Source organism: Pseudoalteromonas sp. P1-30, assembly GCF_001400005.1.
Lineage (GTDB): Bacteria > Pseudomonadota > Gammaproteobacteria > Enterobacterales > Alteromonadaceae > Pseudoalteromonas > Pseudoalteromonas atlantica.
Genome location: NZ_LKBC01000002.1, coordinates 1 through 115,343 on the forward strand (window position 1 = coordinate 1; position 115,343 = coordinate 115,343).

108 protein-coding genes, 1 tRNA gene and 2 pseudogenes (1 of these 111 running past the window's edge) are annotated in these 115,343 nt (G+C 40.4%); 62 read left to right on the forward strand and 49 right to left on the reverse strand.

Going from position 1 to position 115,343, the window contains the following annotated elements:
• Nucleotides 1-28: 28 nt before the first annotated feature.
• Nucleotides 29-1,263, reverse strand: a protein-coding gene (locus AN395_RS19315; RefSeq protein WP_095206612.1) for an IS3 family transposase whose coding sequence is annotated in 2 segments (ribosomal slippage) — nucleotides 29-912 and nucleotides 912-1,263 — 1,236 coding nt in all. Because the reading frame shifts where the segments join, the coding sequence is not laid out codon by codon here.
• A gap of 242 nt (nucleotides 1,264-1,505) precedes the next feature.
• On the opposite strand from AN395_RS19315, the gene AN395_RS03480 reads away from it, so the two are divergent.
• Nucleotides 1,506-2,555 (forward strand): NAD(P)-dependent alcohol dehydrogenase, encoded by a 1,050-nt coding sequence (locus AN395_RS03480; protein ID WP_004587419.1) that lies wholly within the window; start codon nucleotides 1,506-1,508, stop codon nucleotides 2,553-2,555.
• A 69-nt stretch (nucleotides 2,556-2,624) separates the two neighbouring features.
• Here AN395_RS03480 and AN395_RS03485 read toward each other — a convergent pair whose 3' ends face one another.
• Entirely contained in the window at nucleotides 2,625-3,827 is a 1,203-nt protein-coding gene (locus AN395_RS03485; protein ID WP_004587418.1) for an MFS transporter, read from the reverse strand.
• Between the two features lie 370 nt (nucleotides 3,828-4,197).
• On the opposite strand from AN395_RS03485, the pseudogene AN395_RS19810 reads away from it, so the two are divergent.
• The 3 genes and pseudogenes from AN395_RS19810 to AN395_RS03495 form a co-directional block, all read left to right on the forward strand.
• Nucleotides 4,198-4,968: pseudogene (locus AN395_RS19810) on the forward strand (PAS domain-containing protein); the annotation flags it as partial.
• A 105-nt stretch (nucleotides 4,969-5,073) separates the two neighbouring features.
• A pseudogene (locus AN395_RS19815) lies at nucleotides 5,074-5,499 on the forward strand (methyl-accepting chemotaxis protein); the annotation flags it as partial.
• A gap of 98 nt (nucleotides 5,500-5,597) precedes the next feature.
• Entirely contained in the window at nucleotides 5,598-7,727 is a 2,130-nt protein-coding gene (locus tag AN395_RS03495) for a TonB-dependent siderophore receptor (protein ID WP_054982130.1), read from the forward strand.
• 42 nt (nucleotides 7,728-7,769) lie between these two features.
• Here AN395_RS03495 and AN395_RS19320 read toward each other — a convergent pair whose 3' ends face one another.
• Nucleotides 7,770-7,943, reverse strand: coding sequence for a DUF2986 domain-containing protein (locus AN395_RS19320; RefSeq protein WP_004587415.1), 174 nt, complete (start codon nucleotides 7,941-7,943; stop codon nucleotides 7,770-7,772).
• Nucleotides 7,944-8,158: 215 nt separating this feature from the next.
• Between AN395_RS19320 and AN395_RS03500 the strand changes: the two genes are divergently transcribed.
• A complete protein-coding gene (locus AN395_RS03500) occupies nucleotides 8,159-9,646 on the forward strand; it encodes a dipeptidase (RefSeq protein ID WP_054982131.1) in 1,488 nt (495 codons plus the stop codon).
• Nucleotides 9,647-9,720: 74 nt separating this feature from the next.
• On the opposite strand, the gene AN395_RS03505 is transcribed toward AN395_RS03500, so the two are convergent.
• Entirely contained in the window at nucleotides 9,721-10,506 is a 786-nt protein-coding gene (locus tag AN395_RS03505) for a putative porin (RefSeq protein WP_054982132.1), read from the reverse strand.
• 238 nt (nucleotides 10,507-10,744) lie between these two features.
• Here AN395_RS03505 and AN395_RS03510 point away from each other — a divergent pair, with 238 nt between their 5' ends.
• Nucleotides 10,745-10,933, forward strand: coding sequence for a 2TM domain-containing protein (locus AN395_RS03510; RefSeq protein WP_054982133.1), 189 nt, complete (start codon nucleotides 10,745-10,747; stop codon nucleotides 10,931-10,933).
• Between the two features lie 58 nt (nucleotides 10,934-10,991).
• On the opposite strand, the gene AN395_RS03515 is transcribed toward AN395_RS03510, so the two are convergent.
• The 3 genes from AN395_RS03515 to AN395_RS03520 all read right to left on the reverse strand — a co-directional run bounded on the left by AN395_RS03515 (nucleotide 10,992) and on the right by AN395_RS03520 (nucleotide 13,217).
• On the reverse strand, nucleotides 10,992-11,429 hold the full coding sequence (locus tag AN395_RS03515; RefSeq protein ID WP_029773410.1) for an OsmC family protein: 438 nt from the start codon (nucleotides 11,427-11,429) through the stop codon (nucleotides 10,992-10,994).
• A 146-nt stretch (nucleotides 11,430-11,575) separates the two neighbouring features.
• A complete protein-coding gene (locus AN395_RS19325) occupies nucleotides 11,576-11,713 on the reverse strand; it encodes a DUF2256 domain-containing protein (RefSeq protein WP_095206613.1) in 138 nt (45 codons plus the stop codon).
• Between the two features lies 1 nt (nucleotide 11,714).
• Nucleotides 11,715-13,217 carry a cryptochrome/deoxyribodipyrimidine photo-lyase family protein gene (locus tag AN395_RS03520; RefSeq protein WP_054982134.1) on the reverse strand — a complete coding sequence of 501 codons (1,503 nt, stop codon included), beginning with the start codon at nucleotides 13,215-13,217 and terminating at the stop codon, nucleotides 11,715-11,717.
• An 84-nt stretch (nucleotides 13,218-13,301) separates the two neighbouring features.
• Between AN395_RS03520 and AN395_RS03525 the strand changes: the two genes are divergently transcribed.
• The 4 genes from AN395_RS03525 to AN395_RS03540 all read left to right on the forward strand — a co-directional run bounded on the left by AN395_RS03525 (nucleotide 13,302) and on the right by AN395_RS03540 (nucleotide 18,311).
• Nucleotides 13,302-13,910, forward strand: a complete 609-nt coding sequence (locus AN395_RS03525; RefSeq protein ID WP_054982135.1) for a flavin reductase family protein — start codon at nucleotides 13,302-13,304, stop codon at nucleotides 13,908-13,910.
• Nucleotides 13,911-13,981: 71 nt separating this feature from the next.
• Nucleotides 13,982-15,910: a S9 family peptidase gene (locus AN395_RS03530; protein ID WP_054982136.1), complete on the forward strand. Its 1,929-nt coding sequence runs from the start codon at nucleotides 13,982-13,984 to the stop codon at nucleotides 15,908-15,910.
• A 262-nt stretch (nucleotides 15,911-16,172) separates the two neighbouring features.
• Nucleotides 16,173-17,627 (forward strand): ATP-binding protein, encoded by a 1,455-nt coding sequence (locus AN395_RS03535; protein WP_054982137.1) that lies wholly within the window; start codon nucleotides 16,173-16,175, stop codon nucleotides 17,625-17,627.
• Between the two features lie 9 nt (nucleotides 17,628-17,636).
• The gene (locus tag AN395_RS03540) at nucleotides 17,637-18,311 is read left to right on the forward strand and encodes a response regulator (protein ID WP_054982138.1); all 675 of its coding nucleotides are present in this window, start codon (nucleotides 17,637-17,639) and stop codon (nucleotides 18,309-18,311) included.
• An 18-nt stretch (nucleotides 18,312-18,329) separates the two neighbouring features.
• On the opposite strand, the gene AN395_RS03545 is transcribed toward AN395_RS03540, so the two are convergent.
• Nucleotides 18,330-19,184, reverse strand: coding sequence for a PA4780 family RIO1-like protein kinase (locus AN395_RS03545; RefSeq protein ID WP_024034251.1), 855 nt, complete (start codon nucleotides 19,182-19,184; stop codon nucleotides 18,330-18,332).
• A gap of 254 nt (nucleotides 19,185-19,438) precedes the next feature.
• Here AN395_RS03545 and AN395_RS03550 point away from each other — a divergent pair, with 254 nt between their 5' ends.
• Together AN395_RS03550 and AN395_RS03555 are read left to right on the forward strand one after the other, a co-directional pair.
• On the forward strand, nucleotides 19,439-19,714 hold the full coding sequence (locus tag AN395_RS03550) for an EF-hand domain-containing protein (RefSeq protein WP_004587403.1): 276 nt from the start codon (nucleotides 19,439-19,441) through the stop codon (nucleotides 19,712-19,714).
• 11 nt (nucleotides 19,715-19,725) lie between these two features.
• The gene (locus AN395_RS03555) at nucleotides 19,726-20,178 is read left to right on the forward strand and encodes a hypothetical protein (RefSeq protein WP_054982139.1); all 453 of its coding nucleotides are present in this window, start codon (nucleotides 19,726-19,728) and stop codon (nucleotides 20,176-20,178) included.
• A gap of 128 nt (nucleotides 20,179-20,306) precedes the next feature.
• On the opposite strand, the gene AN395_RS03560 is transcribed toward AN395_RS03555, so the two are convergent.
• From AN395_RS03560 to AN395_RS03580, 5 genes are all read right to left on the reverse strand, one after another.
• Nucleotides 20,307-21,608: an MFS transporter gene (locus tag AN395_RS03560; protein WP_054982140.1), complete on the reverse strand. Its 1,302-nt coding sequence runs from the start codon at nucleotides 21,606-21,608 to the stop codon at nucleotides 20,307-20,309.
• A 4-nt stretch (nucleotides 21,609-21,612) separates the two neighbouring features.
• Entirely contained in the window at nucleotides 21,613-23,553 is a 1,941-nt protein-coding gene (locus tag AN395_RS03565; RefSeq protein WP_054982141.1) for a bifunctional diguanylate cyclase/phosphodiesterase, read from the reverse strand.
• 145 nt (nucleotides 23,554-23,698) lie between these two features.
• Nucleotides 23,699-24,538 (reverse strand): glutathione-dependent disulfide-bond oxidoreductase, encoded by an 840-nt coding sequence (yghU, locus tag AN395_RS03570; RefSeq protein ID WP_004587400.1) that lies wholly within the window; start codon nucleotides 24,536-24,538, stop codon nucleotides 23,699-23,701.
• Nucleotides 24,539-24,628: 90 nt separating this feature from the next.
• Nucleotides 24,629-25,210 (reverse strand): rhomboid family intramembrane serine protease, encoded by a 582-nt coding sequence (locus tag AN395_RS03575; protein ID WP_024034245.1) that lies wholly within the window; start codon nucleotides 25,208-25,210, stop codon nucleotides 24,629-24,631.
• 104 nt (nucleotides 25,211-25,314) lie between these two features.
• The gene (locus tag AN395_RS03580; protein WP_054982142.1) at nucleotides 25,315-25,998 is read right to left on the reverse strand and encodes a type 1 glutamine amidotransferase domain-containing protein; all 684 of its coding nucleotides are present in this window, start codon (nucleotides 25,996-25,998) and stop codon (nucleotides 25,315-25,317) included.
• A 164-nt stretch (nucleotides 25,999-26,162) separates the two neighbouring features.
• Here AN395_RS03580 and AN395_RS03585 point away from each other — a divergent pair, with 164 nt between their 5' ends.
• Nucleotides 26,163-27,086 (forward strand): LysR family transcriptional regulator, encoded by a 924-nt coding sequence (locus AN395_RS03585; RefSeq protein WP_024034243.1) that lies wholly within the window; start codon nucleotides 26,163-26,165, stop codon nucleotides 27,084-27,086.
• A gap of 12 nt (nucleotides 27,087-27,098) precedes the next feature.
• Here AN395_RS03585 and AN395_RS03590 read toward each other — a convergent pair whose 3' ends face one another.
• The 5 genes from AN395_RS03590 to AN395_RS03610 all read right to left on the reverse strand — a co-directional run bounded on the left by AN395_RS03590 (nucleotide 27,099) and on the right by AN395_RS03610 (nucleotide 32,819).
• Nucleotides 27,099-27,833: a dienelactone hydrolase family protein gene (locus AN395_RS03590; RefSeq protein WP_054982143.1), complete on the reverse strand. Its 735-nt coding sequence runs from the start codon at nucleotides 27,831-27,833 to the stop codon at nucleotides 27,099-27,101.
• A 77-nt stretch (nucleotides 27,834-27,910) separates the two neighbouring features.
• Nucleotides 27,911-29,242 (reverse strand): glycerophosphodiester phosphodiesterase family protein, encoded by a 1,332-nt coding sequence (locus tag AN395_RS03595; RefSeq protein ID WP_054982144.1) that lies wholly within the window; start codon nucleotides 29,240-29,242, stop codon nucleotides 27,911-27,913.
• 55 nt (nucleotides 29,243-29,297) lie between these two features.
• Complete coding sequence (locus tag AN395_RS03600; protein ID WP_054982145.1) at nucleotides 29,298-30,161, reverse strand: carboxylate/amino acid/amine transporter; 864 nt, start codon at nucleotides 30,159-30,161, stop codon at nucleotides 29,298-29,300.
• 103 nt (nucleotides 30,162-30,264) lie between these two features.
• Nucleotides 30,265-32,400: a M3 family metallopeptidase gene (locus AN395_RS03605; protein ID WP_054982146.1), complete on the reverse strand. Its 2,136-nt coding sequence runs from the start codon at nucleotides 32,398-32,400 to the stop codon at nucleotides 30,265-30,267.
• 212 nt (nucleotides 32,401-32,612) lie between these two features.
• Nucleotides 32,613-32,819: a hypothetical protein gene (locus AN395_RS03610; RefSeq protein WP_004587392.1), complete on the reverse strand. Its 207-nt coding sequence runs from the start codon at nucleotides 32,817-32,819 to the stop codon at nucleotides 32,613-32,615.
• A gap of 197 nt (nucleotides 32,820-33,016) precedes the next feature.
• Between AN395_RS03610 and AN395_RS03615 the strand changes: the two genes are divergently transcribed.
• The 6 genes from AN395_RS03615 to yegD all read left to right on the forward strand — a co-directional run bounded on the left by AN395_RS03615 (nucleotide 33,017) and on the right by yegD (nucleotide 39,973).
• The gene (locus tag AN395_RS03615; protein ID WP_024034237.1) at nucleotides 33,017-33,880 is read left to right on the forward strand and encodes a mechanosensitive ion channel family protein; all 864 of its coding nucleotides are present in this window, start codon (nucleotides 33,017-33,019) and stop codon (nucleotides 33,878-33,880) included.
• A gap of 410 nt (nucleotides 33,881-34,290) precedes the next feature.
• A complete protein-coding gene (locus AN395_RS03620; RefSeq protein WP_024034236.1) occupies nucleotides 34,291-36,555 on the forward strand; it encodes a TonB-dependent receptor in 2,265 nt (754 codons plus the stop codon).
• Nucleotides 36,556-36,661: 106 nt separating this feature from the next.
• Nucleotides 36,662-36,961, forward strand: coding sequence for a hypothetical protein (locus AN395_RS03625; RefSeq protein ID WP_004587389.1), 300 nt, complete (start codon nucleotides 36,662-36,664; stop codon nucleotides 36,959-36,961).
• A 53-nt stretch (nucleotides 36,962-37,014) separates the two neighbouring features.
• Complete coding sequence (locus AN395_RS03630; RefSeq protein ID WP_029773425.1) at nucleotides 37,015-37,671, forward strand: HAD family phosphatase; 657 nt, start codon at nucleotides 37,015-37,017, stop codon at nucleotides 37,669-37,671.
• A 33-nt stretch (nucleotides 37,672-37,704) separates the two neighbouring features.
• A complete protein-coding gene (locus tag AN395_RS03635; RefSeq protein WP_029773426.1) occupies nucleotides 37,705-38,547 on the forward strand; it encodes a DNA ligase in 843 nt (280 codons plus the stop codon).
• 61 nt (nucleotides 38,548-38,608) lie between these two features.
• Entirely contained in the window at nucleotides 38,609-39,973 is a 1,365-nt protein-coding gene (gene yegD / locus AN395_RS03640; RefSeq protein WP_029773427.1) for a molecular chaperone, read from the forward strand.
• An 11-nt stretch (nucleotides 39,974-39,984) separates the two neighbouring features.
• Here yegD and AN395_RS03645 read toward each other — a convergent pair whose 3' ends face one another.
• The 3 genes from AN395_RS03645 to AN395_RS03655 are packed head-to-tail and all read right to left on the reverse strand — an operon-like array spanning nucleotide 39,985 to nucleotide 42,341.
• Nucleotides 39,985-40,449, reverse strand: coding sequence for a methylglyoxal synthase (locus tag AN395_RS03645; protein ID WP_004587385.1), 465 nt, complete (start codon nucleotides 40,447-40,449; stop codon nucleotides 39,985-39,987).
• Nucleotides 40,450-40,509: 60 nt separating this feature from the next.
• Nucleotides 40,510-41,151: a LysE family translocator gene (locus tag AN395_RS03650; protein WP_024034231.1), complete on the reverse strand. Its 642-nt coding sequence runs from the start codon at nucleotides 41,149-41,151 to the stop codon at nucleotides 40,510-40,512.
• Nucleotides 41,148-42,341, reverse strand: a complete 1,194-nt coding sequence (locus tag AN395_RS03655) for a multidrug effflux MFS transporter (protein ID WP_054982147.1) — start codon at nucleotides 42,339-42,341, stop codon at nucleotides 41,148-41,150. The genes AN395_RS03650 and AN395_RS03655 overlap by 4 nt, the downstream gene beginning before the upstream one ends.
• 183 nt (nucleotides 42,342-42,524) lie before the next feature.
• On the opposite strand from AN395_RS03655, the gene AN395_RS03660 reads away from it, so the two are divergent.
• Nucleotides 42,525-42,998 carry a hotdog fold domain-containing protein gene (locus AN395_RS03660; protein WP_029773430.1) on the forward strand — a complete coding sequence of 158 codons (474 nt, stop codon included), beginning with the start codon at nucleotides 42,525-42,527 and terminating at the stop codon, nucleotides 42,996-42,998.
• A gap of 7 nt (nucleotides 42,999-43,005) precedes the next feature.
• Here the strand turns inward: AN395_RS03660 and AN395_RS03665 are convergent, their stop codons facing one another.
• The 3 genes from AN395_RS03665 to AN395_RS03675 all read right to left on the reverse strand — a co-directional run bounded on the left by AN395_RS03665 (nucleotide 43,006) and on the right by AN395_RS03675 (nucleotide 45,109).
• Nucleotides 43,006-43,497 carry a polymer-forming cytoskeletal protein gene (locus tag AN395_RS03665; RefSeq protein WP_004587381.1) on the reverse strand — a complete coding sequence of 164 codons (492 nt, stop codon included), beginning with the start codon at nucleotides 43,495-43,497 and terminating at the stop codon, nucleotides 43,006-43,008.
• Complete coding sequence (locus tag AN395_RS03670) at nucleotides 43,487-44,650, reverse strand: M23 family metallopeptidase (protein WP_054982148.1); 1,164 nt, start codon at nucleotides 44,648-44,650, stop codon at nucleotides 43,487-43,489. Before AN395_RS03670 ends, AN395_RS03665 begins: the two co-directional genes overlap by 11 nt.
• Before the next feature lie 138 nt (nucleotides 44,651-44,788).
• On the reverse strand, nucleotides 44,789-45,109 hold the full coding sequence (locus tag AN395_RS03675) for a YebG family protein (protein WP_054982149.1): 321 nt from the start codon (nucleotides 45,107-45,109) through the stop codon (nucleotides 44,789-44,791).
• 345 nt (nucleotides 45,110-45,454) lie between these two features.
• On the opposite strand from AN395_RS03675, the gene AN395_RS03680 reads away from it, so the two are divergent.
• Nucleotides 45,455-45,751, forward strand: a complete 297-nt coding sequence (locus AN395_RS03680) for a ComEA family DNA-binding protein (RefSeq protein WP_054982150.1) — start codon at nucleotides 45,455-45,457, stop codon at nucleotides 45,749-45,751.
• 11 nt (nucleotides 45,752-45,762) lie between these two features.
• On the opposite strand, the gene AN395_RS03685 is transcribed toward AN395_RS03680, so the two are convergent.
• Nucleotides 45,763-46,065: a DUF6170 family protein gene (locus AN395_RS03685; protein ID WP_054982151.1), complete on the reverse strand. Its 303-nt coding sequence runs from the start codon at nucleotides 46,063-46,065 to the stop codon at nucleotides 45,763-45,765.
• 1 nt (nucleotide 46,066) lies between these two features.
• A complete protein-coding gene (dsbB, locus tag AN395_RS03690; RefSeq protein WP_004587376.1) occupies nucleotides 46,067-46,585 on the reverse strand; it encodes a disulfide bond formation protein DsbB in 519 nt (172 codons plus the stop codon).
• Between the two features lie 521 nt (nucleotides 46,586-47,106).
• On the opposite strand from dsbB, the gene fadR reads away from it, so the two are divergent.
• Both fadR and AN395_RS03700 read left to right on the forward strand, forming a co-directional pair.
• Nucleotides 47,107-47,820: a fatty acid metabolism transcriptional regulator FadR gene (fadR, locus tag AN395_RS03695; protein ID WP_004587375.1), complete on the forward strand. Its 714-nt coding sequence runs from the start codon at nucleotides 47,107-47,109 to the stop codon at nucleotides 47,818-47,820.
• A 235-nt stretch (nucleotides 47,821-48,055) separates the two neighbouring features.
• On the forward strand, nucleotides 48,056-48,661 hold the full coding sequence (locus AN395_RS03700) for a peroxiredoxin (protein WP_004587374.1): 606 nt from the start codon (nucleotides 48,056-48,058) through the stop codon (nucleotides 48,659-48,661).
• Between the two features lie 87 nt (nucleotides 48,662-48,748).
• On the opposite strand, the gene AN395_RS03705 is transcribed toward AN395_RS03700, so the two are convergent.
• Entirely contained in the window at nucleotides 48,749-51,340 is a 2,592-nt protein-coding gene (locus AN395_RS03705) for a TonB-dependent receptor (protein WP_054982152.1), read from the reverse strand.
• 378 nt (nucleotides 51,341-51,718) lie between these two features.
• A complete protein-coding gene (gene smpB / locus AN395_RS03710; RefSeq protein WP_004587371.1) occupies nucleotides 51,719-52,198 on the reverse strand; it encodes an SsrA-binding protein SmpB in 480 nt (159 codons plus the stop codon).
• Between the two features lie 145 nt (nucleotides 52,199-52,343).
• On the opposite strand from smpB, the gene AN395_RS03715 reads away from it, so the two are divergent.
• Together AN395_RS03715 and AN395_RS03720 are read left to right on the forward strand one after the other, a co-directional pair.
• A complete protein-coding gene (locus tag AN395_RS03715; RefSeq protein ID WP_054982153.1) occupies nucleotides 52,344-52,781 on the forward strand; it encodes a type II toxin-antitoxin system RatA family toxin in 438 nt (145 codons plus the stop codon).
• Entirely contained in the window at nucleotides 52,781-53,098 is a 318-nt protein-coding gene (locus tag AN395_RS03720; RefSeq protein ID WP_054982154.1) for an RnfH family protein, read from the forward strand. The genes AN395_RS03715 and AN395_RS03720 overlap by 1 nt, the downstream gene beginning before the upstream one ends.
• Before the next feature lie 65 nt (nucleotides 53,099-53,163).
• Here AN395_RS03720 and AN395_RS03725 read toward each other — a convergent pair whose 3' ends face one another.
• Nucleotides 53,164-53,523, reverse strand: coding sequence for an outer membrane protein assembly factor BamE (locus AN395_RS03725; protein WP_004587368.1), 360 nt, complete (start codon nucleotides 53,521-53,523; stop codon nucleotides 53,164-53,166).
• A gap of 107 nt (nucleotides 53,524-53,630) precedes the next feature.
• On the opposite strand from AN395_RS03725, the gene AN395_RS03730 reads away from it, so the two are divergent.
• Complete coding sequence (locus AN395_RS03730) at nucleotides 53,631-53,945, forward strand: GIY-YIG nuclease family protein (protein WP_054982155.1); 315 nt, start codon at nucleotides 53,631-53,633, stop codon at nucleotides 53,943-53,945.
• On the opposite strand, the gene AN395_RS03735 is transcribed toward AN395_RS03730, so the two are convergent.
• The 3 genes from AN395_RS03735 to ilvC all read right to left on the reverse strand — a co-directional run bounded on the left by AN395_RS03735 (nucleotide 53,931) and on the right by ilvC (nucleotide 58,745).
• On the reverse strand, nucleotides 53,931-55,109 hold the full coding sequence (locus AN395_RS03735; protein WP_054982156.1) for a tetratricopeptide repeat protein: 1,179 nt from the start codon (nucleotides 55,107-55,109) through the stop codon (nucleotides 53,931-53,933). The genes AN395_RS03730 and AN395_RS03735 overlap by 15 nt on opposite strands.
• A gap of 79 nt (nucleotides 55,110-55,188) precedes the next feature.
• On the reverse strand, nucleotides 55,189-57,108 hold the full coding sequence (locus AN395_RS03740) for a methyl-accepting chemotaxis protein (RefSeq protein ID WP_054982655.1): 1,920 nt from the start codon (nucleotides 57,106-57,108) through the stop codon (nucleotides 55,189-55,191).
• Between the two features lie 164 nt (nucleotides 57,109-57,272).
• Complete coding sequence (ilvC, locus tag AN395_RS03745) at nucleotides 57,273-58,745, reverse strand: ketol-acid reductoisomerase (protein ID WP_029773436.1); 1,473 nt, start codon at nucleotides 58,743-58,745, stop codon at nucleotides 57,273-57,275.
• A 139-nt stretch (nucleotides 58,746-58,884) separates the two neighbouring features.
• On the opposite strand from ilvC, the gene ilvY reads away from it, so the two are divergent.
• The 6 genes from ilvY (at nucleotide 58,885) to AN395_RS03775 (ending at nucleotide 64,293) form a co-directional block, all read left to right on the forward strand.
• Nucleotides 58,885-59,790 (forward strand): HTH-type transcriptional activator IlvY, encoded by a 906-nt coding sequence (gene ilvY / locus AN395_RS03750; protein ID WP_054982157.1) that lies wholly within the window; start codon nucleotides 58,885-58,887, stop codon nucleotides 59,788-59,790.
• A 121-nt stretch (nucleotides 59,791-59,911) separates the two neighbouring features.
• Nucleotides 59,912-60,958: a GGDEF domain-containing protein gene (locus tag AN395_RS03755; RefSeq protein ID WP_004587362.1), complete on the forward strand. Its 1,047-nt coding sequence runs from the start codon at nucleotides 59,912-59,914 to the stop codon at nucleotides 60,956-60,958.
• Between the two features lie 111 nt (nucleotides 60,959-61,069).
• Nucleotides 61,070-61,933, forward strand: a complete 864-nt coding sequence (locus tag AN395_RS03760) for a MipA/OmpV family protein (protein ID WP_282448094.1) — start codon at nucleotides 61,070-61,072, stop codon at nucleotides 61,931-61,933.
• A gap of 1 nt (nucleotide 61,934) precedes the next feature.
• The gene (locus AN395_RS03765) at nucleotides 61,935-62,315 is read left to right on the forward strand and encodes a DUF3019 domain-containing protein (protein ID WP_004587360.1); all 381 of its coding nucleotides are present in this window, start codon (nucleotides 61,935-61,937) and stop codon (nucleotides 62,313-62,315) included.
• Between the two features lie 14 nt (nucleotides 62,316-62,329).
• Nucleotides 62,330-63,022 carry a response regulator transcription factor gene (locus AN395_RS03770; RefSeq protein WP_024031826.1) on the forward strand — a complete coding sequence of 231 codons (693 nt, stop codon included), beginning with the start codon at nucleotides 62,330-62,332 and terminating at the stop codon, nucleotides 63,020-63,022.
• Nucleotides 63,023-63,045: 23 nt separating this feature from the next.
• Nucleotides 63,046-64,293: an ATP-binding protein gene (locus AN395_RS03775; RefSeq protein ID WP_054982158.1), complete on the forward strand. Its 1,248-nt coding sequence runs from the start codon at nucleotides 63,046-63,048 to the stop codon at nucleotides 64,291-64,293.
• A 302-nt stretch (nucleotides 64,294-64,595) separates the two neighbouring features.
• Here AN395_RS03775 and AN395_RS03780 read toward each other — a convergent pair whose 3' ends face one another.
• Together AN395_RS03780 and AN395_RS03785 are read right to left on the reverse strand one after the other, a co-directional pair.
• Complete coding sequence (locus AN395_RS03780; RefSeq protein ID WP_004587357.1) at nucleotides 64,596-64,817, reverse strand: DUF3820 family protein; 222 nt, start codon at nucleotides 64,815-64,817, stop codon at nucleotides 64,596-64,598.
• Between the two features lie 405 nt (nucleotides 64,818-65,222).
• The gene (locus AN395_RS03785; RefSeq protein ID WP_054982159.1) at nucleotides 65,223-66,797 is read right to left on the reverse strand and encodes a cation:proton antiporter family protein; all 1,575 of its coding nucleotides are present in this window, start codon (nucleotides 66,795-66,797) and stop codon (nucleotides 65,223-65,225) included.
• Nucleotides 66,798-67,063: 266 nt separating this feature from the next.
• Between AN395_RS03785 and AN395_RS03790 the strand changes: the two genes are divergently transcribed.
• A complete protein-coding gene (locus AN395_RS03790) occupies nucleotides 67,064-67,807 on the forward strand; it encodes a sporulation protein (RefSeq protein WP_004587355.1) in 744 nt (247 codons plus the stop codon).
• Between the two features lie 58 nt (nucleotides 67,808-67,865).
• Nucleotides 67,866-68,315 carry a GNAT family N-acetyltransferase gene (locus AN395_RS03795; RefSeq protein WP_004587354.1) on the forward strand — a complete coding sequence of 150 codons (450 nt, stop codon included), beginning with the start codon at nucleotides 67,866-67,868 and terminating at the stop codon, nucleotides 68,313-68,315.
• Between the two features lie 101 nt (nucleotides 68,316-68,416).
• Here AN395_RS03795 and AN395_RS03800 read toward each other — a convergent pair whose 3' ends face one another.
• The 6 genes from AN395_RS03800 to AN395_RS03825 form a co-directional block, all read right to left on the reverse strand.
• Nucleotides 68,417-69,769, reverse strand: a complete 1,353-nt coding sequence (locus AN395_RS03800) for a sodium-dependent transporter (RefSeq protein ID WP_054982160.1) — start codon at nucleotides 69,767-69,769, stop codon at nucleotides 68,417-68,419.
• Between the two features lie 417 nt (nucleotides 69,770-70,186).
• Nucleotides 70,187-71,479 carry an ATP-binding protein gene (locus AN395_RS03805; protein WP_054982161.1) on the reverse strand — a complete coding sequence of 431 codons (1,293 nt, stop codon included), beginning with the start codon at nucleotides 71,477-71,479 and terminating at the stop codon, nucleotides 70,187-70,189.
• Between the two features lie 17 nt (nucleotides 71,480-71,496).
• Nucleotides 71,497-72,204, reverse strand: a complete 708-nt coding sequence (locus AN395_RS03810; protein WP_054982162.1) for a response regulator transcription factor — start codon at nucleotides 72,202-72,204, stop codon at nucleotides 71,497-71,499.
• 195 nt (nucleotides 72,205-72,399) lie between these two features.
• The gene (locus AN395_RS03815) at nucleotides 72,400-72,783 is read right to left on the reverse strand and encodes a DUF3019 domain-containing protein (protein WP_004587350.1); all 384 of its coding nucleotides are present in this window, start codon (nucleotides 72,781-72,783) and stop codon (nucleotides 72,400-72,402) included.
• Complete coding sequence (locus tag AN395_RS03820; protein WP_054982163.1) at nucleotides 72,773-73,630, reverse strand: MipA/OmpV family protein; 858 nt, start codon at nucleotides 73,628-73,630, stop codon at nucleotides 72,773-72,775. Before AN395_RS03820 ends, AN395_RS03815 begins: the two co-directional genes overlap by 11 nt.
• An 87-nt stretch (nucleotides 73,631-73,717) precedes the next feature.
• Nucleotides 73,718-74,521, reverse strand: coding sequence for a hypothetical protein (locus AN395_RS03825; protein ID WP_029773447.1), 804 nt, complete (start codon nucleotides 74,519-74,521; stop codon nucleotides 73,718-73,720).
• A 136-nt stretch (nucleotides 74,522-74,657) separates the two neighbouring features.
• On the opposite strand from AN395_RS03825, the gene AN395_RS03830 reads away from it, so the two are divergent.
• Entirely contained in the window at nucleotides 74,658-75,782 is a 1,125-nt protein-coding gene (locus AN395_RS03830; RefSeq protein WP_004587347.1) for a serine hydrolase, read from the forward strand.
• Between the two features lie 135 nt (nucleotides 75,783-75,917).
• On the opposite strand, the gene yhbY is transcribed toward AN395_RS03830, so the two are convergent.
• Nucleotides 75,918-76,214: a ribosome assembly RNA-binding protein YhbY gene (yhbY, locus tag AN395_RS03835; protein WP_004587346.1), complete on the reverse strand. Its 297-nt coding sequence runs from the start codon at nucleotides 76,212-76,214 to the stop codon at nucleotides 75,918-75,920.
• 88 nt (nucleotides 76,215-76,302) lie between these two features.
• Between yhbY and rlmE the strand changes: the two genes are divergently transcribed.
• The 8 genes from rlmE (at nucleotide 76,303) to AN395_RS03875 (ending at nucleotide 84,379) form a co-directional block, all read left to right on the forward strand.
• Entirely contained in the window at nucleotides 76,303-76,932 is a 630-nt protein-coding gene (gene rlmE, locus AN395_RS03840) for a 23S rRNA (uridine(2552)-2'-O)-methyltransferase RlmE (RefSeq protein WP_004587345.1), read from the forward strand.
• Between the two features lie 66 nt (nucleotides 76,933-76,998).
• Nucleotides 76,999-78,942 (forward strand): ATP-dependent zinc metalloprotease FtsH, encoded by a 1,944-nt coding sequence (gene ftsH / locus AN395_RS03845; RefSeq protein ID WP_004587344.1) that lies wholly within the window; start codon nucleotides 76,999-77,001, stop codon nucleotides 78,940-78,942.
• A 70-nt stretch (nucleotides 78,943-79,012) separates the two neighbouring features.
• Nucleotides 79,013-79,858, forward strand: coding sequence for a dihydropteroate synthase (gene folP, locus AN395_RS03850; RefSeq protein WP_029773450.1), 846 nt, complete (start codon nucleotides 79,013-79,015; stop codon nucleotides 79,856-79,858).
• Nucleotides 79,858-81,198: a phosphoglucosamine mutase gene (glmM, locus tag AN395_RS03855; protein WP_004587342.1), complete on the forward strand. Its 1,341-nt coding sequence runs from the start codon at nucleotides 79,858-79,860 to the stop codon at nucleotides 81,196-81,198. The genes folP and glmM overlap by 1 nt, the downstream gene beginning before the upstream one ends.
• 80 nt (nucleotides 81,199-81,278) lie before the next feature.
• Nucleotides 81,279-82,028: a triose-phosphate isomerase gene (gene tpiA, locus AN395_RS03860; RefSeq protein WP_054982164.1), complete on the forward strand. Its 750-nt coding sequence runs from the start codon at nucleotides 81,279-81,281 to the stop codon at nucleotides 82,026-82,028.
• Nucleotide 82,029: 1 nt separating this feature from the next.
• Nucleotides 82,030-82,377 (forward strand): preprotein translocase subunit SecG, encoded by a 348-nt coding sequence (secG, locus tag AN395_RS03865; RefSeq protein WP_054982165.1) that lies wholly within the window; start codon nucleotides 82,030-82,032, stop codon nucleotides 82,375-82,377.
• Between the two features lie 82 nt (nucleotides 82,378-82,459).
• Nucleotides 82,460-82,544 (forward strand) — tRNA-Leu (locus AN395_RS03870).
• Between the two features lie 209 nt (nucleotides 82,545-82,753).
• Nucleotides 82,754-84,379: a methyl-accepting chemotaxis protein gene (locus AN395_RS03875; protein WP_054982166.1), complete on the forward strand. Its 1,626-nt coding sequence runs from the start codon at nucleotides 82,754-82,756 to the stop codon at nucleotides 84,377-84,379.
• A 226-nt stretch (nucleotides 84,380-84,605) separates the two neighbouring features.
• Here the strand turns inward: AN395_RS03875 and AN395_RS03880 are convergent, their stop codons facing one another.
• Together AN395_RS03880 and AN395_RS03885 are read right to left on the reverse strand one after the other, a co-directional pair.
• The gene (locus AN395_RS03880; RefSeq protein WP_054982167.1) at nucleotides 84,606-85,013 is read right to left on the reverse strand and encodes a hypothetical protein; all 408 of its coding nucleotides are present in this window, start codon (nucleotides 85,011-85,013) and stop codon (nucleotides 84,606-84,608) included.
• Nucleotides 85,014-85,025: 12 nt separating this feature from the next.
• Nucleotides 85,026-86,171: a porin gene (locus AN395_RS03885; protein ID WP_024031843.1), complete on the reverse strand. Its 1,146-nt coding sequence runs from the start codon at nucleotides 86,169-86,171 to the stop codon at nucleotides 85,026-85,028.
• A 512-nt stretch (nucleotides 86,172-86,683) separates the two neighbouring features.
• Here AN395_RS03885 and AN395_RS03890 point away from each other — a divergent pair.
• The 6 genes from AN395_RS03890 (at nucleotide 86,684) to AN395_RS03915 (ending at nucleotide 92,416) form a co-directional block, all read left to right on the forward strand.
• Complete coding sequence (locus AN395_RS03890) at nucleotides 86,684-87,154, forward strand: hypothetical protein (RefSeq protein ID WP_054982168.1); 471 nt, start codon at nucleotides 86,684-86,686, stop codon at nucleotides 87,152-87,154.
• A 55-nt stretch (nucleotides 87,155-87,209) separates the two neighbouring features.
• Nucleotides 87,210-87,686, forward strand: a complete 477-nt coding sequence (locus AN395_RS03895; protein WP_029773456.1) for a hypothetical protein — start codon at nucleotides 87,210-87,212, stop codon at nucleotides 87,684-87,686.
• Nucleotides 87,687-87,746: 60 nt separating this feature from the next.
• Nucleotides 87,747-88,445 (forward strand): molecular chaperone, encoded by a 699-nt coding sequence (locus AN395_RS03900; RefSeq protein WP_054982169.1) that lies wholly within the window; start codon nucleotides 87,747-87,749, stop codon nucleotides 88,443-88,445.
• 86 nt (nucleotides 88,446-88,531) lie between these two features.
• Nucleotides 88,532-89,173 (forward strand): hypothetical protein, encoded by a 642-nt coding sequence (locus tag AN395_RS03905; protein WP_200910439.1) that lies wholly within the window; start codon nucleotides 88,532-88,534, stop codon nucleotides 89,171-89,173.
• A complete protein-coding gene (locus tag AN395_RS03910; RefSeq protein ID WP_054982170.1) occupies nucleotides 89,170-91,581 on the forward strand; it encodes a fimbria/pilus outer membrane usher protein in 2,412 nt (803 codons plus the stop codon). Before AN395_RS03905 ends, AN395_RS03910 begins: the two co-directional genes overlap by 4 nt.
• Nucleotides 91,571-92,416, forward strand: coding sequence for a hypothetical protein (locus AN395_RS03915; protein WP_054982171.1), 846 nt, complete (start codon nucleotides 91,571-91,573; stop codon nucleotides 92,414-92,416). Before AN395_RS03910 ends, AN395_RS03915 begins: the two co-directional genes overlap by 11 nt.
• Here the strand turns inward: AN395_RS03915 and AN395_RS03920 are convergent.
• Nucleotides 92,406-92,996 carry a LuxR C-terminal-related transcriptional regulator gene (locus AN395_RS03920; RefSeq protein WP_029773461.1) on the reverse strand — a complete coding sequence of 197 codons (591 nt, stop codon included), beginning with the start codon at nucleotides 92,994-92,996 and terminating at the stop codon, nucleotides 92,406-92,408. The two genes, AN395_RS03915 and AN395_RS03920, sit on opposite strands and share 11 nt — an antisense overlap.
• Nucleotides 92,997-93,410: 414 nt before the next feature.
• Between AN395_RS03920 and AN395_RS03925 the strand changes: the two genes are divergently transcribed.
• Nucleotides 93,411-95,633, forward strand: coding sequence for a TonB-dependent receptor (locus tag AN395_RS03925; RefSeq protein ID WP_054982172.1), 2,223 nt, complete (start codon nucleotides 93,411-93,413; stop codon nucleotides 95,631-95,633).
• A 279-nt stretch (nucleotides 95,634-95,912) separates the two neighbouring features.
• On the opposite strand, the gene AN395_RS03930 is transcribed toward AN395_RS03925, so the two are convergent.
• Nucleotides 95,913-96,677: an outer membrane protein assembly factor BamD gene (locus tag AN395_RS03930; RefSeq protein WP_054982173.1), complete on the reverse strand. Its 765-nt coding sequence runs from the start codon at nucleotides 96,675-96,677 to the stop codon at nucleotides 95,913-95,915.
• A 141-nt stretch (nucleotides 96,678-96,818) separates the two neighbouring features.
• Between AN395_RS03930 and rluD the strand changes: the two genes are divergently transcribed.
• The 3 genes from rluD to clpB all read left to right on the forward strand — a co-directional run bounded on the left by rluD (nucleotide 96,819) and on the right by clpB (nucleotide 101,201).
• On the forward strand, nucleotides 96,819-97,796 hold the full coding sequence (gene rluD, locus AN395_RS03935; RefSeq protein WP_054982174.1) for a 23S rRNA pseudouridine(1911/1915/1917) synthase RluD: 978 nt from the start codon (nucleotides 96,819-96,821) through the stop codon (nucleotides 97,794-97,796).
• A complete protein-coding gene (gene pgeF, locus AN395_RS03940) occupies nucleotides 97,796-98,527 on the forward strand; it encodes a peptidoglycan editing factor PgeF (protein WP_054982175.1) in 732 nt (243 codons plus the stop codon). Before rluD ends, pgeF begins: the two co-directional genes overlap by 1 nt.
• Nucleotides 98,528-98,624: 97 nt before the next feature.
• Nucleotides 98,625-101,201, forward strand: a complete 2,577-nt coding sequence (gene clpB / locus AN395_RS03945; RefSeq protein WP_004587334.1) for an ATP-dependent chaperone ClpB — start codon at nucleotides 98,625-98,627, stop codon at nucleotides 101,199-101,201.
• Nucleotides 101,202-101,247: 46 nt separating this feature from the next.
• Here clpB and AN395_RS03950 read toward each other — a convergent pair whose 3' ends face one another.
• Nucleotides 101,248-102,795, reverse strand: coding sequence for a methyl-accepting chemotaxis protein (locus AN395_RS03950; RefSeq protein ID WP_054982176.1), 1,548 nt, complete (start codon nucleotides 102,793-102,795; stop codon nucleotides 101,248-101,250).
• A 617-nt stretch (nucleotides 102,796-103,412) separates the two neighbouring features.
• On the opposite strand from AN395_RS03950, the gene gshA reads away from it, so the two are divergent.
• Nucleotides 103,413-104,999 (forward strand): glutamate--cysteine ligase, encoded by a 1,587-nt coding sequence (gshA, locus tag AN395_RS03955; protein WP_054982177.1) that lies wholly within the window; start codon nucleotides 103,413-103,415, stop codon nucleotides 104,997-104,999.
• Nucleotides 105,000-105,132: 133 nt separating this feature from the next.
• Nucleotides 105,133-105,744, forward strand: coding sequence for a transglycosylase SLT domain-containing protein (locus AN395_RS03960; RefSeq protein WP_024031857.1), 612 nt, complete (start codon nucleotides 105,133-105,135; stop codon nucleotides 105,742-105,744).
• A gap of 61 nt (nucleotides 105,745-105,805) precedes the next feature.
• On the opposite strand, the gene AN395_RS03965 is transcribed toward AN395_RS03960, so the two are convergent.
• Nucleotides 105,806-107,074, reverse strand: coding sequence for an HlyC/CorC family transporter (locus AN395_RS03965; RefSeq protein WP_004587330.1), 1,269 nt, complete (start codon nucleotides 107,072-107,074; stop codon nucleotides 105,806-105,808).
• Between the two features lie 61 nt (nucleotides 107,075-107,135).
• Entirely contained in the window at nucleotides 107,136-107,942 is an 807-nt protein-coding gene (locus AN395_RS03970) for an inner membrane protein YpjD (RefSeq protein ID WP_024031858.1), read from the reverse strand.
• Nucleotides 107,943-108,195: 253 nt separating this feature from the next.
• Between AN395_RS03970 and ffh the strand changes: the two genes are divergently transcribed.
• The 6 genes from ffh (at nucleotide 108,196) to tyrA (ending at nucleotide 113,173) form a co-directional block, all read left to right on the forward strand.
• Nucleotides 108,196-109,575 (forward strand): signal recognition particle protein, encoded by a 1,380-nt coding sequence (gene ffh / locus AN395_RS03975; protein WP_024031859.1) that lies wholly within the window; start codon nucleotides 108,196-108,198, stop codon nucleotides 109,573-109,575.
• A gap of 250 nt (nucleotides 109,576-109,825) precedes the next feature.
• Entirely contained in the window at nucleotides 109,826-110,074 is a 249-nt protein-coding gene (gene rpsP / locus AN395_RS03980; RefSeq protein ID WP_004587327.1) for a 30S ribosomal protein S16, read from the forward strand.
• A gap of 17 nt (nucleotides 110,075-110,091) precedes the next feature.
• Nucleotides 110,092-110,628, forward strand: coding sequence for a ribosome maturation factor RimM (gene rimM, locus AN395_RS03985; RefSeq protein ID WP_004587326.1), 537 nt, complete (start codon nucleotides 110,092-110,094; stop codon nucleotides 110,626-110,628).
• Nucleotides 110,628-111,395, forward strand: a complete 768-nt coding sequence (trmD, locus tag AN395_RS03990) for a tRNA (guanosine(37)-N1)-methyltransferase TrmD (protein WP_054982178.1) — start codon at nucleotides 110,628-110,630, stop codon at nucleotides 111,393-111,395. The genes rimM and trmD overlap by 1 nt, the downstream gene beginning before the upstream one ends.
• Before the next feature lie 33 nt (nucleotides 111,396-111,428).
• On the forward strand, nucleotides 111,429-111,788 hold the full coding sequence (rplS, locus tag AN395_RS03995; protein ID WP_004587324.1) for a 50S ribosomal protein L19: 360 nt from the start codon (nucleotides 111,429-111,431) through the stop codon (nucleotides 111,786-111,788).
• Between the two features lie 251 nt (nucleotides 111,789-112,039).
• Nucleotides 112,040-113,173, forward strand: coding sequence for a bifunctional chorismate mutase/prephenate dehydrogenase (gene tyrA / locus AN395_RS04000; RefSeq protein ID WP_029773468.1), 1,134 nt, complete (start codon nucleotides 112,040-112,042; stop codon nucleotides 113,171-113,173).
• A gap of 104 nt (nucleotides 113,174-113,277) precedes the next feature.
• Here tyrA and AN395_RS04005 read toward each other — a convergent pair whose 3' ends face one another.
• A complete protein-coding gene (locus AN395_RS04005; RefSeq protein ID WP_054982179.1) occupies nucleotides 113,278-114,435 on the reverse strand; it encodes a chorismate mutase in 1,158 nt (385 codons plus the stop codon).
• Between the two features lie 358 nt (nucleotides 114,436-114,793).
• On the opposite strand from AN395_RS04005, the gene AN395_RS04010 reads away from it, so the two are divergent.
• Nucleotides 114,794-115,343 carry the beginning of an EAL domain-containing protein gene (locus AN395_RS04010; protein WP_200910440.1) on the forward strand. Its footprint extends 2,465 nt past the window's final position, so only the first 550 of its 3,015 coding nucleotides appear in the window; it begins with the start codon at nucleotides 114,794-114,796; its stop codon lies off the right edge, out of view.

Below are 115,343 nucleotides of genomic sequence, written 5' to 3' on the forward strand. Positions count from 1 at the left end.
TGTCCCGTCCTGAAATAGGTTGACGGTTTTAATGAAAGACTTGGTGCGAAAGCGCCAGGTCTTTTTTATGCACTTGATTTGGTGTTTTCATATCCAAACTTAAGTGCGGTCGCATTTCATTGTATATAAATATCGATTCTTCAACGAGCTGTTTTAACTCTGCCATATTGCGACATTTATACAGTAAAAACTCTTGCTTTAATATCCCGTTAATACGCTCTGCTAATGCGTTTTGATAACAGTCATACCCATCGGTCATCGATGGTCTAATGCCCTCTTTTAATAGCGCATTTTGATATACTTCAGAGCAATATTGTAAACCTCTATCTGAATGATGAATGGCATCACGTTTATATACGCGTTGCTTAATTGTCATTTCTAATGCTTTGGCTACATCGGTTGCTTTCATTTCATCACTCAGCTCATAACCCATTATTTTTCGACTGTAAGCATCAGTGACTAACGATAGGTAATGCACGCCTTGCGCTGACTTTACGTATGTAATGTCACTAACGAAGACTTCCTCGGCCGCAGTAGGCATGTATTCCTTTAGTAAATTGGGATGCTTGCGCATCCAATGGTTACTGTTTGTCGTTTTAGTGTAATTTTTCTTTGGTTTTACAAGAAAGTCATGCTCTCTCAAATAATCAAAAAAACAATCACGACCTAGTTTAATGCCACGCTCTTGCAGGTCTGGCTTTATCATCAGATAAAGTTTCTTCCCACCAATACGAGGCATGAATTGCCGCCAGTACATCACTAATTCTTTGACTGGCTCCAATTCTTTATTCCGAGCATCTATTCTGCGCATAGCTTGATAGTAACCTTGTCGCGTTACGCCATATGCACGGCATAACGGAGTAAGCTTTATTTGATGGTTTTCTTTTGCGCGCGTGATAGCTCGGATATGTACTTTTTTCGCAAGCCCGCTCCATATTCTTCATCCATAATATTAATCATTTCATCTTTGATTAAATCCTTTAGGCGTAACTCTTCTATCTCGCGCTCTAAACGTTTAATTTTTTGTGCTGGGGTTTCTTTCGATTTAGGCATGTTGGCTATATAAGTTGGTTTAGACCAATCTAATTTACCATGTTTTCGCAGCCATACCAGAACGGTACTGCGGCCTTGAATGCCGTAATGACTTTGCGCTTGTTTATAGGTGAAGTCGCCTTTTTCTACTTGCTCAACAATAGATAATTTAAAGCCTAATGTATAATCTCGCTGAGTACGCTTAACGTCTTTAGTTTTAGTGGTTTTCATAAAATAAGTCCTAAATGTGTAAACACATTTCAGGACAAGACAAACATTTAAGTTAAAAAAGCCCAACCTTGTTGGGCTTTTTTGGTCAGGGTGCATTCACAGCGCCGGCGTTAGTGTAAACCACATCAAAGTGCATACCGGTATTATTTTTAGAGGCAGCCCTTATGGGATTGGTTTTAAAATAAAGCACTTAAATAAGCTAAAAGTAGACGACTTAAATTTTTACAGACTATGGAGTTGTTATGAAAACAGTAGGATATGCTGCAAAAAGCGAAGGTGCTCAACTAGGTGAATATACTTTTGAGCGCCGCGATTTACGCGATAACGATGTAGAAATTGAAATTTTATATTGTGGCGTATGCCACTCTGATTTACATGCAGTGCGCAATGACTGGGGAGGCAGCCGTTACCCGTTAGTCCCTGGGCACGAAATTGTAGGTAAAGTAAAAGCCATTGGTAGCGCTGTTAAAAACTATGAAAAAGGTGACACGGTAGCGGTAGGCTGTATGGTTGATTCATGTCAAAGCTGCAAACAGTGTGATAACGGCGAAGAGCAATTTTGCCAAGAAGGCATGGTAGGCACATACGCAGGTAAAGATAGAGAAACCGGCGAGATGACCCAAGGTGGCTATTCTAAACATATTGTTGTTCGTGAAGAATTTGTACTATCAGTCCCTGAAAACCTAGAGCTTTCGCGCGTTGCACCTTTATTATGTGCAGGTATCACTACTTACTCTCCTTTACATAAGTGGGGCGTTACAAAAGGCAGCCGTGTTGCTGTTGTAGGGCTTGGTGGCTTAGGTCACATGGCTGTTAAAAATGCCGTAGCCATGGGCGCGAGTGTAACTGTGGTTGGGCGAAGTGAGTCTAAAAAAGATGACGCAGTAAAACTTGGCGCGCAGCATTATTTAGTGTCTACTGACGAAGATGCAATGAAAGCGTCGCAGTCGGCTTTTGATATTATTATTGACACCGTACCTGTTAAGCACGACTTGTCTATTTACACACCCTTATTAGACATAGATGGGACGCTAGTTATTGTTGGGCAAGTTGGCCCCGTAGAAGAGCTAAACACTGTGCCTCTTTTAATGGGTCGTCGGCGCATCGCAGGCTCACTAATTGGTGGGATAGAAGAAACCCAACAGATGCTAGATTTCTGCGGCAAAAATAACGTATTGCCAGAGTGCGAAATGATTAATATTGACCAAATAAACACCGCGTATGAGCGAATGGAAAAATCAGACGTACGCTATCGTTTTGTTATTGATATGGCATCGTTAGAGGCCCAGTAAGGTGGGTGATTAAATCCCCTTGTTAAAGTAAAAGAGCGGCTAATTGTATTAGCCGCTCTTTTTATATGCTTAACACGTTTGTGCTGCGGGCTGTTGTTTATTAAGTTGCAAGTAGCTTAAAAACCACATTACTAAGCCGCCTAAAAACAACGCCGCTGCGACATAACCTGTTTGGTTAGGCGCTGCACCTTGTGCAATAACAGCCCCGCCAACCCAAGGGCCGATAGCATTTGCGGTGTTAAATGCGCATTGTACTAATGCACCAATCATTGCATGGCCCTCTGGGGCTACATCCATTAATAAAGATTGAATAAGCGTTGCCAAACCCACACTGCAACCAATAAAAAATATAACCGCATAAAGCATCCAAATATTGTAACTTGCGCTAACGTAGGCAATTGCAAATACGATGGTGCACACCAGTGCAAGGCCTGTGGTTTTAATGGCAGATTTATCGGCCGCTTTGCCTAATATGTAATTACCTAACGTACAACCAATACCAAACATCACCATAGCGATAGAAATAGTGTAAGGGGCTGTTTTAGTTACATCTAAAATTGTATCGGCAATGTATGTATAAATACAAAACACGCCGCCAAAGCCAATAATAACAATACCTAAAATAGACCACACCAGTTTATTTTTAAGTACGCCAAACTCGTTAAGTAAGTTAGATGGCTTAGCGTTATCGATATTTGGCACTACTTTGTATACAAATATAAACGCAATAAACGCTAAAACCGCAGCGCCACCTAAGCAATAACGCCAGCTTAGGTTTTGCCCCACCAAGGTAACAATAGGCACGCCTACGATGGTTGCAATGGTTAAGCCCATAAATACTTTTGACATAAAGCTTGCGCGTTTACCTGAAGGGGCAATATCGGAGGCAAGCAAAATAGCGGCACCAAAGTAAGCGCCGTGAGGTAAGCCACTTAAAAAGCGAAAAATAACGAGCTGCTCTAATGAGGTTGCTAATGCACTCAAACCATTAGAAATACACATTAGGCTTAAAAAAATCAGCAAAGCTTTGCGTTTTCGCATATTGGCCGTTGTAAGCATTAATACCGGCGCGCCTACCACAACGCCAATAGCATAGGCGCTAATTGCATAGCCACTTTGCGAAGGGGTTGAGCCAAACGTTTCACTGATCAGCGGCAGCATAGGCATCATTGAAAATTCCGATAATCCTAAAATAAACGTACCTAGTGCTAACACTAATAAAATAGCAGCTTTATTTAACTGATTAGATGCCGACGCAACATCTGCACTCATAGAAGATCCTTTAACTTTGATTTTAAAAATAGTGAATAGCCACACATTAATTGCGTGGAGAGTAAACATATATTAGGTGTGGAGTGTGTCAGTGAGATGGCTATTTTAAGTTAAAAAGTGTACTGCGTCATGTATAAAAAATAGTATTTTTGGCTTGTTTTACTTTTGTTAATTGCTATAAAGTGTGACTTATTAGGTTAATTTATAAAAAGTTTTTACAAAGCAGCTCACTAGCAAGTGTTTAATTGCTCGCAGAAAAACTAAAAAACACCTATATTTACAAAGTTGTTACATTTATTGCTAGCTTACATATTATTTTTATATTTGTTTGTTATTGTCATCCTATTATTATTCCCTAAAGGTTTAACACATGTTTGGTCTACGAAAAGATAACGCCAAAGTTGAAGAATTGGAACGTCAACTCAATGAAAGTAAATCAGTACTATCCGCTATTTATAACCATGTAGCGTATATTGAATTTACACCCGAGGGAAAAATTTTAGACGCTAATGATCTTTTTTTAGATACCGTAGGCTACAAAAGAGAAGAGGTAATAGGCAAGCACCACCGGATTTTTTGCGATTCAGACTACGCTAAGTCGAGTGAGTACGGCCAATTTTGGCAAGCGCTGCAAGGGGCAAACTCAACAAGCGGTACCTTTATGCGCTTTAACGCTAATGGCGAAAAGCTATGGTTAGAGGCTACCTATTTTCCTGTTGAAGTAAACGGGGTGGTTACTAAGGTTATTAAAATAGCGTCGGATATTACAAAAAATTATGTACAGCGAAAATCTCAAGAAGCGCTCACCGAAGCGCTTGATAAGGCGCTGGCTACAATAGAATTTAACCCCGATGGCACCATAATTAAAGCAAATCAAAACTTTTTATCTACGGTGGGTTATTCACTTGCAGAAATAGTTGGCAAGCATCACAAAATGTTTTGTACTGACTCTTTTTATCAAAATAACCCTCGGTTTTGGGAAGAGCTAAGCGATGGGCAGTTTAAGTCGGGTAAGTTTAAACGAATAACCTCTGATGGCTCGCAAATATGGCTGGAAGCAACTTATAACCCCATTTTAGATAATAAAGGCAAAGTGATAAAAATAGTGAAGTTTGCCTCTAATATTACCGATCGCATAAAAGACAACGAAGCCGTTAGTGAGGCCGCACAAATTGCGTATGAATCGGCGGTGTCGAGTGCGCAAACGGCTAAAAGGGGCTCAGATATATTACACGATGCAATTGCAAACTCAGATGCAATTGTAAGCCAAGTACTTAAATCGGTTGATTTAATTAAAAACCTGAATGAGCAGTCAGCAGTTATCGGCTCTATTGTTTCGACCATAAGCAGTATTGCCGATCAAACTAATTTATTGGCGTTAAATGCAGCCATTGAAGCCGCCCGAGCGGGCGAGTACGGGCGAGGCTTTGCCGTGGTAGCCGATGAAGTTAGGCAGCTTGCAGCAAGCACCAGCAGTTCAACCAACGAAATTGCAACCGTAGTTAAAAACAACCAAGAGCTGACTAACGATATTTCAAAGCAAATCACCTCCGTCTCTGATTCCTCAGAGCAAGGCCGAGAGTTAATAGCGAAAGTCTCAGAAGTAATTCAAGAAATAGAACGCGGCGCAGATGCTGTTTCTGCTACAGTGTCTAAGCTTAACGCGAGTTAAGTGGCAGTAAGTTCTCAAAGTGCGACATTTTGTCGCGCTCTAAACTTGTAACTACATTATATAATTTATGCCATATATAACAGTGGCATAAATTATAAATGGCTCATATTCAACATATCCAACACACTTATTTATTCTCTCCTTTAGCACTTTTATTAACTGGCCTTTTATCTCCTGCAGTATTTGCAGATGATAACACTTTAGAAATTATTGAAGTGCACGGGCAGGTACACAACAAGCACTTATCGCTTGGTTCGTCAGAGGCAATGCTTAGCAATTTAGGTGTTGATTTTTCGGCTGCGGGCGGGGTGTCTAACTTACCTATTTTAAATGGTTTAATGGGCGATAGAGTAAAAGTACTGGTTGATGGCGCAGAGGTTACTGCAGCGTGCGCTAATCAGATGAACCCGCCTCTTTCTTATATATCAGCTAATCAAGTAACAGCTTACAATGTAGTTGCTGGTGTTTCACCTGTAAGTGCTGGTGGCGATAACATTGCAGGTGTAATACGCGTTAACTCAATTTCACCACAATACAGCGAAAGTAGTGAGCTCGCATGGCATTCAGGCTATGTCTCGGCTAAGTACAGCAGTGTGGATAATGGCCAAAGACTAGGTGTGGGAGCACGTTTAGCAAGCGATACTGTGAGCCTTAATTACCAAGGCTCGTTTAGCGATGCCAACAGCTACGAAGATGGAAAGGGTAATGTGGTACTTGATACATTATATCGGGCTCAAAACCACAGCCTAACTGGCGCGATACGTGACGATAAACAGCAATTTGTGATAAAGCTTACGCATCAAAAAATACCGTATCAGGGTTTTGCTAATCAGTACATGGATATGACTGATAACACCAGTTATGGCGCTATTGCCCAATATAAGCGCAGTTTTGAAAACAGCGAGCTACAAGGACAAGTTAATTGGCACAGCGTTAAACACGAAATGGGTTTTTTTAGTAAGGAAAAAACCGGCATGATGCCCATGAAAACAGATGCAAAAGACATAAGCACACAGCTTAAATGGCGCCTTACACTTGATCAAAATAGCTCATTACTACTTGGACAAGAATATTATAATTACCGCATTGATGATTGGTGGCCAGCGATTGAAGGCTCAACCATGATGGGGCCAAATGATTATATAAATATTAATAACGGTAAGCGTGAGCGTATTGCCTTATTTGCAGAATATGCAAGCCAAATCAATAACAAGCTCTGGTTAAATACGGGTATAAGGGTTGAGCGTGTTAATACACAGGTTAATGAAGTACAAGCCTATAACGATGGCATGATGAATACGGGCAGTATGAGCGCAATGACAACTGCCAATAATGCGCTAGCTGCCAATAACTTCAACAATGCAGATAGAGACAAAACCGACACCTTAGTTGATGTAAATGTATTAGCTAATTATCAAATTACACTTTATGACGAGCTGCAATTAGGCCTGGCCCGCAAAAACAGAGCCCCTAATTTATATGAACGTTACAGTTGGGGTGTAAGTAATATGGCAAGTACTATGATTGGTTGGTACGGTGACGCTAATGGTTATATTGGTAACCCAAACCTCAAAGCCGAAACCGCCCATATCATCAGTGCAACGTATTCAAAAACAGCAAAAAATGATGCGTGGCGAGTAAGTGCTAATGTGTGGTACACCGATGTAAACGACTACATTGATGCAGATATTGTACGTAGTTTTAATAGTTATGGGTTAGCAAACACATCACGTAATATTTTGCAGTTTAGTAATGTTGACGCCACATTATATGGCGCAAAGCTTGATATAAGTAAGTCACTTTATCAATCAACACAGTTTGGCGAATGGCAATTAAAAGCAAACATAACGAGCACTCGTGGTAAGCGCCGCGACACTAACCAGGCGCTTTATCAAATTAAGCCGTTACATACAGCGCTCTCATTAAGCCAGCAAATAGGGATATTTGAAAATGCACTGTTGTGGCAATGGGTGGATACAAAATCACGCGTTGATGTTAACCGCTTAGAAAACCAAACCGTTAGTTACAGCTTAGTTAATATAAGCTCTAAAGCTTCTTTTGATGCGCTTACGCTGGGTATTGAGGTGGTAAACTTATTTGATACGTTTTATCAATTACCCCTAGGCGGGGTAAGTATTGCAGCGCTTAAGCAAGGTAGCAGCACGGGGTTTACTCAATTAGCTGGGCAAGGGCGCTCATTTAATATAAGTGCCAGTTACGCATTTTAAACCCATATAAAGCGCTGAGAATAGGTTGCTTGGCGCTTTAGTTTAATCTGATGTTGGCGTAACTTGCTCTGCGTTGGTTGTTTGCTGCGCCTCTAAAGCTAGTTTTTCACGCTCTGCTTTTGATACATACGCCGGTTTATTACTTTTATGCAATTTAGCATTAGCACGTTTATCTTTTTTCTGAAATTTGGTGACAATTTTTTTGCGGCGGTTCATTAGTACTAATACTCTGATTAATTAAGGTCGCGCATTATACAACCAATGCAATGTAAGCCGCTATCTAAATTTAAAGCGCGATTGTTGTAACCCTGCCGCAAAGCGCTATTTAATACTATTGCTTGGCGGTATAATTTAGCTTTAATACCAATTTAATTATTTAAGCGATTTATTATTGCGCATTGGTAGTAATGATTCATACAAAAGGATACGTTTTGAAAAAGTTAGCTTTGCTTTGCAGTGCTTTATTTGCTTTTAGCGCACATGCACAATTACATACAAATATTGATAGTGTTGCCGATTACGCTGTGGATACTTATCAACAATCACAAATTCACACGTTAACTAATTTAGTGGCTTTTCCTACGGTAAATAAAGAGTCGATACCCGCGCCACAAAATCCTGACTTTATTAATTTTAAATCAGTATTAAAAATGAAAGCGGCAGAGCTTGGGTTTGATTACCAAGACCTAGGCTACACCGTGCTTATAGGCATGGGAGATCAAAACGAAAAGGTTACCGTTGTAACCCACGGTGACGTACAACCGGCCAATGCTAGTAAGTGGAAACAAAGCCCATTTATTATTGATACCTCAGAGCCTGGAAAATTAGTCGGGCGAGGCACAGAAGACGACAAAGGCGCAATAGCCACCGCACTATACGCCATGAAAGCGATTAAAGATAAAGGCATAGAGCTTAATAACCGCATAGAGCTGATGATTTACCTAGCTGAGGAATCTGACTGGGGCCCGCTTACAGAATTTATGAAAACTTACGAGCAGCCAAAATACGCCGTAACCATTGATGCATCATACCCAGTTGTAGTAGCCGAGAAAGGCTGGAGCTTAATTGCTCCTACTTTTAATGCTACCTCAAAACAAACCGGTATGTATGTGAGTGATTTAGCGGGCGGCGCGTTTAAAAGCCAAATACCAGAAGATGCAAGCTTAGTGCTGCATAACGCAAGCGCTGTAGTTATTAACTCATTAAAAGCTAAAGCTAAAACACTTAGTGACGTTGAGTTTAATTTTGAAGAGCAAGCTGAAGGCTTAAAAATAACTGTAAAAGGGGTGTCTGCGCACTCATCAGAGCCAGAGTCGGGCGTTAATGCTATTGCACACCTGAGCGAGCTATTTAAAAACGTCGCACTTGAAAATAATAGCGATGGCCAGCTTATAAAATTTGTAAATCAATTAATTGGCTTAGATATTCATGGTAAGCAATTTGGTAATATTGCCTACGAGCATGAATTCATGGGCCCAATGAGCGTAGCTCCAACCGTAATTGAACGCGATGGTAGTGCACTAACGTTAGCCATTAACGCGCGCCGCCCAGTTGGTAAAGATGAAAACCTACTTAAAGCGCAAATAAACAGCGCGATTAAGGAATGGGAAACTGCCAATAACGTAACGCTTACTAATGTCGAGACCATTATTGGTACACCTATGCTGTTAGATAACGCACCGCACGCACAAAAACTGCTCGATATTTTTAAACATTTTACAGGTGACGAACAAGCTGACTTTGTATCAATAGGTGGCGGCACTAACGCAAAGCTATTTGATAATGCCGTATCGTTTGGCCCTTCAATGCCAGGCAAACGTTATACCGGCCACTCAGAGCATGAATTTATTACGCTTGAGCAATTAGCGCTTAATTTACGTATGTATACCGCAATGATGATAGAGCTAGGTAATATGTAAGCTATAGCTGTTTTAATATAAAAGCCGCCTTATTTAGCTGAAGTGACTCCAGCAAGGCGGCTTTTTTGTATTTACTAAAACTGAGCTACAAAACTGAGATTGTATATATCGTAGTCATCGTTATCGGTGTAATTAGCTGTAAAATAGTAGTTATCGTTAATAAAGTATTTACCTTCAACAACTAAATCTGAGTCGTATAAACCAACGCCAACTGCAACATGCTTATTAAAGTAATAATTTGCCAACACATTAAAAATTGAATCATCACCAGCATCGAGATAGTCAGCATTTACAGTAAAGTAGCTTTCACCGTAAAGGTGAGCAAAGTAAAGTGATGATAAGTCCCACGACTCTATTTCATCATCCGTCTCAACAGTAAAACCAATGTAGTCGGTGTCATTAATTTGGTGGTTATATTGCGCTTTAAATAAATAAACTGTGTCACTATATTCGTAATCTACCATACGTGCAGATACTTTTAGCGAATCAGCAAATAAGTAACCTATGCCAAGCGAATAGGTATCAGTATCGCCAATATTAGGCAGCTCTATGGTTGCAAAAGCATTACCGTAAAAGCCTTCTCCAAAAATCCCTTTTCTACTATAACCATCTGAATTAAAGTAATTTAAGCCTATATTACTATCTGTATCTAGGTAGCCATAATCATCCCATACTCCTGAGCTTTGTTGCTCTTCAAAGTAATAATGCGTAGATAATCCGTACACATTATCGCTGTAATAGCGTGAATCAATTTTTGCGTAGTTAATTGTATTAAACCATTGCTTTGATGCTGATTGTTCAGCGTTTACTGACGGTGCACAGCTAAGTGCAAGCAAAGAGAGTGGTATTAAGTAGCGCATAAGTATCCTTTCTTATAATTAAATAGGTGTATCTAGAAAAGGTATTATATTAAATACTCTTTAAAATACATTTAAATAATTGTAAGTAACTGTATGTTTGTATAAGTATTTGTAGAGATGCGCTTGAAGGGGCCGCTATAAATTTATGACTAATGTCATATTAACTGATGACAAATAGCACCTTTCAGGCTTAAAAATTAAGGCAATAATAACCTTACATTTTAAGAGGAGAGCAAACATGAATACACCAGCATTTTTTGATAATTTAAAACGTTACTTTGTGGTTTTGGTATTTTTGACCGCGATAAACTTAATTACATCGCCAAATAATTTATGGGTAGTTTGGCCTGCTTTAGGGATGGGTATAGCACTGCTAAATGAGTTATTAAACTCAAATAACTCAAAAAGGGTTAGGGATGAGTGTTAAGCCAAGTAACAGGTTACCTGGCTTAACGCGTAAAACCGTAAGGTTTAAAAATTACGTTTTATGCGGTTGAGTCGAGCGTTGCGTTTAGGGAGATTTCGGTATTAAGTAGCTTTGAAATAGGGCAGCTTTTTTTAGTTTGCTCACACAATGCCTGAAATTGTTCGTTAGCAATATCTTTAATACGTGCGTTTACTTCAAGCGCTATATGGGTGACTGCAAAGCCGTCATCAACCTCATCAAGGCTTACGGTGGCTTTAGTATCAATTTTATCGGCTTTAAAACCGGCATCGCCAAGTGCAAGCGAAAGCGCCATACTAAAACAGGCACTGTGCGCAGCTCCCACTAATTCTTCTGGGTTAGAACCAGGCTCGTCTTCAAAGCGAGTATTAAAACCAAATGGTTGTTTATCAAGTGCGCCGCTTTGTGTAGAAATACTGCCTTTACCTGTTTTAATATCGCCTGACCAGGTTGAGTTTGCCGTTTTTTTAATCGTCATCATCTTCTCCTTGCGTTGCATGTAAGCTTTTCAGGCTGAGTAAGTGCTATTTACATAAAACACCTAAATACAGCCTTAAAAGCCGAGTTATTCATACCATTGCAAAATAGACGCCAGCTCACGCATAGCATAAAGGATTAATACCTTTACTTTTTATTACGTTTACAACGCTCTGAGCAGTAAATAACGTTATCCCAATCGCGCTGCCACTTTTTACGCCAGGCAAAAGGCTTGTTGCAAACAGGGCACATTTTTTGTGGTAAGCGGCTTTTTTTATGAGGCATATTAATTACTTTTTGCGGTGTTTTTTTGTGTGCGAGTAAGCCCTACATGTTTTTTTAATATGTTAGGAATTGCACGTTTAACATCGGTGCGCTCGCGGTATTGCCATAAACGTTCGCGCGCTTGTTTGGAGGCTTGAGTTAAATCAAGCATTGGCTCGGGGTAGTCTTCACCAAGTTTAAAGTCGTTAAACAGCGCTTCCATTGGTGTTTGTTGCCAAGGCTCGTGTAAATATTCTATTGGCAGCTTTTCAAGTTCGGGGCACCATTTTTTAATAAAGGCGCCGCTTGGGTCTTGATCTTCAGATTGCTTAATCGGGTTGTAATGCCTAATGGTGTTAATACCCGTAACTGAAGCCTGCATTTGTATTTGTGGGTAATGAATGCCAGGTTCAAAGTCTAAAAAGTAATTTGCCAAAGGTAAGCTTGCCTGCTGCCAGCTTATATTTAAATGATGCGTTACAAAGCTAACCAACATAGCGCGCATTCTAAAATTAATATAGCCCGTGGTTTTTAAACAGCGCATACAGGCATCAATAATGGGTATACCCGTTTGGCCTTGTGCCCAGCGTTCAATATCGTGTTGTACGTTGTCATCGTTTCTATATGGGAACTGATGATACCCCGCATTGAGCGCTTTAAATTCCATCGTACTCTCACTTTCAAATTTTTGCATAAAATGGCAGTGCCAATGCAAACGCGATACAAATGCAGCAAGCGGGCGCTTCCAGCCTTTTTTGCTCGGGTGTTTTGCATGGTATGCATCAATAGCCGTTTGATAAACCTGTTTAAGGCTAATATTACCCCAAGCTAAATAAGGCGAAAGCCTAGAGCAATGAATACGGCTTAAGCTGGGGCTAGATATGCCTTTTTGATATCCCTTACCGCGCTCAGCAAAAAAGCTTTGCAATATTGTGTGCGCAGTTAAAGGCCCACCTACTTGAAAGTTGTCATCATTTTGCGAGTAGCTGTCGGGTAATTTAGGTGTTTGGTAGTTATTAAGTGTAATGGTTTTTATGTTTTTCCATTTAGGAATAGCAACAGGAGCCTGCATCGTTTGTTGCCAGCGTGCGTTCCAATCCTTACGGTTTTTTTTGCCACGAATAACGGCGCCCGTTTGTGACTCAAGCCAGTTAACTTTGTTAGCTTTACACCATATAGCCACGGCTTTATCGCGCTCAAAAGTATTGTTTAAGCCAATTTCTTGATGGCTAAATATGTTTGCTATTTGGTATGTTTGATTAAGCGTGTTTAACAGTGTCAGCATGTCTTGGTTAAAAATATACAGCGTTGCTTTGTAGCGAGTTAGCTGCTGATTTATTTCGCCTATTGATTGATAAACAAAACGCCAATGGCGCGCATTATAATGTGCATCCTCAAGCATTAGTGGCTCAAAGTTGTATAGCAGTAACGTGGGTAAATCATCACTAAATGCATTTTTAAGTGGTTGATGGTCGCTAAGGCGTAAATCGCGTTTAAACCACACTATGTTTATTTTTTTGCGCATATTTAAAAAAGTGGCTGCAGTTATGAAATACTGTACGCAATAAAGCGCTTTTACGATTTGCAGTACGACGTATAAAGGAAAATTATGTTTTTAGATTTAACGCAAAACACGCAGCACAATGTTTACTCGTATTTAGTGGGGGGTATTAGCCCACGGCCTATTGCTTGGGTAAGCACACTTAGTAAGGAGGGGATTGCTAATATTGCCCCGTACTCTTTTTTTACAGTGGCCAGTTGTAACCCGCCAGTGCTGAGCGTGACCCAAGTAAACCCACGCGACAAAGCCAATAAAGACACGCTTTTAAACCTTCAAGCCACTAACAACTGCGTGGTTAATATTGTTAGTGAAGAGCTAGTAGAGAAAATGAATCAAAGCTGCGCTAATTATCCACATAATGTGAGTGAATTTGAGGCGGCAAATATTGAAACAATCGCCAGTACACGCGTAACATCCCCAGGCGCCGCAGCGGCTAAAGTAAGATACGAGTGCACTTTAAGAGACGTTATTCAGATAAGCGACGAACCAGGTGGCGGCAAAGTTATGCTACTCAACGTGGTGGGGATTTATATTGACGATAACGTGTTAGTGAATGGCTATATAGACCCCACGCGATTAAACAGCGTAGGTAAAATGGGTGGAGACTACTTTAGCTGTACTAAAGATAAATTTGTACTAAAGCGGCCACAATTGTAAAATAACAGATTAACTTTATACACTTACTGTTAACTCATTAAGCGTTACTTATAAAAACAAATGGATATTGAATGTCTAAACTTTACCTCACTTTAGTATTTGCCCTACTTAGTTTTAGCTGCCTATCAGCCTCTGATAAAAAGCTACCCATAGAAGCGTTTGCAGGCTTAAAAAGCATAAGCCAAGTTAAGCTCTCACCAGATGGAAATAACATTGCGTATGTTAGAAACCTTGATGGCGATTTAGTTTTAATGGTGCAAAGCCTTACAACAGGCAAGGGCAAGCCGGTTATTAAATCGGATAACCACACTGTATTTTTTGACTGGTTTAGTTGGGCAAATAATGATGTTTTGTTATTGGGCGCACGATACATTAAATATCAATTTGGTGGGGTTAAGTATGCGTCTACATTAATGTATTCGTATAACCTAAGTGATGATAAAGGAATAAAACTGGCGTTTAGAGCAAACAACACGCGTGATGAAAAGCAGCCTCAGTTTTCTGACCGAATTATTAGCTTTTTACCGGAGCAAGAAAATAAAATACTCGTGCAGGGCGATTTTAAAATAGCCAATACCCCTGCGGTGTATGAACTTGACCTAACTACCTTACGCAAAAAACAAATACAACGTGCTCGTGCAGATGTAACCAGTTGGTTTGCTGATAGACAAGGCAAGGTTCGTATTGCTAAAAAAATAGATGAAACACAATTCACTTACGAGCTGTACAACGAGCAAAATGAGTCGTGGCAAACACTATTTAGCTACGAAGTATTTAGTGAGCAAAGCATTTCGATACTTGGCTTTGATAAAGACCCTAACTTTTTATACATCACTGCGCTACATGAAGGGCGTGATGCATTATTTAAGCTTAATCTAACAACTAACAAACGTGAGCTCATCTTTAGCGACGACAAGTACGATGTCGATGGCGATATTTTTTACTCCCGTAAAACTGGCGAAGTGGCAGGCTTTACGCATTCGCATTTAGAAGATGGTATTGCGTATTGGGATGAAGACTTAGACAAGCTACATCGCTCTTTACGAGCATCACTACCTAAAGATTCATTTGAAATGGATATTGTTAGCACCAGCGACGATCAGCAAAAATATGTACTTTATGTCAGCTCAGATAAAACATCAGGCGCCTACATGTTAGGTGACAGAAAGCGAGGTGATTTAACATTTTTTGCAGACGTTTACCCACACATTAACGAAAGCGTATACGCCGGTAAAGAGCACATCAGCTATAAAGCACGTGACGGGCTTATTATAGAAGGCTACTTAACGCTGCCTGTTGGCTATGAGAAAGGCGATAAGTTACCCACTATTATATTTCCACATGGTGGGCCTATGGCGCGAGACTATGCAGGCTTTGACTATTGGACTGCGCTACTGGCATATAATGGTTATGCCGTGTTACAGCCTAACTTTCGTGGCTCAAGCGGTTATGGTTATGACTTTTTAATGCAGTCGATCCAAGGTTTTGGTTTAGCCATGCAAGATGACTTACAAGATGGAGCTAACTGGTTAATAGACCAAGGGATTGCTCAGCCAGATAAAATTTGTATTGGTGGCGCAAGCTATGGTGGATACGCCGCCTTAATGGCTGTTATTAAACACCCTGAAACATTTAAATGTGCGGCAAGTTTTGCAGGGGTAACTGACCTTGAGCATATTGTGAGTAAAGCCCGCCACTTTACAAACAAAGACATAGTACGAAAACAGTTTGGAACAAATAGCGATAAGTTAGAGGCCAATTCGCCGGTCAATTTTGCTGAATCAATCAACAAACCTGTTTTACTTGTGCATGGTAGCGACGACAGTGTTGTCCCTATTTACCATAGTAGAGAAATGGAAGATGAACTAGATGACGAAGATAAAGATGTTACTTACATTGAGCTAGAAGATGGCGATCATTACTTGTCCTATCAGCCGCATAGAATTAAAACGTTACAAGCGTTTCTCGATTTTTTTGATAAGCATTTAAAAAACGATTAATAACAAAGGCGACTTAGGTCGCCTTTTTTGAGCGTGATTTTTTATATAATGCACATTGTTTGCACTTTTACTTGTTAACGTTATACGTTGTTATTAAAGGCGCTATTTATAAGTCGCTATAATAGAACATGCAATTAATACAATTGTTATTACAGGCTATTCTTAAAAGTGCTTAGAGCTTTTAATAATACGTTTTAGCAGTAAAAAAATACGCAATAAATAACAGCTCAAATGCTTTTAGAGTCAGGTTTATAAAAAATAAATGAAAATTCACAACAAACTTTTTTTAATATTATTTAGCTTCACCTTTAGCATTATTGCGGGGCTTGTTGTGCTTATTCAGTACAGTATTGGCCAAGGTATTATTGATTTTGTAAACGCTAAAGAAGTAAAAGCATTAGAGCCATTAGCAGTACAACTGGCTAATAAATACGCGCAAACTCCTTCGTGGGATAAAATTATAGGTAACGATCAGCGCTTTTTAAGGTTGGTTGAATCGCAATTGCAATCAAGCCAGTTTTTACCTAGTTTACGCGATATGCCACAGCGCCCAGAAGTTCGCGGTGAACGCAGACCCAGACCCCCACAGCATATGGCGCAACGAGATCGTCGCCCACCGCCCGAGCATGCCGCGCACTATGCACTACTGGATGAAAACCAGCAGCGTATTTTTGGTAAATTATTTGAGGATTTAAAGTACATTAAAACGCCCATAGAGCTTGAAGGTAAAACAATTGCTTACCTTGCTGTTTCAAAAAGAAAAAGCTTAGCAGATGGGTACGAGCTGGATTTTTTAAAGCAACAAACTAACTATTTATGGCTTATTGCGTTAACCGCAGGACTACTTACCTTAATGTTGTCTTTTTTACTGGCAAGGCATTTAGTTGGCCCTGTAAAGCAAATAGCCAGTGGTATGCATAAGCTAACCAAAGGGCAGTACAGCACCAAACTTTTATTAGATAGAAAAGACGAGCTGGGCCAGCTTAGTGAAGATTTTAACACCTTGGCCTTTACGCTCGCTAAAGATGAGCAAGTACGCAAACGCTGGTTAGCTAATATTTCTCATGAACTAAGAACGCCCATGAGCATTTTACTCGGTGAGCTCGAAGCTATGTTGCTTGGGATACGTGAACCAAACAATAAAAATATTAGCTCTGCTAACGATGAAGCGCTGCATTTAAAGCGTTTGATTGACGACCTACACATGCTAAACAGCGCAGAGCTAGGCGGCATGCATTACACCATGCAACCTACCGACGTAGGCTTTTTACTTAACTCCATAGAGCAAAAGTATCACGTTATTTTTGAGCAGCATGCTATTAATTTTTACCTTCTTAATAGTGCTAACAACACCACAGTAAACGCAGATAAAACACGTATACTGCAATTGCTAGATAATATCTTAATCAATGCGGTGCATTACGCCCAGTGCTCAACTATTTCTTTAAGTGCCAATAACGTAAATATTAAAGGCCAAGCCTATTTAGAGCTTATAATAGAGGACAACGGGATAGGCGTTGAGCAAACGCATTTATCGCACTTGTTTGAATATTTATACCGTGTAGACAGCTCTCGCAATCGCCAAGAGGGAGGCTCTGGTTTAGGTTTGTCTATTTGTCAGCATATCGTTAAAGGTCATAATGGCGAAATATCAGCCGAAAAAGCCAGTATTGGCGGGCTTGGCATTGTTATTAAATTACCCTTATTAGTTCAGTAGAGGATAAGTATGAGTGAGCAAATACTCGTTGTTGAAGATGAAATAAAACTTGCCAATTTAATGAGCGACTTTTTAACAAGTCATCATTATCAAACGCACCTTATTCATCATGGTGATGAAGTACTTAGCTGGCTTGAAAGTAATAAGCCAAGTGTTATTTTATTAGATATTATGTTGCCAGGGCAAAGCGGTATAGAGCTGTGCAAAGCGATAAGAAAGTTCTCTAATGTGCCCATTATTATGGTTTCGGCAAAGGTGGAGGAGATTGACCGGTTACTCGGACTTGAACTGGGCGCCGATGACTACATTTGCAAACCGTTTAGTTATGCTGAGCTGGTGGCGCGAGTTAAAGCAATTTTAAGGCGTGTTAATACCACAAAAGAGCCGGTAAATAATGCCATGACACTGGATGAGAGTACTTACAGTGTAAACTATAAAAATAGCAGTATAGAACTAACTAATTTTGAATTTCAGCTACTTAAGCCCTTGTATTCAAACCCTAACAGAATCTATTCACGCGATAGCTTAATGGACACCATGTACGCAGACCAACGTATAGTTAGCCACCGTACTATAGACAGCCACATAAAAAAGTTACGTAAAAAGCTTGATGAAGTAACGCAAACCGACAGCGTTATTCAGTCGGTTTACGGTGTGGGCTATCGGTTTGTTCACCCTCAATAGCTAAACGTGAGCGCAGTTTTACTCATCGTCAGCGTTTTTAATACGCTCTAAACGGTCGAACTCTTCGTATTCGGCCGCTTGTATTTCATCGAGTACCGCATCTACGTCTGCAGATTCGTTACTGTCTTCAAATTCTCCGCTGAGCACAGTGTTTGGCGTTAAGCTAGCCTCTTCAAACAGTGCCCACATTTCTTTAGCGTAATGGGTGTTTAATAGGCTAGGTGCAAACTGCGCATAATAACGGCGTATGTTGTTTACATCGCGCGTAAACATTGCTTGCGCACTGTTATTGGCTGCGGCGTTTACAGCTTGTGGAAGGTCAATAATTACAGGCCCTTTACTATCAACAAGTACGTTAAATTCCGATAAGTCACCGTGGATAATACCCGCGCACAGCATTAATTTAATATAATGAACCATCATACTGTACTGCTCAATAGCGTCTTGCTGTGTAAGGGTCACATGCCCTAACTGTGGAGCAACATCTCCGTCTTCATCGCACACAAGCTCCATTAACAACACGCCATCAATACAGTAATAAGTATCAGGAACTCTGACGCCAGCGCGTGATAAACGTGAAAGCGCGTCTACTTCTGCATTTTGCCAAATTTCTTCTTCTAGTTGCCGCCCATAACTAGAGCGTTTACCCATGGCGCGGGCTTGGCGTCCGCCTCTTACTTTTCGGCCTTCTTGATACTGAGCTGCCTTTTTAAAGCTGCGTTTAACGGCATCTTTGTAGACTTTAGCACAGCGAATTTCGCCACCGCTGCGTACCACAAATACATCCGCTTCTTTACCGCTCATTAAGCGGCTGATCACTTCATCAATTAGGCCATCATCAACGAGTGGCTGGAGGCGTTTAGGTATTTTCACTGCGATACAACTAGAAAAATTGGAAGATTAAACATGTATGTTAATAAGTCCTTAGTATGTTAGCTCTCAAAACAGGTGTTGAAAGTGGTTTTAAGTAATTAGTTATCACAATAACCGAAATACCGAATAAGGTAAAAATAACATGATAAAAATCGGATTTATTTTTATTTCCTTATTGTTTGCACAATGTTTGCGTTTTTTAAGCGTACTTTATATTCATACCCTTTATTAATATTTAACCCAAGGTGACCACGATGAAGCATTTTTCTACTTTTGCCGTTGCTGCATTATTATCAATGGCTTTTTCAGCCAATGTTGCAGCCAGAGGCGGTGATAACCCACCACCTAAACCTGACTTTTCAAGCATAGATGCAGATGGTGACGGTGTGATTAGCCTTGCAGAATTTAGCGAAAGTGCGCCACCGCAAGGCGATGCGCAAACTATTTTTGACGAAATAGATGCCGATGGGAATGGCGAAATTAGCGAACAAGAGTTAAGTGAACACAAGCCACCACGCCGCGCACGTTAAGGGAGAAAAATATGATCAACAGTATTGGTAGCTCAGCGAGTTTTATGACTCAACAATCTAGCCAAGTAAGCGCTTTAACTTCAGAGCAAACTGAGTTTGTTAAAGAAACACTTGCAGAATTTGATGCACAAAACCTAAGCACGGAAGATGCGCAAAGTATTCAAGCCGCATTTGAAGAGCAGGGGATCTCACCTACAAAAGAGTTGGCTGATTTAATGAGCGAACTTGATTTTGACGCTAAAAGTATTGGCGATGCAGGAGGCCCTGAAGGGCAGCGCCCGCCACCGCCGCCGCAAAACTCTCTAGAATCTGTTGATACTGACGAAGTGGTTAGCTACTTAGATGAGTTATTAACTGAGTATTCAAGCCAGCTATCTGATGAAGATAAAGAATCAATTCTTTCATCGGTACAAGAAAAATTTGGTTTAAGTGAAGGCGATTCACTGCTAAATGTAACTGCTTAGGTGTTATAACTTGAGGTAAAGCTGACTGTTTATCCTTAGGTCTTAAGTCCAAAGCCCGGCAATTATTTTGTTGGGCTTTTTTATTATACCAATTCGCTTGATTGGTCACGTATTATTGTGCATTGGTATTACTCCGCTTGAGGCAAAAAAATCGCGCTAATAGCACCTAACAAACCGAGCAGGCTATACAACAAAATAAGCTGTGCGGTTGATAAAAATGCTTCTAAAAGCCCTATACTGCCTAACATTAAAAGCAAAATGCCTATTACAGTATTACTAACCGACACGTAATCAGTGCGTTTATTGCCTTGTGCCATATCCACTAAATAGGTTTTACGCCCGAGCCGCACGCCTTGATGAGCAATGCAAAGCAAAAAATAAAAACCAGGTATTACCCAAGCATACTCAAACAGCTGGCTATACCATGTGGCTATTACAAACACGCTCACGCCGTTTATGGTGACAAGCAACGCACTGATCACAAGCACCTTTTGGCTAGAAAAATCGCTGAGTCTTCCCCATATTGGCCCAGAAATTAAACTTGCTAAGCCAGACACGGCTAAAAATACTGCCAATAATGAAAATTCAAACTGCTGAGAGCTTGCTAAAATAATATAAAAAGGTGCGCTTAGGGCTGAGCAAAGTAAAAAGGCGCGGGTAATTACAAAGTGTGCAAATTGTTTATCTTGATAAAGCAGCTTTAATTTACTTAGCGCATTTAAAAAGCCATTTTTACCGCCTTGTGTCGCGCCTTTGTATTCGTTTATGCGGCTATAAAAAAGTGCAGCAACAACCCACAAAACGGCGCCTAAACACAGCGCAATTAATACCGTATTTTGCTCTTTTTGCCCCGAAAAAAACCACATCATTAAACCAAAAGTGAGTGTTGCAAAGCCGGCAATACTTGCCGCCAGGCCACTAATATTGCCCCGCTTTTTTTTAGGAATAACTTTACCTAATACATCTTTAGCGGCAATAGAGTTAAATCCGCGGGCGAGGCTAAAGAGCACCAGCAGAGCTAAAATTGCATAGCCAGCCTGAGCGCCTTCTAGCACAAATGAAACACCAACCATAGCGCCAATACATACCGCTTGGGCAAATGCACCGCAAACCCATATCCACTTTCTTACAGAGAGTTTACGGATAATATTGGCTATCGCTAATTGTGGTAATAAAGAGCCCGATTCTCTTATAGGCACCAGCCACGCTATAAACGCGCTTGGCACGTTTAAGCTTTGCATTAACCAAGGCAGAGTGACTTTAGGGTTGAGGAGGGCATCGGCAAATTTACTAAAAAGCTGGCTTGTTAATAAAAGAATAAAGTTACCGGCCACTTCTTTGCAGTCATCTTCGTTTATGTCTTTACAGGCGCGTGCGTCTTCATCGTTGTTAAGGCGTTTATAGACTTGCTCTTTAGTGAGTTTTTTCATACTGCTAGCTACACAATTTGTTTTGCTCTTTGAGGTACGAATCTACAAAGTGTTGTTCCATAGGTTTAGAAAAGTAATAGCCTTGTAGGTGAGACACGCCAATTTCTTTTAGCATGTTGGCTTGCTCTAGGGTTTCTACACCTTCGGCAACTACTATAAAATCAAGTGTTGAGGCCATTTGCACAATAGCATGAATTATACTTAAGCCTCGCTTATCCATATTTTGAATAAAACTTTTATCTATTTTTACTATGTCTACACCAATATCTAACATGCTCGACAAGGATGAGTACCCAGTACCAAAGTCGTCAATAGAAATACAAAATCCTTGTTTTTGCAGCTCTTTTACTGCTGCTAAAAAGGTGAGCTTATCCTCAGCAAACACAGATTCAGTGATTTCAAGGTGCAGGTTTTCTGGCTTTACGCCGTATTGATCAACGATATTTACAACCTTAGTGACAAAATCAGGGTCTTGAAGTTGTATTACAGATACATTAACGCTCACAGCAATAGGGGGTTGTACGTTTTTAAACGTGCAAGCTTGCACACACGCTTGCTCAATAACCCATAAGCCAAGTTCGGTTATGAGGTTGTATTGCTCGGCAATGGCAATAAATTCATCAGGAAATATCGCTTCGTCATTTAACTGCCAGCGTAAAAGTGACTCAAACGAGGTCACCTTCGCAGTTTGGCTATCCACAATAGGCTGAAACACTAACCGCAAGCCGTTGTCTTTTATTGCACTTGCTAAGCGTTTACTGAGCAATTGTTCGCGTTCTTGTTGGCGCTTTAAGTCGTTGTTGTAAATATTTACGCAGCCTTTGGCAATACGTTTTTGATGGTACATAGCTAAATCTGCTGAACGAATTAACGCGCTTAAATCGCCTTCATGCTCAGGAAATAACGCTATGCCAATAGTGGCAGATACCCAGCTTTGGTATTTATATCGTTCATGCTCGGCACGAATGCTTTTAATAACCTTTTTGGAAAAATCAAATAAGTCTTGTTCATCCTCATAGGTTGTTAAAATTAAAAATTCATCTCCGCCCCAGCGGCATTTGTATAAGTGGCGGGTGCAAACGTTAGTGAGTCGCTCGGCTATTTCTTTAAGTACTTGGTCGCCAACTTTATGACCCATAGAGTCATTAATTTGCTTAAAGCCATCTAAGTCTACAAACAGTAAAGCGAGCTTTTCCTCGGGGTGATCTGCCAGTTGTTTATTTGCCACTTTTAAAAAAGCGGTTCGGTTTAACAAGCTTGTTAGTGGATCAGTATTTGATAAACGGTAAATTTCTTCTGTGCGTGTTTCTACTTTGCTTTCCATTTCGTTAAGTAGTTCGCGGTTTTGATTTCGTAATTTTATGGCTGTTTGGGTAAATGTGGCCGACTTATAAGAAGAGGCGACCATAATTGCCGAAAAAGTAATGCCCAAAAAGCCTAATACATAGTGGTAATAGTCATCAGATAAGGTTAGTACTATAGAGTAAGGCATTAATAAAATAATGCTGTAACACACCGAGGTAAAGCGACTACCCGAGAGCAAATTGGCTGAGCCACCAGCAAATGCCGACAAAATAGCTATTGTGGTGGTAATTTCAACGGTGGATGAGCTTTTATGAAACCACAGTGCGTAACATGACCACGAAATCGCGGTTGCTATACAGCCCACCGAAAAGCGTTTTAAAAAGCTATTTGCATTAAAAGGCTGGTTAACTTCTTTGGTGTAGTTAAAGTAAATAACATCCATTAGCCTTGCTGCCAAAACAACCAGCATAAAAAAAAGCCAAATTATTTTTTCTTGATTTGTTCTCTCATCCGTTAGGTCAAATGCAAATACAAGTACAAAGCTAACTAACGCCGAAACACCAATGCCAGATAAAGCATTAGAATATAAAAGTTTTACGGCTTCTCTGCGTTCATCACTATTTAAATTTTTATATTGCACTCATTAAAGCCTTATGAAAAGTAATGCGGGTAAAGCAGGTTACATATTATAAAAACACAATAATAAATATAGTTTAATGACAGGGAAAATGCAGATTTAAATAAAAAAATGCCCATAACACAATGTCTTGTTATGGGCTGTTAGATTAAAAGTCGCTGGCGTTATGTCGTTCGCTAAGTTGCTCTTCTTCAGGGCCCCAGGTGCGATTAACACGTTGACCACGTTTAACAGCGGGGCGCTTTGCTATTTGCTCTGCCCAGCGCATTACATGAGTGTAAGAGGCAACATCTAAAAACTCAGCGGCGTCGTATAATTTTCCAAGCACCAACGAGCCATACCAAGGCCAAATGGCAATGTCGGCAATAGAATATTCACTACCCGCCATGTATTCGTTTTCACTTAAGTGGCGATTTAATACATCGAGCTGGCGTTTAGTTTCCATAGTAAAACGGTCTATTGGGTATTGCATTTTTGTTGGTGCGTAGCTATAAAAATGACCAAATCCGCCACCTAAATAAGGCGCTGAACCCATTTGCCAAAATAGCCAATTACGGCACTCGGTCTTGGCTTTAAAATCTTTTGGGATTAGCACATCAAATTTTTCTGCCAAGTATTGTAAAATTGAACCCGACTCAAAAATGCGTGTTGGTGGCGTGGTAGAGTGATCCATTAGCGCAGGAATTTTAGAGTTTGGATTAATATCAACAAAGTCTGAGCCAAATTGGTCGCCTTCGCCAATGTTAATTAAATAGGCATCGTAGTCGGCATCGGTTAGGCCAAGCTCTAATAACTCTTCAAACATAATGGTCGCTTTTTGGCCATTAGGCGTGGCTAATGAATAAAGTTGAAACGCATGCTTGCCAATGTCTAAGGTTTTGTCATGAGTGGCGCCGGCAATAGGGCGGTTAATATTAGCAAATTTACCACCACTTTCGCTGTCCCACGTCCAAACTTTAGGCGGCGTGTATTCGTGTTCATTACTCATAAATAACCTCAATTTAAAAATGTAATTAATTTATATACTCATAGATAACAAGCTGGGGGCGTAAAAAATTAATTAAAGGCAATGAAAAAATTATCGTGCTTTTAATTTATCTGCTTTGGCAAGTTTATACCCTAAAAAGAACCCACTTAACGCACCAAAAAGGTGACTTTCGAACGAGACATGAAAGCGTTGTGGTAGCACGCCCCAAATAAATCCGCTGTAAAGCACTGCCACTACTAGGGCAATAACAATAGACTTAAACGAGCGCCTAACCACGCCATAGCATAGTATAAATCCCCATAAACCATAAATAACGCCGCTTAATCCAACATGAAAACTACTCCGACCAAAGGCCCACACTAATAGCCCGCCAATTAACGCAGTAAATATAAACACGGTATAAAAGCGTTTTACACTGTATTGGCAAATTAGCCAGCTTAGTACAGCAAAAGGCAACATGTTGCTAGCAAAGTGCCACCAGCTGCCATGTAAAAATGGGGCGCATAAAATACCGATTAACCCTTGAACGCTGCGAGGGTAAATACCTAAACCATTAAGCGTAATGCCAGGTAAACTATTGATCACTTGTAGTATTAGGCATATAAAAACTACGCTAAATATTGCAAATCGCGTACTGGTTATTAGTGAAGATGATGATGGGGTAGTTGGCATATAAACGCTTTAGTAGGATTGTTTTGTACCAGTATAGGAGTATGTTTTCGCTATTAAAAGCGATTTAATAAGCGCGGCGTTATACGCCGCGCACAGGGGTTATTTTAACCTAGTTTAGTTAATAGTTTTTTCGCAGCAAGCTCTGAACTTGCTGGGTTTTGGCCTGTAATCACTAAACCATCTTCGAGCGCTAATACGCCCCAGTCGTCGGTTTTTTGATAATCGCCGCCTTTTTTAATGAGTTCATCTTCAACTAAAAATGGCACTACGTCTGTTAATTGCACGGCAGCTTCTTCTGAGTTAGTAAAGCCTGTTACTTTTTTACCGGCTACCAGCGCATTGCCGTCTGCATCTTTAACATTTAAAAAAGCGGCACTAGCGTGACATACCGCTGCCACTGGTTTTTGTGATTTTACAAAGTCTTCGATAAGAGAAATTGAATCTGTGTTATCTACTAAATCCCATAGTGGGCCGTGGCCGCCTGGGTAAAATACCGCGTCAAAGTCGCTGGCGTTTACTTCACTTAATACTTTGGTGTTTGCCATAAGTGTTTGTGCTGCGCTGTCGTTGTCATAGCGCTTTGTTGCATCGGTTTCAAAGTCAGAAAGCGTGCTAGTTGGGTCAATTGGCGGTTGGCCACCCGCAGGGGAAGCAAGTGTTACCTCTGCACCAGCATCAACAAATGCATAGTATGGTGCTGCAAATTCTTCTACCCAAAAACCTGTTTTTTCGCCTGTGTTGCCAAGCTCTGAATGTGAGGTAAGTACCATAAGTATTTTTTTAGCCATAACAATATTCCTTCGATTAGTGAGTAAATTAAAGCTTGGTGTTAACCAAGGTGCTGTAATAACTATATGCACTTAAAAGGATTTAAACAACGATGATAAATTTAACTTTATTGGTTTAATTATTGATACAATTATTGGGTTGAATAATCATTGGTGGGTTTGTGATGAAAGTGTCGTTTGAGCAACTTAAAAGCATGGTGGTATTTGCGCAAATTGTCGAGCAGGGCAGTTTAACCGCGGCAGCAAAGCAGTTGGGGTTAACGCGTGCGGTGGTAAGTTATCACCTTAAAAAATTAGAAACGCAATTAGAAGTTACGCTGCTAAATCGCTCAACCCGCACTATGGCGCTAACTGAGGCGGGCATTGCGTATTATGAGCGCTGTAGAGTGATCACAGAACAAGCAAACGCAGCTAATCAGCAAATAGAAAACATTAAAAGTGAGCCACAAGGAGTATTAAAAATTAGCTGCCCTGTTAATGTAGGCATGCAACTAATTGTGCCGGCAATTAATACGTTTAAACGCCAATACCCCAAAATTGAAATAGACCTGCAACTAACCGATGATGTGGTTGATATTATAAAAAACGGCTTTGATATTGCTATTCGTGGAGTCGCTTTAAGTGACTCAAACTTACAAGCCACTAAACTTACAACCATGAGTACCTGTATTTGTGGCTCAGCTGAGTATTTTGAACACTTTGGCAAACCTAAAACGCCAGCTGAATTAGCCTTGCATAAATGGGTGGTGTACCAACTTAGCAGTAAAACATTAACCCTTAGCAAAGAGGGCAAAAAATACGATGTAATATTACAAGGCGGCATAAGCACCAATAATGCCGCGGCGCGTACCGCGTTTGTAGAGGCTGGGCACGGGCTTGGGCGCATTCCGTTGTATGATGCGTGGCCTAAAGTGCAAGCAGGGCTGTTAGAAATAATACTCGATGATTATAAAACAAAAGATATTGAGCTTTATGGCGTGTTTCCACCTGGGGCGGCAGGCTCCAAAAAGCTCAGGTTGTTTATTGATTATTTAAAAGCCTATTTTGTTAAACAGCATACTGCACTGGGCATGCTAAAAAGCACGTAAAACCGCACTTAATTACAAAGTACGATTAAATAATGCAACCGCTTGCTGGTACATAGTAATTGCAAGCGCGGCATCGTAACGCTCGCCCTCATCACGCATAAACGCATGCTGTGCGTTTACTTCTTGCCAGTGGTAGTTAATACCCGTGGCTACACATTGCTGGTAAATTTTACTTCGGCCTTGTTGCGGTACATGTGGGTCTTGCTTACCCCAAATAAAGTGTATTTCACCTTGAATATCAGCCATGCGTTCAAACGAATTGTTACCTGCATTGGCCGTTAAGGTATCACTATGAATATCGGTGGCGTATAAACAAAATGCAGCTTTTATGTGAGGGTTTAATGCGGCTCTGTAAGCTAAATGCCCACCAATGCACACTCCCATGGCGCCCACTGTGCCAGAGCAGTAATCTTGGCTTTGTACAAAGTCGATGAGTGCTTGTGTGTCGCTGTCGTGGTGCTCAAGTGGCTTTTGCCATTTATCGGCATTGCCTTTATCTTTACCCGCGTCATCGTACGCAAGTACAGTACCAATCGGGTTTAGCTCATGAAATACCTCAGGCACTAACACAACAAAACCATGGCTTGCTAAAATAGCAGCGCTGCGCGCAATAGGCGCGGTTTGCTGAAAAATCTCCGAGTAAAAAATAATACTTGGGTATTGGCCAGCTGCTTGTGGGCGGTAAACGGTAGTACGCATTAAGCCTGTTGGGGTGGGTAGGTCGGTATTATGGTGTTGGATTATCATAAAAGCGCTCAGTTAAATAATTAATAAGGTTATGGTAACTGAGCGCAAAAAAATAAACGACCACTGATACTGGTTTTTTAAATGCTTGCAGGCATTTTATTACAACTTGCGTAGTAGCTTACGGTCGCAGGCCAATCCGAAAATATACCCATAACCCCAACATCCTGCGCGAGTACATCAACCACCGTCATCATGTCGCCATCGTTATCGATAACATCGGCGATTGATTGATAGTAGTAGCCACCGCCCTCGTTAAGAGGCCCCGAGCGCTCAAGGCTCCATGCTATCAGTTCAAGCCCTGCAGCTTTTGCGTCAATGGCGTATTGTGAGGGGACAATATTACTTTCGTTGTCTATGGTGAGCATCATCCAAATAGGGGGCGCTAATATTTTAACGCCATCGGCTACTAGCTCTTCCATACTTGGTTGCCACGTTGCAGGGTTACTTGGATCAAAGCCCGCTTCGCTGTCACGGCCATCTAAATATACGCTTTGATTTGCAAAGTCGGGGTTGTTATTTATCCAATATTTCACATCATCGAGATTAAACGATTGCGGGTACACATCACTGCTTGGTACGTCCAATTGCGTGTATTCATCAAGCATTTTTTGCGCGTATTGCTGTTGTGTCATTCCCTCAAAAGGCATGCTCACTTGCGGCGATTTTAGCTCTGGGGTCATTTTTACACCCAAGCTTTTAAATAACTCAATACTTTGTTTATGAGTTACTAACGTTCCACTTGTGGCGTATAAATCGGTGCGCCAGTTGGGCGTGCCCTGCATATATTCACCAACAGTAGTGGCTTGGGTGTTGGCGCCATCCATTTTACCTTCAAGCGTTAAAAATTCGCTCAGGCTGATATCGCTTGTGCAGCATTTAGCGGTGGCAGGCGTGCCACTGGCCGCGTTAGCTGGAGTAAAAGGCACACTGCATTTAGCAGCAAGTTCAGGAATGGCTAATATATTGGTGGTGGTGTGCAAATCGCACTGAGAGTGGCGACACACGAGCTCTTTGTCGCTGGTAAAGGTTACATCGCACTCGACAATACCTGCGCCCATACGCGCTGCAGCTATATAAGACTCCTTTGTATGCTCAGGGTATTGCATTGGCGCACCACGATGACCAATAGAAAAATCTGTACGGTAAAATGGCCCATCTGTACACGATTCTAATTTTGTTTTTAAATCGCTCTGAGCCATATCGTTAATAAGGTAGTCGGCACGAGTACCTAATTGAATATCAGGCGCCTCGCCTTTTGCAACTTCAACAATTACAGGCGTCGGTACTTCAACCACTTCAACGGTGGTATTGGTAACGACTACGTCTTTTTCTACAATTTCGACATCGTCGTCGCAGCCGCTCAGTAGTGCAAGTATTACTGAGCTTGTTATTAGGGTGAGATGTTTCATGTTTGTTCCTTAACGTTATTTTATTCAACCCTAATCGCATTCAATGACAAATTAGCTACAAGGATGTGACGTTATGTTTATTTGTCCCTATTTGATTAATTACCAGTGCCGCTAACATGATTGCCCCCCCCATACTTAAGCGCATAATGTCGGCATTTTTATTCCATATAAGCACGTTAACAATAATACCGGCAGGAATAAGCACGTTGTTCATAACGGCTAATGCTCCCACATTTACTTTTGTTGCCCCTTTGTTCCATAAAAAGTAACCAAGGCCCGAGGCTACAATACCTAAATATATTAAAATACCCCACTGGGTAGGTGTACTCGGTAATTTGCTTGTATTGCCAAATAAAGCGTAGCAAGCACTCGCCACCACTAAGGCGCCAATAAAAAACCAACCAAATACGGTTTTGTCATCCAACTGATTAGTGGCCATTAAACGTTTATAAGTTACTTGTCCGGTGGCAAAACTAATATTGGCACCTTGAACCAGTAATAAACCGATGATGAAATGACTATTGAGGTTTTGCCAGCGAATAGCTACCGCGCCCAGTACGGCAATAAGCGCAACCGCAAAAAAGCGAGGGTTAAAATGCTTATTAAATGCATCGTTTAAAAGCGTTATATAAAGCGGCGTCATAACGGTAAAGAGCAACACTTCGGGTACGCTTAAAAATAAAAAGGAGTGATAGTAAAAGCTGTACATAACACCCAGTTGCACAGCGCCTATCAGCATTAGCTTAAGTGCGAGTGGTTTTGAGGTAAGTTTAGGTTTTAAAAAGGGTAAAAAAACCAATGTGGCTAATGCAACTCGTATTAATACGCTAAACCACGCATCAACTTGGCCTGCTAGGTACACACCAATTAAACTAAATGAAAAAGCCCAAAGTAGGGTAACTGCAAATAAATAGCCCATAATTGTCGTTTTTTATAATTTATAGTGTGGCTAGTTTATCTGTTATAAACAATAAAAGCCCGCAAGCGGGCTTTTATAAGGTTAAAATTAATAAACGAGGTTATTAATCAACTAAACCACGGCGCTTAAGAAGTGCGTCTGTCGTTGGTTTTTGGCCTCTAAACTCAATGTAGCTTTGCATTAAGTCGCGGCTGTTACCTTTTGATAGGATTTCTTCACGGAACTTGTCACCGTTTTCACGGGTTAGGCCACCGTTATTTTCCATATGTGCAAACGCATCGGCTGCAAATACTTCAGTCCATAGGTAGGCGTAGTAACCTGCTGAGTAACCACCGGCAAAAGTATGGCTAAAGTAGTTTGATTTATAACGCGGTGGCACTGGGTAGTAATCAATACCGTGTGCTTTTAGCGCATCGCTTTCAAACTTTTGAACATCACTGATTTTTTTATCAGAACCAAATGAGTGCCATTCCATATCAAGTAAAGCAGCTGCTAAGTATTCAGTAGTACCAAAGCCTTGGTTGAATTTTTGCGATGCTAGTACTTTATCAAGTAATGCTTGTGGAATTGGCTCACCCGTTTTGTAATGCTTAGCGTAGTTAGCAAGTACGGTAGGTTCAATCATCCAGTCTTCGTGTGCCTGTGAAGGAAATTCAACAAAGTCACGTGCTGTAGCAGTACCCGCTAGGCTTGGGTATTTAACATTTGAGAATAAACCGTGCGCAGCATGACCAAATTCATGGAACATAGTCGATACTTCGTCGAAGGTCATTAGCGTTGGCTCACCTTCAGCTGGTTTTGGAATGTTTTGTGCGTTGTAAATAACCGGTTTAGTGCCTTTTAAGCCGCTTTGGCTTACATATGCACTCATCCATGCACCGCCACGCTTACCTTCACGTGCGTATGGGTCCATGTAAAATAAACCAATAGCGCTGCCATCTGCGTTAAATACTTCGTACGCTGTTACATCTTCGTGGTAAACAGGTAAGTCTTTACGCTCTTTAAAGGTGATACCGTAAAGCTTGTTCATTGCGAAGAATAAACCATCATGGATCACAGAGTTCATTTCAAAGTATGGCTTAACTAGTGCAGGATCTAGGTCGTACTTTTCAGCACGTACTTTTTCTGCGTAAAACGCCCAGTCCCATGGCTTAAGCTCAAAGCTTTCGCCAGAATCGTTAATTACTTTTTGGATAGCGGCCGCTTCTGCTTTGGCTTTTTCAACTGCTTTTGGTGCAAGGTCATCTAAAATACCGTACACGTTGTCGGTTGTTTGTGCCATACGCGAAGTCATTACATACGACGCCCAATCTTTAAAGCCTAACAGCTCTGCTTTTTGTGCACGCAGGTTAGTTTCTTCAATAATGATAGGGCCGTTAGTTTTAGCGGCACGGTTTGCAGAGGCTTTAAAAATTTGCTCGCGTAGCTCACGGTTTTCAAGGCTTGATAAGATAGGCTGCTGAGTGGTATTAACCAGGGTGATCATGTAGCCGTCTTTGCCTGCTTTTTTAGCTGCGGCTGCAAGGCCTGCAATTTCACCTTCAGATAGGCCAGCAAGCTTAGATTTGTCAGTAACAACAATAACGTCTTCTTTAAACGATTTTAAAATGTTTTGAGAGAACGCAGTAGATAGCTCTGCAAGTTGAGCGTTTATTTCACGCATTTTTGCTTTTTCAGCATCGCTTAACTTAGCACCGGCTTTTACAAATTGCTTGTAGTAGAAATCAACTAAGCGTTGATCTTCAGCGTTAAGCGCATCTTTATTGTCGTAAATAGTTTGTACACGCTTAAATAACGCACCATTTAAGTAAATGTCATCAGAGTGAGCAGATAATACCGGCGCCATTTTTTTGCTTATACGTTGGTATTCGTCATCTGAAATTAAACCCGATAGGTTGTAAAAAGCAGCAGATACGCGGTTTAACAACTCACCAGATTTTTCCATCTCAACAAGTGTGTTTTCAAATGTTGCTGGTTCTGGGTTGTTTGCAATAGCTTGAACTTGCGCAGTGTGCTGAGCAATACCTGCATCAAAGCCTGCTTCGTAGTCTTTTGTACCAAACTTATCAAACTCTGGTGCCATGTATTGTAATGGGCTTGGTTTGAATAATACATTGTTTGCGTTCATATCTTGCACTTGTGCTGCGCTCTCTTTAGCTGTGTTCTGAGTTTCGTTAGATGAACAAGCAGATAGGATTAGGGCACTAGCAATAGTAGTGGCGATCAGTGTTTTACGCATAATAACTCCATAAAAAGATGAGCCGAAATAGGCTTTTCGAGTCGAAAACCCAGTTAACTTATCAAATTTTGGCGTTTATACAATAAAGTTTATCGGTATTAAGCGGGATTTAAACGCAAATTAGCTACTAAAAATGCGATTTGGAGGTAAAAGTAGCCTTAAAAATAAACGTAAGGCTACTTAAATATTGTATTGTGTGTGTTTTTTAAAGGCTAGTTATAGCCAAGAACAAAGCGTTTTTCAGAACCAAAGCTATTAGATTGCTGGCCAAATTCTTTATTAATAGTAGCAAGTGTTTGTTCTTGCTCAGCAAGAAGGCACAAAATTTTATTGCGGTAATCTAGGCTGCTTTCAAACAAATTTAAATCTACCTGCGGCTGCAAAGTAGCGAGTCTTTGATTTAGAGTAAGTTGTGACATATGTAATCTCCAGTGCTTGTACACTATTTATATAGCACTCGGTGCAATAAAGAGTTAATAAATTGTTTAAACAAAAACGTTAAACCTATTAACTTAGCGTTTTAACACTATTATGCCGTGCTAAGCTTAGCGAAGACTGAACCACACTCATTTTTACTGAACAAATAACAAACAATAAATAATACTTTGGAAAATACATGACGCTCGAACACATTCAACATTATCTCAGCTTGGTTATTTTTACCTATAACGACGTACACATCACTGTGGCTAAGGTTATACAAGTTCCTTTAATTTTATTTGCTATGTGGTTTGTAGTAACGCGCATTGGCAAACTTATTAAAAAAACACTGCTGGCAAAAAAAATCAGCCAAGACGCGGTTCATCTATTTACGCGCATTTATTTTATTTTGAGTATCGCAATATTAATTTTCACCTCGTTAGAGGTTTTAAGTATTCCGCTTACGGCCTTTGCATTTGTATCAGGGGCCATAGCCATTGGGGTTGGATTTGGTGCGCAAAACATTATTAATAACTTTATTAGTGGCTGGATTTTAATGTGGGAGCGGCCAATTCGTATTGGGGACTTTTTAGAAGTAGGTAATGCAAAGGGCGTAGTAGAAACTATTAATACGCGCTCTACCCGCATTCGCCGTAACGATGGTGTGCATATGTTAATCCCTAATTCGCAACTATTAGAAAACACAGTGACTAACTGGACCTTAATAGACGGTAATGCCCGCTCCTCGGTTAGCGTAGGTGTTGCTTATGGCAGCGATGTATTGTTAGTTAAAACGTTAATTCAACAAGTGCTTGATGATCATGATGCGATACTAACAAATCCAAAAGCCTCTGTTTTATTTGACGACTTTGCTGATAGCTCACTGGTGTTTAATGCAATTTTTTGGGTTTGTGCAGAGTCAGAAACCATGCTCAGAAAAGTACGTAGTGATATCCGTTTTAGTATCTATGCTGTTTTTGAAAAACACGATGTGGTGATTGCGTTTCCACAGCGCGATATTCACATTGATGGAGAAATTGCGTTAAAGCGTACTCAATGAATTTAGCCTTTAAAAATTTAGCAAGCATTAACGGGTTTTAACTGCGCGTTTCTAGTTTGGGTTTATTTGTAAAAATACGCAGTTTGCTACTTTAAAGCGGCTTTTGAAAGAAAGGACATATGTCCGCATTATTAGTCTTTTGCATCTAAAAGCGGGTAAAAAAGCTATAAAATGAGGTTAAATGTTGCAAAAAAGTTTACTTTTTTGTACATATTTATGCAGTAAATTTGTAATACGATGGTATAATCTTCATCGTTCGTTCAGCCTCATTACTCCGTTTTTGTACTCTCGGTGATGAGGTCCGCGCGCCATAAAGCTAGACGCGAAAAATTGTACGAGCCCGCAATGAATACATTGCGCAACACAAAAAACCGTTGAACAAGAGTGCATACAAAAGGTTTATACCCGACATGAAAGCAATCAAAAAAACTGCAATAGCGACCATAATTAATGCTGCTTTATTATCTGCAGCTGGTACCTCTGTTTCTACTCTTGCTGCTGAAGAAGAAACTGCAAAAAAAAATAACCAATTAGAAGTTATTCAAGTTACTGCTCGTAAACGTGTAGAAAATGCACAAGAAGTGCCTGTTGCTGTATCTGCATTACAAGGTGATAACCTTGATGCTTATAGTTCTGCTGGTATGGATATTCGCTTTATGAGTGCGAAAATCCCAAGTCTTTCAATCGAATCATCGTTTGGACGTTCTTTCCCTCGTTTTTATGTTCGTGGTTTGGGTAATACCGATTTCGATCTTAATGCTTCACAACCTGTTTCATTAGTTGTTGATGAAGTGGTTCAAGAAAATGCCATTTTAAAAGGCTTTCCAGTATTTGATGTTGAGCGTGTAGAAGTACTACGTGGTCCACAAGGTACTTTGTTTGGCCGTAATACGCCGGCTGGCCTAGTTAAATTTGATACTGTTAAACCAAGCCAAGAATTTGAAGGTTACGGTGCTGTTTCTTACGGTAGCCGTGGCGCTGTAGATACAGAAGGCGCTGTAGGTGGTGCATTAACTGACCGTTTATCTGCACGTGTTTCTTTGCTATGGCAAGATAAAGATGATTACATCGACAACCAAGCGCCTGGCTTTGAAGCGAAAGACGAGCAAGGCGGCTACACAGAAAAAGCAGCGCGTATTCAGTTTTTATACGAAGGCGATGACTTTACTGCTCTTCTAAACTACCACACGCGTGACTTAGACGGCTCACCAATTGCGTTTCGTGCAAACGTTATTGAATCAGGCTCAAACGATTTAGTAGACAACTACGAGCATGATGTTGTTTATCAAGATGCCGCTGTACGCAATACCCAGCAAGTTGAATCTGAAGGCGCAAGCTTAAAGCTTGAGTGGGATATTAGCGATGAATACACGCTAACCTCTATTTCAGGTTGGGAAAGTGCAGAAATATACTCACGTGCAGATATTGACGGCGGTTACGGTGCTTCTTATATCCCTGATTACATGGGTCCAGGTTTTATTCCGTTTTCTTCAGAAAGTGCGGATGGTATTCCAGAGCAAGATCAGTTAACGCAAGAGCTTCGCCTTGCTAGTAACTTCAGCGGTGACTTAAACTACCAAGTTGGTCTTTTTTATTTTGATGAAGAGCTTACAATCGAAAACTTTAGTTACGATACGTTCTCTTCACCTGCTGGCGCTTTAAACGGTTATGTTCAGCAACAACAAGACACAACAGCATGGGCTATTTTCGGCTCTGTAGATTACATCTTCTCAGATAAATTAAAAGTAACTGCGGGTCTTCGTTACTCTGATGACGAAAAAGATTTTGTTGCAGACCGTACAATTAGCCCAATTGGCGGTGGTGCTTTATACGTAGAGCGTAGTGTAAGTGACAGCCACGTAAGCTGGGATTTATCTGCAAACTACAAAGTTAATGACGATGTAAACTGGTACAGCCGTGTAGCAAACACGTTCCGCGCGCCTAGCTTACAAGGTCGTATTCTATTTGGTGATGACGTAACAACGGCTGAATCAGAAACCGTTACTTCATTCGAAACCGGTATTAAATCAGACGTGCTAGACGGCCAAGGTCGTGTAAATGCAACGGTATTTTACTACACAATGGATGACCAACAGCTTACTGCTGTAGGTGGTGGTGCTAACTTTAACCGCCTAGTTAACGCTGATAAAACAACAGGCTACGGTTTTGAGCTAGATACAGAATGGGTATTAAGCGATGAGTTTAATGCAACATTTAACTTAAGCTACAACAAGACTGAAATTAAAGATGATGAGTTAGCTGTAGCGGTATGTGCTCAATGTATCGTGAATGACCCTATTAACGATGCAGGTTTAGCCGTACTAGATGGCAACAGCTTACCGCATGCGCCAGAGTGGATCTCTAACTTTACCCTTCGTTATACGAAAGAACTTGAAGATGGTAATTTCTTCGCATTAGGTGATATTTCTTACCGTAGCGAAATTAACATGTTCCTATACGATTCAGTAGAATTTGAAGGTAAAGCATTAACAGAAGTAGGTTTACGTGCAGGCTACGAGTGGGCTGAAGGTGACTACGAGTACCAAGTATCTGCATTTGTTCGTAACTTATTTGATGAGCAACAAGCAATTGGTGCGGTAGACTTCAATAACAATACGGGTATTGTTAATGAAGAGCGCTACATTGGTGCTGAATTTAAAGTTAACTTCTTCTAAAGATAACCTTAAATTTTATTAATTTTTAAAAGCCTGCCTCGTGCAGGCTTTTATGTTTTTATAAAGCTGGTAAAGTAGCGTTAATTAACTTTGATGAGATAGAAAAATGGCTGGATTTTGGAACTACCGTGTAATTTTTTGTGAAGCAACGAAAGATGAAGCAGCGCAATACCAAATACACGAAGTAGAATATAACTTAAATGGCAAAGTAACTAATTGGTCAGAAACAGGCGCAGCACCTTTTGGTACAACGCTAGATGAGTTAGCAGCTGATGCCGATCGTTTAAAAACGGCGCTAGAAAAACCAGTACTTAAGGTTGTGCGCAAAGCCCGAGGCTACGAGCTGGTTGATGTTGAAACCGGTGAGGAAGCATTTGCTGAGCCACCTGCTGGCTTAACAGCATAATATTATAAAGGCGCCTAGGCGCCTTTTTTAACGTCAAAATTTAAGGAATGAGGATGAGCTTAAACGCAGTATTGTTTGATATGGATGGCACGCTAGTTGACTCTGAAAGCATGCACTTTGAGTGCTGGAGCCAGCTGCTTGCACCCTACAATGTAAGTTATAACGAAGTGGAGTTTTGTCAGCGCTTTTCAGGGCGCCCAACGTTAGAAGCAGCAATTGATATTAAAAATGAGCATAATTTAGCCGTCAGTGCACAGTTTTTAGCAGATGAAAAATATCGATTATTTGGTGAATACGTAAAAACTAATTTACCGCCTGTTATGCCTTTTACTAAGCAAACCTTACACGCTGTTAAAAACAGTGGGCTAAAAATGGCGTTAGTTACCGGCAGTGCTCGTAGCGAAGCTATGCCTATTTTAAAAGGGCTAGGTTTTTATGAGTTATTTGATACTGTAGTGACAAAAGACGATGTAACAAATCCAAAGCCAGCAGGCGATCCTTATCTTTTAGCGCTTGAACACATACATGTAGCCCCAGAGCATGCAATTGCTGTTGAAGACACCTTTACGGGCGTTTGTGCTGCAACTAATGCACAGGTTAGAGTCGTTGCGATTGCAAATCATCATACAATTGACCATGACTTTAGTAAGGCGACGTACAAAATGGCTGACCTAGGTGAGTTTTGGCAGTGGGTCGAATCTCAACTATAGTTATAGCCTTATTTTATTTGCAGGGATGCAGTAATGGCTCAGCTAAAGTACTTACTTTTCATTGTCATCTTTATTGGCTCATCGCTTGTTTTTGCGGCGCAGCCTCAGGTGTTATTGGCAAAAGTGTATGATGAATCTAAACATGGCAATATTAGTGAATACCTCGTCAGTGAAAAATTTGATGGTGTAAGAGCAATATGGACGGGCGATAAATTTATTACCCGTAAAGGAAATGCGATTAACGCCCCGAATTGGTTTACGGCGCCATTACCAAATGTTTGGTTAGATGGGGAGCTGTGGATAGCGCGCACTCAATTTTCTTTGGTCAGTGGGATTGTAAGAACTAAACGCCCCAGTAATTCAGATTGGCACGCTATACGCTATCAAATATTTGATATGCCAGACTCAACCCTTCCTTTTAGTGCGCGTTATAAAAACTACCAAGCCTTGGTAAAACAAATCAATAAGCAGCATATAACTGCAGTTAAGCAACACCGCTTTACTAGCACAGCCCAATTAACAGCGTACTTTGAAGATTTAACTAAGCAAGGGGCTGAAGGGGTGATGCTGCATTTAGCCAATGCTAAACATAAAAGCGGGCGCAGTAATACATTATTAAAGTTAAAGCCCTATCTTGATGCTGAAGCGGTTGTGATTGCACATTTACCGGGTAAAGGAAAATACACCGGTATGTTAGGTGCATTAAAAGTAAAAACACCTCATGGGCAAATATTTAAAATAGGCACGGGCTTTAGTAATAAACAGCGCCAAACACCTCCGGCTATAGGCAGCACGGTAACGTATCGGTACCACGGGTTAACAAAGCATGGCTTACCACGTTTTGCGAGCTTTTTAAGGGTGAGGGAGGGTCATTAGCGTTTATAATTTTGGCAAAGTATGCTAAATTGCGCGGCCTTTTTCTAATGTATGGTGAAGTATGTTTGTAGGTTTTGATTACGGTAGTTCTAATTGTGCTATGGGTGTTATGGAGCAAGAGGAAGTACAGTTAGTGCCACTTGAGCAAGGAAAACATTATTTACCTTCTACTCTTTATACACACCACAGCGCATTAGTTGTCGACTTTGTGGCAAAGCATGTAAAAGGCACAGCCCACGAGCATGACTTTTTAACGAAGCGCCAAGCTTTATTAAATACACTCCCGCGTATTAAGTCAGATCTTGATTTACAACCTACAGATGAAACGCTTTTTATTGGCCGTGAAGCCATTAGTGAATATGTGCAGTTTCCTGAAGAAGGCTACTTTGTAAAATCACCTAAATCGTTTTTTGGTGCCACAGGCTTAAAGCAAGGGCAAATCAATTTTTTTGAAGATATTGCTACCGCAATGATTTTAAAAATAAAGCAACGCGCAGAGCTTTCACTTAAAACCCCACTTACGCAAACGGTTATTGGTCGTCCAGTTAACTTTCAGGCCGTTGGCGGTGAGCAGTCAAATCAGCAAGCTGTAGGTATTTTAGAGCGCGCAGCTAAGCGTGCGGGCTTTAAAGATGTGGAGTTTTTATACGAACCGCTTGCAGCAGGGATTGATTACGAAAGTAGTTTAGTGGAAGACCAAAAAGTGCTGGTTATTGATATTGGTGGTGGTACCAGCGATTGCTCGTTTGTACAAATGGGGCCAAGTTTTAGAGGTAACAGTGAGCGCGATAATGACTTTTTAGCCCACAGCGGTAAGCGAGTTGGCGGGAATGACTTAGATATAGCGCTTAGTTTTCATGGTTTAATGCCATTGCTTGGTTTAGGCAGTACCTTTAAATCGGGCCTACCTTTACCAAACCAACCTTTTTGGCAAGCCTGTAAAATTAATGATGTAAATTTACAAAGTCAGTTTTATAGTGAAAGCCACTATCGAGAACTCACTGCCCAATTACGCGATGTCAGTGCACCTGCGCTTTTCAAACGCTTAATTCATTTACAGCAAAATAAACAGGGCCATCAGTTAGTACAGCAAGGTGAGGCGGCTAAAATAGCGCTTTCATCGGCAGATGCTTTTGATTGCGATCTTCGCTTTTTAGATAATGACCTTAGTAAAAACCTATCGGTAAGCGATTTAGCGGTTGCAGTAGAAAGTAGCATTAGCCAAATAGTAACGTTAGCAAAACAAGCAATTACCGATGCAGGAACCACCCCAGACGTTATTTATTTAACAGGGGGGAGTGCGCAGTCACCACTTATTAAAGCGGCGTTAAGTGAGCATTTAGGTGATATTAAAATGCTTAATGGCGATCACTTTGGTAGTGTAACGGCTGGCCTAACAAAATGGGCCAGCATGCTTTATAAGTAGCTTAAAAGGCTTTAAAGACTAATTTGTCGGGTTGCGAGGTATTTTTCGTAATCTGGCAAAGTACGTTCAAGCTCAGTGTCCATTAAGGGCGAGCTTAATAACATGTCGGCGCTGACTTCATTACAGGCCACAGGAATATTCCAAACAGCAGCTAAACGCAGTAATGCTTTAACATCAGGGTCGTGTGGTTGCGATGCCAACGGATCCCAAAAAAACACCAATACATGAATTTCGTGCTCGGCAATTTTAGCTCCTAGCTGTTGATCGCCCCCCATAGGACCACTTAATAGCTGAATAACCTCTAGCCCGGTGGTTTTTTCGATTAAATGGCCTGTGGTGCCAGTACCGTATAAGGTGTGTCTGCTTAAGGCTTCTTTGTGTTTTTCGCACCATAATTTAAGCGCGGCTTTTTTACCATCATGCGCAACTAAGGCAATATTTTTATTAGCGGGTAGCGATTGTTTTTTTTGTTCCATGCTGCATCTTATTTTGTTGAGTAACCAAGGCTTTGGTTAAGTAATACCAATTTAGTGTAATTAGTATAATAAATTAATGGCCAGTGCAATAAATACCATGCCGGTCACTCGGTCTATCCAAAGTTGGCTATGTGGGTATTTTTTGAAAAATTGCGCTATTTTGTCGCCAAAGTAAATATACGTACAGTCAATTGGGAAAGCAAAAATGGGGTAGAGCAGGCCAAAAAATGCTAATTGAAACGTTGCCGATGATAAGCTTGGGTCTACAAATTGAGGGATAAAAGCAATAAAAAACAACGCGACTTTAGGGTTTAATACCTCGGTCATCATGGCTTGAAACATGACATTTGGCTTTTTACTGGTGCTTACATGGGGCTTATCATCACTAGCGCAATCCACGGTATTTTGCTGCGAAAAAGTGCTTTTAATCATCACAAACCCTAAATAGCACAAATACGCCGCGCCTAAGTACTGTACTGCGCTATAAGCGGTGGGCGAGGCTTTTAACACTGCGCTTAATCCAATAACAGCAAAAAATGTGTGTATTACTCCACCTAAAGCAAAGCCAAATGCGCTTTGCATACCTGCCGCTCTGCCATTGGCAAATGTTTGCGCCATTAAAAATGCGTTTGATGGCCCAGGGGCCACCGCCATTAAAAAGCTCGCCAGTAAAAATGATGCTAAAAAATCAGGGTTGATCATGTATTAACCGGGTGCAATGTATGGGCTTTTTTACTCATTAAAATTAACCAAAGTGGCGCCAGTAACAATAAATGAAAAGCAATTAGCCAAGGTGTGCTAAGGCCTAAATATTGCGTTAAAAACACAAGCACACTAGCGCCACTCATTTGCATAGCACCAATTAAGGCAGAGGCTGTACCGGCTTGTTTTGGAAAGCGCGATAACGCCATACCAGCCGCAGAGCCTAAGCTTAGGGCAAAACCAAGTGCAGCAATTAAAATAGGTAGCATAAGCGCAATGGCCGATTCTATATGGCTAAGTGCAATCATTAATATGCCAGAGGCCACCAATACTGTAACTCCAACGCGCAGGGCTTTTTGGCTATTACGTTTAATATAAATGGGCGTAATAAAGCTGGCTACAATACTTAGTACGGCATTGAGCGTAAACCAAAAAGTAAAGTCGGCAACGGTGCCCCCTAAGTGCGTAATTATCCACCCAGGTGCCAAGGTGACATACACAAGAATTGCCGACATGGCGACCATACACAGTAAGCTATTAAATAAAAATATCGGTGTTTTTAATATTGGCACAAACCGGCGTAAGTCCAATATATGCCCTTGGTAGTGACTATCAGCAGGGCGGGTTTCTCTAAATAAGGTGAGCGTAATGACCAGGCCCGCTAACGCAAACAAAGTTAAAAACATAAAGTTCATGCGCCAGCCAAATTGCACGGTAAGCCAAGCACCTAAAATAGGCGCAAGCGCAGGAATAAAACACACAATTCCATTTAAATAGGTAATCATTTGCCCGCTGCGTTCGCTGCCGTATTTATCACGTACAATAGCAAAAGCAACCACAAACGTAGCACATGCACCTAACCCTTGCAGAGCGCGTGCAAACATTAATACAACAAAAGAGGGCGCCATGTAGGCAAGCAAGGCAGAGCCTGCATACAAGCTAACACCTACAACCGCTACCGGCTTTCGGCCAAACTTATCAGCAAGCGGCCCTGCAATTAATTGCCCTAAACCCACAGTAAGCATAAAAATAGCCACTGTTTGCTGAACCTGTTGTTCGGTTACGTTAAATTGCGTGGCAATAGTTGGAAAAGCGGGAAGATAAATATCAATTGCCATAGGGCAAAATATTACGAGTAACGCTAAGATGAGTAATAAAATTAAGTTAGGTTTAGCGGGCTGTGTTTGCATTAGGTCTCCTTTTGCTGGCTATTTTAGGTGCCCGCATATAAAAAAGAAAGGGCTTATGAGTGAGCCACGCTTTATTGTGATAAATATTTCATGACATTAGGATTAACAGCGCGGTGAATTGCGCTTTTTTTAACTGGTCTGATGTGTTAGTTTGGATTTATAAACACAAAATGGGAAATAACAATGAGTAATAAATCAGCCCTTTTAAAAACCTGGCTTAAATTTAAACGCTTACCTTTTGGCAATTGGTTGTTTAGCAAAGCGGTATGCATAAAAGCCCCGTATTTTGGCTCAATGAAACCTTACGTGCTCGATTTAAGAGAAGGGCACTGTAGCGCTGTCGTAAAAAACCGTCGTAGTGTGCATAACCATATTGGGACTATTCATGCTATTGCACAATGTAACTTAGCTGAGCTGTGTGCTGGTGTAATGGTAGATGCCACCGTGCCTTATAAAACGCATCGCTGGATCCCAAAAGGAATGACGGTACACTATTTAGCAAAGGTTGATACCGATGTAACTGCTATTGCAGAAATCGACTTGCCTCGCCAATGGGTAGATAAAGAAGATTTAGTGGTGCCAGTTAAGCTTTACAATACCCGCAATGAACTGGTGTTCACTGCAGATATTACGATGTACATAACCGAGAAAAAGTAATGAGCGCTTAATTAGATTTGGCTTTATCAGCGGCTTGCTTATTAACAAACGACAAGTCGCTATCAGCATCATCAAGCAAAGTTTTTACTTCTTTAGCCGGCTTTAAATCTTCGCTAATAAGTTCCGGTTCTTCTTTTTCAAAGCGCTGTTTTAAGCTGCCTTCAATAATGGCTCCCGCATCAATACTTAGTGTATCGTGAAAAACATCGCCATGTACGTGAGCACTGCTTTGAATATTCACTTCACTTGCGTTTAGTGAGCCAATAATTTTGCCTTTTACAATTACACTTTTAGCTTCAACCACACCTTCAACAATGCCGGTAGAGCCAATTACCAAGTGCTCTGCCTTTATATCGCCATCAATTCGGCCATCTAGCTGCACTTCGCCCTGGCTTGTAAGTGTGCCAGTTAAGCGCACATCTTCAGAAATAATAGAAGGGGTATGATTTACTCTTTTTAACGTAGTTTGACTACTAGGTTGCTTTTTTTTACCGAACACGAGAAAGCGCCTTTGTTATTTTTAGAGGATTGACATGTTTGCCATCGAGTAACACTTCATAGTGTAAGTGGGTGCTGGTACTTCTGCCAGTACTGCCCATTAATCCAATTACCTCATTTTTAGCAATTGTTTGGCCTTTTTTCACTTTAATTTTATTTAAGTGGCCAAAACGGGTGACCAAGCCATTTTTGTGCTCTAGCTCGATAAAGTTACCATAGCCGCCATTTTTACCAGCGCGCAAAACACGTGCATCAGCAGGGGCAAAAATTTCGGTTTTATGCCAGCCGGCTAAATCAACACCTTTGTGAAAAGCGCGGCGGTTGTTCATCGGATCTTTACGTAACCCAAAGTTGCTCGAAATATAGTATTTAGCCGCAGGCAAGGGCAGTGAGTTAGGCAGCTCTGTTAAAAAGTTTTCAAGGTTGTTAAGTAATAATAGCTTATCAACAATGGCTAAAAACTGCCCTGGTATTTTAGTTTCGTCAAATACATCTAACGGGCCACCTTGCGCACTGGTTTGTGCGCCCAGTGCTAAATGTTGTTCAAGGGCTGATTCTAAGCCTGCGCCTTTTAACATCGCTAAAATTGCATCATGGCGTTTATTAATTTGCGCATCAATAAGCGCAAAATTGTGCTCGTAGTATTTATTTAAGCGCTCGTAACGTGCGGCAAAAGTGATTGGCGTTAGAAGGCTGGCATGTTTGTCTTTCGGCTCTTCATCTACAAGTGGTTCATGAAACTCGCCTTTGTCTTGATTAACAGGCGACTCAAGTTGTTCTTCTAGTTTTATTGTTTCTTTACTAATAGATGCGGGGAGGGATTCAATCATACCTTGCAAAAGTGCTTGCTTTTGCTCTAGTACAGCAAGTTGTTCTAATTGCTTAGCGTGCAGTGCTTTTTGTTCTTGGACCTGTTTTTGCCACGCTTGTTGTTTGTCAATTTGGCTTTGTTCTATGTTGGTAATTTTATTTGTTTGGCTATAAACACGAAAACTAGAAATACCGACCCAAGTAATAGTGCCTAAAATAAGCAGTACTGTAAAAAGCTGAAACCAAGGCGCCAAAACAACATGCTTAACTTCGCCATTTTGACGAATAAGCAACTGACGGGCTGGGAAAAATTTTTGGTAAAAAGACTTAATAAATACTGACATGGCACATAAACACTCGCTATTAACCGGATTAATGTATCAATTTCAGTCTAAAAAGCCAGAAAAAATTTGTAACTGTTCAAAAATTAATAAAAAAGGGCTGCTATTTAGTAGCAGCCCTTTATTTAAAATAGTCACAAATTAGCTAGCTTGTTGCTCATCGTTATCTTTTATTGATGCTATGTTGTCGGCTTTTTTAGCTTTAGCTTTAGCTGTACTTTTTGTTGTGGGCTCTTTTGCGCCTTTTAACACCGCCATAAAGTCATCTTTACTCTTTGCAATTTCAAGCGCAAGCGATTCAACCTGTTGCTCGCTCAGTGGCACATCTACTTTTTCCAGCATTACTTCAAGCGATTCTGCTATATCGAGCATTTTGTCATAGGCATCCGCTTCTTTTTTAGTAGTAAACGTCATTCGCTCAACTCCGTTTCGTTCTACAACATATTTAACAACAACAGCCATGATCTCTCCTGCTTGATTGCGTGGTAATGTGGTTACTGACCCGTAGGTCACTGTTTTTATATACAGTAAGTGTTTGTGTGTAAAATTGCAAGTATTCGGTGCATTTTTAGCTTGTCATCAATTTGACAAAAAAGCGTAACTTTACTTTAGTTAAGCAATCACTTGTTGTACCAGCTGCATTTTAGGTTTTCGGATTTAGGTGATTATGCACTGGAAATAATATAAGTGATGCGCGTTGCTCCTTATTTAACATTATTTCCTCAAATAAAAATTAAGTACATATTTAAAGCCAAATTAGCCGTTTAACTATAACGCTTTGGTATAAACAAAAATAAGGAATAACAAATGAAAAATCTATTAACGCTACTTATTATTAGCTTTTTAAGCTTTAGCGCGTTTACCCACGCTAACCCTGTTGAAGATAAGCCTATGGTTGAAATGCCGCAAGCGCCGGTTATTAATATTAATAGTGCCGATTCAGAAATGCTGGCCAAGTTACCTGGTATTGGTAAGAAAAAAGCGCAGGCTATTGTTGATTACAGGGTTGAAAATGGCGAATTTGACCAGCTGAGCGATTTAGCTAACGTAAAAGGAATAGGTAAAAAGCTTGTAGCTAAACTAGAAGGAAAAGTGTCTTTATAATAGGCAGGGCGCTAAGCGCCCTGTGAATACTGCTCAAGTGCTTTGGCTAAATATTTTTTAGCGAAGTTTATTTCAATCGGGGTGGTTAAAAGCGGGTAAAACAGGCCACCTAAAATTAAAAAGGGAATGAGTTCCCACCCTTTAAAAACAGTAAATAACAAAAACAATGGGCTGAGCAATATCAGCTTTACTATTCTTAATAACACTCTATCGGTAGCAGGTAGCATACTTAGCGCAATAGCAACAACGGCTTGTCGTTGCCTCACTTTAAGGTGCTTTAGTTCAGGCAGCTGACTGGTAAAAAACGTAAACATATTAAATAGTCTTTTTAGTAAGTAAGCGAGTGGTAACAATTACAAAAAGCGTGATAGTAAATAACGCAAATAGTATTTCCATCCATGCTGGCATACTTAATCCCGCAAATTGCCAATCGATATTACCGCAATCCCCTGTGGCTTGAAAAAAGCTTGGGATCCATTCATGCAATGGCATAAATGAAGGAAAGTTTGGCTCAAACTCACAGCTAAATGCAAAGGGATCGGTGGTTGTTTGCATTTCAATGTGCTCACGTGCAATAAAGTAACCCCACACACTTGATACACCCCACACTAAATAAGCGATAGCGCGTACTAATTTACTTTGTGGTTTAGTTGCGCCAATAATGCCTGCCCCTAATAAGCCTAATACCGCAGTTCGCTGGTAAATACACATAATGCATGGAGCAAGTCCCATCTGGTATTGAAAAAACAGTGCGGTGACTTCTAATAAAAATACAATGCCTGTAAATAGTAGCCATGGAGTACGTTGAGTAGGGAGTTGTGCTAGCCAGTTCATAAAAAATCCGCATTGAAATAAGACGTTGAATTATGTACTAGGATAAAGTAACGAGCAACAAAAAGGGTAAAAAAGCTACCGAAGTGGCTTTTTTTAAGATGAAATTAATAAGCGGTTATGGCCAATCCTATTTAGGGAAAGGTTAAGCTTTTTTGCTAAGTAAACATGTAATATAAGATTGGTTTGCTAAAAAGGCTTGATTAAACGTTACAGTTAACAGGCTCTGCTGTATGCAATATTTTGAATGTACTTGCTGCCGCACACGGGAATTATTGTAGTAATGCAATGGTGAAGCAAAAACAGCAATAGTATTAATGTACCTACTATGAATAGGGTTAATTTATTTAGCGAATTAGGCCTAATTTAAGCATGTTGAATTTTATTATTTACTATTGCGAAATTTTCAGCGGTTGGTTGGCACTTATATCAACGAGTTTACTTGTTAGTTATATTTCATCTGGTACAATCTGTCAGTTATTCGTATAAAACGATGAGTTGTGATTAATTCGAGTGGGAATTGAATGAGAATTTTTAAAGCTAAAAGCCCAGCAGGATTTGCTGAAGAGTATATAGTTGAATCTATCTGGAACGGCGATTTCCCTCCAGGTTCAATTCTACCTGCAGAGCGTGAGCTTTCTGAGTTAATTGGTGTAACCAGAACAACCTTACGTGAAGTACTGCAACGTTTAGCACGTGATGGCTGGCTAACTATTCAGCACGGCAAGCCAACCAGAGTGAATAACTTTTGGGAAACATCGGGTTTAAACATACTCGAAACGCTGGCGCGCTTAGATGAAGACAAAATGCCAGAGCTGACCGATCAGTTATTATCTGCACGTACTAATATTAGTGCTATTTATACCCGTGCAGCGATAAAGCTTAACCCTGAGCGTGTTATTGAGATTTTATCAAAAAGCGATGAACTTGAAGACACAGCGCAAGCTTTTGCAGATTACGATTACAAAGTACACCACGAATTAGCTGTCGCTGGTAATAACCGCATTTACGTACTTATACTTAACGGTTTTAGAGGGTTTTACTTTAAAATTGGTTGTCATTATTTCTCAGACGCAGGCACTCGCCAGTTAGCACGTCAATTTTATAAAGACCTAACAGTATTGGCTGAAAACCGTGAGCATGATGGCGCGATTTCAATGATGCGTAAGTTTGGCCATCAAACCGGTGAAATCTGGCAAAATATTAAAGGCGATATGCCTTCCGATATCATGGATTAACCCATTTTTAAAACCTGCAAATGCAGGTTTTTTTATAGGCGTAATAAAGTTTTAATATCTGTTCGGTATTTTCGATTGTGCACATCGCTAAATACGATTGTTCTTTTTTCCTTATTAAATTTAAAATGCCACGTAATTATGTGTTGGCGCTATTGTTTTTTAATTTTTAGCGCCCATATAAGTATCAGCATTGCGTATGCAATCGACAACAAACTCAAAATATTTGGAGAATAAAATGGGTGTATTAGTAGGCCGCCAGGCACCAGACTTTACCGCTGCAGCTGTACTAGGTAATGGTGAAATTGTAGATAGCTATAACCTTCATGAAACAATTAAAGGTAAAAAAGCAGTAATCTTCTTTTACCCACTAGATTTCACGTTTGTATGTCCTTCAGAACTTATCGCATTTGATAAGCGTTACGAAGAATTCCAAAAGCGTGGCGTAGAAGTAATTGGTGTTTCTATCGATTCACAATTCTCACACAACGCATGGCGTAACACTGCTGTAGCAGACGGCGGTATTGGTAAAGTTCAATACGCACTAGTTGCAGATGTTAAGCACGAAATTTGTAAAGCATACGATGTTGAGCACCCTGAAGCGGGCGTTGCATTTCGTGGCTCTTTCCTAATCGATGAAGAAGGTAACGTACGTCACCAAGTAGTGAACGACTTACCACTTGGTCGTAACATCGACGAAATGATCCGCATGGTTGACGCGCTAGCATTTCACAGCGAAAACGGCGAAGTATGTCCTGCTGGTTGGGAAGAAGGTAAAAAAGGTATGGACGCAAGCCCTGAAGGTGTTGCTAAGTTCCTATCTGAAAACGAAGGCGAGCTATAATTTAGCCCCTACGTTTTAATAAAAAAACCGCCTAATGGCGGTTTTTTTGTTTTTAATATAGCCCATTTAATAATGGGCTATATTAAATTAAAACGAGAAGGTTACTTTAGTGTAGAAGTAACGACCTCGTGGGTTGTGTACACCCGATGCATACCCATAAAGGTCGGCATCGCCATCACCAATGGCAAATGGTGGCTCTTCGTCGAATACGTTATTTACACCAAGCGACACTTTAGTTGCGTCACTTACACGGTAAGATGTTTGTAAATCTACCAGTGCTTGCGAGTCAACCATACGCGATGTATTGCTATCAAAGTCTAAATTACCGTCAAAGTCTATATCTGGGGTATCTTCAAACTCGCCTACGTAGCTAATATTTACGTTGGTATTAAATTGGCCAATTTCCCAGTTAGTAGAGAAAATCCAGCGGTGCTCTGGGTAATTGTATTCACCCGTGTAATCGCGGCCGTCTTTTTCAAACTTGTTTTGGTACGCCCATTCTAAGTTAAATTTAAGTAAGCCTAAATCATCCAGCGAATGGTTGTAATTTGCTGATAAATCAACACCTGACACTTCTTGCGAAGAGACGTTTTCAAAGGTGCTGTATATTTTTTGAATGGTGCCTAAGCTATTACCACCACTAGGTGCTAAGCGAACACACACCGTGCTATCTTGGTTATTACACTCAGAGTTATAAATTGGGCCAAATTCTTGTTCATCAATTTTATTATCTTGGGTAATACTCCACACATCTACGCTTAAACCAAACTCAGCAGAAGGTGCCCAAATAAAGCCAACGTTCCATGATTCTGACTCTTCGGCTTCTAAATCAGGGTTACCCGCAAATTCAATGTTGTAATCTAGCGCGTCACAATCAAGGCCAGTTGCTTCACAGCGATAAGTATCTACAAAAAACTGACTTTCTTGTGATGGACCTAAACCTACTTGTGCAAGCGATGGCGCTCTAAACCCTTGTGCCCATGAACCACGAATGGTTATTTCGTCGGTAGGTGCCCAACGTAAAGCGACTTTAGGGTTTGTTGTATTACCAAAGTCGCTGTAATCATCGTAACGGCCAGCGAGTTGTAGCTCTAGGTTTTCAGCAAGTGGGATTGAAAATTCCACATAGGCTGCGTATTGGTCGCGCTCTGCTGCAGCAGACACAGACTCAGTACCAAAAATTAAACCGCGCTGAAATTGGTCATCCGGTGTATCGGTTACATCTTCTTCACGGTATTCAATACCCGCGGCCATCATAACCACGTCATCACCAAAGCTGAATGCTTCACCAGAGATGTTAGCGTCGAATGAGGTCATATGAGACTCACCGCGGCGAACTAAGCTTGTGGTAATTCTGTCAATGACTTCTGGGCTGTTATAGGTGCCACCAAATGGGTTGTAGTTACCGGCATCAATCTCTTGTTGTAAAAAGTCGGTGCGAACCCAACCTTGCGAGCGATCGCCTGTTTGAAGTGATTTACTACGGCCTTTTTGAACTGCAGCTTCCCAGCTCCATTCGTTAATTTCGCCTCTTAGGCCAGCTACAAAGCGAAGCGTGTCTGATTCAATATCCCATTGGCGAGCGCCCGCATCAACCGTACGGTAACGGCCAATTTGAATATCTTCACCAAACGGGTTGTTAGGGTGGCTAGCAGGTACTGTTAAACCTGCATCTTCATCAAGTGGAGTAGGGGCACCGGCTGCAACTGAGGTATTATGCTGCACTGCCATTTCTAAAAAGCCGGTAATACCATTATCAAAATTGTATTCAAATTGAGAAATAGCACCTACGCGCTCAGACTCAGGGGCGATGTAGCCAAATGGGCCGTAATCAAATAAACAACTGTCGCTTGATGTGGCGTTTTCTGCAGGGCAATCTGGGTCAATTGTTTTTACACCATCAACATAAAAGTAGCCTGGAAAGCCACGAGAAGAGCGAAAGTCTTCGCCGCCATAAGGCGATTGGTTAGCGGTGCCTAAGCTGCCCATTTCATCTGACGAAAGCGAGGTGTTTTTAAAGTAATCAATAATAATTGATGCGCTGCTTTTTTCGCTAGTTGTACCCCATACTAAACTTGCTGTTGTTTCTTCGTAATTAGGGCCATCGGTACCACCGTAGCCTAAGTTTAGTTCAACGCCATCTATGTCTTTTTTCAAAATAACGTTGACTACGCCCGCTACTGCATCAGAGCCATAAATTGCTGATGCGCCATCTTTTAAAATATCAATGCGTTCAATTGCCGATACCGGAATACTATTAATATCGACAAATGAGTTTGTTATACCTTCGGCAAAGGCACTAATAGCCACACGGCGGCCGTTGATTAGTACCAATGTAGCATCAGCACCTAAACCACGTAGGCTGACCGCGGCAGAACCATTTGCAGTTGAATCTTGGTTGTTGCCGCGTGTTGAGAAAGTACCGCTGCCTGCCACAGGCATTCTTTCGAGGAGTTGTTGAAGGTTATCGTAACCCATGTTTTCGATATCTGCTCTGCCAATAGATTGAACTGGCGAAGGCCCTTCGATATCGGTGCGTTTTATGCGCGAACCTGTTACTTCAATGCGTTCTACTTTTTTTGCTTCTTCAGCAGCATAAGCTGTTGTTGTAAACCCTGCTGAAAGTGCGATTGTAGCACCTGCAATTATGCTAGGTGTAAATGCAATTGATTGCTTCATCCTTAAGTCCTTGTTGATATGTTATAAATTTAGTTGCTTAACAAGCGCTGATATTAATATCATGTAACTTAAGTGTTATCAATCTACACCCTTTGCGATTTTAGTATGAGTTTTTGTAGGGTGTTGAGGGAAAAATATTCAATAATAGAAACAACGAAAAGGGATAGACAAGGCTAAATTACTCGCTTTATACCATAAAATTTGCACACTAGAATGGGCAGGCATCTAAAGAAATTAAAAAAATAAATAAAGTGTAATAATTTATTTATATCACGCACAGGGATGAATTAAATAAAGCTGAGGGTAATTTGATCAGGTTGTTTTAAATTTAACCGGTGAGAAATTAAAAAAAACGCCTAAATAAATTAGGCGTTGTGTTTATACTTTATGTTTCATGAGGCGTTCTTTCTCACGCGACCAATCTTTATTTTTGCCGTCTTCACGTTTGTCATGCATTTTTTTACCTTTTGCTAAGTGAAATTCAAGTTTCACCCAACATTTTTTCCAATACATGGCAGTGGCAACAAGTGAGTAGCCATCTCGTTCAGTGGCACCGACTAATCTATCAAGCTCTTTGCGGCTTAATAACAGTTTACGGTATCGCATTGGATCGCAAATAACATGAGTCGAGGCGCTATTTAAAGGCTGAATTTGACTGCCTAATAAAAAAGCTTCGCCATTTTTAAGATGAATATAAGTTTCTGAGATGTTTACCTTACCAGCTCGGATACTTTTTACTTCCCAGCCCTGTAGTTCAACACCTGCTTCAAACTTGTCGTGTAAAAAATACTCATGACGCGCTTTTTTGTTAAGCGCGATGGTATTACTGTTCGATTTTGATGATTTGTTCTTAGCCATAGTGCCCTATAATATACGTATTAAGAGATGTTTTACATCGATTTTTTATATGTGCCTTTAAAATAATCTGGTGAACTTAAGACCATGAAAATTTGGGGAAACGCGCAAAGCTTGCTAAAATTCGCCCACACAGTTGGGAGTGAGTATGCCACAAATAGAAAAAAGTGCGCTGGTTATGTACAGCACTAAAGAGATGTTTGACCTAGTTAATGATGTAGAAGCTTATCCGCAGTTTTTACCTAATTGCTCAGACTCTAAAATCGTTTCGCAGCACAATAATAACATGACCGCGAGTTTAGAAATATCCAAGGCGGGTATAAAAAAGTGGTTTACCACTGAAAACACCTTTATTGACGAGCAAACCGTGCAATTAAGGCTGGTTGATGGACCATTTAAAACTCTTAAAGGGCGTTGGCATTTTCAAGCGTTAGATAAAAAAGCCTGTAAAGTTGAGTTTAAGCTTGAATTTGAATTCTCTAGCAAGCTTATAGAGTTGGCGTTTGGTAAAATATTTAATGATGTAGCTAAAAATATGGTTAGCGCATTCACGCAACGTGCAAAAGATGTATACGGAGCAAGATAATGATTAGCGTTGAGATAGTTTTTGCATTACCGACTAAAGCAACCACATTAAGGGTGGAAGTAGCGCAAGGAACCACAGCCGAACAAGCTGTTATTCAATCGGGGATCATTGAAAAGTGCCCTGAAATAGACCCAACTGCGCTTACTTTAGGTGTATGGAATAGAACAGTAAAAGCGCATTACGAATTAAAAGATGGCGACAGAATAGAAATTTATCGTCCACTAATTGCAGACCCTAAAGATGCTCGAAGAAAGCGTGCTGAAAAAGCAAAAGAGGAAGGCCGAGCAAATAAAGTTACCGGTGGGCGTCCTTTATAAAGGTCATTAATGTAGTTAATAAAAAAGGTGAGCCATGCTCACCTTTTTTTTAATAACTAAAGCGTTTACTGCTCTAGCGGAGTATCAAAGTTTTCTGGTTGATCATAATCACCCGAAACAGCAACTAGTTGATCATTTTCAAATTTAACCAGCAACTCTTTATGCTGCTCATTATCGCGGCCTTTGTTAAAGCTGTACACATAACGCCAGGTACTATTATCAAACGCATCTTCTGCTATTGGACGACCTAATACATAAATAACTTGCTCTCGTGTCATGTTTACACGAAGCTTATCTACATCTGATTGCTCTAAAAAGTTACCCTGTGGGATATTGATTCTATATACCCAGCTAGAACAACCGGCTAAAGAGCTGAATGTGAGAGCAACGATAAGCCAAAGAGAAAAAGTTTTTAACGACTGCATTGTTAGTTGTGATCCTTATTTTTTATAATCTGCATGATACCGATTAGTCACTGAAGGTAAAACCCTTTTAAGAAATTGTTTTTAGTTACGAGGGTTAGGGCAACGTTTTGACCACAAACAAACAAAAAAGTTTAAGTATAAATATAAGCAAAGCACACAAAGTACCCTCAACGTGGTATTTGTATATAGTGCAAACGCGTTTAGGCCACTGGTATACAGGTATAACAACCAATGTTGATAAGCGCTTAGCCACGCATCAAGCGGGTAAAGGCGCAAAAAACTTAAAAGGCAAAGGCCCTTTAGTTTTAATTCATCAACAAAAGGTGGGCTCAAAAAGCGAAGCCAGTAAGTTAGAGTGGCAAATTAAAAAATTAAGTAGGGCCCAAAAAGAGCACTACGTACAACAGCTAATGACTAAGTGAAGCTGTGGCATTTTTTAATGCTTTTAATTTATTACGATAGCGGGCTTTGTCATAGTTAAACTCGGCGTTTATACCCGCTAAACGCATATAATGTGTTGCCTGCTTTATATTGCCGGTAAAATAATATGCTCGCGCAAGGCCAAAGTGGCTTTCGTGTAACTCAGCGTCAATTTTATAAGCGCTTTTAAAATGCTTAATCGCTTGAGAGTAATTTTTAAGTACCAGTTCACTATTACCCAATGATATATGGTAATACGGGTTAGCTTGGCGCTTTTTATTGAGCTGTTTTAGCATTTGCTGACCTTGTTTAGCGCGGTTACTTAAGGTGTACAGCACAGCGAGATTACCTATGGCTGTATGGTTATTTTTATCAAGCAATAAAGCATAGTTATATGCCTGTTCAGCTTCTTTTAAATAATTAAGCTGCCTAAATACAATACCTAAATTCCCCCAGCCACCACTGTATAATGGGGCGGCTTCAACGGCGGCACTAAAGTAGCTATAAGCTAAATTATAATTTTTATTTACTAACGCTTGAGCGCCTTTATTGTTATAAAACATAGCCGTAACAAACTCTTTGCTTATTGGGCTGGTTTTAAAGCGTTGTTTTCTTATATTCGGGTCGAAGTCTATGGTTAACTGTTTATCACGTTGATAAACCATTGTGGCTGGTATTGTTTGCATAAGCGCATTGTCAATTGATAAATTAATATGCCCTGTCAGTAAATTAACCCCTTTATTCATTGCCCAATATTCAGGAATATGAACCTTTTGAAAGCGCGCTTTTATACCTAAATAATCGGCTAAGCTATACGCTAATATCGATAACGACAGGCAATTAGCATTTAAATTAGCGTAGGTTTGCGATGCACTCAATGTGGCGCCACTTTGATAGGTTAATGAGTTATCGCCGTTTTTTAATAAAAAACTTAAAATACTGTTCGCTAAGTAATGCGCGCTGCGCTTACTGGTTAAGTGGGCATCAAGTTGGGAAGTGATTGTTTTGTCGAGCTTAAATATGTCTTGCTCGGTTTCGACGTTAATACGGTTAAATGTTGGATGGTTTGCTAGGGCAAGCGGCGGCGGTTCACGCACCGTGGTGTTACATGCGCTTAAATATAAGCAACTACTTAGTAATAATGCGTTAAAACAAGATATGTTCATAAACCACCTCCAACATATTACATCTATAAGTGTAGATGCAATATGCGCAGGTGGTTTATTAAAGTGTTACAAAACGTGTTTAGTGGTGTTTTTCAAAGGTGGCTACGAGTGCATCAAGGGCTTGAGCGCTATTTGCTAAATCGCGAATTGCTTGCTCGGTGTTTATTTGCTCATTCATAGCACGGTCACTAATTTCACTTATTTGCTCAATATTACGTCCTACATCAGCAACCACGTTACTTTGCTGCTCAGTTGCGGTGGCAATTAAAGTAGCCATGTCGTTTATTTGATTTGCTGTTTCGCTTATCGCATCAAGCAATTCAACAGAGCTTTGCATTGCGCCTACGCTTTGTTGGGCTTTTTGTTTAGATTGACTAATATCGTTTACTACATCTTCAGAAATAGTGGTTAGCTCTTCAATCATTGACTGAATTTCGGTGGTTGATTGCGAGGTACGATTAGCAAGCGCGCGTACTTCATCGGCCACCACTGCAAAGCCTCTACCATGCTCACCAGCCCGTGCCGATTCGATGGCTGCGTTTAAGGCCAGTAAATTAGTTTGCTCTGAAATGCCGCGAATAGAGTCAACAATACTCGCTATATCAATTGTTTTTTTAGAAAGCAGTGTTACTTGCTCGGTAATGCCGTCAATGTCAGTGGCAAGCGCTGAAATTGTAGCTTGGCTTTGCAGTACTTGCTGATGGCTTTGACTGGTGTTTTCTTGACTGCTTTGCGTTAACTTAGCTGCATTAGCCGCACTTTGTGCTATTTCTTGTACAGTTGCGCCCATTTCGTTAATGGCTGCAGCAACCGAAATGGTTTGCTCTTTTTGATTATCAATAGACTGCGAGTTGTTTTTTGCTTGTTCAAATACATGATTAGAACTTTGGCGTATTTCTGTACTTTCGTTGGCGACTTGCTTGATGGCAGTTTCAATTTTATGAATAAACTGGTTAAAGCCATGGCTTAAATTGTTTAGTTCTGGCTGATTAGACTCTGGCAAACGGTACGCTAAATTAGCATCGCCTGATCCTAAACGTGAGAACAGCCCGGCCATATCCGAAAGCGGTGACGCTAAAGAACGTGCTAACAAGTAACTTAGCATGCTAGCAACTAGGGCTATCACTAGCGTAAAGGTAAATATTTGCCACTCCAATGTACCTACTGTCGCAAACACCTCACTTTTAGGTACTTGGGCTAATACGTATAAGTCGGTATTGGCTATTGGCATGGCTGCTAAAAATGTGGCTTCGTTATTAAGTGATAATTCTGTAATTGCAAAACCAGAAGGGTTATACAAAGTACTATGAACATTACTGCCATAAAGTGTGTCTATGTTTACTTTAGCCACTTTATTTGCATCTTTATGTAACTGAATTAAGCCGCTTTTATCTGCAATAAACACAAAGCCAGTTTGCTCAATTTTAAATTGTTGTAATAGCTTTTGCATGTCGGTGATGCTTTTTGCAAGCCCCGCTAATCCAAGCCCATTTGTTTGTTGATGATTTACAAACATTTTTACATCAGTCGGGGATTCTTGATAAATACTGATTGAGTACGGATTATTTGAGTTGGTAAAGCCAAAAAACCACCCATCAGCCGCGTCGTTTTTAAGCACGCGTAAAAATCCGTGTTGGTTCCAATATTGTGCTGTATCACGGTTAGCCCACGACGCCGTTGCTAAATCAAACTGCTTTGCTACGCGGTTTAATTCTTTAAGCAGTAGTGTGTCGTCTTGGTTATTTGAGCGCGCCCACTCTAAGATAAATTCATTTGATGATAGTTGCTGAGCAGCACCTAGTAGTTCGTTTATTTCGCCACCAATTTGATTACTAATACTGTGTAATTTGCTGGGTAGCTCAGATTCAATCATACGTCGTTCTATAATATCTTCAGAGCTATATAAAGACGTTAAACCAATTAATGCAGCGACACAGATTGCAATGGTACTGCCTAAAATGGTGATTTTTTGAGTGATAGTTAGGTTTTTTATCGTCATATTATTTAACTTTACAACTAGGTAGATAGCCATGTTAGCACATTATTAATTAAGCGCTAATTATTGCAATATATCTAAAAGGGTATACTCGCTTTTTATTATTACTAGCACGAAAAAGCCCACAGCGTATGCATGTGGGCTTGGTTTCTAACAAGCGAAACTAGTTATACAATTTTCTTCATTGCTGACATGTAGCCGCGTAGTCTAGCGCCAACAATTTCAACAGGGTGCTCACGTAGTGCAGTGTTAATTTGAATCAATGTTTGGTTATCTACTTGGTTACTTTGCTCATTTAAGCCTTTACCAATAACATCGGTGTCGATGTTTTTCATAAAATCGGCCAATAATGGTAAACACGCATGGTTGTATAAGTAACAGCCGTATTCTGCAGTATCAGAAATAGTACGGTTCATTTCGAATAACTTTTTACGTGCTATTGTGTTAGCAATTAACGGTGTTTCGTGTAAAGACTCATAATAAGCCGACTCGTCAATAATGCCTGCTGCAGTCATGGTTTCAAATGCAAGCTCAACGCCCGCTTTAACCATAGCAACCATTAAAATACCGTTATCGAAAAACTCTTGCTCAGAGATTTCTACATCACCAGCAGGGGTTTTTTCAAAGTTAGTTTCGGCAGTTTCTGCACGCCATTTTAGTAAGTTTGCATCGTCGTTTGCCCAATCTTCCATCATTACGCGTGAGAAAGTACCGTCGATAATGTCATCTTGGTGCTTGTTATAAAGCGGGCGCATAATAACTTTAAGTTCTTCGCTTAGTTCAAATGCTTTTACTTTTGCAGGGTTTGATAAACGGTCAAGCATGTTAGTAACGCCGCCGTATTTAAGGGCTTCGGTAATTACTTCCCAGCCGTATTGAATTAGTTTTGATGCGTAACCCGCATCAATGCCTTTTTCAATCATTTTATCAAAACATAAAATTGAACCGGTTTGTAACATGCCACAAAGAATTGTTTGCTCGCCCATTAAGTCTGATTTAACTTCAGCGATAAACGATGACTTAAGTACACCGGCACGATGACCACCAGTACCCGCAGCGTAGGCTTTAGCTTGTGCTAAGCCGTGACCTTGTGGGTCGTTTTCTGGGTGAACAGCAATAAGAGTAGGTACACCAAAGCCGCGTTTGTATTCTTCGCGCACTTCAGAGCCAGGACACTTAGGAGCAACCATGATTACCGTAATGTCTTCACGAATTTGCATGCCTTCTTCAACAATATTAAAACCGTGCGAGTAAGCAAGTGTAGAGCCTTGTTTCATTAAAGGCATAATGGCAGTTACAACGGCCGTATGTTGCTTATCTGGTGTTAGGTTTAATACTACGTCAGCGCTCGGAATTAACTCTTCGTAGGTGCCTACAGTAAAACCGTTTTCAGATGCATTTAAGTATGACTGACGACGCTCATCAATTGCTGATTGACGTAACGTGTACGATACATCTAGGCCTGAGTCACGTAAGTTTAAACCTTGGTTAAGACCTTGTGCGCCACAGCCAACAATAACCAGCTTTTTACCTTTAAGTGCATCAACACCATCGGTAAATTCACTTGGGTCCATAAATTCACATTGCGCTAATTGAGCTAACTGCTCGCGTAAAGGTAAGGTATTAAAATAATTCGCCATGTTAGTGTCCTATAATTCGTGTTTGTTAGATGCAAAGCGTATTTGCTTTGCTTAAACACACCATAAAAAAAAACTTTGCTTGCGTAAAATGATATATTTGCACTAAAGTATTTCAAAAAATGAAACGTAGAGGCATATAATGGATCATAAGCATTTAAATTACTTTTTAGCGTTAGCTAAAACGCTCCATTTTGCCAGGGCGAGCGAGCTGTGCCATATAAGTGCACCTACTTTAAGTCGTAATATTAAGCAGCTTGAAGATGAGGTCGGCGTTGCTTTATTTATACGCGATAACCGAAGTGTAAAATTAACTAAAGAAGGGGAGTCGTTTATTGATTACGCCACCTCTACACTGGCTAATTGGCAGCGCTTTAAAACGAATGTGAAAGACCCAACCCAGCATATTTACGGTAATGTGAGTATTTATTGCTCAGTCACCGCCTCGTATAGTTTTTTGCATCAAATATTAGAACAACTCCGCGCGCAGCATCAGCATATAGAAATAACGCTAAATACCGGCGATCCGGCGTTGGCAATAAACCGAGTATTGGATGCCCATGAATCAATGGCTATTGCTGCACGGCCAAGTAAACTGCCTGCCCAAATTGCTTTTGTTAATATAGGCCACTCTCCACTGGTTCTTATTGGCCCTAAAATTCAATGCCCAATCAGCGAAAAAATAGCGAAAAACGCCCCACATATTGATTGGTCAGAACTGGAGTTTATTGTACCTGAGCAAGGTTTTTCTAGGCAGCGGTTAGAGCAGTGGTGGCGGAAAAATAATGTGCATGGAAAAATTTATGCACAAGTGGCTGGGCACGAAGCAATGGTGTCTATGGTGAGCCTAGGATTAGGTGTTGCCATGGTTCCCAAAATAGTGCTAGATAATAGTCCGCTACAAGACAAGGTAAACGTACTGCCCAGTGAAAATTACCAGCCAGAAGGGTTCGATATTGGTTTGGCGGTGCTAAAAAAAGAGCTTAACGACCCTGCAATCAGTGCATTATGGAATATTGCACAAACTTTAGGCGCAAATGTTATTTAAGCTTTTAACGATTAATATAATTCAGTAAATAGTATGATTAACAGTTGCGTATGAGTTTACTATTACTTAACATGAAAGCTTAATAATAAAAAATAATGACGCACGAGAGTTTATAATAATTATGGATCATGCTGTATCGCTCGCTCATTCTGCTCAATGTTTAAAAAAAGCAATTCCTCTGATGGTAAAATACCGAATGCCGGTAACGCCTATCAATTACGCTATTTGGTATTGCTATGTGCAAGGCAGTAAACCAGCATTAAATGCTGAGCTTGATCACGTCATTGCTGAGCAACAAACATGTACTCAAAATAAAGCAAAAGAAATTTTTGATAAGCATTTGAGCGAAGATGACTTAGTGTTTTTTCAAGAAATGGCAGATCGCTTCCATGGCACTATGGAGCAGGTACAGCATGATATAAGCGTTACCCTCGATCATTCTAAAAGCTTTACCACGTCGTTGGTAGATTCTCAAAATGAGTTAGCAAGTTTAGCTAATGTAAATTCGTTTAACGAAATACTCGGTTGTGTTGAACGCTTAACTGACGAGTCGGTGGCTATGCAAGACTATGCGCGAGAATTTCAAACTAAGCTTGCGGTAGCCTATAACGAAATTAAAGATTTAAAAGAAGCACTTAACCTTTCTCAAGAAGCAGCCGATACAGACCCCCTGACAGGTTTTTTTAATAGAAGAAAGTTTGATGATGATATTCAGCAGTTTTGTCAAACCTATTCAGAGCAAGCTGACGAGAGCGTATTGGCGGTACTAATCATGTTTGATATTGATCACTTTAAACGTTTTAACGACGATTTTGGTCATCAAAAAGGCGATGAAGTACTTAAATTAGTAGCCAAAAAAGTTTCGCAAAATATTTCCGATAGCCTGAATGTTTACCGCTATGGTGGTGAGGAGTTTTGTATTACCGGGTATTTTGACAGCATCAACGAGATTATGGTGTTTGCTGATAAAATTCGTTTAGATATTGCTTCATTAACTATCCGTAAAAAAGACGATGTAAATTCTAAACGTGCAATTTCTGCAAGTTTTGGGCTCGCTATTTTACGTCCATTCACGAAAGGTTCGGTACTTATTGAGCGCGCCGACCGTGCTTTATATATAGCTAAAACACATGGTCGCAACCGTATTGAAATAGCCCCTGATATTTAAATGTGATATGCATGTATAAAAATTGTGAATGATTGTAACCAGGTGGCGCACATTTGTGCTTACCTTGCTAGTATGGCTCACTTACTTATTTTACTCATTTAGATTAGGTTAATGCGGCTCAATACTTTTATTTACATTTTTTGCTTTGTGGTGTGTCTTGTTTGCGTGCCTAGCACAGCTTCGCAGGCCTACAACGAACAAGAGTATGCACAGCAACATATTACTGTTAAGAAGTGGCATGTAAATCTAAGTGTCGGCGCGGGTGTTATTACCAACCCTCTGCATGGCGGAAAAAACGTCCCGCTCCCTGTGATCCCGCGCATTGCTTTTTATGGTGAGCGTTGGTTTTTCGATAATGGTCGCCTTGGCTACACACTTAAAGAAAATCAAAAGCATCATTTTAATATCGTTTCAGAACTTAACGCAGAGTCACGTTTTTTTATTGATTGGCACCCTAATAACCTCTTTGTTTTACCAGCAACCGCAGGTGCTTCTGCATTAGCGCAAAATAATCCTCAGCCTAAAAAAATAAATATCGATAATATTGATAATCGCCATTTAGCCCTAGATGCTGGGGGCAGCTATCATTATGTGCAGCAAAATCATGTGCTATCGATACAGTTATTACACGATATAAGTAATGTTTATAACGGTACTCGAGGCGCTATACAATGGCAGTACCACAGTGAAGTAGGGCGTTTAAAGTTAAAACCAACGCTTGGGGTTAACTATAAATCAGCTGAATTAAACAGCTACTATTATGGTTTAAAAGCACACGAAACCTCATTAGGTAAAATTGACGTTGGTAGTAGCTGGCAACCTTATGCTAAAATCGACGCCAGTTGGCCATTGAGTGAGGCTAACAGTCTTCGTTTTCATGTAGCATATTACGACTATTCAGCTATGGATGGCAGTCCGCTTTTTGAACGTAACTATTCAATGACTGCTTTTATAGGATTCGATCATACTTTTTAATATGAAGTATTTAATGTTGATTGTGCTTACAGTTTTTCTGTTTAGCCCTCCCGTTGTAGCGCAAAATGCGTCTTTAAAGGTCTCTCCCAAAGTGTGTGTTGTGTCTGAGCAGCAAGCGTTTTGCGATCTTGATTTAAAGTTTAATTGGCAGCAACCATCGCCAAGCGATGCATGCCTGTACCAACAAAACAAACTGATTAAATGCTGGCAACAGCAGGCTGTTGGTGTGTTTGAGTATAAAGCGCGTGTTCAGGTAGAGACCATATACTCCTTAATCAATCCTCATACCGGTGTGTTAATTGCTAAAACACACGTTGAAGTGCAAAGTGCTGATGCTAAAAAAAGTAGGCGCAGGCTTCGCTCTCCATGGAGCTATTTTTAATTTAGGAGCAACTCATGCCAAAAATTTTACTTGTTGAAGATGACCTAGGTTTACAACAACTAACAAAAGATTATCTTGAACATAATGGCTTAGAAGTAGACGTATTAAGCCGTGGTGATGAAGTATTTAGTTATCTTGAGAATAACGCTGCTGATTTAATGATTTTAGATATTATGTTGCCAGGTAAAGATGGCTTTAGCGTATGTCGACAAGTACGTGATAAGTTTTCGTTGCCAATTTTAATGCTTACTGCAAAAGGTGAAGACTTTGACCAGGTGATTGGCTTAGAGCTTGGCGCAGATGACTATGTGGTAAAACCTGCAGAACCGCGTGTTTTACTGGCGCGTGTAAATGCATTACTGCGTCGCGGACAACCCGTGGTTAAGGCCGCAGAAGAGATTCAGTTTGGTGATTTAGTCATTGATAAAACCAGCCGAATTGTTAAATTAAACGAAAACGAAATAGTACTTACATCCCATGAGTTTGAGCTACTATGGCTACTTGCCTCAAATGCAGGCGAAGTACTAAGCCGTGAACATGTTCATCAACATATGATTGGCCGTCAATACGATGGGCTTGACCGTACCGTTGATGTACGCGTGTCACGAATTCGCAAAAAGCTAGGTGATAACAGCGATAAACCTTACCGTATAAAAACCGTATGGGGGCAAGGTTACTTGTTTGTATCAGACGCCTGGGAAAAATAATATATGAAGGTAAATAAGGAATAATGGGCAAACTATTTATAAGTTTATATGTTTATATCATTGTTTCTTTATTTATTGTTAGTGGTGTTATAGAACAAATTTGGCCTTACGAAGAGACGCAGCAGCAAGTGCTGTTAGATGATGAGTTTGGCCAAGCACTTTGGTTATTATCGCAAACCGATGATGGACTAGATAAGCTAAAACACAGCTTTGAAAGCCAAGTTATTGCCCGCAAAGATCTTATTTTACCCCTTAAGCAGCAAGCCTCATTAGATAAAAATCATTACCTGTACCTGTATGATAAAAAGCAGCGCATAGTGTGGTATGTTGAGCTTGGTGATAACAAGCTACTTCAAATTGGCCCTGTAGGCGTTATAAAAGCACCTGAAAGCTCTGTTATCCCATATTTAATGTTACTGGCTATTGTAGGGTTACCTGTGGGGCTGTGGAGCTTTTTACTATGGCGTGATTTTTCTAAATTAAGCCATGCGTGCGAAGCGGTAGATGGCTCGCAAGACTTTAACTTAAGCAGTCCTTCTAAATCGTTTTTTTTACCCGTTACTGATACTCTAAAAGTAATGCAGCAGCGCATAGAGCATCTTCTTAGTGCGCAACAAGAACTTACCTCCTCTGTATCTCATGAATTTAGAACGCCCCTTGCACGATTAAAATTTGGTATAGCCATGTTAGAAGAAACACTGCAATCGGAAAAAGGGCAACATTACCTAACTAATATGCAGGCAGATATAAGCGAACTTGAAGCGCTTGTGTGTGAAATGCTTGAATATGCTCGGCTTGATTCGCAGCAACCAAGCTTAGCGAGAAGCGACGTTGATTTGGCTGCTTTGACACAATCGGTCATTAATAAGCTAAATTTTGCAAGCGGCATAGAGTTTAATGCGGTGTTACCACAGGCTCTTGTTTACAAGTGTGATGCGCACTTTATTGCGCGTGTAATGCAAAACCTAGTGGGCAATGCGTTAAAGTACGCTGTTAGTCGTGTTGATGTCACACTCAAAGCGCAGGGTGATGCAATTTACTTTATTGTGGAAGATGACGGAGAAGGTATTTTAAAAAGCGACAGAGAAAGCGTATTTAAACCTTTTATTCGTTTAGATAAAAGCCGTGATAAAAGCACAGGGGGCTTTGGTTTAGGCTTAGCAATAGTGGCAAAAATTGTATCGTGGCATAAAGGGCACTATTCAATCACTGACTCATCGCTTGGCGGCGCTAAGTTTATAGTTACCTTACCTAATACCTATCCGCAATAATACTTAATCATTTTGTAGGGCCAAATGTGTCGCTAGCTACGTTAAAAAGCTCCCATTTACGAGTGCATGAATGCAGAAGGTAGAGCAATGCAGGAGCAATTGCCGAGAACAACTAAATTGCTTAGCTATCAACACGTTTTTCCATCCTCAAAATAGATCACTTTATTATGCGGATTGGTATAAAAGCAATTCACCTGAAAACGCCAGCCATAAAAAAAGCGCCTAAGGCGCTTTTTGTGGTTAAAAACCAAAATCAACAAGTAGCAAAATAGTAGACCCGGCTACGTGGAAAAAGTTCTCAATTATTTTTCATTTTTTTTAAGTAGGGGCATCAGCATTTGCTCAAGCCCGTTTAATTTAACCTCGTACATCATTGCAAGCTGCGCTCCGAGTTTACTTTCTGGAAACCCTTGCTGTTTAAACCACACTAGGTAGGGCTCTGGCAAAAGCAATAAGGGTCTGCCTGCGTATTTTCCAAAGGGCATAATTGTATTAATGGCGAGCTTGAGTTCGGCTGTATCCATAATAAGTCAGTAATTGATAAAACATATAATAGTAATACTACTGCTTATTAATAATAAACGCATTAAATAGCGGCTGGGTAAGCGGGCAAGTAAACAGAAATAAAATAGGCTGTGACGGGCAAGAAACAGCCTATTGAACGAGGGAGTAGGCCCTCTGATTGAATAAATTTGTGTTGATAAATAAATGCTTACCTTGCATTAATTAGCTGGAGTCTAATTATGTGACACAGGTGCGAAGGCGTTTATTTAAACAACACCGGTAGTTTATCTGTTTTTTTTACAGATAGAGAGAAGTAATGTAAAGGAATGTAAATAAAATGAGTTTTTAAACTAAAACTAATAAAAAAGCCTTATTAAAAATAAGGCGTTTTCATTTGGTTGTTTTTATTATTTAGTATAAAAGTGCTATTTTTCGAATAACTCTTGCTTTACGTGCTCGGCAAAACCGCTTCCTGCTTCTAAATAAAAGTTATAGGTCGAGTTTACGCCCATTTGTTCAAGCTCTTTTTGTTGATCAGGGTAATTGGCGATAGCTGTTACTTGGCCGTTATAGCCTGAGGCTTGTAATTGCTCTAGTGCAAAAATATTTTGCATATGCTTTGGCATAGCTAACATGACCATTTCAACATGAGAGTGGTTAACGCGCTGCCAAAAGTCAGGGTCGGTGGCATCGGCAAGGAGTACCTTTCTATTGCGTTTAATATGTTTTTCTACCACCTCTGGTTTAATATCAATGCCCGCCACTACATTAGGGTGAGTCGCATTTATTGTTTCGTATGCACCTGTACCTATGCGTCCCATACCAAATATAACGATTTTAGTGTCGTTTAGATTAACGGGTAGCTCTTCAGCTAAGCGGGTTTTGCTTTCGAATTTTAATAACCAGCGCTCAATTTTTACGTATAACTCGTTTGAGCGTTTATTAAGAGGCGATGCAATAACAAAGGTAATAGACACCGCAATAGCCATTACCGCCAGCCACTCTGAGGTGATCATGCCTGTAGAGGCTGCAACAGCACACACAATAAGGCCAAACTCACTAAAATTAGCAAGGCTAAATGCAGTGAGTAACGAGGTGCGCGCTCTGAGCTTAAAGGTATTCGTAAATACATAATAAAGTAAGGTTTTAACTGGCAGAACAAATATAAGGATTAGCGCTACAATTAATGAATTCGCTGTAAGCTCTGCGTTTAAACCAATACTTAAGAAAAAACCGACCAGCAAAATATCTTTTAAATTAAGCAGCGACTTTGAAAGCTCTCCCGCCTTTTTATGTGGCGCAAACATCATCCCCATAATGAGCGCGCCTAAATCGCCCTTTAAACCTGCAAAATCAAAAGCGTTATAACCGGCTACCAACGCAAAGAAAAAGCCAAATAACGGCAATAGCTCACCATGTTTAGAGCGGTTAAGCACTGCATACATAAGTGGGCGCACTAAAGGTAGTGCAATAATTAAAGCAAGAGCCCACATATTAGGTACTTTGCCGGTGCTAATGGCTAAAAATATAACCGCAAAAATATCCTGCATAACTAAAATGCCAATGGCTATTTTTCCGTGTAGGCTTGCCATTTCACCGCGCTCTTCAAGTACTTTTACCGCAAATACAGTGCTTGAAAAGCTTAGCGCAAACCCAACTAATAAGGCACTTTGCCAGCTTAAATCAACAAACATAGGCACAGCAAAAATACCTAGCAGTAACATAAAGCCACTAAATAATGCACTGCTAAAAATAATGTGTAGGGTAGCGGGTGCCCATACTTGGGGCTTGATTAAGCTGTTTACTTTAAGTTTTAAGCCAATACTAAATAAAAGAAGTGTTACACCCAGTGCCGCAATGGTATCGAGTAGTTCGGTGCTTTTATAGCCTGATAAATTTAATGCAAAACCGGCAAGTAAAAAGCCAATAAGGGGAGGAAGTTTTAATTGATAAACACCAAAGCCACAAACAAACGCGGCGGCAAAATAGATTAGTTCCATAATTCTTAATATCACTTCATTTGGGATTGCAGTGTAGCGAAAATTTTATACCATTGAAAATAAAAATAGCCCTAAAAATGAGCGCGTTTAATCAATTACTTGCCCAGCTACGTATAAAAAATGCACATTAAACACGTATTTAATCGTAAATAGCATGTAAATAACATTTTTTCACTGACATTGGCTTTTAAATATGGTTAAGATGCTTTAACGAAGGAGTTTAAGCTTGAGCAACAAACTGAGCCGCTCAGCTTAAGGAGATAGAAATGTTTAAAAAGATTTTAGCGTCGGTAGGTATTGGCGCTGCAAAAGTAGATACAATTTTAGAAACTGAGCATCTTCAGCCAGGGCAACTTTTTAACGCTAATATCGTTATAACTGCAGGCGATGTGGCTCAAGAAATTGCTGGCCTTGATTTGTTTTTAATGACTCGCGTTAAAGTTGATGGCGAAGAAGGTGAGTACTTTACTAATCACGTAATTGATCAGTGGCGTATAACCGATATAGGCACTGTTGAGCCAGGTGAAGTTAAAAGTATTCCATTTGAAGCGCGCCTTCATCCAGAAACGCCAATTACTGAAATTAATGCCGGCTACAACCAATCACATGTATGGATTGAAACAGGCCTTGATATTGATTTAGCACTAGACCCAACAGATAAAGATCACTTGCATATTTACCCTAACGAAGCTGTTAAAACCTGTATGCAAGCAATGGATAAATTAGGGTTTAGTTTATTAAAAGCTGATGTTGAAAAAGGCCATTTACGTGCGCCTACTTTTCAGTCGGTATCGGGGTGTTATCAAGAGTTAGAGTATAAGCCTAATAGCCGCAGCTTATTTGGTATTCAAGAGATTGAATTATCGTTTGTACCAGAAGCACACAAAACGCATGTTTTAATTGAGCTGGATAGAGCATTTAGAGGCGATGGTTATGTTGATTTAACCATAGAGCACGACCATGTGAATTTATCGCAGTTGTGCGACCAATTAGAGCGTTTGTTTGCCTAAGTGATGCGTAGTTTAACTAAACCCAGCTTAGGCTGGGTTTTTTATTTTAGGATTTTATATGTCGTTTAAATGTGCGCATTTTGATGCGCTTGATACGCGTACTTTATTTACGATAATGCGCGGTCGTGTTGATGTATTTGTAGTAGAGCAAACGTGTCCTTACCCTGAGCTTGATGAAGTAGACATTAACCCTAGTACTCAGCATTTATATGCAATTGCAGATAATAGTTTATTAGCTTATGCCCGCTGCTATGAAAAAAATGAGCAGTACAGCGCAATAGGCCGTGTACTGGTTTGCAAAAGTGAGCGAGGTAAAGGGCGGGCTACTGAGCTTGTAAATGCGGCCATAGCATGTTGTAAAAAGCAGTGGCCACAGCGTCATATTTATATAGGCGCACAAACCTATTTATTAGCATTTTATCGCTCTTTTGGCTTTACAGAAGTAGGGGAGCAATACCTAGAAGATGGCATCCCTCATCAAGATATGGTGTTAAATACACTAAGCTAATTTATTACGAGTAAATTTAAGCTATTAAAAAGCCCACTTAACGCGTGGGCTTTACTTAATTTAGAACTTAACCTGAACTCGGGTTAGTTAAAAATAACGTTTTAACTTAACACCGAATGTAAAAACACAGCACCAATAGCTATAGGGCACACAAACTTAGTGTATACAGGCCATACTTTCCAAAATAGTGTGTTATGAACCTCAGGGTTACCTTGCTGTATTGCTTTTAGTAGTGAGCCACGGTACCAAATCCAGCCAACAAAAATACAACACATTAAGCCAAGTAAAGGCTGAGCAACTTTAGTTGTTAGGGTGATCACTAAACCAAATAAGCTTCCTAAGTTACATACTATGGTAATGCTCACTGCGCTTATTAGCGCGCCAATTAGCCATGTTGCCTGCAGGCGGCTCATTGCAAAGCGCTCCACAGTATACGATACCGGCGCCTCTAACATTGAAATAGAGGAGGTAAGTGCGGCTATACTCATTAGGGCAAAAAATGCAAAGCCTATAAATAGACCCACAGAGCCCATACCATCAAACAATGCTGGTAACACTTGAAACACCAGTGTGTCTTCAGAGAGAAGTTTGCCTGTAGATGAAAAAATTTCTACGCCTTGAGCTTGTGCGACATACATGGCTGGTATAATTAAAAGGCCCGCTACAAACGCGATAAACACATCTATTAATGTTACATAAGCGCCTAGCGTGACTAGGTTTTCTTTTTTACTTATGTAAGAGCCATAAATAATCATCACGCTGGTGCCTAATGACAAAGAGAAAAACGCTTGGCCGAGTGCACTTACGAGTAAATTTGCATCAAATATAGATGAAAAATCAGGCACTAAATAGGCTTTAAGCCCTTGCATAGCACCTTCTTGGGTCATAACGTAGGCAATTAAGGCAAATAAAATACCTAAAAGCGCAGGCATCAGACGCTTAGACCATTTTTCTATGCCGTTTTCTACGCCACGACTAATAATAGCCACGGTGAGTATGATAAATATCACTGTAAAAATGATGTTTCGTGAAAGTGACTGCTCACTTAACCACGTTGAAGCTTGGTTTGCACCAGCTAATGTAGTGAGAGGTTCGATTGTCGCGCTGAGCATCCAGCCTGCCACAATGGCATAAAAACTTAAAATAAAGCCCGCACATAAAATCCCGCCAAAACCCACGATAAAAGCAAAGCGCTTTTGCCACGTGTGTGATGTTATTTTTGTTAAAGAAGACACCGCATTAGCTTGTCCGTGGCGGCCAATTATAAGCTCAGCCATAAGTGCGGGGTATGCTAAAAAGAACGCGAGTACCAAATAAGCGACTAAAAAAGCGGCACCACCATTGCTTGCTGTTTGGGTAGGAAAACCCCAAATATTACCTAAACCTACTGCAGAGCCTGCGGCGGCCATTATAAATCCAAAGCGAGAGCTAAACTCACCTCTAACTGCGCTCATATTGTTGTACTTCTCTATTTTTTGACGGCGCTGACAATCTACTGGAATTGCAAATAAATAAAAAGTACTTATTTGCCCAATTGTGACAATAATTATCGTCTGGTGTGTCTATCACGCGATGCATTTAATTAATGTTATCAACAGGTTTAGAATAAGGAGTTGATTTTGTGTAATAAATTTTAGGGCCTGTTTACCTTTCGAGGTTAAATTTGCAGCAGTCTGTTTGGTGTTTAGGCAAGGCAGAGCCTATGTAGTGTGGTTGTTCCCCATAAATAGGCCTATTTACTCTTTGTTACTCGGTTTTTACGTAGCCCACTAGGTTACAAACCTCGCGCCGCGATTAAACAGCCCCTAGATAGAACAAATTATAACCCTAAAAGGCCAACAGGCCCTAATTACAGTTGTGTAAATAATATTTTACGAATCGTGATGCTGACCAATTTTAAGGGTAAAACACGCCCCTTGAAGCCGCGCACTTTTACTAACGCTTACACTGCCGTGATGCCAATCTGCCACTTTTGCAACAATGGCTAAGCCTAAGCCATAGCTTTTATCAGCACGGTTACGGTGGCTTTCTTCTCTAAAAAACGGGCTAAAAACGTTATTAAAGTTCTCTGGTGCGATGCCTGGGCCATCATCTTCAACTGTAATATATAAATAATGCTCATCGCGCTTTGCACTGACATAAATAGTGTCTTTTGCAAAGTCGCAGGCATTGCCAATTAAATTACTAATAGCCCGAGCAAGCCAATGTAAGTCAGCAAAAACCATATCGTCACTACTGTTTAGTTGTATTTTAAGTTGGCTGGTTTCAATTTTAGGCGAAAGCTGAGTAAGTAAGTCTTCAAGATAGTGCGATAAATTAGTTTGCGAGTAGGTGAGCTGGTTGGCATTTTGCTCAAGGGTTGCAAAGGCTAAATAGCTTTTAAGCATCGATTCCATATGATCGAGATCGTTTTCCATACGCACAAGGCATTGCTTAACTTTAGGCATATCTGCGCTGTCGAGCGCTGCATCTAAGCCAAAGCGTAAACATGCGATAGGGGTTCTAATATCGTGCGATAAGCTCGATGCCATTAATTTGTTTTCCGCCACGAGCTTTTCTATCTGGCTAGCCATGCGGTTAAATGTAAGCTCAACATCTCTTATGTAGGTAAAGTGAGAGACCTTTATTCTCGCTTGTACATCACCTGCGGCAAATTTTTTAGCTGCATCGTTTAATACTGTTAAGCGTTTAGCAAGTGGGGCAATAATAAAGCCCATAAAAATGCAGAGCCCAGCATAAAACAACAAAGTTAAAATAATATCGTTGCGCTGATCTGTTTCAAAGCCTTTATCTAGGCGCATGGAAAGATGATAAGGCGACAATACTTCGCTACTGTAGAGCATATAAAAACCTTGCTGGTCTTCTAAAATAAGACCGCTTTGGGTATGCATTTGTAGTATTAAAGACGGCGGCAGGGCTAGGGATTCATTATTTTTGTAATCAAGCTTTACATTAAAGTCGTTTGCCAATTGCTTTACATAAGCTGCGCGCTCTGAGGTCGCTACACTACTTAAATGTTTACTAAAGCCGTTGATCATTTGGCTTTGTAGGCTAAATTCATCATGCGGTGTTTGAGTTTGTTGGCTAAATGCATCGATTAGCCAGCCCAATACAACAATAGAAAGCAGCGCACTACCGAGTAGTGAAATGTAAAATTTTTTCATTTAAACCGCCACGGTTACTATTCCCACGCAGTGGCAACAAGTAAATAACCACGCCCCCAAATTGTTTTAATTTTTTCTGGGTTTTGCGGGTCATCATGAAACTTTTTGCGCAGCGCAGATATTAGTACATCAACACTTCTATCAAGCCCATCGTATTCACGGCCTTTGGTTGCTTTAAACACAGCATCACGCGAGACTACTTGGCCTGCATTACTGGCTAAATAGTGCAGTAGGAGGTACTCAGCACTAGAAATAGCCATATCTTGATTATTAAGCGTTACACTGCGTGATTGAGTATCAATACTGAGTGCGCCTACAGTAATCACACTCTCGTTAGTGGTTACTTTAGTCGGTTCGCTGGTAAGGCGCAGTGCTGCTTTTATACGGGCCAGTAATGCGCGAGGGCGCACTGGTTTCATGATGTAATCACTCGCACCTACTTCTAAACCAATTACTTCATCCATTTCATCATCGCGGGCGGTTAGCATAATAATGGGCGCGGTGTAAAAGCTACGTAGCTCTCTACACACACTTATACCGTCTTGCCCTGGCAACATAATGTCGAGCAGGACTATGTTAGGGTTTAAGTTTTTTACCTGGCTTATTACTTCATCGCCGCGGTGGCAAACATGGGTGGTATAGCCTTGCTCGGTTAAGTACTCTGCAACCCATTGGGCTAAAGAGGTGTCATCTTCAACTAATAAAATAGTGCCGTAATTATCCATAAAGCTTCCTTAGTGTTAGAGGGTTGCCGTGTGTGGATTGAAACTCGCCCTTAAATAACCCTAAGGGCTGCACAGGTTTGGGGTTTATGCTGCGTTAGTACCTACTTAGCTGAACAACCACATTTTATAAACGCTGACTTAATTAATTACCAAACACATTGCTGTAAAATCAATCACGAAAGGTCACACCTCTAATTAGAACAAGCGCCAGCGGCGTTTTTTTTGTCTATTTTGATAAACCCACTGCAGTTTAACCTCTGTTGTGGCAATAACTTGGGCTGTATTACTATCAAACAATTCAAAAGAAATACTTTGCTGGGAGTCGAAGGTATATTCAAATACGCCTTGTTGCTGCTTTAACCAGCATTGCATTATATATTTTGATGTTGCGTCTCTTAGGCAGTAATTACCAATAGTTGGTTGCTGCCAGCTAAGCGTTACATCAGCGTAGCAATTACGGCCCTCACGTAGTGCAACACAGGTGTCGGGCAGCGCAATTAATGGGGCCGTTTTATCTGTTGTTTTTGCAGATGAAATAGCAGGGAAGATCAATAATAAACAGATCCATCTAAAATACATAACGTAGGCCTACCTTGGCTTTATGTTGATACCCTTGAGAAATAATGGGGCTGTCGTCTATTTCTTTTGAAAACCACGTTGTTAACCAGCCAGACAAAAACACCCAATCTTGAGAAATAGGGTACTCAGCATGAAACTCAAACATAATACTGGTACTGCCATTAGGGGTGTAAATAGGGCGATTAGCGGTGGCTTCGTCTGCATCTATACCAAAGTAATAGTTAGTAAAACTGCCCGAATAAGCGCTAATACCCACCCCAGATCTAAACTCCCAGTTACGCCATGGCAAAATATGGCTAAAAAAGGTGTTAAACACCCAGCCATTATGTGTACCTGTAATATCATGTAAAAACTCAAACGAAATTTGCGAGTTTTCAAAGCGGCGCGTTAATCTTAGCCCAGCATCAAAATCGTAATTACGCGATTTTATACCCGCAAGCTCTTCTATTACACCGTGGTTGTAAAAACCTAAGCCTTTGTCATCAAAGCCAGCCTGAGTATTGGTGCCTAATATATCCAAGCCCCAATCAAATTTATCTATAAGGCTGTAACCCACAACTAAGCCGCCGCTTAACTGGTTATGATCAAAGTCGAGATAAAAGTTTTCGTAGGAAATAGCCAGGCTTAAATCGAGTTCAATGCCATCGTCGTAGGAATCAAGGCCAATTAGGTAAGAGTCTTCTACATAATAACCAGCCCCAGCGCTCCAATCCCACGCAAAGCCTTGGGTGGGCTCTAGCGTGTTATCAGCATAGTATCGATTGCTTGCCTGGCTTTGAAAGCTCAAAAAACTGGCGCAAAGCAATACGCTATTAATAAAAATATGCTGTAAGAAAGCGTTTTTCATCCCTGGGGACCTAATTATTATTTGTTATTAAGCGTATTATATTGGTAAGTGAATCCTTGAATCTGTAAAAAAATGTAGTTTTTTACGTTATTGCACTTTTATTTTGTCAATTAAAATACTGCTTAAGTAATATTGCATCATAGGCGTTAAGGCACTCACCTCTGTACGCGTACATGGGCCTTGTAGTTTAGTTAAGCTGCTTAATTTAGTAATAGTTTTAAAGGGCGGTACAGTTACTTCCTTACCTGCGCGCGCTATACGGGCTTGCTCGGTATTTTGTTGATGTACAAATGTTGCCACTTCTAACTCATTAGTAATTTTTTGCTCTTGGGCAAAGCTAAACAATAAAGGCTCACGGTGGAAGCTTGCGCTGTCTATTGATGATTTTGCAAACCACACCACATCGCCAGAGGCGCGGTGCGTAATGCGCATGCTCACTTGCGCTAGTATGGTGGCGCATTGCTGGGTAGGGTATTGCTGCGCTACTTTGGCAAATAAAGGGTACGGGTTTTCAGGTTGAGTTAACGCATATTTTGTATCGTCAGTAAATGCTAAATCTAACTGATGAATAGCTAACGTGTAGTCACTGTTTTTGCTATCAGTCACTTCTAAGCCTTTATCGTTCAAGGCTTGGGTTATTTGCTTTAATAGCGTGTCTGTTACGCTTGCTTTATCGGTTGTAATACGCACTGTTTGGCCGCGTGTTACTTTGTGCGCCGGTAACTGTACAGACTTAACTTTTGGCGATGCGTGCTCTGTTTTATACTCAAGCTGGTAAGTTTCGCTCTTTAATGTTGGCTTTAAAGGTAAAGCCAAAGGCTCGGCCGGCTGTTTGGTAATTGCACAACCTGCTGATAATAATATAAAAAGTGATACAACTATAAAACGCATAAATACTTAACATCCACTTAAAAAGCCAATAATCGCAACATTGTACGTTAGTCCTATCAAAACTTCATGATATTATGCACATAGATGTAGTTAAAAAAGAATAAATTTGTAACGAATGAAGTATCTCACTAATTTTATGTACGTTTGGGTCGCTATTTGTCTATCTTTACCGCTTCAGGCAATAGCTAAAGCAGACTCAAGCTGGGATGGATTCGTAAAACAGTATGGACGCTACGCAGAAAAAAAACTCAACAGTAAAGGTATTCCTGGCGCTGCGCTTTCGATAGTGAGTATTGGTAACGCTGATTATATCCACACCATGGGCCGCACTAAGGCAAGAAGTGGCACACAGGTTAACCGCCACACCCGCTTTAGGTTGGCTTCGGTGTCAAAAACATTTGCAGGGTCGTTAACTGCAAAGCTTGCAAGTGAAGGGTTAATAGATTTATTTAAACCAGTAAGTGAGTATATACCTGCCTTTAAAGGCACTGTTTATAAAGATAATTTAAAAGTGTTTCACTTATTAAGCCACTCCAGCGGTTTGGTTCCTAATGCGTATGACAATTTAATCGAATCAAGAATGAATTACCCCGATATTGTCGAAAAGCTATTAACAGTAAAGCCCATTTGCGAACCAGGCCAATGCTATGGCTATCAAAATGTGATGTTTAGTTTAATTGATGATGTAATTTACAGCAGTACCAATAAAAAATATGACCAGTGGCTGCAAGAGGGAATTTTTACACCATTAAAAATGAGCGATACCAGCTTAGGCTACGATGCAATGGTGCAGGATAAAAATTATGCGCTGCCGCACGTTAGAGGCAAAAAACGTTGGTACACAGCCAAGCTGAAAAAAAACTATTATAAAGTCGGCCCTGCTGCGGGCGTAAATGCAAGTGCCACCGATATGGCAAAATGGTTAAATGCGCAATTAGGGCAAAACCTAGATGTACTTTCTTTAGATGCACTTGCTACACAAACACGTCCTTATACACTTACAAAAAAAGAGCGTTATAGACGAGTATGGAAAAAGGAATTAGAACAAGCTTATTATGGATTAGGCTGGCGTGTTTATAACTATAACGATGAAACGCTTTATTATCATAGTGGCTGGGTACAAGGCTATCGCAGTGACTTAGTGGTTATACCGCATTTAAATGTGGGTTTTAGCTTGATTGTTAACGCGGAAACAGGCGTGATAAATGAATTAACTACTGAATTTTTAGACCGTTTATTAAAATACAAACGCACTAAATAAACATGCCTAAGATTGCTTAAAAGGGCCGTGCTTTTAAATTTATTTTTTACCGGTAAAAAGCATAAATAAGCACATATAATAAAAAAACCAGCTTAATGCTGGTTTTTTTATAAAAAGGCTCACTGCACAATTAACTTATGCGCGTGGTAATTGAATCTTTTTTTCTGCACTTTGACGATACAATACAACAGTGTGACCTATTGTTTGTAGCTTAGTAGCGCCGGTTTCACGAACGATTGCATCAAAAATAAGTGCTTTTGTTTCACGATCGTCAGTAGGTACTTTTACTTTAATCAATTCGTGAATTTCTAATGCACTTTGAATTTCGACTACTACGCCCTCGGTTAAACCGTTAGAACCTAGTAAAACTACAGGCTTAAGGCTATGCGCCTGACCTTTTAAAAACTGCTTTTGTTTGTTTGATAATGTCATGTTTATACAAATTTTGCTGAATATGGCTTGAATTAAGGGTATTCTAACGCCATCTAAAGAATATTACTAATTAGTTGCGTGTTAATTTATGACAAATAAAAAACATTCAGCCAGTTCAAAGCGATGGCTGAAAGAACATTTTGATGATCAATATGTTCAGCAAGCGCAAAAAAAAGGCTGGCGTTCTCGAGCTGTTTTCAAATTAGATGAGATCCAAAATAAAGATAAACTGCTTCGCCCTGGTATGACCGTTGTTGATTTAGGTGCTGCACCTGGCAGCTGGTCACAATACTTAGCCGAGAAAGTATCTGATAAAGGTCAGGTTGTTGCGTGTGACATATTACCTATGGACTCACTTGCGGGGGTTGACTTTTTACAAGGCGATTTTCGTGAAGAAGCCGTACTTGATGCATTGTTAAAACGCATTGATGGTAAAAATGTTGATGTGGTACTCTCTGACATGGCGCCAAATATGAGCGGTAATAACTCGGTAGATCAAGCGGGTAGCATGTATTTGGTAGAATTAGCACTTGATATGTGTCATCAAGTATTAAAGAAAAATGGTGCATTTGTTGTTAAAGTGTTTCAAGGTGAAGGCTTTGATCAATACTTGCAAGACGTTCGTAATAGTTTTAAAGCAGTGAAAATACGCAAACCTGATGCCTCACGTGCCCGTTCTCGGGAAGTATATATAGTAGCGACCGGCTACAAACTGTAGTACAGTTGCTTGGCGTTTAGTTGAATTTAAATTAATTGGATACAAGAGGTTAACCCCTTGAGCGATATGGCGAAAAATCTAATACTCTGGCTGGTTATTGCAGTTGTGCTAATGTCAGTATTTCAGAGCTTTAATGGCGGCGATCAAGTTGATCGTCAAACAAGTTACACTCAATTTGTAAAAGACGTGCGTAGCGGCTCTTTACAAGAAGTTATTATTGACCGTGGAACGGGTAATATTACAGGTACTAAAAGCAGTGGTGAGCGTTTTCAAACCACAATGCCAATGTACGATGAAGATTTAATTAATGATTTACTTAAAAACGATGTAAATGTGAAAGGCGTACAGCCTGAAGAACAATCGTTTTTAGCAAGTATTTTTATCTCTTGGTTCCCAATGTTGCTGCTTATAGGGGTATGGATATTCTTCATGCGTCAAATGCAAGGCGGTGGCGGTAAAGGTGCAATGTCGTTTGGTAAAAGCAAAGCGCGCCTGATGAGTGAAGACCAAGTTAAAACAACTTTTGCTGATGTAGCAGGTTGTGATGAAGCAAAAGACGACGTAACAGAGTTAGTAGACTTTTTACGTGACCCTTCTAAGTTCCAAAAACTTGGTGGTAGTATTCCTAAGGGCGTACTAATGGTGGGTCCTCCTGGCACGGGTAAAACATTACTTGCAAAAGCCGTAGCCGGTGAAGCAAAAGTACCGTTTTTCACCATTTCAGGTTCTGACTTTGTTGAAATGTTTGTTGGTGTGGGCGCATCGCGTGTACGTGACATGTTTGAGCAAGCTAAAAAGGCTGCACCATGTATTATCTTTATAGATGAGATTGATGCTGTAGGTCGTAAGCGTGGCGCTGGCATGGGCGGTGGACACGACGAACGTGAACAAACACTAAACCAAATGCTAGTAGAAATGGATGGTTTTGAAGGTAACGAAGGTATTATCGTTATAGCGGCAACTAACCGCCCTGACGTACTAGACCCTGCATTACTTCGTCCTGGTCGTTTTGACCGTCAAGTAGTGGTTGGTTTGCCTGATATTCGTGGCCGTGAGCAAATTCTCAAAGTACATATGCGTAAAGTGCCATTAGGCGATAACGTAGAAGCGGCAGTTATTGCACGTGGTACGCCTGGTTTCTCTGGTGCTGATTTAGCAAATCTTGTAAACGAAGCCGCACTTTATGCCGCACGTGGTAATAAACGTGTTGTAAGTATGGCTGAATTTGATGCTGCTAAAGATAAAATCATGATGGGTGCAGAGCGCAAGACCATGGTGATGAGTGAGCAAGAGAAAGAAATGACGGCTTACCATGAAGCGGGCCATGCTATTGTTGGCCGTATGGTGCCAGAGCACGACCCAGTTTATAAAGTGTCGATTATTCCACGTGGCCGTGCCCTTGGTGTAACTATGTACTTACCTGAACAGGACCGTGTTAGCCATTCTAAAGAGCTTTTAGAGTCAATGATTTCAAGCCTATACGGTGGCCGGATTGCTGAAGCACTTATTTATGGCGAAGACAAAGTAACAACGGGTGCGAGTAACGACATTGAGCGTGCAACAGATATTGCACGTAAAATGGTAACGCAGTGGGGCTTGAGTGAAAAACTAGGTCCGTTACTTTACGCTGAAGATCAAAACGAGATGTACATGGGGGGCGGCGGTGGTCGCGCAATGAGCATGTCTGATGAAACAGCTAAAGTAATTGATGCCGAAGTACGCTTATTCTCAGACCGTAATTATCAAAGAGCAGAAGATATATTAAAAGAAAATATTGATATTCTTCATGCGATGAAAGATGCATTAATGAAATACGAAACAATTGATGCTAAACAAATTGATGATTTAATGGCGCGTCAGCCTGTGCGTGAACCACGTGATGCACATGACCGTTTAGACGATAAGCCAACTAAAACAGTCGCACCTCAAGAAAAGCCGGTTGATGAAAGCCAAAAACCGGATGATTCATCGAAAAAAGATGAAACAAACCTTGATGATAAAGCTGAATAATCGTTAAAATAATACTTTAAAAGCCCCGTACTTCGGGGCTTTTTTGTATCAAATAACTAAAAGGTTGGCGATGACTAACATAATAAACCTTCCCCGTGGGCGTAAACTTAATTTAGAAAAACCATGTGTGATGGGTATTTTAAATGTGACCCCAGATTCATTTTCTGATGGTGGAAAGTTTTTAGATACAGCGCACGCGGTGCAACAGGCAATGCAGTTGTTAGACGAGGGTGCAACTATCATTGATATTGGCGGGGAGTCTACACGTCCAGGCGCGCCAGATGTTAATTTAGACGATGAACTTAATCGTGTGATACCTGCAATAAAAGCCATTAGAGCTAAAAGTGACTGCGTAATATCGGTAGATACCAGTAAAGCGCAGGTCATGGAGCAGGCGATTTTAGCAGGTGCTGATATAGTTAACGACGTACGTGCATTACAAGAGCCCCACGCACTTAGCACACTCGCTAAGTATCCCGATGTAGCAATTTGTTTGATGCATATGCAAGGGCAGCCACGGACAATGCAAAGTGAACCCACTTATACTGACTTGCTAGCGCAAATTAACCTCTTTTTTGAGCAGCGTATAAGCGCATGCGAAACAGCGGGTATTAAGGTGGAGCAACTTATCCTCGACCCAGGTTTTGGCTTTGGCAAAACCCTAGAGCATAATTTTGAAATACTTGCTAAATTTAATGCATTTAATAAATTTGCACTACCGCTTTTAGCAGGTCTTTCACGCAAGTCGATGATAGGTAATTTGCTAAACAGAAAAACAGATGAGCGATTAGCGGGCAGCTTAGCCGGTGCGCTAATTGCCGCGCAAAATGGCGCAAAAATTATTCGTGTACACGATGTAAAAGAAACAGCAGATGTGCTTGGTGTACTCCAAGCTTGCGAAAAAGGAGCTTTATAATGAGCGAAAGAAAATATTTTGGTACCGATGGGGTACGTGGTTTAGTGGGCACAGCTCCAATTAACCCTGAGTTTGCAATGAAATTAGGCTGGGCCGCAGGTCGAGTTTTGTCTCTAAGTGGAACAAAAAAAGTAATTATAGGTAAAGATACCCGTATTTCAGGTTACATGCTAGAAACCGCGCTTGAAGCTGGTTTAATTGCCGCAGGGATAGATGTCGTACTGCTTGGGCCAATGCCAACGCCCGCTGTTGCATATTTAGCGCAAACGTTTAGAGCCGAAGCAGGTATTGTAATTAGTGCATCGCATAACCCTTATTACGATAACGGGATTAAGTTTTTTAATGGCCAAGGCTTAAAATTGGATGACGACGTTGAGCTACAAATTGAAGCGATGCTTGATGAACCAATGACCTGTGTTGCCTCAGATAAACTTGGTAAAGCCTCGCGCTTAGTAAGTGCTGATGGGCGCTATATTGAATTTTGTAAAAGCCAATTTCCACAAGGCTTATCACTTGAAGGTTTAAAAGTTGTACTAGATTGTGCCAATGGCGCAACCTACCATATTGCACCGTCGGTAATGCGTGAGCTAGGCGCTGAAGTGATTACTCATGCATGTGAGCCTAATGGGGTGAATATAAACCATGAATGTGGTGCTACACACGTTGATACGTTAAAGCGCAAAGTGCTAGAGCACAAAGCCGATGTGGGTATTGCTTACGATGGCGATGGTGATCGCGTAATGATGGTTGATCACAACGGTCGCGTATTTGACGGTGATGACTTAGTTTACATTATTGCCTGCCAAGCGGCTGAAGATCATATGCTAGGTGGTGGTGTTGTTGGCACGGTTATGTCGAACATGGGGCTTGAAAATGCATTAAAAGCAAAAGGAATTGAATTTGCGCGCAGTAAAGTTGGCGACCGTTATGTAATGGAAATGCTGCAGCAAAAAGGGTGGAGAATTGGCGGTGAAAGCTCAGGCCATGTATTAAACCTCGATTTAATCACCACGGGCGATGGTATCATTTCAAGCCTTCAGGTATTGGCTGCAATGGTGGCTCAAAATCGCACATTACAAGATTTAGGGGCTGGTTTTACAAAGTACCCAATGAAAATGATTAATGTACGTTACACACCTGGCACAGACCCTACACAAGCACCAGAAGTACAAGATGCGGTTGCGCAAGTAGAGCAAGCTTTAGGCGAAAAAGGCCGTGTTTTACTTCGTAAATCAGGCACTGAACCGGTAGTACGTGTTATGGTTGAAGCCGAACAAGAAAAAATAGTCATAGACAGCGCGCAAAAAATTGCAGCAGTTGTCGAATCTATGAGCAAATAAACTGATTGAGAACAATAACCTCTTGTAACTTAGGGCGAGAAAAGTTAATATCTCGCCCGCTTTCTAATCTGGAGTGGAAAATGGCAATACGTAAGGCAATGGTCGCAGGCAACTGGAAAATGAATGGCTCTTTAGAGCTTGTCACTCAACTGTCTGATGCCATTAACAGTGTTAAATCAAATGAGATAGACATTGTTTTATTTCCTCCATTTCCATTAGTATCAGCACTGGTTGACAGTGGTGTTACCACGGGTACCCAAACGCTAAGTGAAAATACCCCAGGCGCCTTTACCGGTGAAGTGGATGCTCAGCTTATTAAAGATTTAGGTGCTAAGTACGTACTCGTAGGTCATTCAGAGCGACGCAGTATTTACAAAGAAAGCAATGCAACCGTAGCCGCAAAATTTGCCCGTGCGCAGCAAGTGGGATTAACACCTATCTTGTGTATTGGCGAAAGCGAGAGCGAACAAGAAAACGGTCAAACCGAACACGTGGTTGCTGCACAAATTGATGCAGTAATTGAGAAATTAGGTGTAGCAGCACTGAAAGATTCTGTGATAGCATACGAGCCCGTTTGGGCCATAGGCACAGGTAAGACTGCATCGCCAGAACAGGCACAAGCTGTTCATAAATTTATCCGTGACAAAATTGCATCATTAGATAGCGATTTAGCACAAGGGCTTACCATCTTGTATGGTGGTAGCGTTAACGAAAAAAATAGCGAATTTTTATTTGCACAACCAGATATAGACGGCGGCCTTATTGGCGGTGCTAGTCTAAAAGCAGATTCGTTCACTGCAATCTGTAACAGTGCAAAAGGGACCGTATAAGATGTACGAAATTTTATTAGTAGTTTATTTAGTTGTTGCTTTAGCTTTAGTTGGTATGGTTTTAATCCAGCAAGGTAAAGGCGCAGACATGGGTTCTTCATTTGGCGCCGGTGCTTCGGGCACAGTTTTTGGCTCATCAGGTGCAGGTAACTTCATGACCAAAACAACAACAAGCTTAGCAACAGTGTTTTTTGTTTTAAGTATTGTGTTAGGTAACTTAACTGCCGGCCAAATTAAAAAGACCGATGAGTGGGAAAATCTTGAAGCAGCACCTGCAGTAGAAACTGTAGTGCCAGCAGAAGAAGACGTACCTGTTACTCAACAGCAGAGCTCTGACGTACCAAACTAATTTAGCGTAAAGCTAACGTTAAACGACTTATACTCCTCAAGTAAGTCAATAAGTTTAACACCTAAGCGAAAGCTTAAAAAATGCGGATGTGGTGGAATTGGTAGACACGCTACCTTGAGGGGGTAGTGCTTTCGGGCGTGGGGGTTCAAGTCCCCCCATCCGCACCAAATTATAAAACCAGTAGCAGCAATGCTACTGGTTTTTTTATGGGAAATTTTCAACTTGCTCACTTATTAATCGCTTGATCCTTTTGGTGTTTATTAGTTGTTTAAAACTCGCTGTATTTGTAAAAAAAACTAGAAATATTACAAATTTAGTTAACACTTATAGGTAATAAGCCGATAATAGATATAGACAACAAAATAAGGTATACACAATGGCTTCAGGCTTCTCTTTTCAAAACCTCAGCATAAGTAAAAAAATACATGCGATTACCAGCATTGCGGTTGTAGCATTTTTAGCAATCGTTTTGATTAATTACTTTGCAATGAATGACAATAGAATCGCACTTGATGAAATGGAAAAGTCTTCATATCAGGTTGTTAAGTTAACTTCAGCAAATGTAAGTCTTTTAGAAAAGCTCGATGAGCTTTATACGCAAGCAGTTACATTTGGTGAGCAGGAGTTAGTAGAGAAAGCAGCTGATACATACAATGCACTAAGCAACAACATAAATGCGGTTGAGCAAATAAACGCTTCGTATATTCATAGTGACACGAAAGTTCAGTTAGCAAACTACGAAAAAATATCAACCAGTATAGCCAATGGCATGGTAAATGGAACAGCTGACTTCAGTAAAATTCAGCAACAAGCACAAAGAAAAACAGCACTGTATAACGATGTGCTTGAAAAGTTTAAAACCGCTCAAGCAAAAGCTGACGATCGCTTTTTTGAGTTAGTTGCAAGTACTAAAGAGCGTTCTGATCACGCACTAACACTTATGTTGGTGGTATCTATTGTTTCGTTAATTTTACTGCTATTTATGGCTATTTGGATTGCTAAACGTATTGCTGCCTCTGCAAGTGATGCCGCTAATAACCTGAGTCTACTCGCAAACGGTAAAGGGTCGCTGAGCACTAATCTGAGCGTAAATTCAGAGGATGAAATTGGTCAAGTATCAATTAACTTCAACTCTTTCATCGCTTTGCTGAAAAAAACAGTACTTGAAGTAATCGCGGTATGTGAGCCACTAATGGAGAACTCAACTCGCTTAGTGCAAGGTATGGAGCAGGCTGAACGCGCAACCACAAAGCAAACAACAGAGGCTGAGGTGGTTAAACAGTCTATGGAAGAGATGAAGCAAAGCGTGGGTGATATTTCTCAATCGGCGGCAAGTGCATCAAATGCAGCGCAAACAGCAGAAAAAGAGGTAGAACAAAGCAGAACTCAAGTTCAAATGTCAGTCACCGCCTCGCGTACGTTAAGTGATGAAATAAATCAAGCCGCCTCAACTATCAATAAGTTAGCTGATGATACAAAAAATGTGTCTCAAATTCTTAATGTGATCACATCTATTGCTGAGCAAACTAATTTATTAGCACTAAATGCTGCTATAGAAGCGGCTCGTGCAGGTGAGCATGGTAGAGGCTTTGCCGTGGTTGCGGATGAAGTAAGAGAGCTTGCATCACGTACAGCACATTCAACGAATGAAATTCGTGAGTTACTTAGCACCTTGACTGAGGCTGCAAATGAGTCTGTGACGGCGATGACATCGGCGCGAGATATGGCCACAGATAACGCAACAGCAGCAGAGAAAACTGGCGTTTCGATAGAAAAAATTGCAGAGCAAATGCTAGAAATAAATGGTATGAACTCACAAATCGCCGCTGCAACAGAAGAGCAAACATCGGTTGCTGCGATGGTTGTAGAAAATGTGACGAATATGCATGAATCGTTTGAAGACACCATGGACTCACTCGCGGCGGTGAGGGATGTAGCGAAAAACCTACACTACCTTTCAGATAACCTTTTAGATGCCACTGCGAAGTTTAAAATTGAGTAATATTAACTTGCAATAATACTTAAGCATTTTAGAGGCTAAGCTAGGCGCTCGCTGCATAAAAAAATCGTTATTTAGAGCAACTAAATAATAATTTTTTGCTTAGCTTACTACACACTTTGTCTGCCTCTCAATTGCTTATTTATTTAAGGGTATTACTATAAAGCCGTAATATTTAGATATAAAAAAACCACCTAATCGGTGGTTTTTTTATATCTAGCTATCGCGCTTAAAACGTAGCAACTACCTTAACTTTATCTGTTGCCTTACTGCTGTCTATGTAACCAATTGAGTCGCCATTACTAGCAACAAAATCAATAACAGCTTGGTCAGAATCAAATTTCTCTGGTGGTGTACCTTTACCGGTAAAAACAAGTTTTGACCAATAGGCATTTAATTGGCTACTTGATTTACCAACTACTTTAGAATTGAATTCATCAGCAACAGCTGTACCATTTTGAGTGGCTGGGTTCACTTTATTACCGTTAGCAAATGATTTTGCTTTTCCTAGGTAAATCTTTTTAATAGTATCGGCATCAAGTGCACTTGCATTGCCAGGGTTTACTATTACCGCAACTTCAGCATAGGCGCTAAACGCACATACCGACAGTACACTGGCTAGGATTATTTTTTTCATATTTCGCTCCAATTAGAATACTAAGTCAACGCCGACAGCTACTACATCAGTTTCAATGTTTGTTATGTCGTCATCTAAGCGACTAAAGTCGATTTTAAATGCAGCTGACGGGTGGAAGTCATAACGGGCGCCGATGGTGTAAACATTACTTTTTGCTTTAGAGCCTTCTAATGCTGAATTTATACCTGCATTTAATTGCGGCACAGCTGTAAGTGAATCATAACGGTTGTTATCGTGTTTATCGTCGTTGTTTTCATAGGTAACGTGAACAAGCCACTCATCCATACGATAGCCTAGAGAGGTATAGTATTGAGTTTGCTCAGCTAAAGCGCTGTTATCGACTTCAAACTGAGTATACTCTGCATCAAATAAAATATTGTTGTAGTCAATTGAAAAGCCAAGTGCGAAAAATGCTCCATCGTCTTCATCTACAGCAATGCTATCTGCTTGATCAGTGAAACCCGAGCTGCGAAGAGTTGCCTCTAGGCCATTAAGGGCGATACCAGCATCAGTATCATTTTCAATGTCAATGGTGGTCTCTGCCACAAAATAGGCAACACGTGCGCTAAACCAATCGTAACTAAGTGACCAGTTAAGACCAGCGATATCATTAAGCTCAGTTTCACCATTGACCGACACTACTGCGATATTATCTTCAAAGCTACCATATATGACTTGAAGACTTGAGTCCCAATCACCGATTTGTGATGTATATAGTAAGCTCAACCCTTCGTAAGTAGAAAATGGTAAATTGTAAACCGATTGAGGAGGGCGAACCCAGCGGTAAGTGTAACCTACATCTAGAAAGTCAGAGTATTTGTAAAATGGCGCACGCATTTTACCAGCGCTGAGTTGTAACTCATCACTAAACTCATAAGTTAAATACGCCCATTCAAAATCTGCATCAAAGTCATTCTCGCCGCGAGCCACAATTTGCGCTGTTGCGCTGAGCTTTTCCTGAAGATCGGCAGATAGTTGTAATGCAAATACACTCTCATTTTTAAATGAGATATCGTCATCATATCCGTATAAAGTTTGATCACTGTCTAGACTTTTGCCACCCACTATAGATGCAAAGCCATTTATACGAACTTCAGCACTCGTGTAACTAGATGCAAGTGCGGCACATATTGCTACTGCTACAGATAGCTTTTTCATATGTATTTCCTATTTGTTATTTAGATGTTGATTTCATGGGGATTATAGAAGTGATTTTAATTTTTATCTAATAATTTTAGCTAGTTACTAAAAAAGAAGTCAGCATTTAGTTTATATTAAAGTTTACAATTGTTAATTTTGAGTTTTTTGTAATCAAAGTTGTTGATTTAATTAAAGTTAAAAATTATTTAAATTTATTAAAGTTGTTTATCTAATAATTTATAAAATAGTAATTGCTGTTTAATTGTTTGTTTATCTTTTATTCAACTTATGTTTTGCATGTTTATAAACATTAAACATAGCGCTAAAGCGGACTTTAAGAGAGTGATAATAATAAAGAGGCTACCTTTATCGGTTACTAGTCACTTAAATGTTTATACCAAATGGTATGCTTAGCTACAGTGTATTTAGTCTTACCTTTTGTTTTGTAATCAAATAACAACTTTCTAAACCTGAATTTTAGCTTAACATTACCACTGTATTAGCAAGGTAGTTCAAAGGAAGTGACAGTGATGAAGAGGCTTGCATGGTTAGTATTATGTTGCTTTGCATCCAATGCATACAGTAACGATGAAGTAAGTATTACATTGGTGGGGCATATTTCTCCGGTGTGTGAATTTACCTCACAAAATAGTAACCTAGAGTTTTCTTCTAGTGGCGTTGCTAATACAACATTAGAGATTAACTGTAATTCGCCAATGAGAATATCAATGCAGTCTCTTAATGGTGGTTTAAGTCATGAGCAAAGCAGTAGAGTAAGTTCATATAATATTAACTGGTCATTGGAAGGTGCCAACAAAAGTGTGTCTGTATCGGCACAGGCAACCAAATCGACATATAGCTTTAATATTGATGATATCTTATTTGATAGCATTGCTGAAATTCAGTTAACTCTAGATGACCCCTTGATATATGCAGGAAGCTACCAGGATGTGATCCGCATAGAAATGACACCATCAGTAGTATCGGGTGGCGTGCTTTAAACGCACATTTATTTAACAAAACAAACTATATGTCACATGGATAAGGAATATAACAATGAAAAAATTAATCGTAATTTCAGCAATCGCAGCAATCTCATCTGGTTCAGCACTAGCAGATAACTTAAACGTAGGCGGTGCAGTCGCATCCGTATGTGAAGTAAGTAATATTGCAACAAATCACTACTTTCCAACTCTTGCAATGGGGGATACAACAAGCGTTAACTTTGATTTGAAATGTAATGATGTGGATGGTGCAACACTTACTTTAACCACTTCTGAGGGTCATCTTCAAAACGCTGATCATGAAGACAGAGGGATAGGGTACACCGCTCGCTTAACAGCAGGCGCATATGACTTTACTTTGACAGCTGATAATGGCATCAATGATCAAAGCGTTTCTCAAAGTAATGGCGGCAACAATACATTAGCAACGTCGGGCGTTGCAGGAATGATTGACTTAGAAGTAATTGAGACACCGGTATACGCAGGTACTTATGCTGATACTCTAATGCTAACTGTTACAGCAAACTAAAGTTAAATAAATTAAATAAAGGCAGTGACTATGCACTGCCTTTATTTAGGAGGGAATTCTATGCATGTTTTATTTATCTTTATATTTTGTTTGCTTTCTTTTTCAGTCAGTGCCTTTCAGGTGATACCCATGGTAGCCGATCTCAGCTCGCAGGGGAGTCAGTCACAGCAAACACTTCGAATTACAAACCCATCTGATAAACCATTAACTATTGATGTTTCAGCATTTAATATGAATATAAGTGATACTGGTGTTGAGTCTTTAGAGATAAATGAAGAAGATTTCTTGATTATTCCTATGACAACAATTATCCCACCAGGAAATAGCCAGTCGGTTATTGTTAGATATATTGGCGAACCTATTATTGAACACTCCAAATCTTATCGAATTACAGTAGAGCAAGTGTCGGTTGATTTGAACGATAATGCGCAGTCTGGGGTTGGTATGTCACTCAGTTTTCGAACGCTATTTAATGTTGTGCCAGATAACGCTGAAGCAAAACTAATAATCAAAGACAAAAAGCAGTTAGCAGAAAATCAATGGGGTGTGTTGCTAGAAAACCATGGAAATAAATATGTACGCCTTTCTAAAGCTCAGTGGAATATTAAATCTAAGGGTAAAGTGTTAATTTTAGAAGGAATGGATCTAAGTAGAGCCCTATCAGGTAAGATTTTACTTCCAAATTCAAAAAGCAATATTTCAATTTCAATACCAAAAGAGTTTCAAGCTGCTGATAGTGAGTTAGAGGTTATATTCTAATGTTTTGTGTTCAGTGGTTCTCCCGATGTTTAATGATACTAATATGTAGTATTTCTATTTTGGTAGAGGCTCTGGAAGTAACACCTATGGTGATCACATTATCACCGGATAAACCCTCAAAAATACCTTCTAGTTTTATTTACAATCAATTACCTAGAGAGATTGCATTTGATATTGAAGTGTTTGAAATTAATTTTTCTGAATCTAGCCCATCGTTAAAAAAGTTGGAAGATTCTCCATTATGGGTCTTTCCTCCCTCTTTATTTTTACAAGAGGGGCAAGGTCAGAAAATTCAATTTAGGTGGGTTGCTGGGAGTTTTCCGAAATATGATAAAAGTTATCAAGTAAGTTTAGTTGAGCAGCCTTTGGCTTCTAATATTGGTAGTGATACCTCGCAACTTAAAATATTAATGAATGTAAATTTAGTTGTTCATGTAGACAGGGATATATATTCACCTAACTTAAAAATACTGACTTCTAAAATAGAAAGTGGGGAGCTTTTAGCCCAAATCAAAAATGAAGGAGAAGGGGCTGCGCGGCTCAGTGACTATAAAATTAAAGTAACTACAAATAAATCCGTTGTAACTACTTTTGAAAAACAAGCTTTATTGGAGAAGGGGTACGATGTTTTTTTTGCGCCTTATGCCACACAGACCATAAAAGTTAAGCTACCTGAAAATATTGAGAGCCGTGAGGTAGGGCATTTAAGTTTAGATCTGGTGCAATGAAAACTTTAGCAGTGTTCCTCTTCGCTATATTTTTTTTACCACTTAGCGTGTTAGCACAAATAAACCCTTCTAGCAGGACAATTGAACTTAATGTGTCAGTTCAATTAAATAAAAGTCCAATAGGTCAAGTCTCACTTAAAGTCGATAAAGATGATGCACTTTTTTTACAGTGGAACGAGTTAGAGCCACACCTTAGCGAAATTTTACTTGAAGAAAAAGAGAGAGAACTATTTAAGGTATTAAAAGACAATACTTTAGCGGTAACTTCATTAAGGGAACTGGGATTTAGCGTTGAGTTTGATATGAGCGATTTTAGTTTGGACGTTGTTGTTCCCGTAGAGTTAACTCGCCCACAAAAATTAAGTGCGCAAAAACTAAGGAAAAAGTTAAAGGCTATCGAGCCAGCTAACACTAGTGGTTTTATTAACGCTTATGCAAGCTACGTACATCAAGATGATAAGGAACAGCAGCAAGTTCAAGAGCAATATGCATTACGCTCAGAAATTGTAGCTAGTTGGCAAGGGTGGGTGTTAGAAAATGAATTTGAATATAATAAAATATCGCAGCCTGCTTCATCAAACTTTAAGCGGCAAGGAACTAGGCTTATTCATGATCTACCTAGCTTAGGCATGCGCCTTTCTCTAGGGGATAACTTTAGTTCAGGCGGTTATTTCCAAAACTCCTCTCGCTTGTTAGGTTTTTCAATAGCACATGATTTTTCTCTATTATCAGACAGGCCCATAAGGCCAACTGCTTCACGTAGCTTTACTCTTCAAAGCCCTTCAAGTGTAGAGGTATATGTCGATGAACGAATTATTCAGCGCCTTAATTTGGTTGCGGGTATTTATTCTTTAGATGACATACCTTTGAGCGAAGGCAGCAATAATATTTCTCTAAAAATTACTGATATAGCTGGCGTTGTGCGCTATGTAAACTTTGATGTTGCGACTGGCTTAGATTTATTTGCACAAGGGCAGCTTGAATATGAAATTCACTTAGGCGTTCCTGCTGAGGCTGGCGATAAACTCGAGTATGAACCAGATTCTCCCTTCCTCAGTGCCTATCTGGATTATGGCCTGACCCCAAGTTGGACTGCAGGGGTTACAGCGCAGGGAGATAAATATGCGCAACAAATTGGCTTTAAACAAATCTATGCAGCTCAAATAGGCCAACTGGCATTTGAGGGCGCATTTAGCTTCGCGGAACGCCAAGGATACGCTTACCGTACTGTTTATAGTAGCTATAATATGAGCAACTTAGGAAGTGAGCTAACGCTCGGTTATGAATACAGTTCAAAAGACTTTACAGCTTTAGGTTATCGGTCTCAAGATACGTTTAATAACCGCTATAGAGAACACTATGCACAGGCGAGTTATAGTTATTATGTTAACGATAGAACATTAGCCTCTTTTTTTACAAATATTTCCCGAGATCATCAAAGTGTTCAATTTGATAAATCGCTGGGAGTCAATTTCTCAGGCGACTTGGTAAATAGTCAGTGGAGATATACTGCAGGGGCGCAATGGGATGAGTTAAAAGGTGAGCGAGAGTGGGGTATAAATTTATCATTTACCTATAAATTTAATAACCAGCATAGAGTTAAACTATCCCACCAGTCTAGACGTGATAAAACGAGACTAGAATTTACCCAAGACAGTAATCAGCGTTTTGTCGGTGCTTTGAACTTTCGAGCTGGTTTAGAGAGCAATGAATTAAATAAAACTATCTTTGATTTAAACATGCAATATAACGCAAACCGTTTTGCTGCTAACCTTGAACATGCAAGTTTTTATAAAGATTTAAATGCTCGCTCTGCTTATCATCAAAGTCGTGTAAGCATCTCATCTAGCATAGCTTTTGCAGATGATGCATGGGCATTTGGAAAGCCTATATACGATAGCTTTGCTTTGGTTAACGCCCACAAAAGTTTAGAAAATAAAGTGATTACATTAGGCCGAGTTGAAAATGACTATAGAGCTGATAATAGAGATTTCAAAACTATATTACTTAATGATTTGAGCTCATATGACAATATTAACATTCCTGTTGATATTGATGATCTAGCCCCTGGCTATGATATGGGCTCTGGCATGCTTAGCTTTTACCCTAAATACAAAACTGGACATAAGGCAATAATTGGGACTGCAGCAAATATTTCTGTTATTGCAACTCTTCGAAGTAAGGACGAGAGCCCCTTAGCCTTAATGGTGGGAAAGGCTATTTGTCAAGATAAAGCATCGGCCAAAGAGTATACATTCTTCACAAATAAGCGGGGCCGCTTTGCAATAACTGGCCTTGCTCCTTGTCAGTATAAAGTGACCTTACTAAATAAAGATAGTACTACATTTTTAATAGAGGTTCGTGATGCAGAGCAACTTCAACGAAAAGGGGTTATTTATGTTCATTAAAATTGTGTATTTAGCAATAAGTATATTTTTACTAACTATGGCATATAGAGTTAATGCTCAGTGTGATGCAAGTATTGGGGAAATTGAATATTTGTTTGATGACCTGTCTTTTTATCACGTAAAATCACAAGTCGATGCTGAGAAGACAATTCGAGTAGACACAATAAATACGTCGGATTGTACTTTGTATTTTAGTCTTTCTTCGCAAAACCAAGGATACCTTAAAAGTAACTCTCAATTTATTGACTATCAAATTCGTCTAGAAAATCAGTTGTTAAGTAGGAGCATCAATCAGGTTAAGCTTAACAATAGCAAAGTAGATATCAGGCTAGTGATCCCCGCAGGGACGCCAGTAAAAGCAGGGTATTATACTGATAGGCTTGAGTTGAGACTCTATGATGAAAATAAGCAAACCGTAGATGAAATAGAAATCGAGATTGAAACTAATATCCAACCCCGAACTAGTTTATCTTTGTTAGGTTATAACACTTTTTCTAATACTGTTTATTTGGGAGAATTGAAGCCAGCAGAAAAATACACCATGTTACCTAGCTTACAAATAGTGACGAATACGGATGTTCAACTTAATGTAACCTCAGAGAATAAAAGTCGTTTATTACACTCTATTTTTAGTAATAAGTATGGTATTAGCTATACATTGCAATTAGGCTCAGAAGAAATTAACTTAGTAAAAGCTTCAAGTCTAAACTTTTCGTATTCCGGCCAGACTGAGTTTTTCATTCCGCTTAGCATTCAATTGGAGGACTTCACACGTCAAGCCGCTGGAGAGTATTCGGACGTTATTCGTTTTCAAATAAGCCCACTTAATTATTAACTTTACTTAAGTTTTTTTGGCACCAAAGCAATGCTTGTTGTTTGTTTTTTACAGATATTTTTTGATAAATTTTATGTAAATGCACTCTGACAGTGGCTTCACTTATAAATAAGCTATCTGCAATAGCGGTGGAGTGTAGACCGGAGAAAAGCAAGTTTAATACTTTAATTTCTTTACAAGTAAGGTTACTTGATTGCAGGGTGGTTTGCTGTTCAGTGGCTAACATTTGTCTCATCCAGCTGTCTGTCACATCACGGGGAAACCAGAGCTTACCTTGTTCAATAGCTTCAAGGCCTTGTTGAAAAAGGGAGTCATCTGAACTTTCGTAAAAAAGTCCCTTTAAATTAGGCCATTCTTTTAAAGCTAATACGTCACTATTTTTTGGAACATCAAAAATAACTAAGCTTTTATAACCGTTATCTTGCATAAACTTATTGATAAGTTCATAAGTTGTGATTACATTAAGTGCTTGGTAATTAACTAATAAAATGTTGTAGTTAGCTGCTACACAGAAAAGTGAAGTATAGTCTGGACTATTAAAGCACTTTATATAGCGTATTGGAGTATTTTTAATATCCATAATTTCTGTCCGTAGATGCAATAGTAATACTATATTGCTATTTTTGGTTAATATCAATCATAGTGCATAGTTCGATAAGCTATACGAAGCTTTAATTAATGTGCTTTATGGAATAATGGTTCTCTTATATGTAAACATAAAAGGTGCACAAAATTAGAGTGTGTGTAACGTGATTACTTTTTAGCAAAAGGCCCATTTTTTTGTGTAGGTTATCCAACAATAATCAAAAGTTATAATTAATTTGTACCTGTATGTTTATTAAATGAAAATTTTTATACATTTCTTCACAAATATGTAATATAATGCCCTTCCAGAGGAAAGATGCTATTAGGCGTCTTTTTTTATGCCCAAAATTTATTGCTCAAGCCAATAAGTTCGCATAACTAAATTATACGGTATCCTTTGGAGAATATTTTGAAACTACGCAAACTCTCACAGTTAAGCCTCGCAATTGTCGCTGCACTAACTACCTCAGTAAATGCTGAAGAAGCTAAAACAACAGCAAAACAAGACGCGTTTGAAAAAATCGAAGTTACAGCTCGTAAACGTACAGAGAGCTTGTTTGAATCTCCAACCGCTATCACATCAATTGGTGCTAACCTAATTGATAAAGCCAATATGAGTAACCTAGAAGATATTGGTAAATACGTTCCAAACTTAAATATCACTCGCTACGGTGTAGGTAATGCGGCGCATGCCTCTGTGTTTATTCGTGGTATTGGTCTACAAGATCACATAATTACAACCGATCCGGGTGTAGGTGTTTATTTAGATGGTGTTTACTTAGGCCGTCAAATGGGGTCAAACTTATCGTTACCAAATGTAGAGCGTGTTGAAGTTCTACGTGGACCACAAGGTACATTATATGGTCGTAATACCTTAGGTGGCGCAGTAAATGTAATTACTAAGCAACCAGGTGATGAAGGGATTGTTTCAACTACAGCTAAAATTGGTAGCCGCGGACGTATTGCTGGCGATGTATACTTTAATAACTCGCTAACAGATGAAGTAAGTATGTCTGCAAGTGCATCATACAAAACGCGCGATGGTGTGGGTGAAGCTGTCAATTTAGCTAACCCAGAAAAAGAAATTGGTGAAGAAGAAGAGTTTAGCGGTCGCGTAGCCCTTAAATGGCAAGCCAATAGCGATTTAGCGTTTACTTTTTCACTTGACGGTGTTGATAACGAGTCGGGTCAATCGCCTTACACTATTGAGCTAACTGAGCCGCTTGATGCAAATGATGTATTTAATGGTGACTTTCCTTTATTAACACAGGATATGATCCCATCTGACCCAGATGATTTAGGCACTACTGTTGCTGGTATTGAATCTACGTCTTACTCAGGGTGGGGTACGTCATTTACTGCTGATTGGGCAATTGATGATACGTACACGGCTAAATTTATTTCAAGTTACCGTACTTCTGAATACGAAGGTGGACTTGATGATGATGCCTCACCACTTAATTTATCTGAGTTCCCAGAAGAGGGTGGTGCAGACCAATACTCGTTTGAAATTCAACTAAATGCGACTTACGACAATATGGACTTCGTATCAGGTCTTTACTTCTTTAATGAAGATGGCTTTACACGTTCAGGTCCATTTGTATTTAGCCCATTCAATACTCCTAATGGCTTATTAAACGATGGTGTTACACCTTCATTTGGTGGCTATGGCGATTTTGAAATTAACCAAGAAACAAACTCATACGCTGTATATTTTAATACAAGTTACGATTTAACAGATGATTTAAGTATTGGCGGTGGCCTTCGATACTCAAAAGATGAGAAAGATGCCGATGCGACTTTCCCAACATTTGCTGAACGTAAATACGTAAGTGCAGAGTTTGACGCTGTAACATGGGATGTAAACGCATCATATCAAATCAGCAATAACATGAATGTATATGGTCAAATTCAAAAAGGTTACCAAACAGGCGGTTTCCCTCCACGTCCATTTGGTGGCCCCGATCAGTTTGTATCGTTTGATGAAACTAAAGCAATTAACTACGAAATGGGCTTAAAGGGCCAAGTACATGAAAATGTATCTATGATGTTAGCTGTATTTGTAACAGATTACACTGACCTTGCTTTACCATTTTCTGACCCTACTGCAGGCGGTGGTTTTGTAACTATTGTTGAGAATGCAGGTGAGTCTAAAGCGCAAGGTATTGAGCTTGAAACTACCGTTGCCATTACAGACGATTTCACAATTCGCAGCTCTGTAGGTTACTTAGATTCTGAAATTACAGAAGTAGATGCAGGCGTACAAGGTATTGGTAAAGGTGATTCACCGGCATTAACACCACGTTGGACTGTAATGATTGCCCCTTCTTACTTTATGGATTTAGACAGCGGTGCAACCGTTGCATTTAACGCTAACTACTCTTACAGAAGCGAAATGCAAGGCCAGTCGGTTTACAATGAAAGCGAGACTATTGATTCGCGTGAATTAGTTGGTTTTAATATTTCTTACACTAACCCTTATGGGGATATGGAAGTAACCTTATACGGTGAAAACGTATTAAACGAGGTTTACGATGTAGGTCGTTTACAGCAGTCAGGTTTTGTTGGTGTAATGCGCAGTAATGACCGTAGCGAGTTTGGTTTAAAATTCAAAAAAGACTTTGAGCTTTAATAACCCGCAATGAGTTAATTAAAAGGTAAGCTTAGGCTTACCTTTTTTTTTCACCTGTAAAAAGCAAAACTTAGATCAACAGCGAATCTTTTTGTAACAAGCGCTATACAATCGTGTAGTGCAATTGCTATTGAAATATTCAGTGTGGTGCGGAGGCTAATCGCTAAGTATTAAAAAGCGCCACAGGCATCAACTAGTCTTATTTTTAGGCAATAAAAAAGCCCTCAGAGAGGGCTTTTAAAAAATCAACATAGGTTTAAATAAAAACCTCTGCCATTCTTATTTGTTAGATTCATTGTATTCACGCGTTAGTCTTGCGTGCTCACTTAAATCTGTCAGGCCAAGCTTTTCGTAGCTTTTTTCCATCATCTCAAGCGCAGGCTCTAAATAGCTGCTTTGCGAGTAATGCTCAACAACGTACTTACCACGATTAGCGGCCGCTAGGTAAGCTTCACGTTTGTAGTAGTAATTAGCCACTTTTAGCTCGTAACGCGCCATGCGGTTTAAAAGCCACACTAAGCGGCGTTTAGCCTCTGGTGCGTAATCACTTTTTGGAAAGCGTTTTACAAGCGTTGATAAATCGGTAAATGCAACACGTGTACGGTTTGCATCGCGGTCAGCTCTGTCTATGCCAAAATACTCTTGGAAAGCATTTTTATCTGCTTTAATGTTAACCAAGCCACGCATGTAGTACATGTAATCTAAATCTTTGTGGTTTGGGTTTAAACGAATAAAGCGGTCGATAGTCGCTAATGCTTGCTCTGTATTACCTGATTGGTAATGGGCATACACTAAATCCATTTGTACTTGCTTTGAGAAAGGGCCAAATGGGTAGCGTGAATCAATAGCGGTTAACAGCTCAATTGCTCGGGCGTATAAACCTGAGTCGAGCGTTTGTTTTGCATCTTCATACAAAGCGTGTGCAGATTTGTTAGGAACGCGTTGGATATCTTCTTGGTCAGGCGCAGAAGAACAGGCCCCTAAAGTAAGTACAGAAGCTGAAAAAACAATGGCGAATGCACGTTTCCCTATTTTATTTATCATTTTATTTGTTACCTTCGATGTCTTCGGCTAGGCCACGGCGGTAAAACCGAGTAAACTATGCGTATTATATTATGCTTTTATTAAAAGCGATTCTAACCCAGTCAGGCACAGCTTGCACTGGTAAATTGGGTAAAGTTACTAATGTCAGAACAAATTTCACTTCAAGCCGAGGTTCCTACCGAGTTAGGTGGTAAACGTCTAGACCAAGTATTAGCGCAATTGTTCCCTGATTATTCACGTTCACGTATAAAAACATGGATATTGGATGATAAAATCACCGTTGACGGTGAAATCTATAACACACCACGAGGAAAACTACTCGGTGGTGAAGTTGTAAATGTTGAAACCAGCATTGAAGCACCACGCGAATACGAAGCACAAGATATCAAATTAAACATTGTTTATGAAGATGATGATATTTTGGTTATCAACAAACCTATGGGCCTAGTCGTTCACCCAGGTGCAGGTAACCCAGATGGCACAGTACTAAATGCATTGCTGCATCATTTTCCGGATATTATTAACGTACCGCGTGCTGGTATTGTGCACCGTCTAGATAAAGACACCACAGGCTTAATGGTGGTGGCTAAAACTATTCAGGCGCAAACACATCTAGTTAAAGCACTGCAAAAACGCGAAAACTTTACGCGTGAATACGAAGCTCTATGTAATGGTACTATGACCGCAGGTGGCATGGTTGAAAAGCCGATTGGCCGTCATCCAACGCAGCGTACACACATGGCAGTTCACGAAATGGGTAAGCCTGCCATTACACATTACCGTGTTGCTGAAAAATTCCGTGCTCATACACGTTTACGCCTTCGCCTAGAAACCGGACGTACACACCAAATTCGTGTTCATATGGCGTATATAAACCACCCGTTAATTGGTGATAGAGCCTACGGCGGGCGTCCTCGTCCACCTAAAGGTGCTACGCCAGAGCTGTTTGAAATGTTACGTACATTTAATCGCCAAGCCTTACACGCAGTAAAATTGAGTATCGCGCACCCTATTACGGGCGAAATGATGACCTGGCAAGCGCCTATTCCAGATGACATGGTGGCAATGACTCAGGTGCTTAGAGAAGATACCAAAGCTAATCCTAACATAGAGTATTAATGGCTTTTTTGTCAGCCCCTTGGCCTAATTTAACCTCGGTAGGTACGCTCAGTACCACCCGAGAAGGCGGCGTGTCAAAGCCGCCTTTTAATAGCTTAAATTTAGGCCTACATGTTGATGATGATCCAGAGCACGTGCTAAAAAACCGTGCTTTGGTTGAGCAATCCCTGCCAAACCCGCCACTGTGGCTTAATCAAGTGCATAGCGCCGATGTGCTCTGTGTTGATGCAGATTTTAATTTTCAAACATTACACAGTGCTGATGCGTTGTATACAAAAGTTAAAAATCAGCCTCTTGCTATTATGAGTGCAGATTGCCTGCCTATTCTGTTTGCAAGTCATGATGGCCACGAAGTTGCAGCAGTACATGGTGGTTGGCGCGGCCTTGAAAAAGGGATCATAAAAAATACGCTTGCCTGTTTTAGCGCGCCTAGTAAGCAAATATATGCGTGGCTTGGGCCTGCTATCGGTGCTGAGCAATTTGAAGTGGGCGCCGAGGTTGCTACGCGATTTATCGCAAAATCCCCGTTGTTTAAACAGGCATTTAAATTACAAAGTAATAATAAATACTTGTGCGATATTTACCTAATCGCTCGCATTGAGCTTGAGCAATTAGGCGTTATTAATATTAGCGGAGGCGATTATTGTACTGTTTCTCAGCCATCATTGTTTTTCTCTTATCGGCGAGAAGGTAAAACAGGGCGTATGGCAAGTTTGATCTGGCGCAAATAAAACACTATTTCCCCACAATATTCTTCTTAACACCTTGAACAATTCTATTAACATACCCATTTATTAAGCAATTAGTTTATTAAATAGGTAAACCCTCATGCGTTTAGATAGATTCACAAGTAAATTTCAATCTGCGCTTTCAGATGCTCAGTCGCTAGCATTAGGGCGCGATCATCAATTTATTGAACCCGTACATTTAATGTATGCGCTTTTACAGCAAAATGGCTCTAGCGTGCGCGCCTTGCTTGCACAAGCAGGCGTGAGTGCGGATGAGCTAAACACCAAGCTTTCTCAAGAAATAGAAAAGCTGTTTAAAGTCGAAGGAGTAGGGGGCGACGTACAGCTTTCTAATAATATGGCTTCGCTTATTAACTTATGTGATAAATATGCGCAAAAGCGTAAAGATAAGTATATTTCGAGCGAATTATTTGTATTAGCGGCCTGTGACGACAAAGGCCCTTTAGGTGATATTTTTAGAGCGCTAAATATCACTGCAACTAAAATAGAAAGTGCCATAAAAGCAATTCGCGGTGGCCAAAAGGTCGATGACCCTAACGCCGAAGAAACCCGACAAGCACTTGAAAAATACACCATTGATTTAACCGAGCGCGCAGAGCAAGGTAAGCTCGACCCCGTTATTGGGCGAGATGACGAAATTCGTCGCACGATTCAAGTTTTGCAGCGCCGTACTAAAAATAACCCCGTGCTTATTGGTGAGCCAGGGGTAGGTAAAACGGCCATTGCTGAGGGGTTAGCACAGCGCATTATAAATGGCGAAGTGCCAGAGGGCCTAAAAAGTAAGCGTGTTTTATCGCTAGATTTAGGCGCGCTGGTGGCGGGTGCTAAATATCGCGGTGAATTTGAAGAGCGTTTAAAATCGGTGCTCAACGAGCTGGCTAAAGAAGAAGGCCAAGTGATTTTATTTATTGATGAAATTCACACTATGGTGGGCGCAGGTAAAACCGACGGCGCTATGGATGCTGGCAATATGTTAAAGCCAGCGCTTGCTAGAGGAGAGCTACACTGTGTGGGCGCCACTACGCTTGATGAATACCGCCAATACATAGAAAAAGATGCCGCACTTGAGCGTCGTTTTCAAAAAGTATTGGTTGAAGAGCCCTCAGTTGAAGACACCATTGCTATTTTACGCGGCTTAAAAGAGCGCTACGAGTTACATCACTCTGTGGATATTACCGACCCGGCAATTGTCGCCGCTGCGCATTTATCTCACCGTTATATTAGTGACCGACAATTACCAGATAAAGCTATTGATTTAATTGATGAGGCTGGCTCGTCAATTCGTTTGCAAATAGATTCTAAGCCTGAGTCTTTAGATAAGCTTGAGCGCCGTATTATTCAATTAAAACTTGAAGATAACGCTTTAGCTAAAGAAAAAGACGATGCAAGCCAAAAGCGGCGCAGCGAAATGCAGCAGCTCATCACCGACTTAGAAGCGCAATACCGAGAGCTTGATGAAGTATGGAATGCAGAAAAAGCCTCGTTACAAGGCACGCAAGTAATTAAAGCTGAGCTTGAACAAGCGCGCCTTGATTTAGAGGTTGCCCGCCGAGCGAGCGATTTACAGCGTATGTCGGAGCTGCAATACGGAAGAATTCCAGAGCTTGAGCGAAAACTTGATTTAGCCTCGCAAGCTGAAATGCAAGAAATGAGCTTACTAAAAAACCAAGTAGGCGAAGACGAAATTGCAGAAATACTTTCTCGTTGGACCGGGATCCCAGTATCGCGAATGCTGCAAGGTGAGCGAGAAAAACTGTTAAAAATGGAAGAGCAACTTCACAGTAAAGTGATAGGGCAGGACGAAGCAGTTGTTGCGGTCGCGAATGCGATACGACGCTCTCGTGCGGGGCTTGCCGATCCTAATCGACCAATAGGGTCATTTTTATTTTTAGGACCAACTGGGGTGGGTAAAACAGAGCTTACTAAAGCGCTTGCAGGTTTTATGTTTGATACAGAAGATGCCATGGTGCGTATCGACATGTCAGAGTTTATGGAAAAACACGCTGTAGCACGTTTAGTGGGTGCGCCTCCCGGTTATGTTGGTTACGAAGAAGGCGGCTATTTAACCGAAGCCGTTCGCCGTAAGCCTTATTCTGTAATTTTGCTTGATGAAATAGAAAAAGCGCATCCCGATGTATTTAATATTTTATTGCAGGTACTCGATGATGGCCGCCTTACTGATGGGCAAGGGCGTACGGTTGATTTTAAAAATACGGTTATTATTATGACCTCAAATTTAGGCTCTGATATTATTCAAGAGCAAGCGGGCACAAACGACTACGCAACGCTTAAGAGCAAAGTTATGAATGTGCTCGTTAACGAATTTAGGCCAGAATTTATAAACCGTATTGATGAAACTGTCGTATTTCATCCACTTGCCAATGAGCATATTAAAGAAATTGCCGATATTCAGCTTGTTAAATTGCGTGAGCGTTTAACAGAAATGGGCTATTTATTAGAGATCAGTGATGCGGCGCTTGAAAAAATAGCCTCTAGCGGGTTCGACCCTGTTTACGGTGCTCGGCCATTAAAACGAGCTATTCAGCAAACAATTGAAAACCCACTGGCTCAGCAGCTATTAGGGGGAGAGTATAACCCTGGCGATATTGTCGTGATAGATGCAAACGAGCAGGGCCTGATTTTTTCAAAACGCTAATACAGACGCACAATAAGCCGCTAAGCAGGCGGCTTATTGTCTTGCTTTATACTTTAAATGTATAAAGTAGGTTGTTTACTTTTTGAGAGCCGGCAACTAATTCTGCGGCATCTTTAGCAACGTCAAAACTTAAAGCTAAGTTTTCGTTACTCACCTCTTTTATATTATCTACATTATTAGCAATATCATGGCTCACCATCTGCTGCTCCTCTGCAGCCGTCGATATACTATTTGTTAGCAAAGCTATTTCACTAATTTGATTGAATATACTATCGAGCTCTTGGTGTGTTTGCTCGGTTGTTTGTACGCAGCCCTCAGCTTGTAGTTTTGTACTTTGCATTACCTTTGACCAATTAACCAATGTATCCTGTATATCTTTAATCGAGCTGTGAATTTGCCCCGTAGCACTTTGCGTACGAGAAGAAAGAGCACGTACTTCATCAGCAACTACGGCAAAACCACGGCCATGCTCGGCTGCTCTTGCGGCTTCTATTGCTGCATTAAGCGCTAGTAAATTGGTTTGCTCAGCAATACCTTCTATCTCATTCATTACTTGGCCTATTTTATCTGCTTCTTGCGCGAGGTTATTAGCCGTATTGGCAGCATGATCTACGTGAGTTGCCAGCTCAGATACCATTTTTTTGTTATCAGCAATATGTTGTTTTATATCCGCGCAGCTGTGCTGAGTAGAATTAACTTTGTCGGCGGTAGTTGTTGTACTATTAGAAATCTCACCAATAGTGGCGGTCATTTGCGCCATAGCAGTGGCGATTTGTGTAAGCTGTGTGTTTTGCGCCTCAATGCCTTTTTCGGTGAGCGTCGATTTATCATCTAGGTTTTCAGCAATGTTATTAAAGGCATAGGTGGCATCTTTTACGCGCCCCAATACAGTTCTGAGCTTAGCAAGTAACATTTGCTCTTTATAGTCACTCACACTTAGCGGTGAGTTATCGCAAAAAACATAGCGCGAGATAGAGTCAGAATGCTGTTTATAGGTGTTTAATTTAGCAGGGGTTGCCACAAGCTCTTGATAATTTAAGGCCAAAATAAGCACGCAAATTAATACGTTGATAACCGCTGCCATGGCTGAAAAGGCAAACCCACTCATTATTAGCCAGCTAAATACAACGGCTAACGTAAGCATTTGGCGCAAGTGTGTGCGTTCGTTAAAATTAAAAGCGGCTTTACCGCTATTTAATTTTTCGTATAGTTTATGGGCTGTCAAAACATGTTTTTTATCTGGTTTTGTACGTACAGATTGATAGCCCACTAACTGGTCACCTTCAAAGATAGGGGTTACAAATGCATCAACCCAGTAATAGCGCCCATCTTTACATCTATTTTTTACTATGGCGCGCCATGAGTGGCCGCTTTTTAGCGTACTCCACATTTCTTTAAATGCTGCTTTGGGCATATCTGGGTGGCGCACAATATTATGATTTTTACCAACGAGATCCTGGGCACTAAAGCCTGCTACATCGCAAAATGCCTTATTTGCATACGTAATGACTCCTCGTAAATCGGTCGTGGATACCAATTGCTGAGCATCACTAAAGTGAACCTCTTCATTTATTAAGCTTTGATTATGACGCATGTTAGTTTTAACCATCCTTTTTAATTAACTTGTCATTGTATTGGGTAAACAAAAGGAGGTGAAGTAAAGGCGCTGCGCAAAATAAAATTGTCATTAAAATTGCGACTTTTTATGATCTATATCAAATACTGCGCTTAAAATGTTAAAGCTCATGAAGTGTAATCTATTAATTCAGGGTCTTTATGTTTTGGGGTGTGTTGATGTTTGGAGGCTGAATTTACAGCAGTGTGTTTGGTTTTTAGGCAAGGGGTATGAGCAGGACGCGAAAGCTTTGTTCGGTTTTTACTTATTCTTACATGGATGTAAGTTATTAGAATAATGCAGGGCAGTTATCGAGCCCATTAGGTTACAAATAACGCGCCGCAATTGAATCGCCCTTAGTTTGGACAAGTTTCAATTCACAAAGGCCAACACGCCCTAGCAAAGCGATTGTATATTAGCGTGAGCAGTGGCAAGATTAGCCTGCTGGTTGATGCTTATTGTATCAAGCGCATGCTCAACAGGGTAAATAGCTAAAAATTTTGAAAAATTATATTGTTCTTAACAATTTAATCTTGAGTATGGGCAATTAGCCCCCATAACCCTAAGATTAAGCCACGTGGCCGAGGAAGCATTTTTTGACTATACATGATTTATCTAGCGCGCTAAACGCGTTATCAGCAACACCGCATCAGCACGCAATTAAAGGGATCAAACGTGGTATTGAGCGAGAGTCGTTGCGTATTAAAGGTAATGGCGCCATTTCCACTTTAGGACATCCTAAAGGCGTAGGTAGTGCATTAACAAACGGACATATTACTACCGACTTTTCAGAGTCATTACTTGAATTTATTACCCCTGTTAGTGAATCAGCGACAGAAACCTTAGCGCAACTAAAAGACCTGCAAAAGTTTACACTTGAGCACATGGGTGATGAGCTTTTATGGCCCATCAGTATGCCATGCTTTATTGAAGATCAAGATGACATCGTACTGGCTCAATTTGGTAACTCAAATACTGCGCGTATGAAAACCCTATACCGTGAAGGATTAAAAAACCGTTACGGTAGTATGATGCAAGCGATTGCGGGTGTTCATTTTAATATTTCTTTTCCAGAAACACTTTGGCAATCTTTACACACCTTAAAGCAAAGTGAGCAAAGCCTAGATGCATTTATTTCGGATGGTTATTTAGCGCTTATTCGTAATTTTAAACGCGAGCTTTGGTTAATTAGTTACTTGTTTGGTGCCTCACCTGCATTATGTAATTCTTTTTTACAAGGGCGCAAAACTGACCTACCGTTCAAAAAGCTAGGTAAAGGCACACTTTATTTAGAAGTAGGAACCGCGCTACGCTTGGGTGATTTAGGTTACACCAACAGTGCGCAATCTTCATTACGCGTAATGTATAACTCGCTTGATGAGTACGTCGCTGGGCTTAAAAAAGCAATCAACACGCCTTCTGACTTATACGGCGATATTGATGACTACACCACAGCAACACCTAAGCAGCTTAATAAAAATATTCTGCAAATCGAAAACGAATTTTATTCGCCGATCCGCCCTAAACGTAATGCTAAAAGTGGTGAAAAACCAACGGATGCATTATTAAGAGCAGGTATTGAGTATGTTGAAATTAGAGCGCTGGATGTAAACCCGTTTAGTGAAACGGGCATTGATATAGAGCAAATTCATTTTTTAGATGTGTTTTTAACGTATTGTTTGTTAAAAGACTCTCCAGAAATGCAGTGGAAAGAGCAAGCCCGCAGCACAGAGAATTTAGATACAGTGGTTAATCAGGGGCGTCAGTTAGGTGTTATGCTTAACGACAACAACCAACAGCGTACGTTACAAAGTTGGGGGAGAGAAATTTTTGACCAACTAAGTGAAGTCGCTGAGCATATGGATAAGGCGTATGGGGTGACCTATTACAGCGAAACCATCGCACAAATGGCTACTTGGGTTGATAACCCTGCGCTGACTTTTTCAGGGCGTTATGTGCGCGAGCTAGAAAGTGCGGGTATAGATAACGGTTTATTTGCTATTCAATTGGCTAATAAATATAAGCAAAGCCATGCACAAGCCAACTACAATGTGTTTTCTAAAGAATGGCTAGAGCAACAAGTTGTTCTCTCGGATAAAGCGCGAGAAGAAATAGAGCGCGCCGACACGCTAAGCTTTACTGACTTTTTAGATGAATATTTTAATGCCAAAGCACCCGCTTAAGTTTTTTTAAGCAAAAAAAACGCAGCCCAAGGTGGCTGCGTAAATATTCTTCAGGGATGAAACAATGCTATACTGCTGCATTCATATACTCAGACCCACGCTTTTTTAAAAAGTTCAGTGAGATCTTATAAAAATGAAAAAAAATGCAATTATTTTATCTTTTGCCCTCTCTTTAGCTGGGTGTGCCACTGCGCCGCCAAAGCAACCTAATGATCTTTGTAAAATTTTTGAAGAAAAGTCAGACTGGTACTTTGATGCAAAAGATGCACAAGAAAAATGGGGCTCACCTAAACATGTTCTTATGAGCATGATGTACCAAGAAAGTTCGTTTCGTCATGATGCCGCACCACCCATGGAGTATTTTTTATGGATAATTCCAACTGGGCGTGCCAGTGATGCTTACGGGTACTCACAAGCAAAAACTCCAACTTGGTCTGACTATATTCGTGAAACGGGTAACAGTGGGGCTGATAGAGATGATTTTGACGATGCAATCGACTTTATGGCATGGTTTGTTTATAAAACACATAAAGTAAATGGTATCTCTAAATGGGATGCTTACGCCCAATACTTAAATTATCACGAAGGGTGGGGCGGTTATAAACGCGGTACCTATAAAAAGAAAAAGTGGCTAATGAGTGTTGCTAATAAAGTAAAACACCGCGCAAGCCGTTATGGTGCGCAGCTTAAACGTTGTGAAGAGGAGCTTGATAAAGGCTGGTTTGAGCGACTGCTTTTTGGCTAACTACATACCTTAAAAGCAAAAAAAGGAGCCAAGGCTCCTTTTTTTAATGCATTATTTAAACTTACAACTTACGTTGATTTGGCTTAATTTTTACCTGTTTGATCATATTCTCTTTTACCTCTAACACCTCAACAGGGTAGCCGGCTATTTTAAGGCTTAAATTAGCATCTGGAATATCTTCTAGGTATTCCACAATTAAACCGCTGAGTGTTTTAGGGCCATCAAGAGGAAACTCCCAGCCCATCTCTTTGTTTAAGTCGCGCACGTTAGCGCCGCCATCAACAAGGTAAGAGCCATCGCTTTGTGTGGTCACTTCTTCACTTGGCGTACGTGTTTGCGTGGTAGTGAAATCGCCAACCACTTCTTCAAGAATATCCTCAAGGGTTACGAGACCTTGTATGTCGCCATATTCATCAACCACTATACCAATGCGCTCTTTTGATTGTTGGAACTTTAATAGCTGGGTATTTAGGGATGTCCCCTCAGGAATAAAGTAAATCTCACGTACAGCACGCAATAATGACGGTTTATCAAATTGCTCTTTGGTTAAAAGACGAAGAGCGTCACGCGAATGGATAAAACCTACCGCGTCATCAATATTGTCGCGATAAAGTAATACCCGGGTGTGCTGAGCATGAGTTAATTGGCGGCTAATGAGCTTCCAATCGTCGTTGATATCAATCGCCACTATTTCGTTACGAGGGATCATAATATCTTCAACGGTCACTTGCTCTAAGTCTAAAATAGAGGTCAGCATGCTTTGGTGACGAGCTGGCAGTAATGCGCCTGACTCATTCACCACTGTTTTAAGCTCTTCTTTACTCATGCTGTGCTCATCTATTTGTGCTGAGCTGATACCAAATAGACGTAAAATACCGTTGGTCATCCAGTTAACAACAACCACGAATGGGAATAGTATTTTGAGTAACCCTTTGAGAATAATAGAGCTTGGAAAGGCTACTTTTTCAGGGTACAACGCAGCAAGCGTTTTTGGGGTTACTTCTGCAAATATTAGTACCACTAGCGTTAACACACCGGTTGCAATACCAATACCTAAATCACCGTATAAACGAATACCAATGATAGTGGCTACCTGGGCGGCAGCGATATTTACAAGGTTGTTACCAATTAATATTAGGCCAATGAGTCTATCAGGACGGCTAAGTAATTTACTGACTCGTTTAGCTGCGCGATGTTCCTCTTTTGCAAGGTGGCGCAAGCGTATACGATTAATTGACATGATCCCGGTTTCTGAACCCGAGAAATAAGCAGAAAAAAGCACCAATAAACCTAAAATGATAAACAAGGTACTTGTCGATATGTCGTCCAACGATGGATCCTTTTTTTATAAACCAATGCGTATTAAGCTAGAGTGAGCTGACAGAGTCAAGTTAAAACTTATTTAACACCACTTCTTGTATAAAACGGCTGCCAAAATAAGCAAGTGTGAGGATAAATGCAGCGACCATGATGGTAATAACCACAGGTTTACCACGCCAGCCTTTTTTCATGTGCCCCAGCGCAACAGTGACAAAAATAACCCATGCGACAAGCGATAAAATGGTTTTATGGATAAATTCTTTTGCAAACATCCCATCTAAAAACACAAACCCTGTTAATAAGGCAAAGGTAAGTAACACCGTACCTAAGTTTAATAGTTGATAGAGCTGACGTTCTACCACCATTAATGGTGGCAAATGGCTATGCACAATTGCTAAATCTTTACGTTTTAAGCGTTTATCAATAAAGTAAAACTGCACGCCGTATAAAGTAGCAATAATTAACACGCAATATGCTAACAGTGATAGCGATATATGTGTAATAAGGCCTATTTCAATATTAAAGCTTTGTAATAAAATATGGTGCGGTATAAACAAACTCGCAATGGTGAGTAGGGCTGCAAAGCCATAGACGACCGGTAATAGCAATGTAGCAGGGAACTTTAACGACACCGCAGTCACCGACACCACAATAACCCAGCAGGTCAGCAGTGCAACATTAACAATACTTAAATCTTGCCCGTCGGAGCGAAACACCGAATTAACCAACAGCAGCATGTGCGCTAGTATAGCCACGGTACTTAAAATAACCGTTACCTTTTGGCTAGGACCTTGTTGATGAAACAGGCGTGTTAACACGTGAGACGTTGCTAACACATAAAATAAACTGGCAATAATAGTTAAACTAATAATCAGCATTGTGCTTGGGCCACTTATAATTAGAGTCAAATAATTCTTGTTGTTATAAGCACATTGTATTTTATAGCAAAGCAATTGCATAGACCTAAAAAAAGAAACTCAATAAGCTGTGCTTCAATACTGTATTGTGCGCCATCATTTACGGTATACTGTTTTTAATTGAAATTTAATACTATTGCTCCCATCTAATAAGTAAAATGCAAATAAGCGTGAGCTTATTGGGTCAATATAAACGTCTTATCGGAACCGTTACATGTTTGAGAACCTCCAAGAACGATTAGGTAAAACCTTAAAAAATATTAGTGGCCGCGGCCGTTTAACAGAAGACAACATTAAAGACACGCTACGTGAAGTACGTATGGCGTTTTTAGAAGCTGACGTTGCGCTGCCTGTTGTTCGCGAGTTTGTAAAGCAAGTTAAAGAACGTGCCGTAGGTGTTGAAGTAACTAAAAGCTTAAGCCCTGGCCAAGTATTTATAAAAATAGTGCGCGAAGAGCTTGAAAAAGCGATGGGTGAAGCCAACGAAGAGCTTAGCCTAAATGCACAGCCGCCAGCCGTTGTTATGATGGCTGGTTTACAAGGTGCGGGTAAAACAACCAGTGTTGGTAAGCTTGCTAAGTTTTTAAAAGAGCGTAAGAAAAAGTCAGTGCTAGTTGTTAGTGCCGATGTATACCGTCCGGCGGCTATTAAACAGCTTGAAACACTTGCCAGCGAAGTTGACGTGGATTTTTTCCCAAGTGATATTTCGCAAAAGCCAGTAGATATCGCCACCGCTGCTATTTCTCATGCTAAAAAGAAATTTATAGACGTTGTTTTAGTCGATACCGCCGGCCGTTTGCACGTAGATAACGAAATGATGGGCGAAATAAAAGACCTTCATAAAGCAATCAACCCAATCGAAACATTATTTGTGGTTGATGCAATGACGGGTCAAGATGCGGCGAATACCGCTAAAGCATTTGATGAAGCGCTACCTTTAACCGGTGTTATTTTAACTAAAACAGATGGTGATGCACGCGGTGGTGCTGCTTTATCTATTCGTCATATTACCGGCAAGCCAATTAAATTTATGGGTGTGGGTGAGCGTACAGATGCACTAGAGCCGTTCCATCCCGATCGTATTGCATCGCGTATTTTAGGCATGGGGGATGTACTTTCATTAATCGAAGAAGTCGAAATGAAAGTCGATAAGGAAAAAGCAGCTAAGGTCGCTGAAAAAGTATTTAAAGGCAACGGCTTTACCCTTGATGATTTTGCAGAGCAATTAAAGCAAATGAAAAATATGGGTGGCATGATGTCGATGCTAGATAAGCTGCCTGGTATGCAAAACTTACCCGATGCTGTAAAAGGCCAAATGGGTGACAAAACCTTCATTCAAATGGAAGCAATCATCAGCTCTATGACCAAACAAGAGCGTGCGCGTCCTGAGATTATTAAAGGCTCTCGTAAAAAACGTATAGCCGCAGGCTCTGGTACACAGGTACAAGAGATAAATAAACTGCTAAAACAGTTTACGCAAATGCAAAAAATGATGAAAAAAATGAAAGGTAAAGGCGGCATGCAAAAAATGATGCGCGGCATGAAAGGCATGTTACCACCTGGAATGATGGGTGGCGGTGGCCCTAAATTTTAATGTAGCGCTTAAATAGCCGCTATATAATGTATAACAAAAGGGCTAATTGGCCCTTTTTTGTTGAATAAATTATGCGCGTGGTGCATGATAATCTATTAATTGTGGCTCAGATCACAGTTTAACCTACTAAAGTGGCTTTTTGCTTCACTTCTTACTTGCATTGTTGCTAAAAACTCGTACAATTCCCCAGCTCCCCATACTGGGGAGTAAATCTTATTAATGAAAACAGTCAATCTATTTAGAGGACGGTATGGTAACTATTCGTTTGCAACGTGGTGGCGCTAAAAAACGCCCTTTCTATCAAATTGTGGTTGCGGATAGCCGTTTCTCGCGTGACGGTCGCTTCATCGAGAAAATTGGTTTCTTTAACCCAATTGCTTCAGGTCAAGAAGAAAAACTTCGTTTAGATTTACCTCGTGTTGATCACTGGGTAGGTCAGGGCGCAGGTCTTTCTGATCGTGTAGCTAAGTTAGTTAAAGACGCTCGTAAAGCGGCTTAATAGGCGTAAGTGTAACCATGAGTCAAGAGAACACCTCATCAATTATTGTCGTAGGAAAGCTCGGTGCCCCATATGGTATAAAGGGCTGGCTTAAGGTACATTCATTTACTGATGATCCCCAAGGGATCTTCGATTTCAGCCCGTGGTTGATAGGGCAACAAGGTAAATGGCAGACCTTAGAAGTGGTCGACTGGCGTCGCCACAACAAAGGCTTTATCGCTAAAATTGCGCAAGTAAACGACAGAGACGAAGCAATGGCTTATACCCATGCAGAAATATCTGTTGATTCAGCGCAATTACCAGAACTCCCGCAAGGCGAGTTTTATTGGCGAGATCTCATTGGCATGTCGGTTGTAACTGATAAAGGTTACAATTTAGGCACTGTTGATGACCTGATGGAGACAGGATCGAATGACGTACTGGTTGTTAAAGCAAACAGTAAAGATGCATTTGGTCAAGCTGAGCGTTTGATTCCTTTTTTAACTGATTCAGTAATTAAAGAAGTTAAATACGAAGCGAGAGAAATTACCGTAGACTGGGATCCTGGGTTTTAATGACTCAAACTAGTTCATTATGGGTAGGGGTGATAAGCCTTTTCCCAGACATGTTTGATGCTATTACACACCAAGGTGTCACTGGTCGCGCAGTGAAAAATGGCTTAATTGACTTTAACTGCTGGAATCCACGTGACTATGCTTTAGATAAGCACAGAACCGTAGATGACCGTCCTTACGGGGGCGGCCCAGGTATGTTAATGATGGTTGAACCATTAAAACAAGCCATTCTTGACGCTAAAAAAGCGGCAGGTGATGGCGCAAAAGTAATTTATATGTCCCCGCAAGGGCGCAAATTAGATCAGCAAGGGGCTAGCGAACTCGCAAACTCTAAAAAGCTGATTTTGATTGCCGGTCGCTATGAAGGTATAGACGAGAGAATAATAGAGTCATACGTTGACGAAGAATGGTCAATTGGTGATTTTATTTTGAGTGGTGGTGAATTACCTGCCATGACATTAATTGATGCAGTAGCGAGATTAGTGCCAGGCGTGTTAGGTCATAACCAGTCAGCAGAGCAAGACTCATTTTCGGATGGCTTGCTAGATTGTCCTCACTATACACGGCCAGAAACATTGGACGACAAACAGGTGCCTGCTGTACTACTCAGTGGAAACCACCAAGAGATAGCAAAATGGCGGCTTAAGCAGTCATTAGGCAGAACTTGGCTACGACGTCCTGACTTGTTGCATAACCTAGCTCTGACTGAGGAGCAAGCGGTATTACTCGCACAATTTCAGCAAGAGTACCAAAAAGCTTGTGGCTAGAAGACAGTTACACCTAGGAAAGTGAGAAACATAATGGCAAAAGTAAACCAAAATATTATTAAAGCGCTTGAAGAAGAGCAGCTTAAAACAGACGTACCAGCATTCGGCGCTGGTGATACAGTAGTTGTACAGGTACGTGTAAAAGAAGGTAACAAAGAGCGTCTACAGGCCTTTGAAGGTGTTGTAATCGCTAAGCGTAATCGTGGTCTTCACTCAGCATTCACAGTTCGTAAAATTTCGAGCGGTGAAGGTGTTGAGCGTGTATTCCAAACGCACAGCCCTCTTATTGATAGCGTAACAGTTAAGCGTCGTGGTGCGGTTCGTCGTGCTAAGCTTTACTACCTACGTGAGCGTTCTGGTAAATCTGCACGTATTAGAGAAAAACTTAACTAATACGCGCTGTTTATCAACGCAAAGAAAACGGGTTGCAGCCTCACGGTTGCAACCCGTTTTGGTTTTTAAGCATTAAATAGCATACTACCTCTTCACAAAAGCATCCCTCTGTATTAAGTAATCTTCACTCGCGTTGCTACATTAGCCTTTTAACCCATACTTGATCCTGTTAGTATTTAACGTATTGATTAGTTTACTTAAATGTAAATATATATTTACGAAATGAGTTGTTTATAGGTGGAATGAGAAACGTGGCTGAATTAAGTGATTTATCACAATTACGAGATGGCATTGATGAATGCGATGCGCAATTAGTTGCTTTACTTGCAAAGCGAAATGCAATAACCCAAAAAATTGGTGCTATTAAGCAGCAAAATGGCGCCCCCCTGCATGCCCCTGAAAGAGAAGCTGCTTTGCTAGCTGCTCGTCGTGATGAAGCGATTAAACAAGGAGTCAGCCCTGAACTTGTTGAAGACATATTAAGGCGCATGATGCGCGAAGCCTATCAAAACCAACAAGCTAAACTTGCCTGTGCAGCTCCTGATTTATCACCTATTGTAATTGTAGGTGGGCAAGGGGCAATGGGCCAGTTATTTGCTCAGCAGTTTATTCGTTCAGGTTATGAAGTTAAGATTTTAGATAAAGATCAGCAAAACGATGCTAAAGCCATTTTAGCTGGCGCAAAATTAGTGATGATCAGTGTGCCTATCAATGCACTTGAGGCCGTTGTTGCTAAGCTACCTAAACTTGATGATGACTGTTTGCTTGTTGATATTACCTCAGTTAAGCAATCACCCATTAAGGCATTAAAGGCGGCGCACTCTGGGCCCGTTGTTGGCCTGCACCCTATGTTTGGCCCTGATATTTCTCACTGGGTTAAACAAACTGTTGTTGTGTGTGAAGGCCGAGCGCATGATGCTGCGAAAGGCTTACTACAGCAGTTGCAAGTATGGGGTTGCCAACTTGTTGAGCTAGATGCTAAAAAGCATGATGAAGCAATGCAAATAATACAAGTAATGCGCCACTTAACGACCTTTGTTTATGGGCAGTTTTTAGCAAAGCAAAGCCATACGCTTGAGGAACTAAGAAGCTGCTCGTCTCCTATTTATCAGTTAGAGTTGATGATGGTAGGGCGCTTATTTGCGCAATCTCCTGAGCTATACTCAGATATAATGTTGGCCCAATTTGATAATGTTGAGAGTTTATTAGCGCAATACCAAGAGACCTTTGCACAAACTCTTGAAAAGCTAAAAGCGGGAGATAAAGGCGCACTCATCGATGCATTTGCTGATGCTAAAGCGTATTTTTCAGACTCGACCGCGCACTTTTTAACGCAAAGCCGTAGCCTGCTAAATAAAGCAAATGACGCCAAGGTATTAGATTAAAAGGGTTAAAAATGTGTAGTTACTTAAGCTATACGTTGAAAGCATTTTAAATGAGCGATTAAAAAAGGGCCTACTTAGGCCCTTGTTAGTATTTGCGTGTTAGGTTAGGTATTAACACTCACAGCTTGTAAAGACTCACTTTGATAACAGCCTAAAACGCGCACATATTGAGTATGCTCTTTTAGCTCCTCTAAGGCATGTTGTACTTGGCTATCGGCAAGGTTTGCCTCTAAGTCTACATAAAACACTTCTTCCCACGGGTTACCCGGTACAGGACGAGACTCTAGTTTAACTAAGTTTATTTGATGTTGTTTAAACACCATTAACGCATCAGCCAATGAACCTGCTTGTTGTTTAGTAGCCATAATAAGGCTGGTTTTAGTCGGTATTTGTTTAGATACCTGCAGAGGTTTGCGCGCCACAACGATAAAGCGGCTGTGGTTTTCACTTTGATTCGCAAGGTTTGATTTAATCACTTCAAGGCCAACGTTTTTACCTGCCTGCGCTGAGCCAATAGCCGCACTATTTGGCGTATTTAAAGCTGACTGTAGAGCACTTGAGGTTGAATCACAGGTTTCATGTTGTAAATCACCGAGGCCTTGTAAAAAGCGACTACATTGAGCAAATGGCTGAGGATGGGCATAAATTTTAGTTAATTGGCTTAACTCAGTATCTGGGGTAGCAAGTAAGCAGTGCTCTACACTGTGTGTAACTTCACCTACAATTGATACTTGAGCATGTTGTAATAAATCAAATACTTCGTTAATACTGCCCGAGCTGGTGTTTTCTATAGGCAGCAAACCAAAATCTGCTTGGCCATTTTCTACTTTGCCCGTAATTTCATCAAACGAGGTACAGCCAATTTCGACTAACTTACCAGGGCGGCGGCTAAAGTATTTATGACATGCCAGTTGACTGTACGAGCCTTGCCCGCCTAAGTAAGTAACGCGATGTGTTTCGCTTAATGCATCGGGGTTTAAGTTTTTTTGCAGCATGGCTTGCTGATGCAGCACAGAGTCTTCCAAAATGGTTTGAAAAACGTTATTTACATAATACGCATCTAGACCAAGCGACTTGCCATAACCAATCAGCTTTTCGAGTAAGGCTAGTTCGCGCGCTTCATCACGAATCGGTTTGTTATTCGCAATTTTATACTCAACAACACCGTGGCTAATACGGCGGCGCTTAGCTAATAACACCAATAGATCAGAGTCTATTTCGTTAATATCGTGTCTGAGCGCGTTTAAAACATCGTTGGTCATTTTGGTTTCCTCATTCCAAAAATAAGTTGCTTAGTGCAACTAAAACAAAAAAGCCTCCCAAGTGGGAGGCTTTGCTATTCGATTGATTTTATCTCACAAACAGTTCAGCCTCTTTTATATAAAGAAGCTAAAAAAAGAAAAAAAAGTGCAAGATAAGATAATTTTCATGCTGTTAATGTATGAGGTGTTACTAGCAAAGTCAACAAGCAAGCCAGTTTAAATAGACATAATGAATAATTATCAGCTCCTAGCTAACATTTAGATAAAATTTACAAATAGTTTATAAATATGAATAGGGATCTGGTATATTTCAGGTATTAGCTAAAAATAACAACAACTAAAATAGTAAGGTTGGCCTGTGGTGTATAGACGCCCTCCATCGCGTTTTGGACTAAATTCTTTAAGTGTAAAGCTGTCGTTGCTTATATCTGCAATTTGTTTAATTGCCGGTGTGTGCGCTGCCGCGCTGATGCTTAAATCTGAAGAGAAACAATTAGTTTTCGAAGAGCATGAAGTACTTAAAAGCTCCACCGAATTACTTATCAGGCAATTTGACGCACTAATCAAAACAAAATCAGCCGTTGCCAAACAGGCTAATAATGTTGTGTCAGAGCAGCTATTTAGTGATAGTTCAGCAATCAATTTATCTAACAAAACCCAGTTACAATTTAATAGCGACGGCACTATACGCAGTGCATCGAGCGACGGCCTTTCAGCCGCATTTCTTCCTCAGCAGCATTATTCTCCTTTTTATAAGCGTTTATTTAATAACTCAGAGTCGTTATGGAAAGTCATTTCACCAACCTTAATTCACGACTTTTTTAATTTTTATATGATCACCAAAGACGATTTCATCCGTGTCTCGCCTCCCAATTGGGCGTTAAACGCACCGGCTGAACTCAGAGGCT

Coding starts and splice junctions, on each gene's coding strand:
- AN395_RS03780 (WP_004587357.1), bottom strand. CDS start 64,817: ATGGATACAGCCGAACTCAAGCTCGCCATTAATACAATTATGCCCTTT.
- AN395_RS03905 (WP_200910439.1), top strand. CDS start 88,532: ATGGTGATCACATTATCACCGGATAAACCCTCAAAAATACCTTCTAGT.
- ilvC (WP_029773436.1), bottom strand. CDS start 58,745: ATGGCGAATTATTTTAATACCTTACCTTTACGCGAGCAGTTAGCTCAA.
- AN395_RS03595 (WP_054982144.1), bottom strand. CDS start 29,242: ATGAAACATCTCACCCTAATAACAAGCTCAGTAATACTTGCACTACTG.
- AN395_RS03735 (WP_054982156.1), bottom strand. CDS start 55,109: ATGAACATATCTTGTTTTAACGCATTATTACTAAGTAGTTGCTTATAT.
- AN395_RS03950 (WP_054982176.1), bottom strand. CDS start 102,795: ATGCGTCATAATCAAAGCTTAATAAATGAAGAGGTTCACTTTAGTGAT.
- AN395_RS03625 (WP_004587389.1), top strand. CDS start 36,662: ATGGCTGGATTTTGGAACTACCGTGTAATTTTTTGTGAAGCAACGAAA.
- smpB (WP_004587371.1), bottom strand. CDS start 52,198: ATGGCTAAGAACAAATCATCAAAATCGAACAGTAATACCATCGCGCTT.
- AN395_RS03580 (WP_054982142.1), bottom strand. CDS start 25,998: ATGGCTAAAAAAATACTTATGGTACTTACCTCACATTCAGAGCTTGGC.
- secG (WP_054982165.1), top strand. CDS start 82,030: ATGTACGAAATTTTATTAGTAGTTTATTTAGTTGTTGCTTTAGCTTTA.
- AN395_RS03875 (WP_054982166.1), top strand. CDS start 82,754: ATGGCTTCAGGCTTCTCTTTTCAAAACCTCAGCATAAGTAAAAAAATA.
- AN395_RS03635 (WP_029773426.1), top strand. CDS start 37,705: ATGGCTCAGCTAAAGTACTTACTTTTCATTGTCATCTTTATTGGCTCA.
- AN395_RS19325 (WP_095206613.1), bottom strand. CDS start 11,713: ATGCCTCATAAAAAAAGCCGCTTACCACAAAAAATGTGCCCTGTTTGC.
- trmD (WP_054982178.1), top strand. CDS start 110,628: ATGACTCAAACTAGTTCATTATGGGTAGGGGTGATAAGCCTTTTCCCA.
- yghU (WP_004587400.1), bottom strand. CDS start 24,538: ATGAGTAATGAACACGAATACACGCCGCCTAAAGTTTGGACGTGGGAC.
- AN395_RS19320 (WP_004587415.1), bottom strand. CDS start 7,943: ATGAACCGCCGCAAAAAAATTGTCACCAAATTTCAGAAAAAAGATAAA.
- ffh (WP_024031859.1), top strand. CDS start 108,196: ATGTTTGAGAACCTCCAAGAACGATTAGGTAAAACCTTAAAAAATATT.
- AN395_RS03815 (WP_004587350.1), bottom strand. CDS start 72,783: ATGTATTTTAGATGGATCTGTTTATTATTGATCTTCCCTGCTATTTCA.
- AN395_RS03485 (WP_004587418.1), bottom strand. CDS start 3,827: ATGAGTGCAGATGTTGCGTCGGCATCTAATCAGTTAAATAAAGCTGCT.
- AN395_RS03555 (WP_054982139.1), top strand. CDS start 19,726: ATGATCAACAGTATTGGTAGCTCAGCGAGTTTTATGACTCAACAATCT.
- AN395_RS03520 (WP_054982134.1), bottom strand. CDS start 13,217: ATGCGCAAAAAAATAAACATAGTGTGGTTTAAACGCGATTTACGCCTT.
- AN395_RS03585 (WP_024034243.1), top strand. CDS start 26,163: ATGAAAGTGTCGTTTGAGCAACTTAAAAGCATGGTGGTATTTGCGCAA.
- AN395_RS03920 (WP_029773461.1), bottom strand. CDS start 92,996: ATGGATATTAAAAATACTCCAATACGCTATATAAAGTGCTTTAATAGT.
- AN395_RS03740 (WP_054982655.1), bottom strand. CDS start 57,108: ATGACGATAAAAAACCTAACTATCACTCAAAAAATCACCATTTTAGGC.
- AN395_RS03650 (WP_024034231.1), bottom strand. CDS start 41,151: ATGATCAACCCTGATTTTTTAGCATCATTTTTACTGGCGAGCTTTTTA.
- AN395_RS03620 (WP_024034236.1), top strand. CDS start 34,291: ATGAAAGCAATCAAAAAAACTGCAATAGCGACCATAATTAATGCTGCT.
- clpB (WP_004587334.1), top strand. CDS start 98,625: ATGCGTTTAGATAGATTCACAAGTAAATTTCAATCTGCGCTTTCAGAT.
- AN395_RS03575 (WP_024034245.1), bottom strand. CDS start 25,210: ATGCCAACTACCCCATCATCATCTTCACTAATAACCAGTACGCGATTT.
- AN395_RS03830 (WP_004587347.1), top strand. CDS start 74,658: ATGTACGTTTGGGTCGCTATTTGTCTATCTTTACCGCTTCAGGCAATA.
- AN395_RS03810 (WP_054982162.1), bottom strand. CDS start 72,204: ATGGATAATTACGGCACTATTTTATTAGTTGAAGATGACACCTCTTTA.
- AN395_RS03800 (WP_054982160.1), bottom strand. CDS start 69,769: ATGAGCGCAGTTAGAGGTGAGTTTAGCTCTCGCTTTGGATTTATAATG.
- AN395_RS03480 (WP_004587419.1), top strand. CDS start 1,506: ATGAAAACAGTAGGATATGCTGCAAAAAGCGAAGGTGCTCAACTAGGT.
- AN395_RS03610 (WP_004587392.1), bottom strand. CDS start 32,819: ATGTCACAACTTACTCTAAATCAAAGACTCGCTACTTTGCAGCCGCAG.
- AN395_RS03825 (WP_029773447.1), bottom strand. CDS start 74,521: ATGCGTTTTATAGTTGTATCACTTTTTATATTATTATCAGCAGGTTGT.
- AN395_RS03760 (WP_282448094.1), top strand. CDS start 61,070: ATGCGGCTCAATACTTTTATTTACATTTTTTGCTTTGTGGTGTGTCTT.
- AN395_RS03535 (WP_054982137.1), top strand. CDS start 16,173: ATGAAAATTCACAACAAACTTTTTTTAATATTATTTAGCTTCACCTTT.
- dsbB (WP_004587376.1), bottom strand. CDS start 46,585: ATGAACTGGCTAGCACAACTCCCTACTCAACGTACTCCATGGCTACTA.
- AN395_RS03700 (WP_004587374.1), top strand. CDS start 48,056: ATGGGTGTATTAGTAGGCCGCCAGGCACCAGACTTTACCGCTGCAGCT.
- AN395_RS03655 (WP_054982147.1), bottom strand. CDS start 42,341: ATGCAAACACAGCCCGCTAAACCTAACTTAATTTTATTACTCATCTTA.
- fadR (WP_004587375.1), top strand. CDS start 47,107: ATGAGAATTTTTAAAGCTAAAAGCCCAGCAGGATTTGCTGAAGAGTAT.
- AN395_RS03885 (WP_024031843.1), bottom strand. CDS start 86,171: ATGAAAAAGCTATCTGTAGCAGTAGCAATATGTGCCGCACTTGCATCT.
- pgeF (WP_054982175.1), top strand. CDS start 97,796: ATGGCTTTTTTGTCAGCCCCTTGGCCTAATTTAACCTCGGTAGGTACG.
- AN395_RS03560 (WP_054982140.1), bottom strand. CDS start 21,608: ATGAAAAAACTCACTAAAGAGCAAGTCTATAAACGCCTTAACAACGAT.
- AN395_RS03890 (WP_054982168.1), top strand. CDS start 86,684: ATGAAGAGGCTTGCATGGTTAGTATTATGTTGCTTTGCATCCAATGCA.
- AN395_RS03515 (WP_029773410.1), bottom strand. CDS start 11,429: ATGACGATTAAAAAAACGGCAAACTCAACCTGGTCAGGCGATATTAAA.
- AN395_RS03960 (WP_024031857.1), top strand. CDS start 105,133: ATGAAAAAAAATGCAATTATTTTATCTTTTGCCCTCTCTTTAGCTGGG.
- AN395_RS03505 (WP_054982132.1), bottom strand. CDS start 10,506: ATGCGCTACTTAATACCACTCTCTTTGCTTGCACTTAGCTGTGCACCG.
- AN395_RS03705 (WP_054982152.1), bottom strand. CDS start 51,340: ATGAAGCAATCAATTGCATTTACACCTAGCATAATTGCAGGTGCTACA.
- AN395_RS03720 (WP_054982154.1), top strand. CDS start 52,781: ATGATTAGCGTTGAGATAGTTTTTGCATTACCGACTAAAGCAACCACA.
- AN395_RS03765 (WP_004587360.1), top strand. CDS start 61,935: ATGAAGTATTTAATGTTGATTGTGCTTACAGTTTTTCTGTTTAGCCCT.
- AN395_RS03970 (WP_024031858.1), bottom strand. CDS start 107,942: ATGCTGATTATTAGTTTAACTATTATTGCCAGTTTATTTTATGTGTTA.
- AN395_RS03495 (WP_054982130.1), top strand. CDS start 5,598: ATGGCTCATATTCAACATATCCAACACACTTATTTATTCTCTCCTTTA.
- glmM (WP_004587342.1), top strand. CDS start 79,858: ATGAGCGAAAGAAAATATTTTGGTACCGATGGGGTACGTGGTTTAGTG.
- AN395_RS03770 (WP_024031826.1), top strand. CDS start 62,330: ATGCCAAAAATTTTACTTGTTGAAGATGACCTAGGTTTACAACAACTA.
- folP (WP_029773450.1), top strand. CDS start 79,013: ATGACTAACATAATAAACCTTCCCCGTGGGCGTAAACTTAATTTAGAA.
- AN395_RS03670 (WP_054982148.1), bottom strand. CDS start 44,650: ATGTCAGTATTTATTAAGTCTTTTTACCAAAAATTTTTCCCAGCCCGT.
- AN395_RS03600 (WP_054982145.1), bottom strand. CDS start 30,161: ATGGGCTATTTATTTGCAGTTACCCTACTTTGGGCTTTTTCATTTAGT.
- AN395_RS03675 (WP_054982149.1), bottom strand. CDS start 45,109: ATGGCTGTTGTTGTTAAATATGTTGTAGAACGAAACGGAGTTGAGCGA.
- AN395_RS04005 (WP_054982179.1), bottom strand. CDS start 114,435: ATGACCAACGATGTTTTAAACGCGCTCAGACACGATATTAACGAAATA.
- rpsP (WP_004587327.1), top strand. CDS start 109,826: ATGGTAACTATTCGTTTGCAACGTGGTGGCGCTAAAAAACGCCCTTTC.
- AN395_RS03775 (WP_054982158.1), top strand. CDS start 63,046: ATGGGCAAACTATTTATAAGTTTATATGTTTATATCATTGTTTCTTTA.
- AN395_RS03755 (WP_004587362.1), top strand. CDS start 59,912: ATGGATCATGCTGTATCGCTCGCTCATTCTGCTCAATGTTTAAAAAAA.
- AN395_RS03805 (WP_054982161.1), bottom strand. CDS start 71,479: ATGAAAAAATTTTACATTTCACTACTCGGTAGTGCGCTGCTTTCTATT.
- AN395_RS03785 (WP_054982159.1), bottom strand. CDS start 66,797: ATGGAACTAATCTATTTTGCCGCCGCGTTTGTTTGTGGCTTTGGTGTT.
- yhbY (WP_004587346.1), bottom strand. CDS start 76,214: ATGACATTATCAAACAAACAAAAGCAGTTTTTAAAAGGTCAGGCGCAT.
- AN395_RS03930 (WP_054982173.1), bottom strand. CDS start 96,677: ATGATAAATAAAATAGGGAAACGTGCATTCGCCATTGTTTTTTCAGCT.
- AN395_RS03795 (WP_004587354.1), top strand. CDS start 67,866: ATGTCGTTTAAATGTGCGCATTTTGATGCGCTTGATACGCGTACTTTA.
- AN395_RS03605 (WP_054982146.1), bottom strand. CDS start 32,400: ATGCGTAAAACACTGATCGCCACTACTATTGCTAGTGCCCTAATCCTA.
- AN395_RS03615 (WP_024034237.1), top strand. CDS start 33,017: ATGACGCTCGAACACATTCAACATTATCTCAGCTTGGTTATTTTTACC.
- AN395_RS03715 (WP_054982153.1), top strand. CDS start 52,344: ATGCCACAAATAGAAAAAAGTGCGCTGGTTATGTACAGCACTAAAGAG.
- rluD (WP_054982174.1), top strand. CDS start 96,819: ATGTCAGAACAAATTTCACTTCAAGCCGAGGTTCCTACCGAGTTAGGT.
- AN395_RS03510 (WP_054982133.1), top strand. CDS start 10,745: ATGAATACACCAGCATTTTTTGATAATTTAAAACGTTACTTTGTGGTT.
- AN395_RS03685 (WP_054982151.1), bottom strand. CDS start 46,065: ATGTTTACGTTTTTTACCAGTCAGCTGCCTGAACTAAAGCACCTTAAA.
- AN395_RS03590 (WP_054982143.1), bottom strand. CDS start 27,833: ATGATAATCCAACACCATAATACCGACCTACCCACCCCAACAGGCTTA.
- AN395_RS03880 (WP_054982167.1), bottom strand. CDS start 85,013: ATGAAAAAAATAATCCTAGCCAGTGTACTGTCGGTATGTGCGTTTAGC.
- yegD (WP_029773427.1), top strand. CDS start 38,609: ATGTTTGTAGGTTTTGATTACGGTAGTTCTAATTGTGCTATGGGTGTT.
- AN395_RS03645 (WP_004587385.1), bottom strand. CDS start 40,449: ATGGAACAAAAAAAACAATCGCTACCCGCTAATAAAAATATTGCCTTA.
- AN395_RS03660 (WP_029773430.1), top strand. CDS start 42,525: ATGAGTAATAAATCAGCCCTTTTAAAAACCTGGCTTAAATTTAAACGC.
- AN395_RS03550 (WP_004587403.1), top strand. CDS start 19,439: ATGAAGCATTTTTCTACTTTTGCCGTTGCTGCATTATTATCAATGGCT.
- AN395_RS03790 (WP_004587355.1), top strand. CDS start 67,064: ATGTTTAAAAAGATTTTAGCGTCGGTAGGTATTGGCGCTGCAAAAGTA.
- tpiA (WP_054982164.1), top strand. CDS start 81,279: ATGGCAATACGTAAGGCAATGGTCGCAGGCAACTGGAAAATGAATGGC.
- AN395_RS03680 (WP_054982150.1), top strand. CDS start 45,455: ATGAAAAATCTATTAACGCTACTTATTATTAGCTTTTTAAGCTTTAGC.
- AN395_RS03915 (WP_054982171.1), top strand. CDS start 91,571: ATGTTCATTAAAATTGTGTATTTAGCAATAAGTATATTTTTACTAACT.
- AN395_RS03820 (WP_054982163.1), bottom strand. CDS start 73,630: ATGAAAAACGCTTTCTTACAGCATATTTTTATTAATAGCGTATTGCTT.
- ilvY (WP_054982157.1), top strand. CDS start 58,885: ATGGATCATAAGCATTTAAATTACTTTTTAGCGTTAGCTAAAACGCTC.
- AN395_RS03900 (WP_054982169.1), top strand. CDS start 87,747: ATGCATGTTTTATTTATCTTTATATTTTGTTTGCTTTCTTTTTCAGTC.
- rplS (WP_004587324.1), top strand. CDS start 111,429: ATGGCAAAAGTAAACCAAAATATTATTAAAGCGCTTGAAGAAGAGCAG.
- ftsH (WP_004587344.1), top strand. CDS start 76,999: ATGGCGAAAAATCTAATACTCTGGCTGGTTATTGCAGTTGTGCTAATG.
- AN395_RS03630 (WP_029773425.1), top strand. CDS start 37,015: ATGAGCTTAAACGCAGTATTGTTTGATATGGATGGCACGCTAGTTGAC.
- rlmE (WP_004587345.1), top strand. CDS start 76,303: ATGACAAATAAAAAACATTCAGCCAGTTCAAAGCGATGGCTGAAAGAA.
- AN395_RS03540 (WP_054982138.1), top strand. CDS start 17,637: ATGAGTGAGCAAATACTCGTTGTTGAAGATGAAATAAAACTTGCCAAT.
- AN395_RS03895 (WP_029773456.1), top strand. CDS start 87,210: ATGAAAAAATTAATCGTAATTTCAGCAATCGCAGCAATCTCATCTGGT.
- AN395_RS03530 (WP_054982136.1), top strand. CDS start 13,982: ATGTCTAAACTTTACCTCACTTTAGTATTTGCCCTACTTAGTTTTAGC.
- AN395_RS03725 (WP_004587368.1), bottom strand. CDS start 53,523: ATGCAGTCGTTAAAAACTTTTTCTCTTTGGCTTATCGTTGCTCTCACA.
- AN395_RS03910 (WP_054982170.1), top strand. CDS start 89,170: ATGAAAACTTTAGCAGTGTTCCTCTTCGCTATATTTTTTTTACCACTT.
- AN395_RS03525 (WP_054982135.1), top strand. CDS start 13,302: ATGTTTTTAGATTTAACGCAAAACACGCAGCACAATGTTTACTCGTAT.
- rimM (WP_004587326.1), top strand. CDS start 110,092: ATGAGTCAAGAGAACACCTCATCAATTATTGTCGTAGGAAAGCTCGGT.